Genomic DNA, 115,343 nt, shown 5'->3' with positions numbered 1-115,343 from the left:
GGACACTTACCGCATCCATAAGATGATGGCTGCGAGAGTGACGACGGCACGGTAGTTTCGGGCAGTCTTTTCGAAGCGGGTTGCGACGCGGCGGAATTGCTTGAGTTTTGAGAAGCAGCATTCCACGAGATGGCGCTGGGCATAGAGATGCTTGTCGAGCGGATATTTGAGCGCGCGTGACGGATTGTTAGGGATGACGGCGAGCGCGCCTTTGGCAGCGATGGCCTGGCGCAAGTGATCGGCGTCATAGGCCGTATCGGCCATGACGACTTCGGCGGCCAATCCCTCGATCAATGCGGCGGCTTGCGGTGCATCGCCCTTCTGACCTGCGGTAAGGATGAACCGCACGGGACATCCCAAGCCTCGAACGGCCAGATGTATCTTGGTGCTCAGGCCACCGCGCGAGCGGCCGAGCGCCTGATCTTCAGACCCCCTTTTTTGGCCCCGGCAGCGTGCTGGTGGGCTCGGACGATGGTGGAGTCGACGATCAGATATTCGAAATCCGGATCATCGGACATCGCCTCAAAGATGCGCCACCAAACACCCTTGACGCTCCATCTACTGAAGCGACGGAATACACTGTTCCATTCCCCGAACGCTTCCGGAAGATCACGCCAGGGAGAGCCCGTACGCACGATCCACAGCACACCTTCCACAAACATCCGATTGTCGCGGCCCGTCGAACCCTTCTGGTCAGGTCGGCCGATGATCAGCGGCGCCATCCGCTCCCACGCCGCGTCGCTCAAAACCAACCGGTCCATCACACCCAAGGCTGCCTCCCCAAAAGCAGCCTTGAATCTGATTTGCTCCTAAAAAGGAATCCTTAGAGTCCACACCACCTAGCAGTCCGCTGAAAAACCTTGAAATGGAGAGTTTTTGTATGCTCGCCGGTCGTTGTTGGGGCGACGCGGCGGAGTTGGATGTAAATTTCTAACCTGGTGTTGGGTGCACCCTGACGCGGGGTGGCTAAGCGGCAAGCAGTTTTGGAATGCGGATCAGGTTATAGGCGATCAGATTGAGCAGGAAGTCGGCGGCGACGCGAGCGATGCCGCGATGTTTGGTCTTGCGCATGGTGCCGTGCTGCTTGCCCCATCCGAAGATGCACTCGACCATCGCCCGGCGCGATTGCGACATGCCGTACCCCGGATGCCGCGTGGTTCGTTCGTCGATGGCGCTGTTGCGGGTCTTGCCGGTTTTGGTGATGGCCTGGTTCTGTGTCACATGCGGCGTCACGCCGATGGCGCGAAGATTGGCGACATGATCGGCGGTATCGTACGCCTTGTCCTCACCGGCCGTGATGCGGCGGCCTGCGGCTTTGCGTCTCGCCTTCAGCATGGTCTCCGAAGCCCGGCGTTCGGCGGTGCCATTGGCATGTGTGACCCTGCCGGCCACCGCCAGCCCATGCCGGTTCTCCATGGTGGCGTGACCCATATAGCAAAGCTTGGCCTCTCGTCCGGCCGCCTTGCGATAAAGCCGGCTGTCCGGGTCGCTGGTACTCGCATGAGTGTCGTTCTTGCGCTTCTGGCCGTGGAAGTTGGCGCCGTCATCATCGTCGCCGCTGCCGTCTTTGGGGCGAAAACTCTTCTGTGAAGCCCAGGCCTCGATCAGCGTTCCATCCACCGAGAAGTGCTCGTCCGACAGCAGCGGCTTGACCTGCGGATGGTTCAGAAGCCTGGTCATGAACTTCGTGAACACATCGCCGTTCTGCAGCCGCTCCCGGTTCTTGGTGAAGGTGGTCGGATCCCAGACCGGATCGTCCGGCGACAGTCCCACGAACCAGCGATACAAAAGATTGTAGTCCAGTTGCTCCATCAATTGGCGTTCGGAGCGGATGCCGTAGAACACCTGTAGCAGCAAGGCGCTCAGCAATTGCTCCGGAGGGATCGAAGGACGTCCCTCGCTGGCGTAGAGCCTCCCAAGGCTGCGGTTCAAATCACTCAAAACATCCCGGACAAGTTCCCGGACCTTCCGCAGCGGATGGTTCGCTGGCACCCGCTTATCCGGCGCGATGTACGAAAACAGGCCGCCCTGATCCGTAAACCTGCCGCGCATGATCGTCTCCGCCGATTCGGGATGATCAAGTGAATCATCAAGCCCCCTCCGTGGCGAGGGGTTTTTCAGCGGACTGCTAGGATTGAGAGACTTGGCGATTACCGCGTTTGCAGCGCTAACAGACTGGGTCTGATTGAACGCTTGGCATTTGCGCGCCAATCCGCCGGGGCAGCTGGGGGCAACTTGGCTTCGCAAGAAAGGTCAAATTCAGGGGTGGAGAGCTTGCGACGTTGAGACTTAAGCCGCTTGAACCCTGCCCAGGAAGTTGTCCAGCTCGTGCTTTAGCCGAGAGCTTTCCTCAGACAGCAGTTCGGCAGACATCAGCACCTGCATCGAAGCCCCTCCGGTTTCCTTCGCGCGGTTGGTGACTTCACCGGCGCTCGCCGCCACCTGGGTGGTCCTGGCCGCCGCTTCCTGCAAATTGAACGCAATGTTCATGCTCGTCGCCTCCTGCTCCCCGATCGAATCGACTACGGCCATGGCGATCCTCGAGATGCGACCGATGATGACACTGATTTCGGTGAGCGCGCCGACCGACTCAGTCGTCGCGGCCTGGATGCCGCCCATGTGCTCGCTGATCTCAAGGGTCGCGTGCGCGGTTTGCGTCGCGAGAGATTTCACTTCCTGGGCGACAACCGCAAAACCTCTGCCGAAATCGCCGGCGCGCGCGGCTTCAATCGTCGCATTCAGCGCGAGCAAATTGGTTTGCCGCGCGATCGTGGCGATCAGCTGGACCACGCTGCCGATCCGCTCCGCCGCAGCCGCCAAATTAACCATGCGCTGATCGCTGAGTTCGGCCTTGCGAACCGCTTCGCGCGCCATATTGGCGACTTCCTCGACCTGCCGGCCGACATCGGCGATGGTTGCCGCCATTTCGCCCGTCGCGGCTGCGACACGTTGAACGTTGCCAGACGCCTCCTCCGATGAGGAAGCGACCTCGACCGAGAGTTGCCGGCTGTGATCCGCCGAGCGGGTAAGGCTACGTGCGGAGGCTTCAAGTTTTGTGGAGGCGGACGAGACGGTGTCAATCACGTTGCCCACAGCGTTTTCGAACTCGCCGGCGAGCCGAGCGATATCGGCCTTACGCTGCTCGGCAGCGGTACGATCCTGTTCGGCCTTTGCGTCGAGTTCGGCCTGCGCCTTCTCGCGAGCCCTCAGCTTGAACATTTCGACTGCCTCGGCCATCTCGCCAAGCTCATCCTTTCGGCCGAGGCCCGGCAGAACCACATCGAACCGACCGTCACCGAGCTGGCGCATGGCTGCCGTCATCGAAGCGACTGTTTTGGCGATGCGCTGGCCGAACAGTAAGGCGAGCAGGCCCACGAACATCGTTACAAGCCCGATCACCCAGATCAGTTTCCGCCGAATTCCTTCCGCTCGTTTTTCCGCAGCCCGCGAGCGCGCGTCGGCGGCAGCCATGGCCTTCACGAGCGCCGGATGGATGCGGTCGTAGATCTGTCCGAGATCGTCCGCCTGGTCGCTCAGCGCCTGCTGCGTCACCATGAACGACACAAAACTCGACTTGTATGCGCGGATCAGCTCGAGGATCTGGGATTTCACCTCGGCCGGTACGCTGGACTGAGCGAGCGTGGTTTCGAATTCCGCCTCCCGGTCCACCAGTTGATCGCCATATTTGTCTTCGCCGCGCAGGATGAAATCTTTCTCGTGCCGGCGCATCATCAGCATCAAGATCGTCAGGCGTGGCTGGTTCAGCTCTGCCAGCCGCTGCTCGACGGTGTGCACGGCCTTGCGCAGCTTGCCCTGAAATCCGTCCTCTTCGTTGAAGCCGAGGTTGCGTTGCGCTGCCACGAGGTTATGAAAGCGCGTTGCATAGAGACCGATCACCGGCCGCAGGGAGGTCGCCTGCTTCAGCGGGTCATCCTCGGGCAACGCCGTCACAAATGCTTCGACTCGACTCAAGTCTGCGAGCTGCCGCTCATAATTGTCCGCATACTTCTTGATCGACACTTCACTGGGCTTGCGCAGGAAGTCGCTCGCGACTTGTCGTGACTCCAGGAAGCTTTGCGACAATGATGCGACATGGGCTTTGAACTGGTTGCTGTCGTTCGAAGCGCTCTGGACCAGGCTCGCGTAACTCAGGGCGACGGCATAGATTGCACCCGTGACGAGGACCCCAGAAATCCCGAGTAGTGCCATTTGGCCGCGCAATCCGATGCGTAAGCCACGGCGGCCCTTTGATTGCCCGCCAATCCTCGTAGCAATTTTACTCATTTTACCCCTTCAGTAACTTTGTGCTCTCGCGCAGTGCTAGTTATCGCGAGTGCGACGGGCGTTTTTCTATATTGAGCTAAACGGGAGAGTACTTCATTCGGTCGATGACGACCTGCCAATTAGATTACATTGATTTCGAAATCCTGAATTCGCAGCGTAGGTGAAGCGCTGTTGTTCGTGGCGAGCGAACTGGCCGCGACGAGTTTCGTGCCGCGATGATGGGGAGCCAAGCTTGCTAGGCAAAAGCGGTCCGAGACGCGCTACGTAGCCTTTGAGGACACGTTGCATATCTATCAACTAGAAATCAATTTACAGGCCGATGAGATACGAGCTGCCACATCAGGTCGGCAGTAGCTCACAGCGTGCGACAAGTTGATCATTTTTGCATAAAAGATGCGAAACATCTGCGAAAATCGCCGCCAAGCGGCGCAGAATTCGGTTAACTCGTGCGCGCGATTGAAGACGATTGAAGTTCTCGCAACGGTGATGCTGTTACAAGCTTGTAGCTATCGATGAGTGATCGATCTATTCATCTCGATGCTCCTTCAATGGCCCTTGGGGCGTTTCCTCCCTGACTTGGCCGCGCGTAATGTTCGCGCAGCCCTTTTTCCGCATCCGGCGAAAGATGCCGATTGGTATGCTGGATTGAACGGTTTTGAACGAAAAAACGCGTGAGCCGGGCTTAGAGCACAAAGCTAGGCCTCGGTCGCCTCATCGAAAGCTCCCTTTTTATGTTCAGGCGACCAAGTAAGCAGTGAATGTCTACTTGTCCATCTCGCGTTCCATTCTGTCGACGCTATTGCCCGTAGATCACCCCGACAGATCGACTGTTTGGGAACATCGCGGCGCCTCGCCGCGTGGACGCCGCGAATCGCCCCTCACATAAGCCAAACCGCGCGCTTCCAGTGTCGCTTGCCGCTGCCGACGCTCAGTGCTGACGTCTCATCCATGACGGAATCGGATCGAGTGGCGTGCGATAGACCTCAGCGTTCCCGGCTCTGGTGACCCGGACCGCACAGCCTTTGGCCTTCAGGTCCGGATGTACGATAGACAGTTCGGTCGCAAGCTGGTCCGCTCGATCGGAGGCAATCTCGATGTTTTCGAGAATGAGGCCGCCTTGATTTTTGTACTCCTCGCCAATCACAAGATCAAAAGAGTAGTACGGCATCCGAAAGTGTCCCATTTGATCGGATTCGCTCCTTGGGGCGCATCCTCACCATCCGCTCAGCATTCGCCAGATGGTCCAGTCGTTCGTATGGAGAGAGATTGCTAGGAGCCGCATCGCTTCTATCGACAAGATGGTCGGCTCTCAGGGTTGGGCTTATCTCTATCTCTTGCAGTAACCATACCGGCCCTAAGGCCGAAGTTTCGCTAATTAGGGCTTCGCATCGACGAAACTCTGCGCCAGTCGGCAGAATGCAAAGCTTTTCCATGCGATCAGGCGTCAACTTTTGGGTCAACGCGGGCAAGGCCGGAGTCGCCAAAATGGCCATGTCACGCTTAAAGCTCAGCCAGCGAACTCGTCCGGATAGCTCACCAGGATCTTCAGGAAATTTCACCTGAGTGACAACATCATGTTGTCTACGCCTACCTCCACATGGTCGGTCTTTCGGAAAGGGCTTTGCGGCCGATCTGTTTGAGGCGGGCGGGCGTCGTCTCACCTCTGATGGCGGCTTCCCCTCTCATGATCGCGCGAATTCCAGAAGCGCGTTGATGTCGTGATGTGGGCGGCCTTGGGCGCCGCGACATAGTGCGTGCGCAGGTCGCCGACATCCGAGAATGTCCCGCCGCCCCAAGTAAAGACCTTGACCGCCTATACGCTGAATCAGCAGATCTGCCATCGGGCACGCATGGCGGCCGTTGCCGTTCGACCAAGGATGGATTGCCGTGACGTGGTGATGCCGCCGCACAGCGATCTCATCCGGCGGAGGTCTGATGTTCGACTATAACGCACGTCATCGAACATTCGCTGGCGTTTCCGCCGGGATGCGGTATGCCTCGATCCCGATATTGCGCTCGGTCTGACGATATGACCCCGCCCATTTCCACACCTAGCCGAACATCTGCTTGTGCAGCGTCTTTGCGAAATCCTCATTCAGCAGATCGGCGGGTTTGCCCCGCCGCTTGCCTGCCCAGGCCGCGCCCTTGACGATGTTTTCCTGCTCCGCCTCATTGAGATCGTCGCGATCCGTGATCCAGGTTTGCCACAGCGCATCGCGTTCTCCCGGCGCGAGGGGCGTAGCATCGTCGGGCTCTTCGAAGAGATCGCTCATGGCTCGTTCAATAGGCCGCGCGCCTTGAACTGGTCGCGGATATACGCCTCGATGCGCGCTTCAAGATTGGCATCGCTGGTCCGCTTCCAGCTTCATGGTGTGAGCGACACGGCCGAGGTCCCACATGGCGATTTTGCGCGCGCGCACGGCATGCTCAAGGGAGCTGTTCGGGTACAAGGGCATAGACGAGCGTGCAGTCGAGCGCCTCGACGCTTTGGGGGCGGATTTTGAGCCGGCCGGCGAATTGCACGCCGGGCCTGGAGGATGCGGATATTGTCCTGGTCGGTGTGTCCCGCACCTCGAAGACGCCGATCTCGATCTATCTCGCCAACGGCGGCGTCCGTACTGCGAATGTGCCGCGGGTGCCAGGCATTCCGCTGCCGCACCAATTGGAGACATTAAGGAAGCCGTTGGTCATGCCCAAGACGTCGCGTATGGCCCGGATCCAACCTTTTGGAGGCGTGCGGAACCGCTCGGCTGGTTTGAGCCCGTCTAGTCGTTCATCCAACCGCTGGCGCGCGAGAGTCTTGATGTCGTTTTTCATATTCCAACCGATTTCGTTCGACTTTTCATCAGGCTATGACCTGATCTTCATTCTGAAAATCAGAATCGTCTGCCATCGGCAGCCAATATAGACGAATGACCGCGATTAGCGCTTTAACCGTCCGCGCCAAATCCTCGGTTTTGCATCAAAAGTTACCCATTTGAACCTAGAATCAGGTTGTGGTCTTATCTTTCTTGATGGAGGGTCAAAGGTTGTATCAACCCAGCCTGGCGCGGCGGCTGAAATGCCGCCGCCGACCGCGCCCGAGACCATTTCGATCAGCCTTCGCGGGGTTCGATACCGAGGAACATGCGCGCGCATTTGGCAACCTGGTAGCGACGTATGTACACACTCTCAGCCGCTATAATGACTTGGCCGCGCTTGCGGCATCACCATCGCCTCCGACTAGCGCAGGCGCTCCTTGAGCTCGACTCGCGGCTATGAGACCAAGCACAAGCTCACCCCGTTGGAAGGCATCGTATGGGCGTCGCCATGACCCCGGCGTCATCGGCGACGACACAGTTAAGAGCCACATGCTCTTTAATGCCGGCGTCCTGCTTCCGCTAAGACGAGAACGAGTTCTACGAGCAAGCACTCCACACCTGGCTCATGAACGCGCCATATCGAAGTGACAGAACGCTTCAATGCGGCCTTCCGGGCGTGCTCCTGCAGAGCAAGCATCCGACGCACATGCGCATTACCGGCGGGAGATCATCAAGGCGTGTTGGGACGAATATGCGGTGACGCAGATTTGCCTGCGATTCGGGCAGCGCCCAACCGACGGTTACGAGGAAACGTTCGTCACCGCACTTGGTGAGACGCGGCGCGCGAACGCGCTCATTAAGGCCTACCCGCTCCATGCGATTCTCGAAAAGATCACCGCTGAGGTCTATGGCAAGCGGGCTCTCCTAAGCGGCACGCGAAAAGCAATAGCGATCAAGTACGCGGTGCGCCGATTGCGACCTGAAGCGAACCGCAGCCATCGAAGCCGGGTTTCATGATACCAGCTTGCGCCGTCAAAGAGTTGGCTTCGCTCGAAACCCGCCGCTCCCGTCGTTGATCATACGACGTTCAGCAGTGCACGTGCTCCAGGTAGGAGACCGAATACGATGTGCCAAGAGCTAGGAAAAACCTGCAAAGGTGTGCTTGACCGCCACCTTCGGCGGTATAGGATGAGCAATCATAAATTGCATTACAGCGCATTAAGCCAGCCCTTTTCACTGGCAGGCAGTAACGCTTGCCGCCCCCTTTTTCGGGGAGGATGACCATATGATTTCGCGTACCTGCGTGGTCGACGGCTTGAGGTTGCACATCCTCCACCATCGGGCGGGGCGAGTCGGCATCCTTCTGATTCATGGAAATTCGTCCTGCAAGGAAATTTTCTCGAAGCAACTCCATGACTTGAAGACGACCGACTTGGGCATAGTAGTGCCCGACCTACCGGGGCACGGCGCATCAGACGATTCCAATCGGCCTTCCACGACCTACAGCTTTCCTGGTTACGCCAAGATCTTGGGCGGTCTGATGCGGAAAGTCGGATACAGCTCGTTTCATGTGCTGGGCTGGTCCTTAGGCGGCCATATCGGTATCGAGATGCTTGCATGCAATTCTTCCGTCAGGTCGCTTCTGATCTCCGGAACGCCGCCGGTCCGCCTTACTCCACAAGGCGTAGCGGAAGGATTTCACTGGACTGGAGCAACGGCCCTCGCCGGTCGTAAGTACCTGCGGGCCGAAGATGTACGCCGATACACGACAGCAATGATGGGCGCACCGATCGGGCACGATCACCATCTGGCTCGGATGGCGCGACGGACGGATGGCAATGCACGCTACTGGATGGTGGCGAATGGAATGGCTGGGCGTGGCGTCGATGAAGTGGAAGCAGTCGCGCGCGACGATCGACCCATCGCGGTCATCCAAGGGAGTGCCGACCCGTTCGTGCGCATTGGCCATTTCGACCGGATCCGGTTCGGAAATCTATGGAAGGGCCGGCCCATCCTGATCGAAACAGGCCACGCCGCGCATTGGCAGAGGCCGCGTGCCTTCAACGAGGCGATGATGGAATTCGTAATGCAAGGACATTAACCTAGGCGGCGGTGGGGGCACCATGGGAACGCACGTCGAGACTTTCATTGAGGCAACGCAGAACGTCGCATCGGCGGCCGTGCTGAAAAAGCTCTTTCTTTCCGCGGTAGCTGAGGAGGGTTATGAAAATGCGGTGTTCGCCAGAGCCAACAATAGGCGCCTCGTCTCCATACCCTGGAGTGAGTTTCCTGCCGGCTATCTCAATACGTACAAGGCCGAGGAATGGGACCGGATAGACCCGGTCGTCCAGCGGGTACATTCGGCGCGCGGGCCGTTCAGATGGTCAGACACCCACCCCCGCGGGGGGTTTACGCAAGAGCAGAAATCGTTCTTTGAGCAGTGTCGTGAACTGGGTGTCCATTCCGGCATAACCATTCCGATACATGGTATCGGACGCGAAGTGGACCTCATCAGCCTTAGTCTCCGCGCAAAGCATCAGGTACCCTCGCAAAGGCTGACACACGTCTACATGTTGAGCGTGCAGTACTGGCTTAAGTATTGCGAATTGGCCGACCAACGGGAGCACGAGGTCGTATCCCTCACCTCGCAGGAACTCGAATGCCTGCGTTGGTGCAAGGAAGGGAAGACGAATTGGGAGATTGGAGAAATCCTGAACATTTCCGAGAAAACTGTCGAATTCCATTTAAGCAACGGAATGCGCAAGCTCGGAGCCGGCAATCGTATCACGGCCGTCATCATAGCGATTAGGAGAGGTCTCATTCCGCTCTGAGGGTAGTGCAACTTCGGCATGTCCATGGGGCCCCCGGTTTACCGGGCCCGAGAATCTCGCTGAGCGCATCGGCCACGCGGCCAAGTCCCTCCCGGAACAGTGCCGGTTCGATGTTGAGCGGCGCCATGATCTTGAGGACCTCATCATAGGGACCACGGCAATCGACGATGACTCGCCATCGTAGTGCGCTTGCGGCAATCACTTCGGCCCTGTCGGCTAGGAAAACTGAAGTCCACGCATCATTCCAATCCCCTTCGGTCGCACCGCCTCATGGAACTCGATCGCCAAGTCGGCGCACCATGTGAACAGGATGGCCGAATTGGTCGGGAGCACGGACATGCTTCCTTCACTCCAGAGCGTTGCCCCGGAAGTCCCGTTATGTTCGCCGAGCGACCAGACGTCGTGGGTAGATCGACGAGCATCACCGACATCGGAAGGCCCAAACCGCTGATAGGCTTCGCGAGGCAGACGATGTCGGGGCGAATGCCTGCGCGCTCGAAACTGAAGAACGTACCCGTTTATCCGCAGCCCGCCTGTAGGTCGTCGACGATCAGGAGGGCTCCGAGCCTGCCGGCCGTCTCGCGAACCGCCCGAAGTATTCCCCCGAAGCGACGTTGAGACCACCGTCGCCCTGTACCGTTTCGAGAACAATCGCGGCGACCGGATAGGTCCCGCCGGACGGATCCGTCGCCACGCTTCGAACCGGCGCAGCTCCGCAATTCCGGCGCCGCGATATCCTTCGAATGGAAGGCGGATCACCCCGCTAAGAAGTGGGGCCGAAGAACGCGGCGCAAGCGCGGATCCGGTGACCGAGAGCGCGGCCCGCCGACATTCCATGAAACCCATTCGTGAACGCCGCCACGGCGTGCCGGCCAGTGATCGTGCGCGCGAGCACTATCGCCGCCCGATCGCGCTGGCACCAGTGGGACCGGGAAACTGCTGTTTTTATTCCAAACCGCGCGGCCGGAGGATGGTTTCCTTGAAACTCTCGATGACCGGAGCTTCGCCGCGGTGTGGAAGTCCAGGCCAGCAATCAGTCAGTACGCGGCGGGGTACTCCATCGCTGCCGACTTCAGTCTCGGATGATTATGTCCATAGTTGAGGGTACCGCCCGTTGATATGAAGTCGATGAAAGCCACTCCATCGACGTCCTGCATGAGGGCGCCACGGGCCGAGCTCAGCAGGCTCGGCTGTTTGGGGCAATAGTAGCGGACCGACGATTCTTCCGCTCGAAGACCTGCCGATGCATTTTCTGATCCTCTTACGTCGGGCGCTTCGGTTCATCGTCCTCACCAGCGATTTCTTCGAGCTTCTGTCTAATCTCAAGCAGATCGCAGAGCACGATATCGAACCCTTCTTCCGCCGCGACGCGACACAGATAAGAGACCGCGTCCGCCATCTTGCCAGCGGTATCCTTCCAGTCGCCTAGCTCCCCACGCCGCGACTTCATGCGGCTTTCACGGCTTGCGCGACGACGCCCTCCGCATTTGCAAGCACAGGGAGATCTATGCCGTACTTGCGGCAATGAAATTCAGGACGAATAAAGGCGGTCGGCACGAAGAACGCTCGCTCCATTTCGCCTTCAATCTGATTTGCCGGACCGAGCCATTTGATGCCATCCCGCACGAAGTGAGACAGCAGGTGCTCCCGCGTTACGCCGACCATGCCCAGCCCCCCGTTCGCGGATAGGATCTCGTAAATCGCGCAGAGCAACTCCGGAAAGACCATTTTTCGACGCGCAGGATCAAGCGATTTGTCTACGCAGACCCGGGTGACCTCGACGATGGCTGGCGATGCCGGGAGATTTCCGTCCTCCACAAGATGCGACCAATAGGAGCTCAGCATGTAGGGCCGCGTAGTCGGAAGCAAACGGGCGAGGCCCCGCACTACACGATCTTCGTCTCGCCAGACGAGATATTTCGCAGCAGGCGTATCGAACTCGTCGAATTCAAGTCCTTCGTATGAAGAATGCAGCAGCCCGCGGCGGCGAACGAAAACTTCGTGCCGCAGACGTGCCTGCGAGGCGAGAGCATCCTGGTGAAGATGCGCGGTAGCAATGGAGAATGCTTCGATCATGCTCGGCTTCGTTCCTGCCGCAGGCATAAGATCATTCGGCGCCGTTGCGCGGTACTCGGGGAAACCCGGGTGCACGTCTTTGTTGATAAGACCAGGGTCGTCTACTGCGGTGCCCGCCAGCATGCCGTGGCCGGGTCCTGGCGATAACGGACGAGATACTCAGGCGGTGACGCACCTCCAGCCCATTCCACCTTCGAAAGAGTTGGAAAGCCGGCATAGCTCCGCCTACTCGGAGCACATCTTCTCGATATGGCGTCGCTGCTCGAGAAGCATCGGCACGCAAGGGCATCTTCATTTCGCTTTTCCATTCGCCGATCAAAGATCCCTCGGTATCATCCATTTCCTCGATCGCCGCAGTGAAGCCGGCAGCATTCCATCCGCCACGGGTGAAAGCTGGCGTTTTCCCTAGGATCGGCTGGGTTGTGCAACCCCGTTCGACTCCGCTAGACTCGCGATGGCTCCAAGTCGTAGCGGACGGGCAGACCCCCGAGCTGTGCGGTGATTACCGAATTGGGGCCTTAGACTGGCGGCGGCATCTTTGTCAGGAGGCGGTCTTGTCCCAACAACGTATAGGTTTGGCGCTCTCATTCATTCTGTCGACATCTGTGCCCGTGTGTGCCCAGAGCAATGTTAGCTCCGCATTCCAAAGCACCTTGTCTCCAGGCTGGGAATGCCTTCAGGGACCGAATGAGTTGGATAGGCCAGGTAGGACCTTCTACGTCGATCGTAACGGCGTCAGGTACGAGCTGGCCGATTTGCATGGTCGACTGAAGCCGATAGTAGGAGAAGTCTCGTCGATCGCTGCCCGCACAAGCGGCTACGTCAGCGCGGGACTTATGGCCAAAATTCTTCACTTGGGAGGGATGCTTTCGATATCCGGATCAACGACCTACGCGACCGCGGTGGCCCTCTTCCAGCGCCAAGAGGTGCGCACGGAGGAGGCCGACGTGCGGGCGGCACTGCGAACCCTCGATCCCTCCTTAATCGATAGCGAAAATGCCTATTTCGTCATTCGCAACGTGCAACTTGCAAGGCAAATGCGTTTGACGGTGGACAGGGGCATCGCCGGCGCTTTCGGCGGAGAAGCCCCCTTCCGTGCCATGTTCCAGGTATCGGGTGCGGCCAAGCCGCCCGGCGCAGGCCCCTCCAATATGCAGACTCAATCCGCCGCCGATCCATCTTCGCTGCCCGTTATTACAGCCGAGGACAACAAGAACTTCACAATCGATCAGACATTCGACAAACCCCTCACCGTCTGCTTTCTTGCTCAAAAATTCACTCTCAAGAACGTAGTCGGAGGCGCCGGCGGCAGCATAAGGGACGCGCAATTGATCGAGGAGTATTGGAACCCTACGGCGGCGCAGTGAAATGAGACGCTTCTGTCGCCTTTTGACGTTGGTGTTCGTTCTGCAGTTCTGCTCCGGGCTCCACGCTCAAACGGGCACGCCGAATCCCATCGACGCTATCAGGAACGCGCAGGACTATCAGTTTCTCAGCAGCTTGTTTCCGCAAGCAGGCGCCAAGTTCGACCCGGATCGAGACCAGGTCATGACGTCCGATCAGCAGCGTGACGCATCTGCATTTCTGACCTCGCAGTTCAACGTGCAGAAGGAAATGTTGAACAAGCAGCTAGCATCCGTAATGCGTTCGCTCGAAAGGATTGGCGTCCGCCCGATCGCGGCGATCTCGGAAGCGCCGACGACGATCGAATTTCGCGACGATCAGAACGCTTGGTCAACGACCGTTTCTCCCACCCGTATAATAATAGGCGCGCGTCTCCTCCGCGGACTGGTTCTCGGATCTCTTCGCGAGGCCGTCGAAGGAAAAGCGCTGTTCAGCAAGTCTCTGGCTTCCTATCTGGGTTCAACCCCAGGAGCCGCCTTGGAGCTTGCGGATCTGGAGGCGAGAGCCCGTTTGTTTTTTGCTGCGGCTCGTAACGGCATCTCAATGATGCGAACGGAGGCGGACTTCAGGGAACACTACGAAACCGTCCTCGCCCTGATGAAAGGCTATTTGAAGGGCGGAACGCCCCCCGAAGAAACTTACGATGCGCTCAGGACCCGGCTTGCCGCGGCGGCCGCTGGTGGAGAGATCAGCGGAGCCGACGGAATGGCGATGTTTGATGTTTTCATGCGCCTGGGCAGTCACTTCAATCCGGCCATGATGTTCGTCCTGTCGCACGAATTAGGCCACGTCGTTCTGGGCCACTCGCCGTTCCCGACTGGTATGACGTGTGCGGAAAGCCAGAGACGGGAGGACGATGCCGACGCGTTCGCGATCGCTTTGCTCAGCTACGATATTCCAGGAGAAACGGAGGCAACAGATCGGGCGCTGGCGAGGGTAAATCGAGAAAAGGAAAATGCCTCGGCCGACAGGAACTCCTTGGCGTATGGCTATGTGCAGGCAATTCAGTACGGGTTCGCACTGGCAGGTCTTTCCAATCTCATCGACCAACAATGCAGCTACCGTGACGTCGCCGATCGCATCGCTTATCTCGACCACTTGCGTGAAAATTTTGTTGCCTCTCGGACGGATGCGATCGAAGAAATATTTCGGCACTTCAAATCCCACCCTCCTTACGTCCATACTTCCAGCGACGTTGAATCCCTAACGTCCGCGAAAAAACGGAAGCTCGCTCAAAACCTCTTCAAGTTGTGCGGCGTAGCGCAAGGTCCCAAGGTGCATCGCCTGAAGAAGGTCAAGGAGCTTCCGTTCGGATGGGTGGTCGAATGCCCAAATGCTTTGCCTTCTCGATTTCGGCTTCCGCAGTTTCGCGCCCGTCTTGGGACGCACACCTGGCAAGAGATTGAGCTGGAATACAGAAATCATCTGCCCGGTTCCAGTCTCATGGACGAGAACGTGATAAAGTCACTGCTTCAGCCTTAGCTGCCGCTCTGCGGCTTGCGATTGTCGCGCTGAATTTCGACTTGTCATGTTTCTATTATGGCTCCGACTGCCGCCGGCCGCGCGTACTCATTCTCTCGGTCTATGGATTTCTATGAATAATCCTGAGGAGAGCATCCACTGTCTCGCGGAAATCGCGCGAAGGTTTCGCAGCCTGCCCGATGCTTTCGATCCACGGCTCAGTGACCGTGTCACCGCCGCCTCCAGCATATCCCGCACCCGCCTCTGAACGCGCGAACTCGCGATATGAGATTCTTTCAGCAGCTTGCACAAGTAGGGTTGGGTTTTCCCAATCTTCGCGAGGTCTGCCTGCGTCAAAGCGGCCCGTTCAGCCAATTCTTTGATTTCTCGGGTCGCACGCGCCGCGCTTGTGCCTTTCACCATGACCTTGCATGCATAAAACGAATTAGGCACCAGTTGAGGCCTTAGCCATGCAGACCATGCTCACGGTTCGAGATGGACACTGGAGGTAAGCCGTGTTGTAATGATCGAGCGCTTTCCCGATGCGCGCGCCGACCTTCCGGGGAGAGTGCTCGAAGAGGAAGTCGACGGATCAGATCGGCAAATGGCTGGGTCTCCAAGCCCTCGCCGGCAGCATCATTGTCTGCTTCGCCTATCGTCTCCGGCTTATCCGTCATTTCGAAGCGTCCTTAAGCCAAAGCCCCTCCTGCCAGCGCTCCGCTACGGCCACTTCGTAACCCTTGCTACCGCGTCGAAATCGATATTAGCGACAGAAGTCGGTTCACCTTCGTGTGTTTCAGTCATTCGATATGGGCTTCCACAACTTGTGAAGGGCTATCATCTCGCCTCGGCCCCATTGAGTTGATCTGCTTTTTCATGACAGCTGACGCCTTGAACACAACGACATTGCGCGGCTCAATAGGCACTTCAACGCCGGTCTTCGGATTTCTGCCTAGCCGCTGAGCTTTCTTCCGAACCGTGAACGTACCAAAAGACGACAGCTTGACTGTTTCCCCGCGTGCGATGCAGTCGGCTATCTCATTTAGAACTAGTTCGGCAAAATCCGCCGATTCTCGCCGCGACAAGCGGACTTTCCGATAGATCGCGTCGTACAGATCGACTCGGGTGATTGTTTTGGCCCCGCGCATATTGCTGCATCCTTACTGAAACTGTTTTGATTATGGCTGCATTCAAGCAGCTGCATATGGCCAGGATCAACCCCGTTAACCTCTTGCGGCAGGGTACAAGATCGCCCTCTCGTCGCCAATAACCAGCTCGCGAATCCGTTCGGCATCTTCAACTCGCGGAAGCGAATGGGCGGTGATCAGTCAGATCCTACAGGACTACCCATACTAGGGACTCCCCTAGGTGCGTTCACGCGGCAAATTTCCAAATCATACCATCGTCCAACGGCGCAGTGGGACTTTGGACGGGCGGCGGAACCCAACGATCGTCTTGCCGCGGCATCGGGTTATAGACAAAATTTATCTTGTCTTCTGGGGGAGCGGAACCAGCCAAGTAAAAGTCGCAACTAGACAATCTCGATTTCGTTTTGCCGGATGGCGCGCGACCAAAAGCGGCAGGGAGAGGGAGATGGTTACCGAAGACGTTGTTCCTGACGGCTGGCGAACCAATCTTTACGTCTGTGCCCAGCGCGATTTCCACCTCTATGCGTCTAAGAGTGATCAAGGAGAATATGGGCTTTCCCGTTGCCGACGGAACGACGATCGTCGTTTCAGCGGGATAATCAGCGGTTGGATGGACTCCGGGTCCAACTGCATGGGCCTAGTCATAAAGAAGCAAGACGATAAGCGAGCCGACGACCAAAAAATCCAAAATCCCCGAAAGGAGGGTCGGTAATCCGCCACGAGAAGCCTCGCCTCGACCGATCGCAGTCTACGATCGATAAACCGGGTGAATGACGAGACCCGTTTTCGCGTCCGATGGCGAGCCGGACGGCATTAAGTGAGAACGGGCCTCGGACTCAGCTTCGTTCGAGTTCCGGGCCGAAGGCCGCCCGAAGGACTTTCGGTACGGAGCGATTTCGGGTGCTATCCAGCGGGTCTCATCTGTCGTCCGTGAAGAATTCCCAAACCGTTGATTTGGAATCCAGAAACGGCATTTTGCGGTAACGGCATTTGCCGGAAAGTTGGCCTTTGGAACGTGATTCCTTGCAAACTTGATTTGTGATTCACTCGCCGTGAACGGCGTTGGCGAGGGGATTCGATGCGACCACGGGAGCGGAGCGAGACGGGAGAACAGGACCTTTTCCGCTCCCGGCTCGATCAGATCATCGACATGAAGCATCCGCTGGTGACGCTGGGGCGGACGGTGGATTGGGGGTTCCTGGAGGAGCGGTTCGGCGAGGTTTACACCGATGATCCCGGCCGGCCACCGCTGCCGACGCGCCTGATGGCGGGGCTGGCGATCCTCAAGCACACCTACGACCTGTCCGATGAGGTGCTGTGCGAACGCTGGGTCGAGAACCCCTATTACCAGTACTTCTGCGGCGAAGAGTTCTTCCAGCACCGGCTGGTGTTCGATCGCTCGTCGCTGACGCGCTGGCGCAACCGGATGGGCGAGGAGCGGCTGGCGGCGCTGATCCAGGAGAGCCTGTCGGTTGCCACCAGGACCAAGGCGATCAAGCCGTCCGAGCTGTCGCGGGTGATCGTCGACACCACGGTTCAGCCCAAGAACGTGACGTTCCCCACCGATGCGAAGCTTCTGAACCGGGCGCGCGAGAAGCTGGTGCGGCTGGCGAAGCTTTACGCGGTGCCGTTGCGCCAGTCCTATGCGCGGGTGGGCAAGTTCGCCCTGATCTAGCATCAGCGCTATGCCCACGCCAAGCAGTTCAAGCGCGCCAACAGGATGCTCAAGAAGCTGCGCACCTATCTCGGCCGCGTGATCCGCGACATTGGCCGCAAGATCGAGGGTAACGGCGTGCTCGAAATGGCGTTCGCAAAGCTGCTGGCGCTGGCGCGTCGCGTGCGCGAGCAGAAGCAGCATCAGCGCGGACCGAAGGTCTATTCCCTGCACGCGCCGGAGGTCGAATGCATCGGCAAAGGCAAGGCTCATCGGCCTTACGAGTTCGGCGTCAAAGTCTCCGTCGCCACCACGATCGGCCACGCCAAGGGTGGCCAGTTCGTCACCCATGTGAAGTCGCTGCCCGGCAATCCCTATGACGGCCATACGCTGGCAAACGTGATCCCGGACATGGAGGCGCTCATCGGCAACATCATCGCGCGCCTCCTCGCCGACAAGGGATACCGCGGCCACAATGCGCCACCCGATTACAAGTTCAGGGTCTTCCTCTCCGGCCAGAAGCGAGGGGTGACGCCGAAGATCAAGCGCGAACTGCGCCGCAGGGCCGCAGTCGAACCCGTCATCGGCCATCTCAAAGCCGAGCACCGCATGGGCCGCAATTATCTCTGGTTCCGTCGCGGCGACGCCGCCAACGCCGTCCTCGCCGCCGCCGGCTACAACTTCCGCCGTCTCATCCGCTGGCTCAGGCTCTTGCTGCGCCTGTTCCTGACCACACTCTTCCTCAGCCCGCTGAATAATCCGGCGTGAAATCGCTCTTCTTCACGGACGACCATCTCCCGCGGCCAGGCCCGGTCGATTATCGCCGATGAGCTTTCAGCTCCTGTTCTTCCTGCGACGCGCGCCGGCGCTTCGACTCACTTCCCTGCCGCGAAGGGTATCGTATTGATCGGCCGCCATGATGTCCGGATCGAAGGCAACGCCCGTTTCTTCCGAAATCTCCGACAGCGGGTACATCGTCGGAAGATACTCCTCCGGTACGACGAACTCCTCCCACGCAACGTCGGAAAGATCCTGCTCTAGGATGAAGCCGTAGGCCGCGATGCCTTCCTCTACCTTGGCGACGATGACCTTCCAGAAGCGCACAGGTATTCGCGCCCTCAGCCTCGTGTTGGCATCCCCCTTTCCGACGAAGATGTCGTCAGTCTCCTTCAGGATCGGACCTGCGAATACGCATAGCCGCTCGCTCCCGGCAGACTTCAGGACGTGATTTTCAAGATCGCCCCAATTGTCCTCGCCCTTGCTCGACTGGTTGAAGTCGGCAACCTGCGGAGAGCAGTTGGTCACGTGATAGCTGTCGCCGTTGGCCCTCTGGACCTCTTCGAAGGTTCTGCCCCATGCGACGTCGTCCCTGCGCACGATGTGCCCCTTGTCGAAGGCCTTCCTGTCCTTGGTGAAAAAGACGTCTGGCAGCTGGTATTTCGGGTCGATGCGATCGTCCAGGAACCATTTCTCGATATCGTTCTTGTCGAGACCGCTCAGCCCCTTCCGCGTGTAGTTGTCGTTCGTCGGCTTGCGCAGAGCCCGTTCGCCCGTGACGTTCGACGCGGTGAAGAGCGCCAGCCGTCGCTTCGCGTGCATGCTGATAGAGAAGTTCTGGTAGTGAAGCACCGTGTCGCCCGATTTCGTGGGCGCCAGCACTTCCGCGTCCTCCGCCGAAGGCATCGGCACGGAAACGCCTCGGATGAAATTCGCCGAATAGCCCCGCCTCGTCGAATAGTCGGTGTCGTGTATCGGCTCCTTGAGCGCTTCCGTCACGGAATCCAGCACCGTGGCGGGAGCGACCGGCGCCACATGTCTCACCGCTCCAAGCGAAACCGTCACCCGAAGCGGGATCTCGAATGTCACGGAATTGTCGACAAGTGAGACGGATGCGTGGGACGATGTGACAGCGCTTGTTGCGTGATCGGAAGGGGGCGCTGTTGCCGTTTCGGATTCGTCCGCCTGCCGCCACCAATCGGCCCATCCGTTTTGACCACCGGACGGCTGACCGGCGAAGCTGACGCCGGCGGATATCACCCTTCCGTCACGCGATAGCTCCGAGGCGGGTACTCCGAAGTTCTTCTCGTGGTAAAGTCCTCCGAAATGAAGTGCGAGGACATCGCCGGTCGACAGGTCGAACACTGCGCTTCCCGAGTTTCCCCCGAGCGTAGAACAGTCGTGAGCCGCCGCATCGACCAACTTACCGAAACTCGCCGTAGCCCCTCTTCCCTGCAGCGCGCCCGGCTGGAGGCGCTTTGTTCCGTACCGGCTGTCGAAGAGCGTATTCTGGACATCGGAAGGATTGCGGGGGTCGAAGGCTGGATATCCGATTACGAATATCTCGTGTCCCTCCGGAAGTTCGCGGGCATCTAAAAGCGACAGCTTCAAGGGAAAATGCCCCTCCGGGAGTTGTTCAAGCTCGAGGATAGCCATGTCCCAGTACGGGTGGATCATGCGAATTCCGCTGACCCTGAGATCTTGCCCCGGCGGCTTTCCGTTCTCCCGGGTGAAATTTATCGCCGAACCCGCTCCCGAAATGAACGTCACTCTCCGGTCACCAAGACCCCTTGCGAACAGCTCCGCGACGTGCCGATTGGTCATCAAAAGATTGCGGCCGACTACGAAGCCGGTCCCGCCGTAAGGAATGCGCCGATTGCCGGGAAGTTCGATACGGCCGACCGAAGGTATGACCGCTTCGATCCTCTCGCGTAGGGCATCCTCGCTCTTCAGCTTGGTCCACAGTCGATGCGGTGCATCGAAAGTGCCGTCCACGATATCGAATGCCGGTCTGATTTCTTCATCTATAATCGCCTCCGTGACGTTGAAATGCTCCGGCGGCACCTCTCTGCCGAGGGCTGCGGATTCTATACCGGCCGCAGAAGGGCCATCCCGCTGTTGCTTTTCCCGGGCCACGTCCACCAGGTGATCCATGCCGCCATGGGCCCTCGCGAGCATCTCAATGTATTGCTTCAGGCGCTCGGGATTGCCAGCCATATGTCACCCCATCAGAGACATACCGTGGACCGGCCGGCCCGCGGCATCTGGTTGCGATCGGACCACTTTCAAGCCCAATACCCACGCCGGCAACTCAGGAACCCCCTAGGTTGATCGTGCAATTTCCTTTCATAATGGGCGACGACTACCGCTGGTGGCGGCCCGCGGCGACGCTTCGACGGTCGTTAGAGGGCCCGCCGCCCTACCCCATATGCTCCATTAAAAGGCTGGATTTTTGCACTGAATGTCTGCATTTTTGGGGAAGGCGCTCGGCGCCCCTCTGAAAATGCTCGAATCAGGCGTAGATTGGGGCAAATCTTAATGATTTTGGGGCTTAGTCTTAGTCTAGCCTGGGAATGCGAGGCTAGGCTGCGGCAAACAATCAGGCGTTGTAACAGCGTAGGCGACATGCTACGGCGTCGCACCTGATAATCAGTGTTCCGCCCTGTCTGGCCGCACCTAGGGATTTGAGTCATGGCCGAAGATAAAGGCACGAAGAAACAAGCTGGGTCCTCCAGAACCGGGGCCATGCTTGGGTCTGGGCATAAGATAAAGCTGCCGACCCTTACGCAGGACCAGAAGCAATATCTGAGCAGGATCCAAAGTTCGGAAGACAATCCCGACCTGAACATCCCGCTTGGCGGTCCGCGCGCACCGTCCTGGTAACAGATGAGCCGATGGCGGCGCCTGCCGACGCCGTCGGCCGAGCATTCCTGCGCTCCCCCGTTTTCCTTTTTTCAGGCCCTGGTAGAACCGCATTTCCGTGCGGCGAAGGCGAACCGCTATCCCTTCCATCGGATATGCAGCCTGGCTCGGCGCCAGCAAGCCAACCATTTCGTCGTGGAATGCGCGTTGTCGAGGCCCGACGTCGCGCACGAGATTTCATCGCTCGACGATGCGTTCGGCGGTGGGGGCTCCGCCGAAGCAACGGTGTTCTCGTTCCTGAAGATCCCGAAAGGGGCGAAGCGTCTGACGAAAGCGAGTGACGCGGTGGTCAGGCCGTATTGATCAACTACCGCGCTCCGGGGCAAGGTGACTTTACCCACAGCTACGTCTTCGAAGCCATCCTTTCCCCTCCTAAGACAGTCGCGGTCGCGCGCGGCTATGGCTTTCCGAGCACCATCGTAGTTCCTGATGGCCATTTCGCATGCAAGGTGCTGTCGCGAACATTCATGATCCGTGGCGTGGCGTATTGCCAGCAGAACGAGACGGTTCACGTCTGCGCCCATTCATGTTTGAGGATGGCCCTTCGATCGCCTCGGCAGGACCCGCTCCAGGTCAGTGCCCAGACAATAAACGAATTGCTCCAAGTCCAAGGGCCCCTCGGCTCGCTCGGTACAGGTCAGATAGCCGAGGTCGTCAACGCCTCCGGCATGTCTGCCGCGCTTCTTACGAACATGAAGCCGGACGATTATCTGTCCGAACTCGCCGCGCTGATCGATTCCGGCCATATGGCGCTTCTTGGCTTCACCACAAAAGGCGAAGCAGGACACGTGGTCACGGTGTTCGGACATTCACGCAATCCCGACCAGTGGCATCCGCAGGCTGTGCGTGCCTACTCCGGCCCCAAATCCGCGAAGTATCTTCCGAGCAGTTCCTGGATCGACCATTTCCTGATCCACGACGACAACCTAGGTCCCTATCTATCGCTCGGAGCACGATCCTTCCTGCGCCGGGCGAACATGCAGCTGAATTGCGTTATCGGCGTGCTTCCGCAGCCCGCCATCAGTTCCGTTCATGCGGAGATGGTCGCGTCGACGATCCTTCGACACTTGCTGCGGCAGTCCATTATTCGGAAAGTATCCGACAACTATTGGCTCGACTACCTGGCTGACAAGAGGGACGTCGTAATCTTGAGGTCGGTTCTCATGGATAGGACACGTTACATAGAGCACCTGAAGGCCGCGAGGGCCCATGATCAATCGCGTCTCGACCGCGATTCCCTCGTGAGGCTCGACTTGACCGAGGATCGCTTCTGGATGGTCGAATTCAGCCTCCCGCCCCTGTACACCGGAAATCAGTCGAAGCTCGGGGAAGTCATCGTAAGCATCCAAGACGGGCTCGACAACGTGGAGCGCATCCGCGCGATCCGCCTTCCCGGAAGCGTGCTTACTCGCGTGGATTCGCAAACATTGAAGTTGGAGCCCTGTTCTCTCGGATCTCATTCCTCAGTCTTCCGCGTCTGTTAGGCCATCCTAGGCTTTCTCCTAGTTGCGCAGCGGGTGACAGGGCCGGAATACTTCGCAAGCCAACGCGCGCGATGGTAGAACGCAAGCCATGGCGCGCAATGGTAGAACGAGGGAGTCCAATGGCAAAGAAGGCGAAAACGTCGGGACGTAAGCGCACCGCGCGCAAAGCGGCACCCGCAAAGAGAGCACGCGGAGCGGCCAAAAAAGCTGTGCGCAAGGGAGCTGGAGGTCCTCAAGCCGGTCGCTTCGCTTTCGCTTTGACGGAAGCCTCGAACCTCCTCCCGACAACGACCATGGTACCGGCATCGATCGTCCCCGCTAACACCCTGCCCTCATTGCTGCCGACCTCCGAGCAGTCGGCTGATCGCTCAAAGACTCACCTTTCGAGGACGACAGAACATCCGTTTTCCGAGTTGAAGTTGCTCAAGCTCGACGTGTCATCCGGCATGGATCCGCGCCTGCAGCTCGCGTTGGCCAATTACCAGACCGGTAAGGTCGGCCCGACCCTCGCTTCAACCGCTGGAGACGAGATTGCGGTCGTTGCCCGGGTGAAGTCTGCCGATACATGGGAGTCGATGCCGGACGTCGATCCGGGAGATAGGATAGGCAAGACACCCTCTGGCGACTGGATCGTCACCGGCCGCATTCCTGTGAAGCGTGTCGAGACCGTCCGCGAACAAACAAACGTTTCGAGCCTCAAGGCTTCCCAAACAGTACACCGCTCGCTGACGGCGACTGTCGCTTCGATGCAAGTGGCACCAGCAGTACTTCCCAAGAACTCGTCGCCTGACGGAGGCAGCCGCACGGTTGTAGGCATTGTCGACTTCGGGTGCGATTTCGCGCACCGAAACTTCCGCCACAAGAACGGCAAAACGCGCCTGCTGGCGCTTTGGAATCAAAGCGGAAAGAGGCGCGGGACGGACACCGTCGCATACGGAGCAGCTTACTCACGCGCGGAAATCGACGACGCCCTTAAACAGAACAATCCGTACACCGCACTCGGATACGGGCCCAGCGACGAGCCTGGTGGCACTCATGGTACCCACGTCATGGATATCGCGACGGGCAACGGAAACGGATCCGGTGTACCCGGAGCCGCTCCAAAGTCCGACATCGTATTCGTGGAGGCAGGAGTCACTGACATCGCGTGGCAGGGCTTCGCAACGGTAAACAGCAGCTTCGGGGACTCGGTTCAGATGCTCGAAGCGGTTAAGTTCGTCTTCGATACGGCCGGCGACCGGCCGTGCGTCTGCAACCTTAGCCTGGGCACCAACGGCGGTCCCCACGACGGAACTACGCTCGTCGAGCAGGGACTGGACACGCTCCTTCGCGACCGTCCCAATCGGGCCATCGTCATCGCGGCGGGAAACGCCCAGACCGACGGCATTCACACGAGCGCGACGGTAACACCAGGTGCCCCTCACAGCATTGAATGGCGTCAGCAGAATTCAGGCGGCGGCGAATTCGAGCTTTGGTATCCCGGCGATCGTCGACTGGAAGTCGCCTTGATCGCGCCCGACGGCACGAGGTTCGGTCCGGTGCAACCTGGCGGCAATCTGCCGGTCGGCAACGACAACATCGTGATTTTCATAAGCAGTCGGCTGAACGATCCCAACAATGGCGCTAATGTGATCGGCATCTGGGTTGCGGAAGGACTCTCAAACGCCAACTACACCGTAGAGATTACTTCCGCCGACGCAAACCCGGTGGAATATCACGCGTGGCTCGAACGCAAGGATCGCAAACAAGCGAGCTTCACATCCCCCATTCCCACCCACACGCTGGGATCTCTCTCGACCGGTTTCGAGACGATCGCCGTCGGTAGCTACGACGGACACAAGCCGTCCTTCCCGATGTCGTCGTTCTCGAGCTGCGGGCCCACCAGGGACGGCCGAAACAAACCGGAAGTCTCGGCCCCGGGCCAATTCGTCTGGGCCGCGATGTCGGGCAGCGGCGATGGCGTCACGAAGAAATCCGGTACCAGCATGGCTGCCCCCGCGATTACTGGTCTCATCGCCCTGATGTTGTCCGAAGCCAGCCGAAAAGGTACCGATCTTCAGATCTCGGATATTCGCAGGAGACTGGCCGAAACGGCGTCCTTCAACCCGCCGGCGATCCAGCAGGGCGGCTACGACGCCTTCTATGGCGCGGGGCGGGCGAACGGTTCGGCAGTCATAATATAACAACGGGGGCAACCATTTCGTCATCCGGCGGTTAGGAGTAACGATATCCTTATTTGGTGCGTTAACGGTCCTTGAATGGTTCCGCGCTGCTTTATATAGTACGTGTGCACGAGGCGACCGCCATGCCGATAGATTTCAAATCGCTCAAGAAGCTCGAGAGCCTTCCGGCCGGATCTGCTGCCCGACCTCCCAGCAGCACCGACAAGGTGGAGGTCCTCGTTAGACTGCGAAAGGGTGCCAAGCGCCCCTCCTTCGTCACGCCTCGCACCGAAATTTCGAGTCAGCTGTTTTCAGCCGAGATCGCCTTCGGAGACGTGGAACGCCTGCAAGGCGACCCCAACGTCGAGTCAATGTCGATCTCGCAGAAAATGCCCTACATCGAATAGCATTTTCGTCGCTCTGTGGATCGACGAATATCGAAGACCGCGTTTGGATACGGCAGTCGACGCATCCGAGAGAGACAGGAACCCGCTCTTCGTCTTCCACAGATGCAAATGTCGACCATAATCGGTCCTCCTCCCGAACCATCCCGTTTTGCCGCGCGCTACTATTCAACCAAAACAAGCATCGGGCCCACAGTTCGCGGAGAGGTGGCCGCATTGTTCGCGTAGCATCGAACTCTCGATGATACGCCCATGAGGATGAGTTCTTCGGATCGAAGCGACGCCCTAGGAGATCGCCTAGCTATATTATGTCAGCCCGAAAGCGTATTCGTTAGTCGGTAGTCGAATTCGTAGGTGCACAATGATCGTAAGCCGCCGGAAGTCGCTTCAACTCGCCGGCGCGACCATCGTAAGCCTTGCCGCGCCAGCCTCCCATGCGCAAGATATCACCAAGGACAAGATTCCGACGCGAATTCCTCTGGATGAATTCGTGAAGGATGCGGATCTGATGAAGGCGCTGCGGCGTGGAATGCGCGCCATGAAGGCGCGAAAACCATCCGATCCCCTAAGTTGGTTTTTTCAGGCGTCGATCCACGGGGTCACGGTCGAGCTGATCCAGAACGCCGCGGCCGGCGATCCAAATCTCATTGGCGTCGACCAGAAGAAGTTCTGGAATCAGTGCCCGCATTTTGGACAGGCATCGGCCAATTTTCTCCCGTGGCATCGCGCCTACACCTACTATTTCGAACGAATCCTTCGAGCCCATACCGGGGAGCCACGCTTCTCGACTACTTCCGGCCCGAGAACTATCGATTTCCGCGCGAGTTCGGAACGAGAAAGCTGGACCAGCCGCTCGACGGAGACGACTCAAATCCGCTCTATAAGCCGCAGCGGAATCTCTATTTTACCGATTGGGAGCACTGGTCCGGAAACAATCTGCCGTATTCCCAACTCACGCCTGAAGCGGTCGACTGGGCGCCCGCGCGCGACTCCGTATATTCTTCGGACAGACCGAGCGAGAAGGATTGGCTGGCGGAATAGTGGACGAGGACTCAAGCACTCGCGGACGGCTGGAAAGCTTTCCTCACGATCCCATCCATCGTCTGGTGGGCGGCGTGATCCCGAGACCTCCGCTTCCGAACCCCGCAGACCCTGCAAATCCGATCCCGCAGGAGCCGGTGGCCGGCGGGATGGCCTTCCCGCCGACGGCCGGCTTCGACCCAATCTTCTACGTGCATCACTCCAATCTCGATCGTTTGTGGGCGGAATGGTCGTACATGCCGGGTAAGAGTTGTGGCCATTTCCCGCCCCAGGACTGGTTCGACGACAACCCGTGGCACTTCTATGACGTCACCTTGGAAAACGGCAGCTGAAGCCGGTCGAGGTCAGCAAAAGCCGCAAAGAATATTTCGACTATCGAGCGCTCGGCGTTTCCTTCAAATTCGAAGACCTCTCCAAGACTCCGCTGCCGCTACCCGACCCAATTCCCGGCCCCGCGCCGGCTCTTCTGGCCAGCCTAACCTCCTTCGCCAAGGTCGGAGGTTTTTCGGCGGTTAACGGCCTTATGCCCGAACGCCTCTCGGTCGAGGCAGTTGCGGACAAACTGAGGCCACCTGTTGCCGACGTACGGAGCGCGTCGACGGCTGCTTCACCGAGTAAGCGAATATTGTTGCGGATTAACGGCATCGACCTGAGCGCCGTCACTTCCACGGGGTTCGAGCATCTCGTCGCCGACCAGTCGGCAAAGCCAAAGCGCTCCGACCCGAGCTTCCTTGGCTCGATCGCATTGTTCCGTCACGATGGCCACGACGCGGCACCCGCCGGAGGAGCGCATGCCGGCCACGGAACGGCATCGCCGGGGCGAAAGGCTTCCGACACCTTCGACATCACGAATGCGCTGGTCGCAGCGGGCCAAGCCGACCCCTCGAAACTCCATGTCGTGATCGTGCCCTATAGTCTCGCGGCGACGCGATGGGCAAAAGTCGATCGTTGAAACGAACTCCTTGAAGTTCGACGGGATAGAGTTTCTCACGAATGGGTAGCGAGGAGCGACCCTTGCGTTTGCCCCAATCGTTTCCACGGGCGGCTCCTTCGTTTGAGGTCCTCGACGACCCCATCTTGCCACGCAGAGCGGCGGAAGGGGGCGTCCACCCCAACACGAGAGCCCGATGCGGCGGAAGCCGCATGCGCACAAAAGCAGAAGGATCCGCTCAGACTTGAGTCGGAGGATCTAGATTTCCTCGCGCGCATTCGTCTGCACGTCATAGATCCTGATCTGAAGCATGAGAAAACGCTTCTTGAGTTCTTCTCCACCTGCCCTGGCACCGTCTCTGGTAGCAAATTCGGCTTTGAGGCGGCCGTCTATTTCAAGCGCGTAACCGGAAGCCGGCAGTTCACGGGTGGCTGCAACAATTTTTTTCCTTTTGTGCAGTGAGGCGGTTGGGATTGATGGGTTCGGGTGGTGCAAGCCGTCTGAGATCTGCGTCTAGGCCCTGAACCGCGAATTTGCCACCGAAGAGCTGCTCAACGGCTGCGGTCAGATGGCCGAGAACCGAGGCTGACCCGACATAATCCTTGCGATCTTTTGCAACAAACAGATAGGGGCGCAGATCCTCGGCGCCGAGCTTGGTCGGAACAGCCGCCCAGGCCATGATGGCAGGCGAAGAGAGCCATTCGCTCAAGACCACGCTTTCGGTCGACTTCACGGTTTCCAGCTTTGTGGGCGACTTCAGATCGGCCCCCTTGGGGGCTTCTCCGCAGTGGTAGATAGCTTCGCCTCGTCCTCCTTCGTTGCCATCGCCTGCAGTGCGGATAGATCGGGGCATTTCCCATCGGTTTCCGAAACGCGCTATGTTGGCGAGGTCGGCCTGGATGCAGGCCCCCGTTTCTATAAGTCCCTTGAGCCCCAGAAACGTGTCTTCCGAACGATCCTCGAGCGCTGCGCGGATGCAGGTGGAAAAATTCTCACCGTCCACAGCGTGAGGGCTGCGCCGACAGTGCTGGACATGATTGAGGAACACCTGCCCCGGCACCGCGGCACTGTCGTTCTACACTGGTTCACCGGCGGCAAGCGCGATATGCAGCGCGCGGCCGCCTTGGGATGCTATTTTTCTGTCAATGCCGAGATGACGCGCTCGGACCGGGGTCGGATCCACGTCACCGAAATGCCCTTGGATCGCATTCTCACCGAAACGACGGTCCCTTCACTCAAATGGAAGGCAGGCCGGCGGAGCCGGCAGACATCCGACTAACGGTCGCATCTATGCGTATTCCGACGATCGCGACCACCCGCTACGACGGATTGTGACCACCCATTCCGATCGATCGCGACCAGTGTGATGGTGCCGTCAGGTGCATTTTCTGATCTCAGTGTTTTGGCTCGACGTCAAGCGCGGTGGAGGCCGTCCCGGTAGTCGACAGGAGGGACCCGCGCGCGCTGCGGAGTGCCCCCACGGCTGACGCAGCAGCGCGCGCGGGAGGTCCCTGTTGACCCACGGGGGCGGCCGGTGGGCTGGCGATGCGCTTCATATTTTTGCTCCCGTGGGCGGCTTGCCGTTGGCTGGCGGTGTGGCCGCGGCCGGCGCCAGCCGTTCCTCGTCGGCTTTGAGCTTGCGCATAGACGGGCCGTCGAGCTCGATCCGATAAGCGTTGTGGACAATACGATCCAGCACGGCGTCGCCGACGGTGGGCTCGCCAATAACCTCGTGCCAAGTTGCCACAGGGAGTTGGCTGGTGATGAGGATGGAGCCGCGGCCATGACGGTCCTCGACGATCTCCATGAGATCGCGCCGCTGACTGGCTGAGAGGCGGTCGGGTCCCCAATCGTCCAATACAAGCAAATCGACCTTGACCAGCATCCGGAACAGTCGCGGGAAGCGGCCGTCGCCATGAGCGAGATCGAGATCAGCGAACAGACGCGGCACGCGCGTGTAGTGGACCGTGTAGCCGTCGCGGCAAGCCTTTTGCGCGAGCGCGCAGGCTAACCACGACTTGCCGATTCCGCACGGGCCGGTGACCAGCAGGCCGCGGTGCTCGGCGATCCAGCGGCAGGTGGCCAACTGTTGGAACAGCGCCTTGTCGAGCCGGCGTGGCGTGCGGTAGTCGACGTCCTCGACCGCGGCTTGGCTGTGCCGCAGCCGGGCGGCGCGCAGTCGGGCCTGGAAGCGACGGGTGCTGCGATAGGCGACCTCGCGGTCGAGCAGCAGAGCCAGCCATTCGGCGTGCGCGAGATTGCGAGCCTCCTCTTGCACCTCGAGCTCGGTGAAGGCTTGCGCCATGCCGTCGAGCTTGAGCGCTCTGAGCTGGTCTAGAGTGGGATGTGAGAGCATCAGTCGTCATCTCCTCAATGGAAGTAGGTCGGGCCACGGATGTTGTCGTGCGCTATCGCTGGCCCGTCCGTGGGCGTTGCGGGCTGCTGGCGATCGAGATTGTTCTTGAGGATCGAGTTGACCGAACTGTAGGAGCGCGCGCCGATCTCGAGCGCGCGGCCGCACGCAGCCTCGAGCCTCTCGCGGCCATATGTCTTGGCAAGCCGCAGGATGCCGACACAGGCGCGGAAGCCTTGCTCGGGATGCGTGCGCTCCCGCAGGATAGTCGCGATCAGTGCCGACGTGCGGCGGCCGATCTCGGCGGCGCTTCGCCGGAGGCGCTCTGGCGTCCAGTCGGCATAGCGCCGGTGGCTCGACGGCATGTGCTCGCGCACCGTCGTATGCTTGCGGTCGGAGGAAGAGCGCACATGGGCGGCAACGCGTTTGCCGCAGTGGAAGACTTCAATCGTGCGCGCCGTGATGCGCGCCCAAACCTTCTCGCGCAGCAATTGGTGCGGCACCGAGTAGTAGTGCTTCTCGATCTCGACGTGGTAGTCGAGCGCGACCCTGCATTCCTTCCATTCGGCAAAGACGTAGGGCTCGGCCGGCAGCGGTTTGAGCGCCGCGCGCTCGATCTCGTCGAACAACGCGCGGCGGCTCGCACCGAGATGGCGCGACACGCGGTTGTTGAGTTGTGCGACAAGCTCGGCGATGGCCACGTTCAATGCGCAGAGCGAGAAGAACTGCCGGTTGCGCAGCTTCGCGACGATAAATCGAGTCGCAATTTGGACCGCAACTTCTACCTTAGCTTTGTCGCGGGCGCGATACGGCCGCGCCGGAACAATGGCGGTGTTGTAGTGAGCCGCCATCTCGGCATAGGTGCGGTTGACCGTCGGCTCATAGAAGCAAGCCTTGGTGACGCCCGAGCGCAGATTGTCGGACACCACCACTGCCGGAACCCCGCCGATGAACGCAAAGGCGCGCGTGTGCGAGCCGATCCAGTCGGACAGGCCCTGCGTCCAGGTGGCCTCCGCATATGTGTAGTTCGTCGCGCCGAGCGAGGCGACGAACAGCTGGGCTGTCAGTACCTCGCCGGTCGAACCATCCATCACCTCAAGCGTCGTGCCGGCGTAATCAACGAACATGCGCTCGCCAGCGACGTGGCTCTGTCGCATAGTCGGCGACAGCCGCGCCGCCCAGGCGCCATAGAGCTCACAGTAGCGGCTGTACCCGTAACCATCCGGGTAGGCCGCGCGATGCTCCTCCCACAATAGCTGCAGCGTCACCCCTGGCCGGCGAAGCTCACGGTGGACCGCCGCCCAGTCTGGCTGCGGTCGACGCTTTGCGCCGACCGTTGGAGGTCGGTAGAGTCGGGCCTCCAGCGCCTCGTCCGTCAGGCCTTCCGGTACCGGCCAGGTGAGGCCGGCGCGGCGTGCCCGCTGGATGCACTCCCCGGCGGCCGTTGCACTCATCCCCAGGCTGGCAGCGATCTTGCGTTTGGACATGCCGGCGGCGGACAGCCGCAGCACGTCGCGAATTTTGCGCATAGGTAATCTCGGTCCTGGCATTTGCCCCCGCTCCTCGTGGAAAGGAGCGAAACCATGCCGATTCGCAGATCACCCAACGGCGCCCGTCACACCCGTCCACAGGCTGGTCGCGATCGCCCGGAATGGGTGGTCGCGATCAATCGGAACGCCTGGTCGCAATCAATCGGTACAGCCGGTCGTGATCAATCGGAACGCCCGGTCGCGATCGCTCGGTACGCGCACGCATCTATCGCCGATGTCAGAAAAATAGCTGCCGACACCGTGTCCGACATTATTCGCGCAAACCTGCAGACGCTCCTCAAAACCTGAGCGATCCTCTCACTCGGGCTCCTTTGTTGCCGCAAGATCGGAACCACTTGTCTGGTGGTCGAACGAACGCAATCGCGCGGCGAATTTTGTCAACCCCGCTCTGAGCTCGAGGTCGGCAATATATTCGTACCAGGAAGGCAAGCTCTTCGTAAGGTTGGCCGCCGCCTCTCGTGTTGCGGCTTCGATAAAGCCCGGTGCTTCGTCGAATAGCTCAACGAGAAAATCGTCCGGCGACAACACTCGGACGCCGAGCTTTGCGAGCTCGCTTGCATCGAAATCATTGAGGTTGTTTGTGATCAGTGCACAGGGTTGCACCGCGACGGCTGCACCGGCTACGTGGCGGTCTTTGGGATCCGTACTTCTGATAGCTTGGTCGGCGTCGAAATCGCAAATGATCGCATCCGGAAAGTGCTTGCGAATGAGCGGCAGGGTTCGCTGCGAAACCCGATCTCTCGTCCGATCCTCGAGATTGCGGAGCCACTCATCTTCGATGCGATCCGTCCACCGGGCCTCGAACGCGTCATTCAACGCAAGCTGAAGCAGGAGATTGCGAAGTGCGTTCGAGTATAGAACGTTTGCATCAAGGAGCCCGGTTACCGGTCTCGGCATAGTTCGCCTCGAGATCCTCGGTATCGGCAGCTATTTCAGCCGCAGCCTTCCGGCGCTGCTCCTCATGCTGCTTCAGGCGCGCGACATCTGCGACACGGATTCGTCTATGGGTGCCTACCTGCCGGAACGGCAGTTTCCCCGCATCCATGCGCTTGTACACGACGGGACGAGAGATGCCCAACATCTCGGCTGCCGTCTCTGGGGAAACCTCATGCTCCGCCTTGAAGACCAAGGTTTCGCCCGGCTGCGAGATGGCGTCGAGAAAATCGTGCACCGCTCGCAAGAGCGATGCAGGCATCTCTGTCAGGATCGGCTTCCCGGAGGGATCTGTGAAGAACAGGCCGCCAGGCGCTGCAAGCCCGCCAAGCAGGCCCGCGCCCTTCTTTGCCTCTTCCCGATCACGATCATCGATCTTGAGCTTGGTGACCACGTCAGTCATGGCCCATACCTCCGCGCAACTGTAATAAGTGTAATGATTGTCAGATGACATTTCAAGACAGTTATAATTATCCCAGTAATAACATAGACTTAGGTTATCAGAAGGCGTTGTGCATCGATCACCAAGCCTCTTTTGGTGCCCGGCGAGACTCGCGTCGATCGGTCGCCGTCGGTAACTTTCCGAAAAATTTTCGCAAAGCCTTCCCGGAAAGGCCACCTGCAGCGCAACACTCATTGGAGGCCTGGTCGGCAATCAATGGACGATGAGGCGACGCATATTTCCCTCGGCGAGGTTCGCCGCATCATCGGCCGCTTGCGCGGGCCCGACCTCGTGCGCCTGTCGTTGTTAGCCCGCGCCTGGGCAGCGGCCTACGCTACCATGATACGGATGATCTTCTCTACGAGGCGCTCGACTGCATCTTGTTGGGGCGGCGGCTGTGGCCCAGCGAAGTCCAGCTTCCAGCATTCCTTTCACAGGTGATGCGCAGCATCGCGAGCCAGTGGCGCCAGGAAGGTCGTCGCGAAGCTCTGAGGGAAGACGAAACCGACCAGATGTTCGAGGACGAGACACAAGATCCGTCAACCAGATACGAAATGGACGACCTAATCTCACGAATGTGTTGCGCCCTTGCTTCGGATCCGATCGCTTTTAGGCATCTTCTATGACCATACATTGCATGGATTTTCAATGAGAAACCCGAAACAGTCAGTTTTGACTTATACTCCAGACCATGACGAAGTTCGATACCCTCAAAAGGCACTTGAAGCCCGGAAAAGCCTATCGGCGCGCGGATCGGCGCTGGTCGACCTCTGTCGATCGGCATCTCAAGCAGCTGGTTGAGAGCGGTACCCTCAAGAAGCTTTCGGGCGGGCTCTACGCCTATCCAAAGGAAACGGTGTATGGTCCGGCTCCCGCTGCTGACAAGGAAGTCGTTAGCGCTTTTCTCAAGGACGATACATTTCTCCTGGCTTCGCCGAATGCCTACAACAGTCTGGGAGTGGGCACGACGCAGCTTTATGACAAGACCGTCGTCTACAACCACAAGCGCCACGGGGACTTTCAGCTAGGCAGCCGCAAGTTTGCGTTTCGCGTGAAGCCCGCGCTTTCCAAAGTCGCTTACAAAGGAATTTCTCCTTATTGACCTCGTCAACAACGTTGATCAGCTCGCGGAAGCCAAGGACGAGGTTCTCAAGCGGGTAGTGCAACGCGCCGCGTCGTCCGACCGGCGGCGCTTGCGTCGCGCCGTCCGCGAGTATGGGAACGAGCGAACAAAGAAATTCTTCGAGCGTGCGCTAAGGGCGAGCGAATTGCATGCCGCGTGATTTCCTCCACAATCATCCTCAGTTTGCTGACCTGATCCGGATTGTGGCGAAAGTAAAGGGCATTGATCCACCGCTCGTCGAAAAGGACTACTGGATCATGCATTGCCTCTACGGGCTGCAGCAGCTCGGCTTCACATTCCAGCTGAAGGGTGGAACTTCCCTTTCGAAAGGACATCAGATCATCAATCGGTTTTCGGAGGCCATCGATATTCTCATCGAACCTCCGACCGGGATGTGAAGACCGGCAAGAACCACAACAAGCCGCCGCATATCCGATCCAGAAAGGACTTCTTCGACTGGCTGGCCCAAATGATCAAGATCGACGGCATCACGAAGGTGGAGCGCGATACCGCGTTTGATGATGTGCCCGATTATCGGAACGCAGGAATCCGTCTGATTTACACGAGCATCGCTGAACCGGGAAGGGCTGAGGGACGGCGTCCTGCTCGAGGCCGGCTTTGACAAGGTCGCGCCAAACACACCCGAGGATATCAGTTCCTGGCTTTATGACCGGGCCGTCGCCAGCAACGTCGACATCATCGATAACCGCCAAGGCGGTGCCTTGCTATGATCCTAGCTACACATTCGTAGAAAAGCTGCAGACGATCTCGACCAAGTTTCGCAATCAGCAATCCGATGTCGGCGATCCGGTCGGGTTCATGCGGCACTACTATGATGTCTACGAACTGCTCCAACGTCCGGAGGTTCAGGAATTCATCGGCACGGAAGGATACAAGCAGCACAAACAAAAGCGATTTCGTTAGGGCGACAACCAGAACATCGCTGGGAACGAAGCTTTTCTTCTGAGCGACGCCGAAACGACGGCCCTGTATGCGAACGCCTATGACCGCAGTCGCGCTCTCTACTATGATGACCCACCCAGTTTCGAAGAAATAAAGACTGAGATCCAGGAGTGGATCGATAAGCTTTAGCAGTCTGCTGAAGAACCCCCTCGCCACGGAGGGGGCTTGATGATTCACTTGATCATCCCGAATCGGCGGAGACGATCATGCGCGGCAGGTTTACGGATCAGGGCGGCCTGTTTTCGTACATCGCGCCGGATAAGCGGGTGCCAGCGAACCATCCGCTGCGGAAGGTCCGGGAACTTGTCCGGGATGTTTTGAGTGATTTGAACCGCAGCCTTGGGAGGCTCTACGCCAGCGAGGGACGTCCTTCGATCCCTCCGGAGCAATTGCTGAGCGCCTTGCTGCTGCAGGTGTTCTACGGCATCCGCTCGGAACGCCAGTTGATGGAGCAACTGGACTACAATCTCTTGTATCGTTGGTTCGTGGGACTGTCGCCGGACGATCCGGTCTGGGACCCGACCACCTTCACCAAGAACCGGGAGCGGCTGCAGAACGGCGACGTGTTCACGAAGTTCATGACCAGGCTTCTGAACCATCCGCAGGTCAAGCCGCTGCTGTCGGACGAGCACTTCTCGGTGGATGGAACGCTGATCGAAGCCTGGGCTTCACAGAAGAGCTTCCGCCCCAAGGACGGCAGCGGCGACGATGATGACGGCGCCAACTTCCATGGCCAAAAGCGCAAGAACGACACCCATGCGAATACCAGCGACCCGGACAGCAGGCTTTATCGCAAGGCGGCCGGACGAGAGGCCAAGCTTTGCTATATGGGCCACGCCACCATGGAGAATCGGCATGGGCTGGCGGTGGCCGGCAGGGTCACACATGCCAATGGCACCGCCGAACGCCGAGCTTCGGAGACCATGCTGAAGGCGAGACGCAAAGCCGCAGGCCGCCGCATCACGGCCGGTGAGGACAAGGCGTACGATACCGCCGATCATGTCGCCAATCTTCGCGCCATCGGCGTGACGCCGCATGTGACACAGAACCAGGCCGCCACCAAAACCGGCAAGAACCGCAACAGCGCCATCGACGAACGAACCACGCGGCATCCGGGATATGGCATGTCGCAATCGCGCCGGGCGATGGTCGAGTGCATTTTCGGATGGGGCAAGCAGCATGGCACCATGCGCAAGACCAAACATCGTGGCATCGGCCGCGTCGCCGCCGACTTCCTGCTCAATCTGATCGCCTATAACATGATCCGCATTCCAAAACTGCTTGCCGCTTAGCCACCCCGCGTCAGGGTGCACCCAACACCAGGCTAGAAATTTACATCCAACTCCGCCGCGTCACCCCAACAACGACCGGCCAGAATAAGAAAACTCTCCATCTCATGGTTTTTCAGCGGACTGTTAGGCGGGAAATCAATCAAAAGAGACGGTTCGGCTTGTCGCATGAACTCAAGGCGAGAGTTGATTTACGGTGCCAGCTTTTTCAACTGTTCAATGAGGCGATAGACCGAAGCCAGTGCAGCTAATGCTGTAGCTTTACTACATGCTTCGCCCGAGCGCAGTGCTCTACCGGGATGAATGAGGTTCCGCGCATCCATCGCAAGGCCCGCTTGGTGCTCGGTTCCGGCGTCGATCACACGATTTGAGACCGCACGATTGATCAAATCAGCGAGATGTAGCTGGTCCAGCGGTCGCTTCGGCGCAGTCGTAAGTGACACCTGCTTCAGGGCCCATAGGCGTGCGTGAATGAAGTCGATGGTCGGCGTTGCCTCTGCTGTTTAATCAAGCGAGGCTCCGAGGGGAAGCGCCCTTCTGGGGAACAACACTCAGCCAGACGATCCGATACAGTTCGTCGCGGCTCTCGCCCACGCGCGCCCCTTTATCAGCGAGCTTCGATTCGAACACCCTTCACTCCAATGTTGGCATTGACGCGCATCTCTCCCATACGCGATCAACGCTTTGGGCTGTGCACATTTGGTCATGATTTCCAAGCCTACAACCTGACGCAGCGTGAGTTTCAAGCTCTTTCTTTCGAGTGAGTGTTGCGCTGTCGTTACAGCAATTCCCGATGACGTTGCTAAGACGCGCGCGGCCCGGGGGCCATCTAAAGGAAAGAAACTGGAAATGAAGAACTTGTTGCTTGTGACTTGCAGCATCGTCGCGCTTAGCGCGGCCGCACCCGCATTCGGCGCGGATCTCGCTGCGCAGCCCGTCTATATGGCACCGCCGCAGGTCGCGGCCGCGATCTACGACTGGAGCGGTTTGTACATCGGTATCAACGGCGGTTGGGGCTTCAGCGATGCAACTGGTAGCACCGTGGGTGGCCAGATCGGCTATCGCCAGCAGATGGGCCAGGCGGTGTTTGGTATCGAAGGTCAGGGCAACTGGGCTGATTTCAGCGGCTCCAATGTCAGCACCATCTTCCCCCTCAATACTAACCGCAGCACGACCGACGCGTTCGGCCTGATCACCGGCCTGATCGGCTACACCTCCAACAACGTTCTGCTTTACGCCAAGGGCGGTGCTGCGGTGACGAGCAACACCCATCAGGTCACCTCAACCCTGACCGGCGCGCAGCTGGCGAGCACCGACAATACGCGTTTGGGCGCCGCGGTCGGCGCGGGTGTGGAAGTCGGCTTTGCGCCGAACTGGTCGGTCGGCGTCGAGTACGACCACCTGTTCATGCCGGACGCCAACGTGAGCTTCACCACGGCCGCTGGTGTGGTCGCGACCGATCGCATCCGTCAGGATTTCGATCTCCTGACCCTGCGGCTCAATTACAAGTTTAGCCCGCCGGTTCTCAAATACTGATCTCTTCGCGTTCAAACGGCGGATCGAAAGCCCCGGCCCTCGGGCCGGGGCTTTTTTCGAGCTATTCATCTGCCGCGGGACGTACTTCCGCGGACATTCGACCCGAGACCTACTTCCATTCTGCGGTCCGCAACGCACTGTTCAGCTTACGCATCTCACGTTTGGAAGCGCCGGATCGGCTTTCAGCCCGCTCACACGGCTAGATTGCTAAGAGTATGGTACTGCTTGTGCTCGACGTCTTCCTTGCCCGTCAGCTTGCGTTCCGCGCCCGGACGCGGCTCCTCGCTCAAGGCCCGCTCCAGATTGCCTTCCACGAAGCGGCGCTTGGTCCGGCCGACGGTGGAGAGGCTGACACTCACGGTCCGGGCAATCTCCTCGTCGCGGCGGCCCCTATCGGCCGCCAGCAAAATCTGCGCCCGCTTGAGCTTGCGGGCGGCGTGTTTGCCGCCGCCGAGCATCGCCGTCAGTTCATCGCGCTCGGCTTGGCTCAATTCGACCCGATAACGTACATTCACGCGTTGCCTCGTCGGAGGCCGGGACGAATTCAACGATGAGTCAAAAATCAGGCGCGCGTTTCACCGAGAAGCAGGGGCACTACCTCGCTTTCATCCATACCTATTCGTACATGTTCGGCCAGCCGCCCGCCGAAGCCGACATCCAGCGCCATTTCCCCGTCAGCCCGCCGACTGTCCACCAGATGATCGTCACCCTCGAACGGAACGGCTTCATCCGACGTCAACCCGGCGTCCCCAGAAGCATCGAGATTCTCTTGCCACCGGAAAACTTGCCCATCCTCGAATGGCTCGGTATCAAAACGTCAAAATCACTATGATGAACCACTAGCGGCGGCCGATTCGTGGGCGACCGGCGCAGGCCTTTTGTGATTATACCGATGCAGCATCCAACTCGCTGCTATTCCCAACGAGATTAGATCGTCATGCCATGAGAATCCTGCGAGCGGACGCCACACGCTCAGGTCAGTTACCAGTTGCCAGCGCTGGCGCCGCCGAGAATTCAATGAGATTGAGGCGAATCGCTTTTACGATGGCCTGGGTGCGGTTCGTCGTACCCAACTTGCGCATCACGTTCTTAATATGAAAATTGACTGTATTATGGCTGACCTTCAGGATCTTCCCAATTTCCCAAGACGATTTTCCCTCTGCCACCCAGCGCAGGCAGTCTTTTTCGCACTTAGTCAGGGTAAGTTTCCTGTCGCAGCTGCTATCCGAGGGCCGCACGATCTCCGCAAACGCGGTATGAAAGTGCCAGGCCAGTGTGTTGAGGTGACTCATACGATACTGAGGATCGGCGTCGTCGAACGGAGATGCAAAGGATACCACAGATACTCGGCCAAATGCCCCAAACAATGGCACGCTCATACCGTGCTTCAGACCTGCCTCTCTGGCCTCGTCCAGTACGCGCTGCTCGCCGGATTGCAGTTGATATTGCTTGGCGAGTTCGTCCCAGAGAAACGGCCCCGGAAGCATTGGTGTCCGCCGGACCACCGGGTCGATGACACGGTAGTTACGTTCAAAATAACGGTGGCACCAGTCAGGCGGGAAGTTCACGGTCACCGAGGGCGGTAGATACTCCGGTAGACGAGGCGGTTCCGCGAAGGTGAGTGCTCCATAAGCGACTTCACTGAAGCCCTCCTCGCTCGCACAGCTCACAAGAAGATCGAACAGCGCTTTAATAGAGCGCGTTTGCTTCGCGCATTCGATGAAGCTGAATAAGTCCATGTGGCGACTCACGAGGGCAGCCAAGAGGCCGCTATTGCGCCGTTCGATTGAGTGTTTTAAGCGGAATCTAGTTTTATTCCGCTCAGCGAAGCCCTTGCTCCGCTCTTCATCCAGCCTGAACACTCGCGCGCTGCGGCAAATGCTATTCCCAAATTCGTTGACCTCTCCCAGCAGGCGCCCAGAAGGGACAGGTCAATCGAAACCGTGGGCACGCCAATCAAGCAGCGGGGGTGGAGCGCCTCACTCACTTAAGCTCGAACAGCACACCATAACCGTGGTACTGGTAGCTCCACGTTCTGTCGCCAGAGGGCTCGCCAACGAAGCGGTGGGTATCGCATTCGATGAAGCCGTCGAGGGCGATCTCCACGTCGCACTTGGCTTTCGGCTCGAAGCAAAGCGCGGGACCGGCTTTCACGAGCGAAAGAAGCTGCGGCAACGGCATTGTGCGCGCGCACCCCGATATGGGAACGAGCGAGATCGATGTGATTGCGGTTGTAGAACAGCTTCTCTTCGAGGCACACTGAGGGCTCGACATTCATGTTTCAGTCTCCGCAGTTGGTATCCACGATTAGAGCGCAAGGCTTCAGTCTCTCTTGTTTATGCATGATCTCCTTCGAAAACCGGTGGCCACTTTTCCGGATCGTGCAGCGGCACTGGGCGCGGGCGAATATTCGCAGCCGCAGCGCCTTCATGTCGAACTTGGCCATAGGTAACGCGGAGGCATGCCGGCTATCCCGGAGCCGACCACGATGGCGTCGAACCTTACCTCGATCGTGACAGCCTCCTCTAGCTCGCGATCTGAACGCACGAATGCGGCCGCAGACGCGCACGAAGGCGGCATCGGCGCCGCCAGCAGCCGGTTCGCGTCACTGCCACTATGGGCGAATTCGAAGATCGGCGCGTTCTTCTCGATGCTAATGGCGACGATCAGGGCTGCGCCCTTGACGCCGACCCGATGCTGGATCGCGCCGGAAATGCCGGCCGCGATAAAGAGCTTTGGCCGCATGATCTTGCCGGTGTGACCGATCTGCCGGGCGGAGGTGACCCAGCCCTTCTGCGCCAGCGGACCTGAGCAGCCATATTCGGCACTGAGGACAGCCGCGCGCTGACGCTCCATTTGAAAATTTTCGGCCGATCGGAGCCCAAGACCCTCGGCGACCACGACATCGGCAGACGCGAGATTGACGTTTGCGGAATCGCAGTCCGGCACTAATGGAGTGCTGCTCCGCCTTGATGGTGGGTGCGCTGAGATCCGGGGCCCCCGTTCTGGCGACATAGGTGAGCTCCAGCAGGCCGGGCCGCTTGGTAATGCCGGGCTCGACCTTTGCGGTGTCGCCGTCGATTGTTTGCTTGTCAGTGAAGGTGACATCAACCGGGCCATACTCCCTCCCAGTCTTGCGGATGCGGTCGCCAACGCATAGCTGCTCGCCAGTGTGCCGTCCTGACGAATACGCGGGTAATGACCGCACGATGTGGTCGGCGCCGAAGGTCAGTGCCTTGCGTAAGGCTCGGCGGCCATCGATGAGCACGGTTATCTCGCCGCCGCACTCGTCGCTTAGCTCCGGCACTGCTCGCAGCGCGAACAGATCGTAGATGTTGATTATGCTCGGCCTCCCGGTGGCGCATGGAGTTGTTGGCCACCGGGCGCACGCGGATCTGAGCGAAGTTGGAAACCTGCTTGCTGCAGACGATACCGTGCATGCGGTACTCCACAATTTCCGAGAACCTGGAATGAGAACAGCAAAGTTCGTACCAGTTGCATCGCTCGCGAGAATCAGGCGTGGAGACAATGCTTGAGAGAATTTGCGATCGATTGGGAACGATAGGCGATCGACGCAATTGCGACATGGTCGGAAATGCGACATCGCCGTTTGCAGCAGCCGCGACATTAGTTGATGTAGATCAAGAAGAGCGCGGCCTAAGACGGGACACGTTCTCCCCTCATCTGCGGTGAGAGCGGGTCGCGTACCACAAGGTGAGCGGCCGCGGTTCACGAGGACCAAAACCCTTGCCCCATTCGCCTTGGACAACACTTCGCATCGCCAGGAGCAGGTCGAGATGTCGGATCGTACTCGACCTCGAGCAGCGTAAGGAGTGCTGAGCTGATGAGGCTTGCCGATTGTCGAACGGGTGCGCTTTGATTTCTCTCGTGATTGTTAGGACTTTAGCCCCGACTCGCGCGGCATCCTATTGCGACTTGGAACACGTTGCGGCCCAGTCAACTACCAACGCTAGCAATTGATCGAGATGACAGAAGCATTACGGTTGGCTGCGGGATTTCCCGAGCGGCTTGCCTCGATCAAGAACTGGGCGAAGCACGCCCTGAATGTCCGGCCGGTCGAAGGCACCTGCAAGGAGTGGCATGCAAGATCAATCACAATCTTTTCTCGCTAACGGCCTTGATCGATGCGCTGACTCCTCACTTGCAGAAATGCTGCGCGCTGAGATTTGCTGCAACCGCGAGCTCTCCTTCCTCATGGAAGCTCATGATGCGCTCTCCGGCGCGATCGCCAAGCAGGCAGGCTTTAAAGGTCTATGGGCGTCGGGCCTGTCAATTGCCTGCTCTCTCGGCTACCGCGATGCCAACGAAGCGTCATGGAACCAACTCGTCGACGTAGTCGAGCGCATCGTGGACTCGACGGAGCTGCCCGTGCTCGTTGATGGCGATGGCGGCTTCGGGAATTTCAACAATGCGCGCCTCTTGGCGCGCAAACTCCGTCAGCGTGGCGCTGCCGGGATTGCGCTGGAGGACAGCTGTTTTCCGAAGATGAACTCGTTTGTTGGCGATAGGCATCCTCTAGCCGATATCGACGAATTTTCCGGCCGGCTGCGGGCAGTGAAAGATACAGTCGCGGACGACTTGGTCCTCGTGGCCCGGATCGAAGCGCTGATCGCCGGCCATGGAATGGACGAGGCAATTTTACGCGCTAGCGCTTACGCGGCCGCGGGAGCCGACGCGATCCTCATTCACTCGCGCAAGAGCACCGCGGACGAGATCCTCTCGTTCGCGAGTGCCTGGCAGAACTGCCTACCAGTCGTAATCGTTCCAACGAAATACTATCGAACACCGGTCTCTAAATATCGGGATGCCAGCATCTCCACAGTGATCTGGGCCAACCACTCCATGCGAGCTGCAATAGCGGCAATGCGGCACGTCTGCGGCCGCATTATCGCTGAGGAAGGCATTGCCGGCATTGAGCCAGATATCGCAACGCTCGATGAGGTCTTCGATTTGTTGAGGTACGACGAGCTCGCCCGTGCGGAAGCGCGATATCTCCACCCCCCTGACCCACGGCAATAGCTTGTCATCCACACAACAACATACTCATTCTCGAAGGACTGCTGCGATGCGACCGCCTGCCCTATCGTCACGCTCCACTGCAATCGCAAACGAAGCATTTGTTTGCCCTTCTGGCATTGGCCGTATCATCAAATGGCGCCACAGCTCTTACTCGGCCGACCTGTACATTTCTGCCTTATCTCGGCCCGATCTCTTATCTCCATGGCCACCTAGTCCCCGAAGAAGAGCTAGGAGCTTATTTCTCTCTCGGCGAAAGGCCGAAACGGACGATGATCCGTCTTTTTTGGTTTGTGGGGTCTCATTTTCAAGGACTCCGCTAGACCTCGCGCCACAGCAGCAACCATAGGCTACATTGGATCGACGGAGAGCGATGATGTTGGCGCAACGAACAGTTCTGTTCAAGTCGTCAGGCACGGCCGCCGCGAGAACCGCTGCCAAAGCAGCTGCCGCGAACGGCAAGGAGATAATCGATCTGACCGCCGGAGAGATCTGGAGTGACCTGGCGGCCTCGGTGCGCGAGGGCGCGATCGCCGCAATTAATCGCAACGTCAACCGCTACACTGACACGCTCGGTCTGATGGAGTTGCGACATGCGCTTGCTCGCAAGATTTCCGCCGAGACCGCTCAACCCTGGTCGGCAGACGAAATCGCGGTGACGAACGGCGCCAAACAGGCGCTCTTCAATGCGGCCATGGCTCTTCTGAATCCCGGGGACGAAGTGCTGATCCCGGCCCCCTACTGGACTACTTTCCCGGCCCAGATCGTCGTTGCCGGCGGCACGCCGGTGTTTATCGAGACCCGGCATAATAGCTATGTGCCGAGCCTTACGGACCTGGCCGCGGCCGTTACACCAAAGACTAAGGCGATCGTGGTCAACACGCCGAACAATCCGACCGGTGCGATCTACGACCGCGACACTCTTGCTGGCATTGCCCAACTCGCCATCGACCGGGATCTCTGGATCATCTTCGATGAATGCTACGGAGCTTTCGCCCATGCCCCACATACCCATCATCCGATCGTCTCGGTTGCGCCCCGGGCACGCGATCGCACTTTGATCGTCAATTCGTTTTCCAAGTCATTGGCCCTGACCGGCTGGCGGATTGGCTATCTTGCAGGCCCCGAGGCGGTCATAGGCGCGGTTAGAGCGCTGCAAAGCCATACAACCTCCAATCCCAATGTCATTGCACAGCACGCGCTGCTCCATTACCTCGAGTGCGGCGGTCCTGCATACCAATTGCAGTTGCAGCGCCAAGTTGCCAACGCGCGGGCGCTCGGGCTCTCGATCCTTTCAACGCTGACATCGGTACCCCAACCTGCCGCCCAAGGTGGATTTTACTTCTATCTCGATCTCAGCGAATTGCAGCGGCAGGCCAAGGCCCATGGCCGCGAATTCAGCGCCGATGACGTCGTTAAAACGTTGCTGATGGACGCTGGTGTCGCAACGGTTTCGGGCACAGCCTTTGGCGACCCCGCCGGGATCCGGCTCTCCTACGGCATCGATCTCGAATTGCTCGGCAAAGGCTTGCGGCGTCTGACCGCAACTGTGAACACGTGGACTGACTCCCTGGCTCCGCAAGGCGCTTGTAGTTGAAGACGGTGACATCATGCCTGGAATTCCAAGGTGTTTTCTATTTCCATTTCAACCGTTCCGATCTGCTGCGACAGACATTCGGAAACGGTGCAAGGACAGCCGCCGACATCGTAAACACGCTGCTTGCGAAGCCCGCGTCGCGACCGTATCCGACATCGCATTCGGGGACCCCGTAGGCATTCGCCTCTCCTATGGAATTCCACCTGACACACTCGAGACCGGCCTGAGCCGGCTCGTTGAAGTCCTCAACGCCTGTGAATGACGAAGCGATATCGCGCAACGATGAAGGGGAATGAAATGGCTACCAATGCTCCAAAGAAAGCCATCATTCTCGCCGCCGGCTTCGGCTCTCGCCTGCGACCGCTGACGGATCTGCGGCCGAAGCCCCTGGTCGAGGTCAACGGCACACCGATCCTCCACAATGCCCTGCGAAACCTGGAGGCAGTCGGCGTCGAAGAGGTGACGATCGTCGTCGGCTATCGCAAGGACGCCATTCAATATGCCTGCGGCAGCCGCTTCGGCGGGCTTGAGATCAAGTATGTCGAGTCAACCGTTTTCGACCGCACTGGCAGCGCTTATTCCCTATGGCTAGCGCGTGATGCGCTTCTTTCTGGAGACTGCTACCTCTTGGAAGGTGACGTCTTCTTTGAGGTGGACGCGCTCCGCTATCTCAACGTTGCCGATGCCGACGACGTTGCCGCGGTTGCACCGTTCGATTCGAGCATGCAAGGGTCTGCCGTAACGCTCTCAGAGAATGGACTTATTTCTGCGTTCCGGATGAAGCAGACGGCAGCGGACCTCGACGGGGACGGCCCGGTACTGTTCAAGACAATGAATATACTGCGGTTTAATTCCGTTACGCTGACAAAGACGATTGTCCCTTCGCTGGAAGACATCATCGGTTCAGGTGCCACACAGGCGTACACCGAGGAGCTTCTCGCCTATCTCGTCCAAAGACGCGGGCTACAGCTTGCTGCGGCGCGTTGTGACGATCTCCGTTGGTATGAGATCGACAGCACGGAGGATTTGCGGATCGCTGAAAACATCTTCGCAACCGCGTCGCCGCCGCTCGTCAGCCGAGCCGTTTGAGCATCGGCTTGTGTGATGAGGGAGGATCCAATGCTCCGCCAACTTATCGATCCGGCCAACGCCGTGACTGCAACAGGCCTTGTGCTCTCCGCCATCGGTATCAACCTGGCAATCGCCGGCCTTCCGGAGATCGGGGTAGCCGTCGTGCTCTGGGCGTTGCTGGCTGATCACCTCGACGGGGTCGTGGCCCAGCGGACGCAGGGCCGCCCGGCAGAGACAGGACAGATCGGCAAGAATCTGGATTCCCTCGCCGATTTGGTGAGTGCCGGTGTCTTTCCGGCCGTAACATCGATAATCATTGGCCATGGCTCAACGATCTCCGTTGCCGCGGGAACCATTCTCGTTGTGGCCAGTGCCTTGCGGCTAAGCTACTTCAACGTATTCGGATCTCCGGGTAGCCGGTTCATCGGAGTGCCGACCACCTACGTGGTACCGGTAACGGCAATCATTTTCTTGCTTCGTCCGGTCATCTCCGAGGTGATCTTCCCGAACCTGTTCGCGTTCGTCCTCGTCGTACTTGCTGTCCTGCACATTGCCCCCCTCCGAGTGCCGAAGACGGCTGGCGTCATGTACCTCGTCGTCATGGCATTTTGTGTTGGGGCATCCATCGTACTTGCGACTAGGGGACTGCCATGAATACGCGGCCTGAATCCATACAGGCACGCGATCTGTCCGAACGAGACCACACGTGCGGCTGGATCTACCGGGAACTCGGCGTCGAGCCGTTCATCCAATGCGCCGGTGTCCGCACGACTTATGGAGCAAGCAATCCGAGCGACGAGGTCATCGCCGCAATGAACGCGGCTGCCGAGGCTTTTGTCGACATGGACGAACTCGCTGAAGGCGCAGGCCGAAGGATGGCTGAACTCACCGGCGCCGAATGGGGTGTCATCACCGCCGGCACTGCAGCGACGCTAGCGTTAGCCACGGCAGCGTGCATTGCCGGAAACAATCCGGAGCTGATGTTGCGGTTACCGGACACATCGGGGCTGCGCAACAAGGTGTTGATCCCCTGCGATCAACGTTTTGCCTACGAACAGGCGTTCCGCGTCGCGGGTGCCGAGATTGTCAGCATTGCGAGGATAGAGGAGTTGGCGCAGGCGTTGGATGGAAGCATCGCGATGATCTGCCTCCTCGGTCGCATGGACGCTGCGTCGGTATTACCACTAAGCTCGTTCCTTCCCTTCGCGCGTGCGCACGGTGTGCCCATTCTCGTCGATGCCGCCGGCCTTTCGCCAGGAAAGCCGGATCGCTGGATCAAGAACGGAGCCGACTTGGTGGTTTACGCAGGTGGCAAATATATCCGTGCGCCACAATCCACTGCGATCGTGCTTGGCAAGGAGCGGCTTTGCAAGGCGATCTGGTGGAATGGAGCGCCTCACCAGGCATTTGGCCGGTCAATGAAGGTCGGCAAGGAGGAGGTGGTCGGCGCCGTAGTCGCGCTCGATCGCTGGATCAATTTTCAGTCGGCGAAAGACGAACGCGACCAGTGGATTCCTCGATTGAAGCGGATTGAGACTCACCTCAGCTCGCTGCCAGGCGTTACGACGGAAGTGCTGTCCTGGGCCGGTTCTGTGACAGCTGTTCGGCTGAAGGTGAGCTGGGATGCGGCTGTTATTCCGTTTAATTCGGAAGACCTAAGGCTTGCGCTCTTGCAACAACGACCGCGGATCCTGATCCACGATTTCTGGTCCACGCCGACCTCGATCATACTGGATCCCGTGAATCTCTCCGATGACGAGGCGGAGATTGTCGGCCACGCTTTGGCAATCGCATTTCGTCAGCCTCGGTCCATTGCTCAACCTGCCCCCAACTTTCTTGCAGAAATAGATGTCTCGGGCAGTTGGCGTGTCGAAATGCACTTCCTTCATGGTTCGGCGACACACCATCTCAACATTCAGCAGAACGGCGAGCTCATATCTGGCATCCATCACACGGGATCGTCCTCGGGCGCCGTATCTGGTGAAGTTCATGGCCGCCATACCCACTTCGAGGCTGCGCACGAGCAGGTGCCGATTTGGCTATTCTACGGGTTCGAGGGCGAATTCGCAGAGGATGGCTCCATCAGTGGAACAGTTCGACTGGGCGGCACCGCCAAAGAACATCTCGGGCCGGTCTTCAAAGGCCAATACGGTTCTGCGGAATGGCATGCAACACACGTCCACGTAACCCCGGATAAGTCGATTGATGCCACGCAGGTTGTCGCGCCAACCCAGGGGAGACTGGAATGATCATTCAGAACGTGGGCGCCCAGTCTCAGCATTCGATGAGCCTGCACGGCAAAGTCGCATTAGTCGTCGGCGGCTACGGAGCTATCGGCACAACAATATCCGAAACGTTGGCCATTGCCGGCGCGACCAGCATTATTGCAGGACCAAATGGCGACCGGACGCAAGCTCTTGCCGCGGAACTAAGCGACAAAGGTTTCTCTGTCCAAGGTGTCGAGCTCGACGCGTGCGATGTCGGCGCAGTGCGAAATCTCTCTGCTTCTCTGAGGCAACAGTATGGTTCGATCGACATTCTGGTGAACTGTGTCGGCTTCAATAAGGAGCAGAAGCTGCTCGAGGTGACGGAGGAAGCCTTCGATGAAGTCTATTCCAGGACATTGCGCGCAGGAATGTTTCTTTCTCAGGCGGTGGGCGCTCATCAAGTTGCGGCCGGAAACGGCGGCAGCCAGATTCATCTTCTTTCGGTTCGGTCATCACTTGGCTTCCGAGACCGTGGATACAGCGCCTTCTGCGCTGCAAAGGGTGGGCTGGCTGTCCTTTTGAAGCAGCACGCAACCGAATTGGCGCCCAACGGCATCACCGTTAATGGTGTCGCCCCGGGCGCGGTACGAACTCACAAGAACGACAAGGCTCTTGAGGACGCAGCGACGTTTCAGCGGGCCACGGCGGATGTTCCTCTCGGTCGCTTGGCAACACCAGCCGATGTCGCGGGCGCGGTACATTTCCTCGCGTCGGCGCTGTCGCGTTTTGTGACTGGGCAGATTCTGTATGTCGATGGCGGCCTTACCGCGTGCAGATAGATGCAGCAGCACCACGAAGAGGATATGGCAATGAGGGTGATTATTATTGGCGGCGGGATCGTGGGGACATCAATCGCTTATCATCTTACGAAGCATGGTTGCGAAGTCGTTATCGTTGATGAGCACGCTCCAATCGGCATCGGATCATCGCGCACATTTGCGTGCATTAATTACTTCAGCTTTGTTGAAGAACCATATTTCAGTTTTCGACGAAAGGCTATCAGCTTCAGCGAGAAGCTCGCAGAGGAAGTTCGCGCCGCGAAACATTTTCATTTATCTGGCACGCTTCGTTGGGGCGACACCGGATCAAGCAGAGAAAAGCTTCAAGATATTGCGTCTCGTCTTCAACGGATGGGTGTCGCTGTCGAATATTGGACACCCGACGACGTGCAGCGGCGTTTGGAGCCAAATCTACGCCTGAGGGACGTTCAAGGTCCGATCATACGACTGACAGACGAAGGGTGGATCGACAGCATCTCTTTTATTGGCCGCCTCAGGCAGGCCGCGATAGAGACCGGACTACTAACGGCAGTAACTGCAACGGCTCTGCACATTGAAACGCGGCGGGATGAAGTGTGTATTGCCACCAGCGGTGGCAACGTTCATGGCACTTTCGTTTGCCTCGCGGCAGGATCTGGCACGTCGAACCTCACCAAGGAACTAGGCTATAAGGTCGAGGTCGCGAAGGATCCTGGAATCCTGTTCACCGCATCAGTTCGGCCGTCGATCCTGAACCACGTCGTCTATGCGGGGGACCTCCATTTCCGACCCGACTCCAATGGGCGCATGATGGGAGGTCAAACTGCCTCATTCGAGGGCACTGACGGCGAAGCGTTGACGCAATCGCTGAGACTGGCCGCAGAACTAGCCAAAGTCGTGCCGTCGTTCAGTCAGGCGCCAGACATTCAAACTTATGCAGTCAGTCGGCCCGTGCCTGCCGATGGACTCCCAATCGCGGGATGGCTTCCCGAACTTGATCGAATTTACGTATCGGCATGCCATAGCGGCATCACGGTAGGCCCCCTGCTCGGCATGCTGAGTGCGAAGGAAATGCTTGGGAAGAGTTCTGCACTTCCGACCGAATTTCGGACTTCGCGCCTCAAACCGGCCGTCAGCAGAACCCGGCTGCATGGGTAATTCGTCTTAGGAGGACTGGAGATGGAACGGAAGCAGATTAGCCTTATGCGAGCGACACCGCCACACCTGAGCGCTCTTTCAGAGGCTCTTCAGAAAACGTGGGCAGCATTCGCGGACTCGGACGAAAACCTCGCTCGGCAGTTTCGTCAACACCGTTACAACGGGAACGAGGAGGACCGTGCTGCTGGGGTGGAATGGATCGGGAATCGTGTCAGGCCCGTTCCTGCCCTGGACAGAATGATGGTGACCAACGGCACCATGAACAGCATTCTTTTGCTGACGTCTTCTCTCGTTGGACCTGGGAACGTCCTGCTTACGGAAGAACTCACCTTTCCGCAGGTCTACACGCTTGCCAAGATCGCGTCTGTCGAAGTGCAAGGCGTCCGAATCGACCAACAAGGCCTGGTTCCGGAGGATTTCGAGCAAAAGTGCAAGCAATATGCGCCGAAGGCAGTCTATGTAAATTGCACAGTTCACAGTCCGACCGCCTATGTGATGCCAACAGAAAGACGCAGAGCGATCGCGGACATCGCGCGTAAATATGGTGTTCAGATCGTCGAAGACGAAGCTCAAGCACTCTATTTGGATGCTTTGCCCGATTCGTTTGCGACGATAGCACCCGATATTACGTGGTATTTGATGGGGCTATCGAAATATTTGAGCCTCGGCATCCGCTTGGCGTTTGTCGTCGCCCCGTCGGAACGTGCCCTGGCAAACATCCTGGAACGCCTCCGTCCGATCTCGACCTGGCATCCTGCCCCACTGATGGCATCAGTCATCACTCATTGGATACGAACCGGCGTTGCCGAGACTCTTCTCCAGTTAGCCCGTATCGAAGTCAGAAAGAGACAGGCGATCGTCTCCGAAGTCCTCTCGGACATCGATGGATTTCAAGGTTCATCTGGCATTCATTTCTGGCTGCCGGCACCGGCCGGCGTCGATAGCGAGCAATTCAGCCGGGCGATTGGGGAGGCCGGAATCCTGGTGCGGCCGAGCAAACTCTATGCTGGTGACCGTGAGCCGCGTTTGCAAGGAATTCGGCCCGGCGTTGGAGATCCTGTGGATCTCGCTGAAACGCGTTACGCGGTCGAAGTCATTCGCGGCATCTATCAACAGTTACGGCATCAAGATGAAGATTCCCCGCAGCGAATAGCCTCCAAAATAGTCTGAAGCACTCAACTGTTCTCGTTTGTTTCGGATTCTTGAAAAACCGTGAGGAACCAACATGGGTGAGGATTGGCCAATTCTGCGTTCGAAAGGCGTTGCCGAAGGTAGAAGTTCAGGCTCTGCTTTCAGCTCGTTGGCGTTTGCGGTTGCCACTTCCGATGACAAGAGAGTTGGTTTGGAAGAGCAGGCGAAGCGATGCTTTCGCAAGATTGATGGCGTTCTGGCGGATCTCGGTACCGATAGGCGGTATCTGCTTTCTGCGACAGTCTTTCTCTCGGACCTTCGACAGAAGGCAAGGTTTGACGACGTGTGGAACGCTTGGGTCGGAGCAACCCCTCAACACTGGCCTCAGCGGATGTGTATCGGAGCGACTTTGTCGGAAGGCACACTCGTCGAGATCTCGGTGGTGGCTGCCAAAGTCAAGCGTTGAGGCACGCCGTTTCTGTGGCGCCAATCAACACGACCCACCAGCTGACTGCGGTCCGTGAGGATAGTCCATTTGAAAGGGAAGTACGGCATGCGGCGCAATGAACAAATGAAGCTCGGAGTGTTCCTCCTTCAGGCGGGGCATAACGAGGGTGCATGGCGCGATCCGAGCGTGCCTGCGAGTGGCGGAGTGGACATCGACCATTATGCCCATCTGGCCGCACTTGCCGAAGGCGCGGCATTTCACTTCGTATTTCTCAACGATAGCCCAAGCGTAAGAGATCAAGACCACGCAACCATAGCTCGTGTAAGCCGAAACGATGGGTTCGAGCCAATCACGCTGTTGTCGGCGCTTTCATCGAGAACACAGGACATCGGCCTTGTCGCGTCAGCGACGACGACGTACCACCAGCCCTATCATCTTGCACGCATGTTCGCCTCACTTGACCACCTATCGCGGGGACGTGCGGGCTGGAACATTGTCACCTCGGGACATAGGTTCGAAGCCCCAAACTTCGGCGAAGAGGAACTTCCGGATCATGACGAGCGCTATGCTCGAGGGAGAGAATTCGTAGAAGTTGTCAAGGGTCTTTGGGATACGTGGGAAGACAACGCTTTCATTCGCGACAAGAAGAGTGGTATTTTCGCCGACACGACGAAGCTGCATTTTCTCAACCACCGAGGGGACTACTTCTCAGTCAGAGGCCCGCTGAACATCGCAAGGCCGCCCCAAGGTTATCCAGTGTTGGTTCAAGCTGGCGCATCCGATGCCGGAATGCGGTTCGCTGCAGAACTCAGCGAGGTCGTGTTCACCGCCGACCCTTCTTTAGAGAACGGCAAAAGATACTACGCAACTCTCAAAGAGAAAGCGCGCGCGCTTGGGCGAGACGACGATCAGTTGCTAGTCATGCCTGGCATTGTCCCGATCGTGGGGAGTACCAAGCAAGAAGCGTATGAGAAGCTTGAAAGACTACAATCGTATACGCACATCGACGTTTTAGTTGGGATGGCCGATCGTTTGCTGGGGTTTGTCACCGACCTGCGTTCAATGGATCTCGATTCATTGGTCCCAGAGACTTTACCGCAGACGAATTTCATCCAGAGTCGTCAGACGCTGCTCCTCGAGTTGGCCGCACGCGAGAAATTCACCTGGAGACAACTGATCCGCTTTGTGTCGGACAGCCATGGCCATCTGATGGTTGTTGGAACACCGGACGAAATTGCCAACACGATGGTTGATATATTTGATCAACGTGCGGCTGACGGATTCAACGTATTGCCGGCGATAGTTCCCGGCGGGCTCAAGGATTTTGTTGAGCTCGTTGTTCCCGAATTGCGTCGGCGAGGGAAATTCAGATCGGGATACTCGGGACAAACACTAAGGGAGAATCTCGGTCTCAAGCAGCCACTCAATCGGTTCTCGCAGGTACAAGGAAAAGAGCGCGGCCGCACAACTGTCTTCTCTGGATAGATCGGCATCAGACCGAGCGGAATTCCGATCAGCAATGCGTTGTGCCACCCAGGCTATTGCGATCGTGACCGTCGGGCAAGCGCGGGAGCGGAGCGGCTTTTTGCAATCAGCTCGTATTGCAGCGCCTCGGATGATCCCTCAACGCTACTCTTGTGTGTATGTGTGTGTGAAGAAAGCGAACTCCGCTCATTCACCAGTGAGGGATTTTGGCATCAACCTTCTCTCATACGATCATCGTCTTGTGGCAGATGAGGCCACACTAGCTGTTCCTTCGACATTCACTGCTTAGTGAGGCCATTATGTTCAGCAGCGTTCAGCCAGAGGGCAGCAGCTCGACACGATACAATGGTCCCTTTCAGCTCCTCTTTGGAGCTAACGTACTCGCGAACATCAGTATCTCAGTAAACATTATGACGATCGCGTGGTGCCTAACGAATAACACGAGATCTATAGCGTCCGTGGCGTTGGTTCAGTCGACCCAAAGTCTCCCTCTTGCGTTGCTTTGCATTCCGTTCGGCGTCGTCGCTGACATCGTGGAAAGGCGTATGCTTCTAATATTGGCCCAGGGACTTGCAATTGTGGCATCACTCGTTCTTGTCACAATACTGGCAATTACAACCCCACCCACCTGGAGCTTCCTTCTGATCTCGACGATTATTGGCAGCAGTGTAGCGTTAAGCTACCCTTCATGGCAGGCATCAATCGGTGATCTAGTCGAAGGCGCCGACCTCCCCGCGGCGGTTAGCGCAAACGCTATCATTTTCAACATCGCACGCATCGTCGGACCGGCATTGGCAGGGCTTCTGATAAGCCTGATCGGAGCCGCCGGCACCATCGCCGTTTCTTGTGGCGGCTTCATGATCTTTCTCGTAGTGCTGTTTCGATGGACGCCAACGGCCAAAGAAGTCCCTACAAAGGTGACAACGTTCTGGGAGACGCTGAAGATCGGGTTCGTGTTCTCATGGCATCACATTACGATTCGTCGCGCGCTTTTTGAGACGCTGATTTTCGGTTTTATAGCATGCATCGCATCGGCTCTGCTGCCGGCGGTTATTAAGTTTTCGGCCAATGGTTCATCCTGGAGCTTTGGGATTGTGACATCGTGCTTCGGGTGTGGCGCCGTTTGCGGAGGACTAATCGCTGCGTCGTGGCGCCGGCATATGGTCGCGAAACACTTTGTGTTAGCGGGGGCATTTTCCGGCATTGGACTTTGCGCGGTTCTCTTCGCAATCGCCTCAAACGCTCAAGTTGCCGCGATAGCTGCGTTCGCCGGAGGGATCTCATGGGTCTCAGGCTTTGTTTATCTGAACACTACGATACACGTCACAGCACCTCGCCCCCTTATTGGCCGAACGCTCGCGATGTATCAGACAGTCAATGCGGGAAGCCTTGCCATTGGCAGCTGGGCTTGGGGGGCGCTGTCCGACGCTGTTGGCTTTACGACCGCAGTTCTCGGTGCCGCGGCGCTTTCTTGTCTGGTCAGTGGGGTCTACTTCTACCAGGCGATACGAAACCATGCCATGTTCCGACCGCCCCTCGACCGGCAATGAGATTACGTCGGTGTACGGATATTCCGGTACAGGTTGTTCCGACGATGCCGGCTGGAGGACGCGGAGGTCTTCGTGCACTCCTTCAATCTGAAGGCGCGAACGGCTCCGGAACGCACCGACAAGAGGCCAAAACCCACAATTCCGACAACCGTCACGTGGGCAACGACCTGAGAGGGATCAGTTTCCTCGATGGCGAATGTACCCTAACCTGATAGGGTACCGTTCAGCGAGTACCTACGGGTTCTGAATGTCTCCGACATAAAACTCAACTTTCGATCCGGGGTACGATGAAACCGCATAGAATACCGGATCACCTGTTGTCCCATCGCTCACAGAGCTCGTTTCGACAACGATGTCGATGGATGAGAGCCCCAGATGCTGCATTTCCTCGGCACTTGGGAAACGAGACTTCAGCCGAATGAATCGTCTGGAAAACGTCGAGACGCCAACTAATTCTAGGAGCTTGGTCTGAGAAAACGTTCGGTTACGTTTCCTAAGAATGGCCCTGAACGCTTCCTCGATGCCCGGTATCCGCGCGACCGGGAAATGGGCTCGAACCAGCGCGACTGGTGATCCATCCGCCCTTCCCAGCATGTCGACGATCAAGACCGGCTCGCCAACGCCGATCTCAAGCCTTTCTGCGATGCCTTTGGCCGCTGACGAAACATGGAGGCCGATCACCTCTCGGCTCGGCGTCATGGCGCTATCAAGAAGGTTCTGCTCGAGCGTCTTTTGAGCCTCAATGCGGTACTCAAAGACCTTCCTTGCTACGAATGTGCCGCGGCCGAGTTCGACATCGAGGAGGCCAGCATTTTTCAGATGAGCTAAGGCTCGGCGGATCGTCTGGCGCGCTACCCCGAAGCGATTAACCAAATCCATCTCGCCCGGAAGTTTGTCACCAGGAAGAAGGATACCCTGATCAATCTCACGGATAAGTGTCTCCCCAATCTCTCGCCAACGGCTTATGCCGGCGCCGTGAAAGGATCTCGTCATCTCAGTGCCTCATGATATGGACGAGGGGGAGAGGCGCCTGCCTTCTTTGAAGCGCCGGCCCTCCTCGACTCCGGCTGTACAACCCGCAACAGGTCGGTTGTCCAAATTGAATGTCGGTTGCGCTCTTGATAAAAGAGCATCAGCCGGTCCGGCAACCCGCTGATTCTCTTTTCCGACGTCTGAGCTATGCACTCGTAGCCGACGCGTCAGCCTTCACGCCGCAATTTCGGGCTCGCGAATTGAGCGACCGCTATAGGCGATCAGTGGGTAGGGATTGAGAACATCCTGGAAATGCAGGACGCTTTCGCCACCATTAATGAGAAGAATACCTAGCTGGGCCGGTCCGCTTCGGTAGTTCGGTTTCGCCGGAAGCATCTCAAAATCATTTTCGTAACATGTCCCGTGCAATGTTGTCCAGGTGACTCCATTCCAGTGGCCAGAGGATGCTCTATGCGTATGGCCGAGAAAAATGTGGCGTACCGATCGAGCCTCATTGAGCACCGTCAGGAAATCATCGGCTTGGCGGACCATGGAGTGATCGTTCCAGAACCCAGTCCTAAATGGCGGATGATGCATGAAGATATAGACCGGCTTTACTCCAGCTTTGGATAACTCTCGCTTCAGCCAATCAAGCTTCTCGTTGCAGTAGTCGCCTTCGTGTTCGCCGGTTCGACCAGTATCGAGAAAGAGCAGTGTCTCGGTCGCGGTTTCAAGAGAACTCTGGATATATCCTCTTTCGTCTCTTTCTAGATCCGGGTTAACGCGGAGAAACATGTCCCGATTGTCGTGGTTTCCAATGAGGAAGCGCACAGGCATCTTTAATGGCCGCACGCAATCCAAAAGCGTCCTGTACTCGTCTTCGGTCGGCGTGTCGGCGTTGTCGCCCATCATGACGCAAAGATCGGCATCGCCGGCAAGCTGTTGAGCTCTGTGAACGCAAAGTTCAAGCCGCTCGACCGGATCGACTCCTCGCACACGCTCGCCACGGACCTTGATATGAGGATCGGAGATAAGGATTATTTTCATGACCAGGGTATCTCGAAAGAGATCGGAAGCTACTGATGAAATACGCGGGTCAACCGCCCGCTCATCCTGACAAGGACGTCCGTTTGACCTGCCCCCTGCCAATGTGACAGATCCTCGAGGGTTATCTCTTCGTCACGGTCTTTGCCCAGAATGATAACGTCATCTCCGAGGCCGGCATCCGGAACTCCCGAGAGATCAACAACCGATAGCTCCGAATTAACTGCTAGAATTGGAGCCCTTACGCCATGGATCAGCACATAAGCAGTCTCACCGGACCTTGCGCCGGCATACCCGTCCCGGCGGCCGAACGGAATGACCCCAGTGATTCCGACAAACGGCGAGGTCGGCCTGCCATGCAGGCCTGTCGTCCGTCCAACCGTTTTGCCTGGAAAAGCAGGATGAACGTGTATCAGTTTTGTGCGGATTGATCGGCAGGCGGGGCGGAGGTTCGAGAAATCGGCAAGATCACGCGGCGCAGATGACTTCCCGTACAAAATACTGCCGAGCGAAACGGCGTTGCACTCGTCAGTAATTCCAAACACGACTCCGTTGCTCGCGCGCGCTTGGGTAATAGGCACCTTCAAACCGGATGCCCGTAGGTCGTCAATCAGTTTGCAGAACGCCGTCGTTTGCTGTTGCGCCCAATCACGGCCCGGCAGATCGGTGAATGGAAGGTGTGTATAAACGGCTTCGATTTCTATGTTTGCCAGACGCGCGATCCCGAGAATGGCATCCTTTGCGTGAGGCAAGGGAATCCCCAATCTGCCCCAACCTCCGTCGACCTTGATATGAACGCGGGTAGGACTGGTTGCAAAACGCGAAACTGCCCGCGCCAGTTCAATATTGTGGACACTCGGAATCAAACCATGCTCCAGGTATGCTGGGATTCCGTCGGGCAAGGTTGCCCCAAACATGATGAGATCCATTTTCGGCAAGGCTGCCCGGATGTGAACAGCCTCATCAAACGTGCCGCAGCACAGGGCGTCGACCCCTGCCGCAGCAAACCGCTGAGATACTTCCACGACGCCACATCCATAGGCGCTACTTTTCACGCAAGCATGTATACGAACGCCGGGTTCGAGCATGGATCTCACGACAGCGACATTGTGTTCCAGCGCTGCCAGATCGATTTCTATCCAATTCGCCCTTGTTAGGGCCACAGAGCCAAAAGATCGGGCGGCGATATTCTCGGCCGACTCAATTCGACTTGGGGTTGAGATCTTCAACATTCATTACCTCTCATGGCGTTCTAGGCATCAGCCGAGTTCTCTCGCTCACCGGCTGAGTTGCCGTCACACTTGACGGTGCAATCTGGCATAGCGGACTAACATGACAGATAGATGTCCACAAGTACGTACATGTTGACCGCCGGCGCCGATCTGGCTATCGAGAAACCTCACGACCTAACAGCGAGGTGGGGGTAACAATGAGAACCGGGGATGAACCAAGCATAGGAAGAAGCGCCGCCGAAATTTCTTGCCCATCGGCGCCAGTGGAGATGTTCAGCGATCTATCGGATTGGTTCATACAGCCGCCGACCTGTGATGACGTTCTGCGGGCGCGAAGGGAAATCGAAAATCATGTGCGCGTGACGCCGCTTCTGGAGAGCGAGAGTCTGAATCATAGTGTCGGCGGAAGAATTCTTGTGAAAGCGGAAGGACTACAAGTAACGGGAAGCTTCAAAACGCGCGGTGTGCTAAATCGACTAAGCTTCCTTCGTGCGGAGCAACTGCGGAATGAGGTCGTATGCTATTCTTCGGGGAACCATGGCCACGCCGTATCTTGGGCCTCAAGACGAAGGGACTGTAAGGCTTTAATTGTCATGCCACACGACGCACCTACCGTAAAGGTTGATGCGGTGCGCTCTTACGGAGCGGAAGTTCGGATGTATGATCGGCGCACTGAAGACCGGGAGGAAATTGTCAAAGAAATTGCTTTTGAGCGAAGTGCAACCATTATTCATCCGCACAATGACCGCGCAATTATTGCCGGTGCGGCGACCCTGGGCGTGGAAGTGCAGGTCCAAGCAAAGGAGATGGGACTCAAACTCGATGCTATCATCGCGGGATGTGGTGGAGGCGGGTTGGCCGCGGGATGCGCTATTGCTTGCCCCGCGCTTGAACTTTCGATCATCGAACCGCTAGGATTTGACGACATGGCTCGCAGTCTCAAGTTCGGCCATAGGGTACGCAATTCACCCGAGGCGACCAGTATTTGCGATGCGCTTCTCGCGCCGACTCCAAGCGATCTGCCCTTCCGAATTCTGTGTGGACGAAGTGTGCATAGTATGAGTGTCACTGATCATGAGGTCAGACTGGCGATGCGCTTTGCTGCGCGACATTTCGGATTAATCGCAGAGCCAGGTGGCATATTGCCACTTGCGGCCATCTTGGCCGGCCGTTTAAATGTCCGCGGCAGAACAAGCGTTGCGGTTATAAGTGGCTCGAACGTTGACCTTGAGACCTACACAGCAGCGTTGGCAGTGTAGCGATTAGCGCAGACATGCGGCCGAGGCCGGTTTGGCAGAGGTTGTGATCAAGTAACTTGTAAAAGTATGCACTTGACCTGACAACTGGCTCTTCGTCGTGGTGGGTGTCCGACGAAGATTTGTGTCCGGCGCTACGCGGCCGGCAGCAATTTCTCCTTCGCAATGGGCAGCGCGTCAAGGAAGGTTTGCATCGGTGTTTTTCCATAGCGCCATCGTCCCTGATGCGGGCGCGTTTCGTTGTACGCCGTCACCCAAACATCGAGATCATTCTGCAGCTCGTCGATGGTTCGATAGATCTTCTTGCGGAACGCCACACGATAGAACTCATCGAGCGCGGTTCGATGGAAGCGCTCGCAGATTCCGTTGGTCTGCGGGCTCTTGGTCTTGGTCCGCGTATGATCGATGTCCTCGACGGCGAGATAGAGATAGAGCTCGTAGTCGTGATGCTCGGGGTTGCCGCAATACTCGGTGCCACGATCCGTCAGCACCCGGCACAGTACAATACCGTGCTGTTCGAAGAACGGCAGCACCCGATCGTTCAGCATCTCCGCCGCGGTGATTGGCGTCTTGCGGTCGTAGAGCTTGGCGAAGACCACCTTGGTGTAGGTATCGATGAAGGTCTGCTGATAGATGCGGCCCACGCCCTTCATGTTGCCGACATAGAAGGTGTCCTGGGCGCCGCAATAGCCGGGACATTCGCTCTCGAACTCGCCATGGACCTCCTTCTCGGTCTTGGCTTTCTCCAGCGCCACGACCTGAGCTTCGGTGAGGACAAAGCCCTGCTGTGCCATCCTGGCTTCGAGCGCCTTGAGCCGCGTCTTGGTGTTCGCCAGATCGTGGCGCAACCAGACGCCCCGCACACCGAACGGCGAGATCGACAAGCCCTGTTTCTTCAGCTCGTTAGAAACACGCACCTGGCCCCAGGTCGGCTGTTCGATCGCCAGCGCCACCACTGCCGCTTCGATCTCAGGCGCGACACGGTTCTTGAGGATCGGCTTCTTCCGGCTGATCTCGGCAAGACCAGCTCGCCGCCTTTGTCGTACAGTTCCTTGAACCGGTAGAAGCTGTCGCGACTATATCCCATCATCTTGCAGGCCTGGCTGACATTGCCCAACTGCTTGGCCAGTTCCAACACCCCGACCTTCGCACGAATGACTTTCTGCTCTTGTGTCATGGTTGCATCTCCTGTGTGAGACGCTGCGGGGCAGCGCGGGAGCGCCAGTTCGGGTGAGCGCTCCCGCTCGCCCCGCAGCTCCATTCCCCACCAGTCCAAACCATTCTGTCAGATTAAGTCGAGACTTTTACAAGTAACTTAACTGACGATCGCTCTGCACCCAATTTTGGACAGCTGGAATCGATGTCTCGTGGCAACGTCGATCGAGTGTCAAGCTCACTCGGGATCCTCAGAAACACTCGCTCTCGCTTGGAGTCGTAAGCCGCGGGCAAGGTACATTCTCTGCAATCCCTGACTAGGAGCCGAACACGACCTCGCCCGCGTCGTGTTCGCTTGCGCAAATTCCTCAGTTGGTGCCCCGCACCAAGGGCTCGATTTCCTTCGTCAAGGCTTTTGCGGCGTCTTCCGGAGCCTCCTTCAGGGTCACGACCTGAAGCAGATGGTTGTTGACGATCGTCGGGATCCGCGCCGCTTGGGCGCCTGGCGGGGTGTACCAGCCGGTTGCAACGGCGAAATTGGCGAAAACTGCTTGAGCATTCGGGCGGTTGGCAATCCGGGCCTTGAGTTCATGGGACGCATCGATGGCCCGCTGGTTAGCAGGATAGTATCCGCTGCTTTCGGCAACGATCTGCTGGCCCTTCGGTCCCAGGGCGAAATCGATGAACTTCAGAGCAAGTTTTTGTTTGGCCGGCGTCGTCTTCAGAATGGATGCTACGGGACCGGAGGTCGGAACCGTTCCAACGCCCGGTTTGACGGGCAAAGGCATGGCGACCACCGTGAAGCGATTACCAGCAGCTTTCTCGGCCACGGTGATCGTCGAGCTAGTGCCGACGAGAATACCGATCGTTCCCGCACCGAATGCCTGACGCGCCTGATCCCGCGTCATCGCGGCCTTTGCCTGCCCCGCCTCACCGAAGCGCTTCAGAACCGTTAACGCCCGTAGCCCTTCGGGCGTGTCGATCTGCAGCTTGGTTTCAGCCTTGTCCATTACACTTCCGCCCTGCGACTGGAGAAGAAATAGAAAGGTAAACGCACCGGACGTATCTGCTTCGATGAAACCGCCGACCACCGGGGGGCCGAGCCGATCTATTTGTTTGGCCAGACTGAGAATCCCATCCCAATCCTCTGGCAGTGCGTTCGGATCCCCGCCTGCTTTGCGGACGAGCTCTGAATTAAACATCACGACAGGCGCCGAAACGCCCAGAGCAGCACCAAAAATCGCCTCTCCAACCCGCCCCTTCTCGCGCACGATCGGAGAAGCCTTGGCGAGTTCGAGATCCGGATTGGCAGCAAGGAGGGGATCGAGCGGTACAGCCAGCCCCCGGTCTGCATAGAGGCGCTGATTGCTACCAACCACCAACAGATCCGGTAGCACCTGACCGACCGTTTGACGGCGCAGAAGGTCCTGAGCAAGATCGTCATAGCTGCGTGGCCCCGGAGGAACGTTCACCTTGACGCCGGGATTGGCGGCTTCGAAGGCAGCCCCGATTGCCTCCAACAACTTCGTATTGTCGCTTCCGGCAGCAATTTCCAATGTTTCGGAAAATGCAGCGTTCGCGCCGAGCAAGGCTGCGGTGAAAGCGATGCTGCAAATCATTCGCTTGAAAGAATTCATGGGGCGGCTTCCTTTCCATTGGATTCGGCAGTTCACTTTACGGCTCCGCCGCTTAGTCCTTCGACGAACCAGCGCTGGGCGGCCAGAAAGGCGACGACGAGGGGCATAACAACGAGGGTGGATGCCGCCATGAGTGGGCCGTAATCGTTGCCGGCCTCCTCGTTCTTGAAGGCCATGATGCCAAGCGGAGGCGGCATCAGAGACTGGTCTCGCACCGCGATCAGCGGCCAGAAGAGATCGTTCCAGTGGCTGACCACCGAGAAAATCGAGAAGGCGATGACCGCCGGCAGCGCCATCGGCACCATGATCCTCCAGACGATGGCGAGTTCAGAAAGGCCGTCGAGGCGCGCGGCTTGGACCACGTCGTCGGGAATGGTCTTGAAGAACTGTCGGAACAAGAAGATGCCGAAGGGCGAGACAACATAGGGGAAGACCAGCGCCGCATAGGTGTTGAGAATGCCGAGCCGGTAGCCGAGGATGAACAGCGGCAGCGACAGCACCTGATGCGGCAGCAGCAGGCCGATCAGCACTAGGCCGAAGAGCAGGTCGCGGCCGGGAAACCGCAGCTTGGCGAGCGCATAGGCGCAAGGAGCGCAGACGAGGATCTGGAGCGCCAGGATGATCGCGCAGACGATCGCCCCGTTGCCCATGTAGCGCGGCAGCGGCGCTTCGGTCAGGGCCTTGGTGTAGTTCTCGACGCCGTAGAACTGAGCAGGCCAGAAGGAGAAGCTGGCCCGGAATATCTCGCTTGGCGGCTTGATTGACAGCGAAGCCATCCACACGAATGGGACGAGGATGAGGGCGCAGGTGACGAGCAACACGGCGTGGCGAAGAAGGGCGGCCGGGTGCGACAGGCGGTTGCTGGAGGTGGTGGCACTCATTGGTAATACACCTTCCTGTCCATGACGCGAGCCTGGACGAGGGTAAGCGTCACAACAATGGCGAGGAAGACGACGGCAACGGCGGCGCCATATCCGGTGCGCAGATATTCGAAGCTCTCGCGGTAGAGCGTGTAGAGCAGCACTTCGGAGGCGTGACCGGGCCCGCCCTGGGTGAGGATCTGGATCGTATCAAAGGCCTCGAACGCCCTCAGCGCCACGACGATGACGACGAACATCGAGACCGGCCCCAGCATCGGCAGCGTGACGGTGCGAATCCGGTCGAGCCAGAGGTCGGCGCCGTCGACGTCCGCCGCATCGTAGAGGTCCTGAGGAATGCTCTTGAGGCCGGCGAGGAACAGCACCATGGCGAAGCCGAGATTCTGCCAGATGCCGATGACAGCGAGCACCGGCAGGACAGTGTTCTCGTCGCGCAGCCAGTTGGCTGTTGGAATGCCAAGGGCGGCAAAGGTCTGGTTAACAAGGCCAATAGTGGGATGGAGCAAGGCTTCCCAAGAGATCGCCATCGCAGCTAATGTGGCCATGAACGGCAGAAAATGGATGGCGCGGTAAAGAGAGCGGCAGGAATCGCTGCTCTCTATCAGCAGCGCGATCAAAAGCCCGACAAGAACGCTTCCTGGAACAACAATCAGAACGTAGATGACGGTGTTGACGAGTGACGCTCGAAAAACTTCATCGAAGATGATTTCGTGAAAGTTTGCGAAGCCGACGAAGGAGAGAGAGCTGGCGCCGAACTTCCAGTCGGTAAGCGCTATGACAAAGACTCCGGCGACCGGCAGGAAGAACAGCAGGATGAGGAAGGTAAGGGCTGGCGCAGCGAGTGCCCAAGCCCAGAGCGCCTCATTCAACGCGTGCCTTTGTGCGGGCGAGCCGGCGCGCGATGGAGGTGGCCCCGCGGCCTCTTCCGATGACGTCAAAGGGTGCGCAGTCCGACTGATAAGAGAGTGGCGGACATTCATTACGCCCAGTCCCTGATCGGTGTAACTGATGCAGCGCCTGTCCCGTGCTGCAGACGAACCCGGCGACCGTCACGATCGAAAAGGAGCACATGGTCCGATCTGACGCTGACATGCAGTGTCTGTCCCGTAACAATATGAGGCGCGCGCTCGGCCGAAAGCCGGACTATCAATCGTTGCTCAACGCCGGCCACGTCGAGATAAACGAACATGTCGGAGCCCATATGCTCCACCATGCGCACCGACCCGGTGAGCACCCCTGGTCCGGGGTGGCCAGCAAACTGGAAGGCCTCTGGGCGAATGCCGATGGTGAGCTCGGTACCCAGCGGCATCTCAAACGCAACCGAAAGGATCGAGCCCGCTACATCGATCTCTCCATATTCGCGCACAACGGCGTTCAGCATGTTGATCTTCGGTGAACCAATGAATTCGGCAACCTGCCGGTCGCTGGGGTCAGCATAGATCTCCCGCGGTGGTGCGATCTGTAGCAGTTTGCCATCGAGCATCACGGCCACTCGATCGGAGAGTGTCATCGCTTCCGCCTGGTCGTGCGTGACGTAAACGAATGTCACTCCCAGACGCCGGTGCAATTCCTTGATCTCGGTGCGCATTTGGACGCGCAGCTTAGCATCGAGATTGCTGAGCGGCTCGTCCATCAGAAACACAGCCGGATGGCGTACCATGGCGCGGCCGACGGCGACGCGCTGGCGTTGGCCGCCGGATAGTTGGCCCGGCTTGCGATCCAATAGATGCGCAATTCCGAGCGCTTCCGCCGTTCGGGCGACCTCCATGTCGATCGCACTTCGGACACCGCTGGTGCCGGGCAGCCGCCGGCCGATCAGCGGTACACGCTGCCAGGAATTCAGTCGCCGCATCCGCAATGGAAGCGCCATATTCGCAGCGACCGTCATATGCGGATAAAGCGCATAGGACTGAAATACCATCGCCACGTCTCGCCGCTTGGGACGCAGTCCATCCACGACACGATCGCCGATCGCAACGCTGCCCGCGTCCTGACGCTCAAGTCCAGCGAGGATGCGCAACAACGTTGACTTTCCGCAACCTGACGGGCCAAGGAGCGTCAGGAACTCGCCATCTGCAATCGACAGAGAGACGTCGTTCAGCACAGTGGTGAGGCCGAATGATTTGTGAACGTTTCTGAGGATAATTCCACTCATTCGACGGATTCCCGCTTCCTCTCAGAAGCGACCGCTTCGAAAGACGATTTCTTGTGGCTTATCTCTCGAACAACGAAGGAAGGAGTGATCGCACGGAGTGAAACAGCCGTCTGGCTTCCACACGGCCGGTTCGCACGACGATCGTTTCGTGTGCTCGCAATTCGATGAGGACGAATAATACCGGCCGTCATTTCAGGCCGCACGAGGCCGCAATGATGTAAGTCAAACCCCTTAATTTGGAATGTCATGCCCCTATCCTTCCAGAACTCGTTTCTTGCGCCGAAGACAGGATCGACATCCGAGGCACGACGCAGAGGATCACGGCCCACGCGATATCGCTGGGAAGCAACAGTCCGGTGACATACATCGAATAATGTGATGGAATATCCTGATTTGGCGATGGATCGCCGTGAGAACTGGCCGCGAATCCACTAAGTTGCCGGAATAGAATATGCCTACCGAAGACGATGAAGTTCCGCTCAACGCGATCCGGGCGTTCGTGATGATCGCCCGCGAAGGAAGCGTAACGCGCGCGGCTAGCGCGTTGGGAACGACACAGAGCTCGGTCAGCCGCTACCTCGCCGTGCTGCAAGAGTATCTGGGCACAGACCTCATGAAACGACGCGGTAGGCGAAGCGAATTGACGGAGTTCGGAAGGCTTTTTGCAAACACAGTCGCCGAACCGCTGGATACGGTGTGCTTCACCGCCAAAAGAATGCGCCGGCGGAAACGGCCGGAAGCCAATCGGCTTGTGGTCCGTACGTCGCTCTCGACCTTCGCCTACTCTCTTCTGATTCCGAATCTCCAAGCATTCTCCGCTGAAACGGGCGGCGTAATCGTGGACGTGATTAGTTCGCTGTCCCTGCCGACATCCTCCGACGATTTCGACATCTTAATTACACGCGATCTTTCCATCATCGAACCGGCCGACGATTGGGAACTCTACAACGAGCAACTCGTGTGTGTGGGCTCTCCAAATCACGTAGGGGGAAAAAGTCTCTCAGTTGTTCGCTCAATGCCGATTCTGAACATCACATCCCGGCCCGACATACTGCCGACATGGCTGCGGGCGATGAACCTGACCTCAAAGGACATAAAGTCGGGAGCGCGATATGATCACAATTATCTTGCTCTACCGGCGGTCATGACTGGAAAATGCCTTCTGGTAGCGCCCGAAATTATTGTCAGCGATCTGGTGCGCGGGGGCGTTTTACATGTGATACTAGGATCGCGTACTTCCAGCGGCATGCAAGGGCCCATGCGGTGGACCGCAGTGACAATCCTGAAATCGCTCGTGCTTTTTGCCGGTGGCTAGCTCGCCTTTGTAAAAAGGCCGCCCTTCCGGAAGCTACTTAACATCGCATCAGGCTATCGAAATGTTTCAAAAATTCGATCAATGCATTTGATGGCGCACTCAATAGCTGAATACAGTGACAGCGATTGTCCATTCGTTTGCAACACAGAATGCTACAAAATAGCCTCAACGCCAACCTCACGTCCGGAGCCGCCGGGATGACGAGTGCAGCACGTCTCCGCGCCCGCATGGCCGAGCGAGACCTGGTGCACATCATGGCGGCGCATAGCCCCCTGTCGGCGATCCTAGCCGGCGAAGCCGGCTTCGATGGGATCTGGGCGTCCGGCTTCGAACTCTCCGCTCTTTATGGTCTGCCCGACGTGAGCCTTATCTCCATGACTCAGCACCTGGACATGGTCCGTGCGATGGCCGAGCATTCATCGCTTCCGATCGTCGCTGATATTGACACTGGCTTCGGCAACGCAATCAATGTGATCCATGCCTTGAAGCAATACGAGCGCGCCGGCGCCGCGGCGATCGTCATAGAGGACAAGACCTTTCCGAAGGTCACGAGCCTCATCGCAGATGGCCGCCAGGACCTGGTCCGAACGGAGGAGTTCGCGGGCAAGGTCCGCGCGGCCGTGACGACGCGCTCGGACCCGGACTTCCTCGTCATTGCACGCACTGAAGCGCTGATCGCCGGGCTTGGAGAGGCCGAGGCCCTGAGGCGGGCTGCGGCCTATGAGGAAGCTGGCGCGGACATGATCCTGATCCACTCAAAGCATAGGACGCCGGATGAGGTGGAGAGTTTTGTCCGCGCATGGGACGGCAATGCTCCGATTGTCATCGTACCGACCGCTTATCCGCAAATGACCGAACCGCGCATCCGCGCGCTTGGCAAAATCGGCATGGTGATCTATGGCAATCATGCAATCCGGGCCGCTGTCACCGCGATGAAGGACGTCTTTGCCCGCATCCGCGCTGACGGTGGCATCCACCACATCGACCGCGACATTGTGCCGGTAGAGGAAATTTTCCGGCTGCAGAGGATGGAAGCAGTCAAAGAGGACGAAGCTCGGTTTCTACGGTGATACCATTACTGCGCCATCGTTGAACGAACCCGTTATGGAAACGATGCCTTGACAGTTGACGCCAAGGGAAGACCGCTATTCCAGGGTCGCAGCGTATTGCGGTAACAGCCTCAAACAATCGAATATTAATTTGGCTACAACGAACAAACGTTTCGTCCCATCCTCTATTTGGACGACAAGGACCTATTTCGGTCTCCTCGGCAAGCCTTCTCCAGACCCTGTCATTGACCATCCCATTGCTTGTCCTTGTTGACAACGCTCTCTCGTAAGAGAGCGTTTCTGTTGTGTGCTCAGCCAGAAACGTTCGGTTAGAAACGAACAAGCACCATGCCCTGAATACGGTCAGCTGTTCCACCCACAACGCCGTTCGCGTCGGTAACCAACAGCATGCGCGATCCATGTAGATACTCGATCCCGAGGTCAACGGATGGCACAGGGCTGTAGATCAGATTGACACTTGTGGCCCACAAGCTCCTGTTGATCACACTCGAGGTTGTGGTGAATTGGGTGACATAGTTGGGATAGTTGAGGCTGGCGGCTGCAACAATGGCATTACTCTGTAGATTTGGAAGGAACTTATACTGCAGCCCAACAAGGCCAGCCGTCGCTGTTACCGTATCAATTTGAGCCCTTTGGGCCGTTACGCCGGACAGGCCAAAGTTGGTTACGGCGCCAACTCCTGTACTGACCGTGCTAAGATAACGACCGATACCGGATCCATGGTTTGCCGTCGCAAACAGTGTAAGACGCTTATCCAAAAGGTTGAGCGCACCGCTCGCGCCAATGCCATAGCCCAAAGTAGACGCGTCATATCGTTGCGCAGGAACAGCAGCCTCATTGTTGATCTCGATATTTCGAACCATGCCTCGCAGGGCGAAGAACCCGCTCTCTCCGCGCCACAGGACTCTCGCGGTAACATCTGGAGCCCCACTCAGGCTAAAGCCCGCGCCACCGTTAGAATCGGGATAGCTCGTTCCAGCGGTGCTTATGACGTCATAATACGGATTCTCCAAGCCCACACTAAGCGTCGTCGATCCAAAGCTCTTGCTGTATTGAACCGCTGCCTGGCGGACGGAGCTAGTTGCCGGCATGGTCCAATCAGAGACGCTGCGTAGCGGGTTGAGTGTTGATTCGCTGTAGAGCGAGTAGGTTTGCCCCGCAACTATGGAGCCCCAAGCATCAGCCTTTCCAAATTCTCCAAACGCTTGCCTAAGCCTTGTATTGAAACTCGATGCAGTTGTCTGACTCGTAAGATCAGACTGCCCCGCGAAATCAACCTCGAAGAAGGTACGTACAGTTCCAAAGCTTTCGCTAATCGGCGTCCTTACATCAAGATTCACTCGAGAATATCGAGCGCCAGCAGCAACATCTCCTGGTGTTCGAGCGCCCAGCGCCCCATTCGATAGCGGAATGGACGGAAGTGCAATTGTGTCAGATCTGTTGCGCGGCCCGAGATCTCCATAGAGATGGAGCTTTGCAAAGCCGTAAAGTTTGAAGGACGTGTCAGTTCCCGGAATTCGCATGCTCCCGGGGAAGCTTCCTTGCAATGGATCTGCCCCATTCTGCGCTGCTTGCGCCTTCGCACGAGCGGCTTCAGCCTGCAGTCGCGCCTCCTCCGCGTGTGCCCTCGCCTCCTCTGCCTCCTTTTGTGCCAGTTTTGCCGCCTTAGCCGCTGCACGATCGTTGCGGGCCCCCGTCTGTTCGGTAGCCTCAAGTGAATGAACGCGAGCCTGCAGACGTCTCAGCTCTTGCCTTAGATCGTCCAATGACTCGGCATGAGCGATGGAAGGTGAATACGAAAATGCACAACCGACCAAGGCGCTAGTCGCGATCCATCGCGATGCCATCAATCTGCCGGATGGCCGTCGCCGCGCAAAATTAGATTTGTCTCTAGATATTGCTACGACCGATTTTTTTAGCACTGGAGCCCCCACACAAGTACGCAAACATAGACCACTATGTTTTTCACGTAGGAATAGAGAAATCGGAGATGTCTGTGTTAGCCCGTAACGGGTCGTGCCCAGCTAGCGAGGGAAAGATGCGTTCCCATCAAGCCAGGTCCCGTGTCGACAGGACCGGCGCGGCGCCTGTTCCTGGCTGCAGTTGCAACCGGTAGCTCTCGCGCGTGTAGAAGAGCACGTGTTCAGGCATGATGCCGACGTGCAGCATTCGCCCATCGACGACATGAGGCGAACGCGTGGAATAACCGTCCGCCTTCTACATGGGCGGCTCGCACGACGAGCGATCAGTGTGTCCGCAATTCGATGGGGACGAAAAACACAGGCCGTCAATTCAGGCTGCACAAAGCCGCAACGATGTAAGCCAACGCACTCAGTTGGAAATGCCATGCCTCTGTCCTTAGGTCGAACCCCGATTTCTGCCGACGCAGTATCGTTGGGAAGCAATAGGCCGGTGACAGACATCAACTAATGTGATGGACTGTTCTGATTTGGCGATGGATTAGCGTGAGAACGCGCCGCCATCCAATCCGACTTCTTGGGTGAAGAGCTGATCGCGCTACCAATCGCGAGTCATCGGTGCAAGGCCGTCCCACCAGCTGGAACGAGCGCCAACAGGCGGATGGTGCGACGCCGGATCGCTGCGCAACGTGCAGGAAAAGCTTCGTGGAGCTTAGGACGCGCCGGATTGATAGAGCGCTTCTCTATCTAATGGAGGCCTAGCGGTGACGCGCAAGGCCCCTGTGATCGCGATTGCTCAAACGCTGGCGCGCGCATCCGTTCACTTCAACGGAGCGCGCACCTTCCTTGGAAGTCATTGAGGAAGACGCCTATCGCTGTCCAGCTGGGGGAGCGACTGCCGTATCGCTACACAAACGAAGAAGACGGCAAGATGCTGCGGCGCTACTGGACCTCGGCCTGTCAAAATTGTTTGCTCAAATCGCAATGTACGACCGGGCCAGAGCGGCGCATCACGCGATCGGAGAATGAGCATCTGCTCGAGGGCTGTGCAGCAGCGCCTTGACGCAAACCAACAAGCCATGCGCCAGCGTCGCGAGACGGTCGAGCATCCGTTCGGCACGATGAAGGCTCGGATGGGGGCGACACACTTCCTTACCAAGACGCTTCTAAAAGTAACCGCCGAGATGGCTCTCTCGGTCCTGGCCTATAATCTGACACGGGTCATGAACATCGTCGGGACCAAGCCGCTGATGGCTGCGATCGTGGCCTGAGACCGAACGGGCGCCCTGGCTTCTCACCGACTTGCCTGGGAGGGCGTTTTTACACGGCCAAGACCCCTAACCAAAACACTGACCGAGGCTTAGGGCTGTCGCTCAAAGCGGTGCGCGCCTTCGTGGAGATCGCTCGGGAACAGAACGTGCCGCGCGCTGTGAAGAGCCTCGGCATGACCCAAAGTTCGGTCAGTCGCATCTCGCTGGCCTAGAACACCCATCTCGGCTCGAAGCTGATCGAGCCAGCGCGGTCGCAACAGCGAATTGACCGCCCAATTGCAGCGCGACAATCAGGATGGAAGTGGAGCGTCAATCTGGGGTTCTTCCGCATATTTGGTGCAGCATGAGCGATCGGGGTTGGATAGGTTGCCCGGTCGCTCTCAAGCAGCCAGAAGGACGCGTCGACGCAATAACGGGTAGCTTGCCCGGCCATACATTTGTCGTTTGATGGCTTTGATCCTGCTGATCTGGCCTTCGACCGGACTGGTTGTCCAGGAGGTCGTTATTGCCGCTCGGACCGCATCGATGTCGCGCGCGATGCCGTTGGCGAAGCTCTTGAGCTCGCTGTTGCCTGCTTGTGTGATCCATTCATCGAGCTCGGCGATGTCGCTACCACTAAGAAGGGACACAAACCGCTTCGCCAGATCGGCGACCGTCGCGAGTTCCGGAGCTTGCGCAAATAGATGGCCGAGGAACAGCCTGGCTTCAGCATCGATCTGATCCGGATCCTGGCTCAAGTACCAAGCACAGCGACGACGCGTGGGAGCTTTCCATGTCAGGTGTGGTTGTGCTGCTCCTCCCGCGTCTGCATGTGCACGCCTGTCAGCGGCCCATCGCGCGATGGTCACCCGACTTCCAGTATAACCCTGTTGCTGAAGCTCCCGCCAAAGCTGCTGGCCCACCTGGCAACCGGAGGCCCACCGCGCTTCGAGCCATGCCTGGAAGGGCGCGAGAAGATGTGAAGGTCGGTGAGGACGCGAATGCTCCGGTTCGCCGCCAGCGGCCAGCCAGCGCTGAACAGTGCGCCTGTCGACGCCGAGCAGTTGGGCGATCCTGGATGTCGGGCAACCTTGCTGGCGTAGGCGACAGATTTCATCCCAGCGTTCGCGTCGCGCAGCCTTTCGATCCGCCCGCAACTGTGCAAGGCCGGGCGGCGGCGCGGAACTGCCGGTCTTCGCTCGTTGCGCGGACGCCATGATTTGCACGGCGGCGGCTACGTTGTGACGATGGCGGCCGACCGCGTGGCGCAAGGCCTCACCCAGACTATTGAGCAGGTGCCAGCGGTCCGCCACCTGCACCGCGTCGGGGACGCCGCAGCGTGCGCCATCAGCATAAAGTCCCGCACGATCGCGGGCGACGACCTTGATCCCCGGCCAGCGCTTCAGCCAGCGCGCAACACTGTCGGCGTTACGATCGGGAAGCAGATCAAGCACGCAATTGCGCTCCAGATCGCAGATGATCGTTCCATATCGCTGGCCACGACGCCAAGCCCAATCGTCGATGCCGACGACGGTCGGGGCAACGAAATCCGGCAAGGGAGCCGAGTGAATCATTCGGAGCAAGGTGTCGCCGCTGACCGGCATGGCCAGTTTGCGCGACAGGCGCGAGCCGGGCTCACCTCCGACCGCAAAGCCGATCGCCAGTTGGCTCTCGCCGAGGCGGGTTGTGCGTCTTGCTTTCGGCCGCACCGTTGCCGGTAGCCGCTCGGTGAATATCCGACGCGGGCATTGCGGATTCGCGCATCGAAACCGTCGCGCGTGAAGCCGGATTTCAACAACCTGACCCTGCCACGGCAGATCGGCTAAGCGTCGCACGTAATGGCTGTGGACGCGACCCGTCTGGCAGCCGCAACAGGGACAGAGCGAGACCGCTGACTTCGGCCGAGCCACGAGCACCACCCTGTCGGTCTGGGGAGAGATTTTGACAATCGAAAGCTCGGGGGAAACCAGTGAGCGGAAGGCTTGGAGCAAGGCGAATCACGAGCGTCGACTGCGATTCTTACCTTATGCCCTTATTTGAACTGTCCGTGAATCCTACACCCTGCACCAAATGTGCGGAAGAACCTCAGTTTGTCGCGCTACAGCCCAATCGTTTTTTTCGTCAATGCGCCGGGCCGCTGTGGACGATCCTGCTCACCGTCTAAGGCTGAGGCGACGAGACGAAGGTGAACCGCATCGTGTGCGCACCTCACTCACAATCTTTGGCTGCACGTTGTTTGTTCCCAACTTACAGGCATTCTCATCCGAGATTCGTGGGGCGGTGCGTCAGCAGCTCACGGTTCATGCCCTCGACCGCGGATAGCTTCGAAGTGCTGATCACGCGCGAGCTTGAGCCGCCGGATCCTTCGGTCCCTTGGGACTCTATGAATGAACAACTGGTCTCGCGTGGGTGCCCCGCAATGCATCGCCGGGCGTCGACGTGCCGCGCTACTTCTATCCCGCTGCTGACGGTTATCTCCTGACCGGACGAGCTTCCCACTTGGCTGCGACCAAGAGAACATCAAGAACATGAAGAGCGGCGATGGCGTGCTCGGCCAGCACTACGACCATCACGACCTCGCCCGTCCGGTGGTGACGACCGGCTAATCCCTGCTGGCTGCCTGCAAGTCCTTATCTCAGACCTATTCCCGGGGGCCTTATCTTGCCGTGCTGCCGGACGCACGCGGGTCCCAAGCGGCATGCAATACCGCGCCCTATGCAGTCGATCGTAGCCTTACTTCGCATCTTGCTCGTGCCTTCTGCCGTTGGATGACGCACGTCTGCAAGAAGGCCGTGCCCGGCGATGCAACCGTAAGATATCGTAACTTTCGATCATCTAATTCAAAAAAGCGATAGCCGGATTGGTTAGCCCGTTTAGAGCGACTAGAAGCCGTCAAAGATTTTCTTCGAAACTTCGCAGGTATTCCATCTTGCCTCTCGTTGCAAAACGGCTCAATGTCGTCCGCCCCTCTGAAACCAAGGCCATGACAGCGCGTGCCGCCGAGCTACGCAATCAGGGCGCCGATGTGATCACGCTCAGTCAGGGCGAACCGGATTTCAACACGCCGTCCGCGATCTGCGAAGCCGGCATCCGGGCGATTCTCTACGGGCGAACGAAATACACGGCCGTCGCCGGGATCAAGCCGCTGCGCGAGGCGATCCGCAAGAGCTTCGGCCGCGATCACGGGCTCGATTACGGGATCGACCAGATCACGGTGGGCTGCGGCGCCAAGCAGGTCGTCTTCAACGCGCTCTTCGCCAGCCTCGATCCGGACGACGAGGTGGTAATTCCGACGCCGTGCTGGGTCTCCTATCCCGATATGGTAGCGCTCGCCGGCGGCAGCCGGTTCTCGTCGCCTGCGATGAATTCCATGGTTTCAAGCTGCGCCCCGAGGCGCTGGAGGCGGCGATCACGCCGCGCACCAAGTGGCTGATGCTGAACTCGCCGTGCAATCCGACCGGCGCGGTCTATAGTCGAGGCGAGTTGCTGACGCTAGCAGCGGTGCTACGCCGCCATGCCCATGTCCATGTGCTGTCCGACGACATCTATGAAAAGCTCACCTATAACGCCGACTTCGCTACCATGGCCGCGGTCGCGCCAGACCTCTACGAGCGCACCCTGACGGTGAACGGCGTGTCCAAAGCCGACGCAATGACCGGCTGGCGCGTCGGTTATGGCGCGGGGCCTCTGCCGCTGATCAAGGCGATGAACCTCATCCAGGGCCAGACCTCCTCGCACACCAGCTCGATTTCGCAATATGCCGCCATCGAGGCGCTAACCGGCGGCCGACAACATATCGAGGAATTCGCGAGCGCCTTTCTGCAGCGCCGCGATTTCGTTGTCGCCAGGCTGAACCAGGCCGAGGGACTTACGTGCCGGGTGCCGGACGGCGCCTTCTACGTTTTCCCCTCCTGCGCGGGTGTTATCGGCAAGCGCACGCCGGATGGCAAGGTCATCGAAACCGACACCGATTTTGCGATGTATCTGCTCGAGGCTTTCGCCGTGGCCGTCGTGCCCGGCAGCGGCTTCATGGCCTCGCCCTATATCCGCATTTCCTATGCCTCGTCGCTCGAGGACCTCACCCGCGCCTGCGACCGCATCATAGCGGCCTGCGCCGCCCTGTCCTGAAAGGTCTCCGATGTCCGCTGCCAAACGCCTCCGCGCGCGCATGGCCGAGACCGGCCTCGTCCACATCATGGCCGCCCATAGCCCGCTTTCGGCGATCCTCGCAGAAGAAGCCGGATTCGATGGCCTGTGGGCCTCAGGATTTGAGCTGTCGGCGCTTTACGGCCTTGCGGACATGAGCCTGATCTCGATGACACAGCATCTCGACATGCTGCGGGCGATCGCCGGACGCACGACGCTGCCGATCATTGCCGATATCGATACGGGCTACGGCAATGCGATCAATGTGATCCATGCCGTCAGAGAATACGAGCGAGCCGGCGCGAGCGCCGTTGTCATCGAGGATAAGACCTTTCCTAAGGTAACGAGCCTTGTTGCGGGCGGACGCCAGGAGCTGCTGCGCATTGAGGAGTTTCAGGGCAAGGTCGAAGCCGCCGGTGCGACAAAACGGGACCCAGATTTTCTCGTCATCGCCCGCACCGAGGCCCTGATCGCAGGCCTCGGCGAAGCGGAAGCCCTGCGTCGGGCGCAAGCCTATGTGGAGGCTGGCGCCGACATGATCCTGATCCATTCGAAAAAGAAGGATCCTTTCGAGATTGAAAGCTTTTCGCGCGCCTGGACCGGATCGGTGCCGCTGGTGATCGTGCCGAACGCATACCCGGATCTCGACGCCAAACAGGTCAAGGCGCTTAGCAACATCCGCATGATGATCTACGGCAACTACGGCATCCGCGCTGCTGCAAGTGCTATCCAAGAGACCTTCCGCCGGATCATCGCAGACGGTGGCGTCCAGAACGTCCACAAGGACATTCTTCCGGTGGAGGAGATTTTCAGACTTCAGAAGATGGACGAGGTTAAGGCAGCTGAAGCTCGCTTCCTTTGCTGAACGCACCATTCGTCTCCGCCGTGATTGTCGAGATTTCAACACGTTAGGCAGGGTCTGAGCTCCGCTCAGGCGCTATGCCTAGCGCGCTGTCGATCGGAACACTCGAGTTAACGGGTTTTTCTCCTCCGGAAAGTCGCGTGGTGTCCGACTGCGAGAAGAGCGATCGAGCGATCGTGGCAACCACTGCCACGGCTCGCTTAAGATACGCCTAAGGAGAACGCGACAGAGATCAACTCAACTAAGGCGATCGCGCCGACCGTATCGGCTTCGGCCGGACGTGGTTTTTGCGCGCGATATACCGTTGATAAGCAGTAATCCGGCTACAAACATGAAATAATGTGATGGAACATTCATTTTTGGCAATGGCCTGCCGTGAAAACTGGCGGACATTCCAGAAGTTGCCGGAATAGAAGATGGCTATCGAAGACAATGAAGTGCCTCTCAACGCGATCCGGGTGTTCGTGACGATCGCGCGAGAAGGAAGCGTAACGCGCGCGGCTAGCGCATTGGGAATGACACAGAGCTCGGTCAGCCGCTACCTTGCCGTGCTGCAAGGCTATCTGGGCACAGACCTCATGGAACGACGCGGTAGGCGGAGCGAATTGACGGAATTCGGAAGGCTTTTTGCGAACACGGTCACCGAACCGCTAGATACAGTGTGTTTCACCGCTAAAAGAATGTGCCGGCGGAACCTTCCGGACGCCAATCGGCTTGTTGTCCGCACGTCGCTCTCGACCTTCGCTTACTCCTTTCTGATTCCTAATCTCCAGGCATTTTCCGCTGAAATGGGTGGCGTAATTGTGGATGTGATTAGTTCACTGTCTCCACCGACATCTTCCGACGATTTCGACATCCTGATTACGCGCGATCTTTCCGTCATCGAACCGGCTGACGATTGGGAGATCTACAACGAGCAACTCGTCTGTGTGGGCTCTCCAAATCACCTGCACAGCAAAAGCCTCTCAGTCGTTCGCTCAATGCCAGTTCTGAACATCACATCCCGGCCCGACATACTGCCCACATGGTTGCGGGCGATGAACCTGACCTCCAAAGACATAAGGTCAGGGGCGCGATATGATCACAATTACCTTGCTCTGCCGGCGGTCATGACGGGAAAATGCCTTCTGATAGCGCCCGAAATTATTGTCGGCGATCTGGTGCGCGGGGGCGTTCTACAGGTGATACCAGGGTCACGTACTCCCAGCGGCATGCAATATCGGGCCTATTCGGTCGACCGCAGTGACAATCCCGAAATCGCTCGTGCTTTTTGCCGGTGGCTAGTCCGCCTTTGTAAAAAGGCCGCCCTTCCGGAAGCCGCTTAATGCGCATGAGACTATCGCGGCACCTCTAAAACGACATTGCACGGGCCAGTTTTGAAAGAGAGGCCTTGAGATTTTGCGCCGAAGGAACACCGCTACTCACACTGTATTGCGGTAGCCGCATCAACCTGTTTGTTGAATCCTAGACGACCGATTCCATGAAACTCGCGCTGCTGTAGCAGGCTGAATTGGTGGAACGGACGGGCTGTTGGCGGATTCCTCGTTTGCGGTCGGCGAAACGAGGAGCTGTATCATGGCAGCATGGCGGCGAGCGGTCGAGTTGGCAATGAGTGATGAAGAGATAGCGACCTTGACGACGCTTTCGCGGTCGAGGATCGAACTGGCGAGCCGGGTGTCGCGGGCGCAGATGCTGCTGGCGTATCGGGAAAATCCTTCGTTCTGCGCGGTGGGCCAGAGACTTGGGGTCCATCATCAGACGGTGCAGCGCTGTGTCGAGCGGGCGCTGGCCGATGGCCCGCTGGCAGCCCTCGACGATCGCCCGCGACCGGGCAAGGAACCAACCATCACGCCTGAAGCCAAAGCCTGGTTGGTGTCGCTGGCGTGCGACAAGGCCAAGGACCACGGCTATCCATGTGGACGACGCGGCTCTTGGCGCGCCATGCGCGCGAACACGGGCCGGCGGCGGGGCATGCGTGTTTGGCCAATTTGGTCCAGGGAACGGTGTGCAAGATTCCTCGGCCGGGAGGAAATCAAGCCGCACAAAGTGCGCTACTATCTTGAAAATCGCGACGCCGAGTTCGAACAGAAGATGGCGGAGGGGAAGTCGAAGTCCTGAAGAAAGCCTCTGCCAAGGGAAAGAAGAAGCGGGGAAAGCCGGTGACGATCGTTTCCTGCGACGAGAAGCCGGGAATCCAGGCCATCGCAACGACGGCGCCAGATTTGCCGCCCAAGCCTGGCATCCACGCCAGCTTTGCGCGCGACCATGAATACAAACGACATGGCACGCTCAGCCTGTTGGCTGGGATTGAGGATCACCTATAGCGACCCCGTATTTGCAATGGCGCGCGAGCATTCCATTTTAGGACTCGGCCCTATCGACGAGATCATCGCGGCCGAGCGCCACGGCCCGGACGCGCAGCGGGACGTCGCTCGCCGCGTGATTGAGCAGAAGTTGGAGAGTCTCTACGTGCGCCGCGCCGCCGTCGAGGACCTGCTTTTCCGGGTGAGCTGCGGCCTGGCGGTCGCTCTGCCGGCTGCGCTCTGCGGCGAGGGCGCTCCATGAGGATCGACTGCGAGGTCCATGCCTTCCGCCGAGAGGCCCGGCGGACCGCGCCGATCATCGACGGCTCCTTGGAACAGCTGGAAGGCGCCGCGCGCGCCTGCGCGATCACCGGGCTGGTCCTGATCCAGCCCGCCTTCCTGAACGGTGACCCGACGGAGCTTTTCGCCCAGGCGCCCGGACGGTCACTTCAAGTTCCCCCACCTGTGGTCGCGCAAACTCCCCCACTTGTGGAGCAGGACAAGAGGTTATTAGATTGACTGGGTTTTGCGTGCAAGGGCTTCGGCGGCTTCCTTGAGGCGGTAGCTGCGGCCGTCGAACTCAAGCAGATGACAATGGTGCATGAGGCGGTCAAGGATCGTCGTGCTCATGGTGTTGTCGCGGAGATAAGCGCCCCAATCCTGCACGACGCGATTGGACGTGACGATGACGCTGCGGTGCAATTTGTAGCGTTGATGGATTAGATTCTGCAGCAAAGCGCCAGCTTCGTCGGGGATGGTGCGAGCGAGGAACAGATCGTCAAGCACAAGCAGATCGCAGTCAAAGATGCTCCGCAGTCGCGCTTCGCGCTGAGCGGCGGGGCTGAGGGCGTAACGGTTGAAGAAGTCATCGGCCTCGAGATACTGGACCTTGTGGCCTTGCAGGACGGCCTGGTAGGCGACGGCCTTGGCCACGTGCGATTTTCCAGTGCCGGGCTTGCCAATGAACAGAGCGTTTTCACCGACGGCGACAAACTTCAGCGCATGCAGCTGGAAGCAGGCCTGACGCGGCAGTTTGGGATTGAAGGACCAGTCGAACTCCGCGAGCGTGAGCTTCTCTTCAAGCCCGGATTGCTGGTAGCGGCGAGCGATGAGACGGGACTGACGACGATCGAGTTCGTCCTGCAGGAGCAGGCAGAAGGTCTCGAGGAACGGTTGGCTGGCGCCCTGGGCCTGCAGGACGCGGGTCTCGAGCGTGTCGCGTATGCCCGACAACCGCAACTGTCGTAGGCAGCGATCGATTTCTGGCAAGGTCATGGTCATTCCGAATGATCTCCTGTGGAAGTTGAAAGGCAGAGTTGATCGGCAATCAAGGTCTCGGCGGGAGCGCTCGCGTCGTCGGAGCTGGCCGGGATTGCGGAGACGACGCGAGCGCGGTTTGGTGCGGGCTGATCATTGCCGTTGTTGCCGGGCCGGCGCTCGTTGCTGGCCCGGTTCTGGGCGCCGAGGCGAAAGAGTTCGCCGTACTCGTCTGCGGGACGGATCAGTGGATGATCCTGCGTCAGAGACAGCGTGAGTTGTGGTGCCTGATCGACGCGCTCGAGCGCCCGCTCGAACAATCGCTCAACGATGGCGCGCACCTGTTTGTAGCGATGGATGTGATGACGCACCGCGTGATCGCAGGCTTGCTCGACGAGCCGGGCGGGATACTTCTTCGCAAGTCCGACAATGCCCCACATCGCGCGTTGTCCAACGCGACCTTCGGTGTCGAACAGGTGCTGACAGAGCGCCTTCGCTTGCGGTCCGATGTCGCCGGCGCTTGCCAGCAGGAAGGCGGTCTGACGAGATGGATTGAACGGGCGCTCGTTGTGCGGCAGTTTGAGCGAACCCGGCCGTGCGGCGCGGGCATGAACGCGCAGCAGCGCCTGGGTACTGCGGTCGCGGATCTCGATCGTGGTCTCGTAAAGGCGTACCACGACCTGGCTGCCGATCGGCGCGGGGCGCGCGGCATAGTCGCTGTGATCCACCCGCACGGTGGTGTCGTCGTAGACGGTGCGCACGAGCTCGGAGAAGTAACGGAAGCCGGTCGCGGGCAATGGCCGCAGATGCGGCTTCTCCTCCTAGAACATGGCCTCGACCTGACGCCTCATGCTGCCATGGATGCGTTTGGAAGCCCAGTTCGTCTCCCAGTGCTCCAGAAAGCTGTTCTGAGCCTCGAGTGAACTCGAAGCGCCGCCCGGCGAGCGCGGTGCCCTGGGTGTGCTGGATCGCGTTCTCCACGTATTCACGAGTCCTGGATCGCTCCCGCAGTCGAGCAGTACGTCAGCTGGATGGCGGAGCAGCGCTATACGGACCGCAGCGTGTCTCGCCGGATTCCCATCGTGGTGAGCTTTGGCGAGTTCGCAAAAGCTCACGGCGCCAGCGAGGTCAAAAACCTGCCTGATCACGTCGAGCCGTTCGTGCAAGCGTGGATTGGTGAGCGTGCTAGACGACGCTCAGCCCGGCGACGCAAGCAGATCGGCGATGAAGTACGCAATCCCATCCGCCAGATGCTAAGGCTGGCGGTCCCCGGCTACATTGGCCGGGGTCGTCTCCATAAGCCGGACAACCCGTTCGAACGCCAAGCACCAGGGTTGTTGAGGTACCTGATCGAAGAGAAAGGACTTCGTCAGCGATCGATATACCAATACCAAATTTTTTTGCGTCAGTTCGCGGCCTACCTTGAACGCATCCGCGTCGACAACCTCGCAAAGTTATCGCCAACCGTGCTCAGCGGGTTCATTGCCGAGTACGCTCCGCCCCGAGTGTCCTGGTCAACGGTGCGCAATGCATGCGGAGTCCTGCGGGTCTTTCTGCGTTATCTCAATCGTGAAGGGGTTATGGCCAAGGATCTCAGTTCGCTCGTCGAGTTTCCGCAGTCGTACCGGCACGCTGGCGTGCCACGATCGATCAGTTGGGAGCAGGTCGAGCAAGTGCTGGCGGGTATCGACAGACGGTCCGCCTCTGGCAAGCGCGATTATGCGATGATGCTGTTGCTTGCGACCTATGGGCTGCGGGCAGCGGAGGTCGCCTCGCTCACGCTCGATGACATCGACTGGCGCAACGAACGGCTTAAGATCAGGGAACGCAAAGCAGGCAATACCACCACTTATCCGCTCTCGGCGGCGGTGGGAGCAGCGATCGTCGAATACCTCAAAAACGGGCGGCCAGCCACGACATGCCGCGAGGTGTTTATGCGCTGCTGTGCTCCGCACGCCCCGATTGGCTCCGCCGCGGTTGTCTGTCGCGCCGCCCATTTCATCCGCAAAGCCGGCATTCGCGTGCCACGCGCCGGTTCGCATGTCCTACGGCACAGTTGTGTGCAGCGCCTGCTAAACGCCAATTTCTCCCTGAAGCATATCGGCGACTACGTCGGCCACCGCAGCGCCTCCTCCACCCAGATCTACGGGAAGATCGCCGTCGAACAGCTGCGTGAGGTTGCATTCGGCAATGGGGAGGACGTGCTGTGAGCTCCGATGCACGTTTCCAGAGTTTTCTCGGCCGCGAGATCGAGCAATTCCTCGCTCACAAGCGCTCTTTGCGACGGCGCTATCTTGTCGAAGAGAAGACGCTCGCGCTGTTCGATGCCTACTTGTCGAAGAACAAAATTGGTAGCCTTAGTGAGGTAACCCCGGAACTGGTGGATGAGTTTCTTCTCTCGCGTCCGCGATCGCGGCCAAGAAGCTATAATCACCTGCGCTCTACGGTGGGACGACTGCTTTCGTATCTCGTCGATCACGGGAAGCTCGCCCAGACACCGCTGAGATCACCGCCGCGTCGCGGAAGGTATCAGCGCACACCATTTATCTTCGACACAGACACAGCCACTCGGTTGCTTGCCCTTGCCAAGGCGCTCCCGAACCATGGTGGTACGATCGAGCGTGGCAACACGTATTTCGCATTGTTCGCCGTGTTGTATGGGCTGGGATTGCGCGTCGGGGAGGCCTGCCGGCTGCGCCTCAAAGATGTCGATCTGGAGCGGCGATTGCTCATTATCCGGGAGACTAAATTCTACAAGAGCCGCCTCGTCCCATTTGGACCAAAGCTCGGAACGCTCCTGGCGCAGCATCTCCGTCAACGCCAGACTGCGGCGCGCGCCGCCACTGCTGCAGACGACGCGCCGCTGTTCTGCTTGCGTGGGGGGAGGCCAATCAACCCTGGCACAATCAGCCAGACCTTTCACGCTATGGTCCTGAGCTTAAATCTGCAGATCCCGCCAGGCATTTCGCCGCCGCGCCTGCACGATCTGCGACACTCGTTCGCCGTTGGTACACTCACGCGCTGGTACAGGCTCGGCCTCGATCCTCAGACGAAGCTTCTTGCACTCTCGACTTTCATGGGGCAGGCGACATCAATTCCACTGCGGTGTATCTGACGCCGACCCCGGAGCTTCTCGAACACGCCAACCGCCGCTTCCGTGCCTTTGCTGCGACAACGCTCGGGGAGGATCAGTCATGACCCCCTCCCTCGGTACACTGGTTCAGTCATTTTTCACCGATCATCTCCCGGTACAGAAGGGCCTGCGGCTCGGTTCGATCCGCAGTTATCGTGACACGATTCGCCTGTTCCTGTGCTTCGTGTCCGAGCAGCGTGGTCGCCGGATTGCTACACTGGCCCTTGATGACCTGACGTTCGAACGAAGCCTGGCGTTCCTGAGGCACCTGGAGCAAGAGCGCGGTAACTCGGTGCGTACTCGCAATCAACGGCGGGCAGCACTGAACACCTTCTTTGCCTACCTCGCGGTGCGTGCACCCGAGATGCTGGCGGTCTGTCAGCAGGTCGCGGCGATCCCCGTCAAGCGCACATCATTGCCCGACACACATTTCCTCGAGCGGGAGGAGGTAACGGCATTGTTTCGTTCGCTGCCTCGACAAGGTCATCTCTCGCTGCGCGACCACACACTGTTGCTCTTCCTGTACAACACGGGCGCTCGGGTGCAGGAAGTTGCCGATCTTCGTATCGAGCACCTCGAACTCAAGCCGCCGGCCAAAGTCCACTTGCACGGCAAGGGTGACAAGTGGCGGACGTGCCCGCTTTGGGATGAGACAGTGAAGCATCTCCAGGCGCTCCTCGCCCAGCGTGGCGCATCGCCAGGCGAGCCAGTCTTCTGCGCTCCGAAGGCCCGCCCTCTAACGCGGTTCGGGATCTATAAGATTGTCCGACGACACGGCGCATCCTTCGATACACACGGGCCGAAATCCAGGCGGGTCAGTCCGCATCTATTCCGGCACACCGCTGCTTGCCACCTGCTGGAATCCGGTGTCGAAGTCAATGTCATACGGAGTTGGCTCGGGCACGTCAGTCTCGACACGACAAACCGTTATGCCGAGCTGACGCTGCGCGCTAAGGCCGAGGCGCTGCGCGCCTGCGAACTGGGTTCCGATATTTCAACGGTGTCCCGGGCTCGCGTCGCCTGGAAGGACGACAAAACCCTGCTCGACTGGCTCAACTCGCTGTAGCGCATTATGTGCCCACTCGCCCGCGGTCCTCCCCCGAAAGACCGGCTCAAGCCGTTGCCAGCCACATAACGATGTCCGGCACATAAGAGCGATTTTGTTACCGGTAACAAAATCGAGCACGACATAGCCGACGGCGCCGCCAAAATATCGAAAAGCCTCTTCGTGGAGCTGTGCCCAGATCTGCTGGCTCGACTTCCAGACCACCCGCCGGAAGCTACGCCGCGAGTAGCGCAGGGTCATCACGAACAGGCGCGGCCGGCGGTAACGACCGCTCTTCGGATCACGGGTCAGCGCGCCTTCACCATAATCGACCTGGGCTTCCTCGCCGGGGGCAAACTCGAGACGGTCAAACTGTTTGGGATCGATGTGGCGCAAGGCGCGCACGAAACGCTTGACGCTCTCGTAGCTGGCAGTGAAGCCGAGCTGATCAACCAGATCCTGGTAGATCGCCTGCGCATTGCGCTTCAGTCGGACCTGCTGCTCGATCCATTCCCGATGCGGTTCACAGGCTGAGCGGGCGAAATCAAACGTCTTGGCGGCCACCTTCATGCCGATAGCCGGCGGTCGCGGAGGTGGGGGAGTTTGGCCATTCGCGGCCTCGGAGCCGGCGGTCACCCCGGGGGAATTTGCCTCCGCCGCTCGCCGGGACACGAAAATCGCCTGGTAGCGCCGGATCGTCTTGCGGTCGATCCCCGTCAGCCGCTGGATCTCTCGTTGGCTCGTCTGGCGCTCAAGTAACGTAAATACGGTGCTTTGCAGATGCGGCTTCAAGACGTTCAACTCCCGGTCCCCTCTTCCCTAAAGGGGGCGAAAATAAACGTCCTGCTACGTGCTTTGCGGCCGATCAGCCGCCCAACCAGGCGGAATCAGGTGGGGGAGTTTGAGGTGACCTCACCCGGGGGATTTTGACCGACCGTCGGGGAGGCGAGGCAGGCCCGAATGCCGGTGAGACTCATTCCGCCCCTCGTGCAACCGCTGGCGCCTGAGGTCCTGGAGGAGTGGGGCCAATCAGGCGCTGCGGGTTTGGCGTTAACCCTCGACGATCCCGATCCACTGACCGAGTCCCTCGAGGCTGCCCTTCAGCTTGGCTTGCACTTGGAGGTGTCCGGCGGCATCGAAGGACGTGAGCGCTTGGCAGAGCTGCTCCTAGCCGACGGCCACCGTCTGGTGTTCCGAGGCTTCGGACTTGCGGACTGCGGCCGCGATCCCGCCTGGGATCCGCGCCTGCAGCGGCTTCTGGCGCTCGCTAAAGGCGCGAACGCGTGGGTGAAGCTGTCGGGGATCGGACGCGTCCCACATGGCTGGGCCCAAGCAGCGGCGGGCAGGATGCTAGAGGAGCTCGGCCCGAAACAGCTGCTCTGTGGGTCGGAGTGGCCGCACGTGACGGCCGCCCACGCCTATGTGCCATCCTATGTGGAGACCCTGGAATGGCTTGAGGGGCTCGTCACAGACGAGGACGCCCGAGAGCGGGTCCTCGGCGAGACGTCTACTGCGCTCTACGGATTTCCGCAACTAAAACCTGTATGCCTGCGGAAATGACCAAATGAGCATATCCACGGCGGGCCCGTGTTCCTGGCCTTGGTGGGGCCGAAAAAAACACTTCGCTGGAGGGGAGCCGGTAGATCGAGGCGGTCCATCAAGGCTTTCTTAGACCCCACACGGCAGTACGCCTAGAACCAGCATGCGCAACAGATAGACCGGCACCCGCCTAGTTGGGCTATGATGCAGGAATGCAGACTACGGGTAGAGGTTATGGCCTCAGGTGCTAATGCCATGTCTGATCGATTTCCAGTATTCGAGGTTTTCTTAAAACAGCGCAGGCGAAGATGGTTGTGGTCGGTCTGCACCTCCCAAGGCACGCTGGTAATGACGGGTTCAAGAAGCAGCCGATCCGCTGCCAGATATGAGGCCAACAGAGCGCTTTTTGTGTTGCTGCTTAGCGCGCCGTATCGTTCGCGACTTTCTGCTCGAGCGATCCAAGCTGATCAAGAGGCTCGCGCGCAGCGCTCGCCTCCGCCCCAACTTTAGAGTATGTGACGCTTCGAGAAAGGTCTGCTCGTCAGCGGTCCCCGTCCGGAGGCTCTAGGTCGCATTAAACTCCGAGTCCAGACACAATGCCTCAAAGTAAAGGATGCGCGTGTCCCCTCAGGAGACCTCTCACTGTAGGCCTCCTCCGCCGGCTACCGGTTCTACGGCCCGTGCCGTGTGCGTTATGAGAAAGCCTTGATGGGCGGCCTCGATCTGTCGGCTTCTCTCAAGCGAAGTCTTTTTCGGAGCCCCAGCGATCGTGCCGATCGTCTCTCCTGTGGCTGGGTTCTGCGTTCTGCGTCGCTTCGAGACAGGAATAAGCCGGGTATCGATCAGGGGGAGCCTTTAGCACGGTGCCGAATGCTGGCCAGCCTCCTAAATCTAGACCACCGCACGGGCACGGCTTACGAGCGGGCCGGCTCGCAATGACGGCCGACGTTAATCCCAGGCCGGCGCGAAACCTGGATTCACAAGACGCTTGTCCTTCGGCAAGGCCCCGATCGCTCTGCGATCGTCGTCATCGAGGTCGACCTTCAGCGCATCCAGATTCGCCTTCTGGCTTTCGGTGCGTGAGGCCTTCGGGATTACGGCGACGCCGGGCTGGTCGAGCAGCCATTTCAGCGCTACCTGCGCTACGGTTGCATTGTGCTTCTTCCCGATCTCTATCAGAGTGGCATTGCTTTCCGCGCAGCCTTGCAGCAGCGGGGAATAGGCCACCAGCGGAATGCCTTTGTTGTCGAGATAACTTTTGACCTTCGACTGGCTGAGCATCACGTGATACTCGATCTGGTTGCAAGCGATTGGTGCCTTGATCTCCTCGACGGTGGTCTTGAGCAGAGACATGGTGAAATTGGCAACCCCGATCGCGCGGGTGAGTCCATCCTCTTTCAGCTTCACCATCGTCTCGAATACCGCCGGAAGGTTCATGCTGCGCGAGGGCCAATGCACCAGATAGAGATCCACGAATTCGACTCTAAGCTTGTTGAGGCTCGTATCGAAGGCTCGGCGGATCGCGTCCGGCGCGAGATTCTTATGCCAGACTTTTGTCGTGAGATGCAGGTCGTTGCGGGGGAGAGGGAAAGATGCAATCGCACGCCCGATGGCGTCTTCGTTGGCGTACATTTCTGCGGTGTCGATGTGGCGATACCCGAGGGCAAGGGCGCTCTCTACCGCAGCACGGCAGACATCGCCCTGCATGCGAAAGGTGCCGAGGCCGAGCCGCGGCAGGCTGATGCCTTGCGTCTGCAAATGATCCATTTTGTCTCCTGAAGCGATATTGGCGGCCGAAACGCCGGCACTTGCACAAGCGAATGTTGGCTAAAAACTGGGGATGGCGAGGCTTCCGGAACCGGTTTCTTCGTCTACCGAGGCCGAGATCGCGGAAAGCGCAAGCTGCAATCGTACATAGAAATGACTGCGAAGCGTGAGAAGGGATCCGGCACGAGATCACAGAGACCTTTCGTCCAGCCGTGAGTTGCCGAACAATGCGGACAGGCTTTTGAAATCGATGGTCGGAAATATGCATATGTTTAACGCGTGCCTTACTCTCATCAATTAAGTTCAAAACTTGCTCAACATGTCTCGGCCCTGAGATCGTCGCGAAGATCGTTGAGCCATCTCGGCTTGCGTTTGCGTCCCCTTTAAGCCTCAGTGTTGCTTCCCTCATAGCAACCGCCGTGCCAGGAGCGTTCAAACGCAGCAAGCTTCTAATTCGGCTAGACAAAAGCTCGCACGCGGCCGGTCCCTGACCGATGTTTCAAACCCTACACCCTTGTACCGCAGTCAGAAACCGGACAAGCATCAGTGGTGTTGGGCGCGCGAAACATCGTTGTTTCGGGTGATTGTCGCGGCAGCTGGTCGAACGAAAGCTGGTAGCGTTATTGAACAAAGTTTGTCAGGCTCATGCGAGGAGATTGTCGATTGACGCTCCTACTTCGCTTGAGCGTGACAAGTGTCGTATTGTCAAGATGTGAGGGGTCAACGAGTTTCTATCGCAGATTTAACGGGAATTTTTCCCGAACTATTCCGGACAAATTGGAGGGCGATGATGGACTTGTCCAGTCAAGCGCGTGCTTGCGTGGCTAGGCACTGTCGTTGGCTCCGCGCGTCACTCCACGACTTAATCCGTCGACATCGAATCCAATCGTCGCCACAGATCTGCCAGAGAAAACACAATGAAGAAGCATCTGTCGCAGTTCTTCTCTACGGCCTGTGACGCCATTCTACCACCTGCTCCCTCTCTAGGATCAGACTACGCGACGAGAATCGCCCTCGCGGCGCTTCTTTGGGCTTTCGAGCTGCGTGGGCGACCGATTGGCACAGAATGCCACCAGCACGACGCCAAACCGCATACAGGATACTCTGTCGAACGTCGCCTCACGGATATTGTGCCGGTTCGCGCTCATCCCAGCCTGCACCCTCGGATCCGATCCGCCCTTGGATCAGCGTGGCTGCCGCAGCTCAGTAAGCTCCCATATCCCACGAAGAACAATGCTTCTTGAAGTGAGCAATGATGAGCTCCGCAACCTCATCCGAATGATCTACCCCGGAAATTAACTTTGCGGCGTATAGCCCGGCCGGGTATGCAAGATTAAGTTCAAGTATATATGGATAAGCCATATCTATCCCGACGTAATTTATCCCATTTGCCATCAGCTTTTGACCGACGGCCAGCTCGACCTCATTGGAGTGCAAATCGACTGGAATCGGCTTTCCTCCTTGTACTAGATTCGACCTATGATCGTCTGGATTCCCTTGCCGACCATGCCAGCAAACAGCCTTCCCGCAAGCAACGATGACGCGCTTTTCACCTAGGCCTACTTCCGGAATAAACTTCTGAAGAATAGCGTAATCAGCTTTAAAGCCATCCACTCCGCCATAGTAGATCGCGCCTTGTGCAGCAGTATTGCCGGTAAGGCATTGAAGTATTGTTCGAACATTTGGTCCGTTTGGAGGAAGTAAGAAGACGTTTTGCCCGCAGCTGGCGTTTGTCGGCCACCCACCATTGATCCGGAGTCTCCCGATAGCGCTCCCAGAGCAACGAGAAATCATCCGATATATATGAATAGGCTCTGTTCTGCTTTGGCAGGCTATAGCCCAACGCATGTTTTGTATTCAAAAACACGAGGCCTTCAATGCTGTTAACGAAGGCGGTATGTTTGGAAGCCAGCCATAGCATCTGCCAGACATCGCGGGCCACGCGATCCTGAGGCGAGCCCAGGACCCAGATCAGCTGGCATTCGTCAAGAAAATATCTCTCTCGATCCCCCGGCGCTTCAGAGCCGGGATGGTACGGTTCGCCGTTTCCAGGTACCAGCACTCCTCGTGTGAAATAGCGATAGTCATCTGCCGCAATAGCATTGATTGCGGATTCCGATGATCTCGCCCGGGTGTACCGATTTGATCTCGCCCAGGATTCCGAGATGATCTCGCCCATCAGTCCGATTTGATGTCGCCCGGCGCGCGAGGCGTTCTGGCTGTCTGGTTTTTGGCATCGGCGAAGCCGCGAGGTCAACCTTTGAATCGCGGCTTGGTCTTCTTCGTCTGCTGCTGTTCCTGCTGTGGGCATGTGGGCAACGCTGTCGCGTTGTCCAAGCGCAGCGGCATGTCCACAGCGCCATTGGCTCAGGCCTTTCGGCTGGGTTTACGGGTTCGCCGCAGGCTCTCGCCGTTGAGGTCGATGCGGTGGGCGTTATGGACCAGGCGGTCGAGGACAGCATCGGCGTAGGTGGGGTCGCCGATCAGCGCGTGCCATTGATCGACGGGAAGCTGGCTGGTGACGATGGTGGAGCGGTGACCGTAGCGGTCCTCGAGGATCTCCAGGAGGTCGTGGCGGGCCGCGGCGTCGAGCGGCTCGAGGCCCCAGTCGTCGAGTCACGTTGAGCTCAACGTGACTCGACTTATGTGGAGCACCCAGTGATGTGGAGTTGAGGGTCGACAATCGGCGCCGGTCCGGTTTTTGACAGCCGCCAACTCCACATAATTTACCTGTAGGTCATAGCCTCTTCAGCCAATCAACGATGTTGATCGCCGCAGAAGAGACGTGCCCGGCACGAGGCGGTGCGAGGATCTCAGGGAACACCTGCATAAGCGCCTGGCGTTTGAGATCGATGTCCGCCCTTGCATAGGTCATGGTTGTGTTCAGCGACGAATGTCCCAGCCATTGACTGATAGTCGCAAAAGTCGACTCCCGCCTTCAGGAGAAAGATGGCGGTCGTATGCCGCAAGGAATGGGGATGGATCCGCTTCTCCTGCAGCGTGCGAGTTGCCCTGGCTCCGGCTACAATGTGCTTCTTGAGCAGGTAACGAACGCCAAAGCGGGTCAATTTGTTGCCCTGGCGGTTTACGAACAGCGGAGAGTCGCTACCTCCTGAATGAGCGACGTTGTTCGAGAGTTCTTGCAGAAGTTGTGCGGTTTGCGGCCAAATTGGACATAATCGCGTTTTGCCGCCCTTGCCGTGCAGCCGGACTTGATGAGGAGGATCGGTGCGTATGTCGCACGGCCGCAGATCGAGTATCTCCTGAACGCGGGCCCCCGTGTTGAGCATCAGTGCAAACAAGGCATAGTCGCGCTTACCCCCTGGCGTTGAGCGATCGATCGATTTGAGCAACGCTTCGACTTCCTGCGGCTCAAGGTATTCGATCGGCTTGGTACGCGCGCCGCGTTTGAACGGTACGCCTAGCACGCGCTGCAGCTCGGCTAGATAGGCGGGCTGTTCGGTTGCAAGAAAGCGAGCAAATGTATGCAGCGCCGCCAGCCGCGCATTGCGGGTGGCGACGCCATTGTGACGCTCGGCCTCCAGAAAGGCCAGGAAGTCCTGGACCTGCCTGGCGGTGAAATCGACGAGGTCGAGATCCTCGATAGCCTTGGCTTTTTGCGACGAAGTAAAACGCAAGAACAGCACGATGGCATCCCGGTAGTTGCGTATGGTGTGTCGGCTGGTACCCCGGAGCGTCGGCAGGTACTCGCGGAAGAACCGCTCGATGCCCTTGCCGAGTTCGTTAGGTCTTTGGGATCTCATGCGGCACCTCCGGTGATAAGGTGGCCGAAGTGCCTCTCGAGCCGATCGCTGGCTGCAGCCGCGAGTTGCGGAATCCAGCGCAGGTAATAGGCAGTCGAAACAATTGAGACGTGCCCCATGTACATCGCAAGCTTTGGCAGATTGGATTGGACATCCGCACCTTGCTGGTACCATCGCAACAGCGACCCGACCGCGAAGCTGTGGCGATAATTCCGCCGACGGAATTAGCGGCATAATTCCGGCAACTGGATTATTCCGGCAACTGACGGACAACGTCGGCATTTTCCGGAGAATCGCGGGGGTGTGGGTACATGATTGGCGGAATAATCAGAGCGTCTTCAGGAAGGCCAAAATACGATCGGTGGGCTGGTAGCGAGAGGCGCGAGCCCCCGTGACCGTGGTCTTAGCCAACGCCTGCTCTTTGATCTGCATGTCGGCCTGTAAGTAAACAGACGTCGTTTGGACGTCTTCGTGACCCAGCCAGAGAGCGATAACAGAACGATCAGCACCGTGGTGAAGAAGGTTCATCGCGAGCGAGTGTCTCAAGGAATGGGGCGTGATACGTTTTTTGTTCAGGGAGGGACAATGACGGCGAGCCACGACCATGTGCTTGTTGAGCAGGTATTCCAAGCCGTCATGACCTAAGGCATGCCCTCGTGTGGTCGGAAAGACTGGATCGGAAGCTTGCCCCTGACGTTCTCGCAGCCAACCGCGCAGCACTGCGATGGTCTCTTTGCGAAGCGGAGTGGACCGGCTTTTGCGTCCCTTTCCCAAGCACTGCACGTGTGCACCGGTACCCAAGGCGATGTTCTCACAGCGCAAGCCGGTGAGTTCTGCTGCGCGCAATCCGGTCTGCACGGCCAGCAGCAACAGGGCTCGATCGCGTCGTCCGCTCCAGGTGTTGAGGTCCGGCGCGGCGAGCAGAGCTTCAATTTCGACCGGCGTGAGGAAACAGATCGGTCGACGCACGTAGCGTTTACTTTGCATGGCGAGCACGCGCTGCGCCAACGCGTTGTATTCCGGCGCATGCAACGAAACGTAGCGAAAGAACGAATGGATGGCAGCGAGACGCACGTTGCGGCTGCGGGCGCTATTGTCCCGTTTTTGCTCAAGATGATCGAGAAAGGCGCCGAGGAACGGAGTATCCAAATCCGGCATGATCAACTGTGACGGTGTCTTGTGTAGCCGCTGCTGTGCATATTGCATCAGCAGGCGAAAGGTGTCGCGGTAGCTTGCGATGGTGTGGGGACTCGCCTGTCGCTGCCGCATCAGTCGATCCATGAAGAATGACTCCAGCAGAGTAGGAAATTGGCTGATTCCTTTCATGGACGACCCCTGCGCTCGGATCGCTCCACACGCCGCAGCACGTAGCGCAGCAACTGCGGGGTCGCGGTGAGGTACCACTGGGTGTCAGTGATATGTGCGTGGCCTAAATACGCACTGAGCGCTGGCAGATTACGTTCGACATCGACTCCACGGCGATGCCACTTGACAAGCGTATTAATGGCAAGCCGGTGGCGTAACCCATGCAGACGGGGGCCGTGCGAATCACGTGGACCGCGCAGGCCGATCTGGCGAGACACTTTGACAAACGTCCATCGCAGCATGTCGTAAGTCACGCGGGTTCCACGATCGGAAAGGAAGAATCTGGGACTGCTCGGGGTGCGACACAAGCGATCTCGAAGATTTGCGTAGCGTTGCAAAGCGTGTCGCGTGGAAGGATGCACGGGAACGTATCTGGTCTTACCGAACTTGGTATCCCGAATTGTCAGCACGCCGTTGATCAGGTCCACATCGTCGCGATCGAGACGCAATGCTTCGTTGGCCCGCAAGCCACTGGCCGCGTACAATCCAAAGAGCGTGGCAAAGGTGTGGCGCCGCAAACCGATTGTGGACGGCAACTGCCGCGCCGCCTCGAGTAGACGGATGATCTCCTGGTCACTGTAGATGTAGGGTGCCACCCGACGGTACTGATGCGGAAGCAAATCAGGCGGCGGTACAACGGTGCGCGGATCGTTGGGGCAGCAGTACCGCGCGAAGCGGCGCACCATTCCTAAGCGGTTGGCCCACTGGGACGGCTGTGCATGGGCCGGCTGGGTTGCCCACTTCAAGGCCAGTTCGGTGGTGATGTAATCGGCCCGCGCGTGCTTGGCAAATTCGATGAATCGACGCAACAGCCGCCCTTCCAGAACCAACTTGTATCCCAGAGCACGACGCACGGAGAGATACTCATCGAGTGCGATTTGCAACGAACTCATGACGCACCTCCCATCCACGGAAGGGCTATGCCGCGTAGCGCTTTGATATCGACCTTGGCGTAGATCTGGGTCGTCGTGGGTTGCCGGTGACGAAGCAGTTGACCTATCTCGCCGAGGGACGCACCTCGGCACAGCATCTTGGTGGCTAGAGAATGCCTCAATAAATGCGCCCCTTTGAAATCGGGGTTCAATCCGGCGCGCTGGAGGGCACGACGAACTACACAGCAAATGGAGGTCTGGCGAAGGCCGCGGTGCGGGGCTTTCAGGCGGATAAAAACCTTGCGCGTCGAACACGTTGGACGAACCTGGCGCAGATATTGAACCAGAGCCGTGCCGATATCTTTAGGCAACGGCAATCGTTCCAATCGCTGGCCTTTGCCGCGCACGAGGATCTCGCCGCGCTCCCAGTCCAAGTCGTCCAAGGTCATGGCCAGTACTTCTCCGCCGCGCAAACCGAGGCGAGCTAAAAGCAGCAAGATTGCGTAATCACGCTGGCCGGACGCAGTGCTGCGATCGCAGCAGCGCAGGAGTCGCTCGACCTGGTCGGGCGGGAGCGATTTTGGCAAATGAGACAATCGCCAGTGGGCCACCCCGAATAGGGCGGAGGCCAAGTCAGTCTTGATGCTTCCGCGCTGACACAGGAAGCGAAGGAACGAGCGCAGTGCCGTGACCATGAGCTTGGAATAGGTGCGACTGCCCCGCGGAACTTGACGAAGAATGAACCGATGTAGGTCCTGCGGCTGCAGATCCTGAAGACGCAGCGCCTTGTTCCCGAAATGCGCGGTCAAGAACCTTCGCACGATGGGCAGATAGCTGATCAATGTCGCGGGCGCCAAGCCGCGTTCCGAACTTAAGAAGCTCTCGTAGTCGCGTGTGAGCTGCCCGAGGGCGGTCCAGTCCACTTTTTGCGGCAATGCAGAAACGACTCCGAGGCACCGCAAATGATCCAACAGCTGATGACCGGTAGATACATCGCCGCGTCGCCTTGAGCCACGACGGTGGGTGTGAAACTGTTTGAGCCTCACCTCATCGAGTTGTGCCAGTGGCACTCCACGCTGCTTGAGCCAGTGGCTGAGATCCGCCACCAGTGCACATTTGGCTTTTACGGTCTGCGAAACGTAACCCTCGCCCGCGAGGGACTCCGCAAATTTATCTATATGAGCGGCGATTGAGCCGATGCAGACGCGTTGGGTTGATACCGTAACAGCGCTCTTGAGAGTTATCGTCATGATCTGTCTCCGCAAAGCTGGGGGAACATCCCCAGCGCGGGACAAGAGACGAACATGACAGCAACGTCGAGATCGGAATCGACAATACATGCTCGCGACGAATTCGATTCATCACCTCTTCACCCATCAGCCATTTTGTGACGGTCCTCTCGCTACCAGCCCCACCGATCGTATTCTGGCCTTCCTGAAGACGCTCTGATTATTCCGCCAATCATGTACCCACACCCCCGCGATTCTCCGGAAAATGCCGACGTTGTCCGTCAGTTGCCGGAATAATCCAGTTGCCGGAATTATGACGAAAATCGTGCACCCGCGGGGTTCGTCCGTCGGTGCCGCAAATGTTAGCTGCTCGGAATAGCGCTTGGATTCCTTGCCGCAGGCCGGTACCCGTGTAGCCGCGCATGCGCCCCTTGCTGTTGCAAAGCAAGGGTGAATCCGCTGAACGGCTCAGCGGTGGCCGAAGCCGCTTCCTGAGGTACGACCTCAGCTCCCGAGCGGCGTCTGGCGACAACGGGACGATCCGCGACTTGTGGAACTTCGATGCCCGAATGTGCAAAGTGCCGTGGCGGGGATCCACGTCGGCCAATGTGAGGTGCAGCAGTTCGCCCCGACGGAGCCCTGCCGTGTAGAGCAGGACCACGGCAAGTCGCATCACGGCTGGCCGAAGCGGCGAGGTCGAAGTCGGGGCCAAACGATCGGCCGCGGCCAACATCCTGGCGACTTCGGCCGCCCCAAAGATGACCGGCGGTGCGTACGGCCTGCGATGTGGGAGACGGTTGATATCCGGAACGAAGCAAGTTGGCTCGGTACGCCGTCGATAGAGGCAAAAGTTGCGCACGATGCGCTGGCGATTGCGTCGCGTATTTGCAGAGAGATGACCTTGCGCCGTGCACCATGCCCCGAAGAGCGCTTGATCGAGGTCGGTAGAGCTGGTCTTCTCAAGAAACCGACGCAGAGCGTCGAATACGCGCTCCTCATGAACATAGGCGCGCCCGAGTGAACGTTGCCTCCGCAAATATCCGTCCACCAAATGGTCGAACGCGCTGCCGGGTAATGTCGCACTCATCTCGCGTCCTCCTCGATGCCGATGGTCGCCTTCGGCAGGGAAAGCGCGACCTCTCGCAGGGCTTCGGTCTGCAGCCGGAGATAGACACAGGTGCTCTCCAGAGTACGATGACCCATCAGATCACCGATCACCTTCACGCCGACGCCGCGGTCTAGCAGACGCATCGCAAATGAATGGCGCAGGCAGTATGAGGATGTACCCTGCAGTGGCAGCCCGCTCTGACCCGCGCGCTTCTGGTAGAGATCGCCGATGGCGTAGTGCGTGAGCGGGCCGACCGGGGTGCTGGCGCGGAGGAACAGTTCAGGGTACTTCCCGCCAGGCCGGCCGCGGCGCAGATAGTGTCTGAGAATCCGCAGCGTTTGGTCGGCCAGAGGAAGGATCAGATCCGATCTGGTTTTGCACTGCTTGACGTGGAGCGACTTGTTCTCCCAATCGATGGAGCCAAAGCTCAATGTGATGATCTCTGAGGGACGCAGGCCGTAGTGCGCCATCAAATGAAGGATCGTATAGTCTCGCCAGCCAAGTCGGTTCGATCGATCGATGGAACGCAGCAGCCGCTGGACGAGCGGCCATGCCAGGGCTCGAGGTGGTAGTTCACCTCGATAGGTGCGCGGCGCGTCAATTATGTCGAGCCGCTCTTGGACCTCGCCTTGGTCGAAGCAAAACCGAAGAAAAGCACGAAGGCGAGCGACAACGTGCTGTAGTGTCTGTCGTTTGATCCGCCGGGCTTCGGTGATTACGAACCGTTCGACTGCAGCGGTTGATAACGCATGCAGCGGGGCGTCAGTTGGCAAAGCGTGCGCGAGCAAGCTCTTCGCCGTTGCGATGTGCTGTTCCAGCGTCGCGCTGGTAAGGCCACGCACCTCCGATAGATGCCGTCTGTAGCGATCAAGAAGCGATGAGAACGGGTCTGGCGATGGTTCCCTGACGAGCAGTCTTCTCACGGTGAGAAAGCGTACAACGGCGCATCGAGTGCCTTGCAATGACGCGGAAGAAAATGCTTGCGACAAAAACCTCTCTGAAACGCCAGTATCGCAATCAAGCCGCGCCGCGCCCATCCGATCGAGGGCTTCCTTTAGCCCTCGTACGTGGCGGCAGGCTGTGGGTCGGGCGTATCCAGCCGAGATGAGCCAAGCGGCGAAATCTTCCAACAAAGCGCCATTGGGCGATTCCGTGTAGCACGCGTGAACCTTCCGAAATAAGTGTTCGAGCATGGTTGCCCCCTTTGGATGATTGGGAGAACCACGCTTCCGTCGTCAGTTATGTTGAGTAGGAACGGTCGAAGCGGCTGTTAATAGCGGGGAGATCGATATCGCTCCACATCACTGCGCGCTCCACATAAGTCGAGGATGAGGAGATCGACGCGGCCGAGCGCACGCAGCAGACGAGGGTGGCGGCCGTCGCCGCGCGTCAAAGCGAGATCGCTGAACAGCCGCGGGACGCGCTGATAAAGCACGGAGCGATTGTCGCGGCAGGCCTTGTTGCCGAGCGCAGACGCAAGCCAGCTCTTGCCGACGCCAGAGGGTCCGCAGATCAGCAGGTTGGCGTGGTCGTCGATCCATTGGCCTTCGACCAGCATCGTCAGGAGGCTGCGGTCGAGGCCGCGCGGGGTGCGATAGTCGATGTCCTCGACACAGGCCTGCTGGCGCAGCTTGGCGTATTGCAGCCGCTTCGACAGCCGCTTGTCGCGTCGCAATGACGCTTCGCGTTCGAGCAGCAGTGCAAGCCATTCGGCGTGGCCGAGGCTCGCGGCGTCGCCGCCGGCTTCGATGTCGGCGAAGGCCTTGGCCATGCCGTGAAGGCCGAGCGCGTGGAGTTGATCGAGGGTCGGATGCGTGAGCAAGGTGTGATCTCCTAGTTGTAGTAGCGCGGCCCGCGGATACTGGGATGGAGGATCGGCGCATCGTCCGCGGAGCGCTTGGGTGAAGGACGCCGATCGAGATTGTTGGCGAGGATCGATTTGACTGAGCCGTAGGTGCGCGCGCCGATGTCGATCGCCCGCATGGCGGCGGCATCGAGCCGCTCGTGCCCGTAGGATCGGGCGAGCCGGATGATGCCGAGACAGGCGCGGAAGCCCTGCTCGGGGTGTGTGCGCTCATCGAGGATCAGGTCGCACAGCGCCGCGGTGGCCGGCCCGATCGAGGCGGCATCCTTGCGGATGCGCTCGATGGTCCAGCCGGCGTAGCGCCGATGACTGGACGCCATGTGTTCCGGCACGGTCGTGTGCTTGTGGTTGCCGCTCATGCGCTGATGCGCGGCAATCCGCTCACCCTTGTGGAAAATCTCGACGGTGCGGGCGGTGAAGCGCACCTCGACCTCGGCGCGGACGAAGCGATGCGGGACGCTGTAGTAATGCGCCTCGACCTCGACGTGATAGTCGATGCTGACCCGGCAGATCCGCCACTCGGCAAACACGTAAGGGCTTTCCGGCAAGGCTTTGAGTGCCGGCCGGTCGATCTCCTCCAACAGCTTGCGGCGGGTCACGCCGAGCCGCCGGATCGGCCGCTCCTCGTTGAGCCGGGTCAGCAACTCGGCGATCGCCGCGTTGACCTCGGCGAGGCTGTGGAAGGTGCGGTGGCGCAGCCGCCCGAGCAGCCAGCGCTCGACCATGAGGACCGCCTGCTCAACCTTCGCCTTGTCCCGTGGCCGTCGCGGCCTGGCCGGCAGAATGGCGGTGCCGTAATGCGCCGCCATGTCGGCGTAGCTGCGGTTGATCTGCGGATCGTAGAGGCAGGCCTTGATCACGGCGACCTTGGTGTTGTCCGGCACCAGCAGCGCCGGCACGCCGTCGATCGCCTCGAAGGCGCCGACGTGGCCGCTGATCCAGTCAGCGAGCCCCTGCGTCCAGGTCGCCTGCGCGTAGGTGAAGCTCGATGCGCCGAGCACTGCGACGAAGATCTGCGCGGCGCGCCGCTGGCCGCTGAACCGGTCGATCACCACCGGCACGCCGTCGCCCGCATAGTCGACGAACAGCTTGTCGCCGGCCGCATGCGACTGGCGCATCGTCACCGACAGCCGGCCTTCCCAGCCGCGGTAGAGCTCGCAGAAGCGCGAATAGCGATACCCGCCGGGTTCGCCCGCGATGTATTCCTCCCACAAGATCGACAGCGTCACGTGCTTGCGCCGGAGTTCGCGATGCACCGCCGCCCAGTCCGGCTCGGCCTGCCGGCGATGGCCCCGCCGGGTGCCGGGACCGGCTCCCGCGCTGGCGAACAGCCGGGCCTCCAGCTCAGTGTCGGTGATGTCGTCGGGCAACGGCCAGGTCAGCCCCGATGCCTCGAACCGGCGGATCGTCAACCGCACCGTCGAAGGGGCCGTCCCCACCCGCCGCGCTATCTCGCGGGTCGGCATCCCGGCCGACTTCAATCTGATCACATCGCGCACGTGGCGCATCGCAAGCCTCTCCGTCGGCATCCAGGTCCCCCTTCGCAAAGCCGAAAGGCGGGATCGTATCGGAGCCAGAAGAGGCCTCGTCACCCCCGGGCGACATCATCCCGGAATGGTGGGCGAGATCATCTCGGAATGGTGGGCGAGATCATTCCGGAATGGTGGGCGACATCGAGCGGAATCAGCACATTGATGTCGCCGAGAATTACTTCGCAACTGAAACGACGGAACGCGTTAGTGAGAAGGGCCGCATTCTCTTCTAAGCCATCGAGAGTATTTACGAGCATGAGCAATCTCATCACGTTCTCCTAGCCAGAAAAACCACCGTGCCAATCCTGTAGCAAGAGCTGGGCCAAATGCGCAGGGGTGTGTGCGCCCGATCGGTGGACGGAACGCTGATCGAAGCCTGGGCTTCGCAGAAGAGTTTTCGCCCCAAGGACGGCAGCGGCGACGCTGATGACGGCGCCAACTTCCACGGCCAGAAGCGCAAGAACGACACCCATGCAAGTACCAGCGACCCGGACAGCAGGCTTTATCGCAAGGCGGCCGGCCGGGAGGCCAAGCTTTGCTACATGGGCCACGCCACCATGGAGAACCGGCATGGGCTGGCGGTGGCCGGCAGGGTCACGCATGCCAATGGCACCGCCGAACGCCGCGCGTCGGAGACCATGCTGAAGGCGAGACGCAAGGCCGCAGGCCGCCGCATCACGGCCGGCGAGGACAAGGCGTACGATACCGCCGATCATGTCGCCAATCTTCGCGCCATCGGCGTGACACCGCATGTGACGCAGAACCAGGCCGTCACCAAACCGGCAAGACCCGCACCAGTGCCATCGATGAACGAACCACCCGGCATCAAGGCTATGGCATGTCGCAATCGCGCCGGGCGATGGTCGAGTGCATTTTCGGATGGGGCAAGCAGCACGGCACCATGCGCAAGACCAAGCATCGTGGCATCGCTCGCGTCGCCGCCGGCTTCCTGCTCAATCTGATCGCCTATAACCTGATCCGCATTCCAAAACTGCTTGCCGCTTAGCCACCCCGCGTCAGGGTGCACCCAACACCAGGCTAGAAATTTACATCCAACTCCGCCGCGTCGCCCCAACAACGACCGGCCAGAACAAGAAAACTCTCCATCTCATGGTTTTTCAGCGGACTGCTAGCTACTTTCCGGCGCAAAATTCGCGGTTCTAACCAGACTGGTCAACCGCGCGGACAACGACAAGGCCCCGCTAGGGGCTGGCGGGGCCTTGAGAGGCCAGATTGAGCTGGGACGGACTACGGTTGGCGTGACTGGTTTTCCATCGCGCGTCCGATATTGATGAGGTTGTCGGCGACGACGCCGAGGCCGACCCAGCGTTTCATTCCGATGCTGCCCTTGTAGCGGCAGCGATCGAGCCCGTGTCGCCGTTTGACGACGCTGATACGTCCCTCGCATCCGGTTCGCCATTTCTGACCGTTACGGAACCAGCGCTTTTTCTGCTCACGCTTGCGCTCGGCGCTCTTGGTCGAGCGATTGGGAATGCAGACGCGTTTGACGCCTCTGGCTTTCGCTGCAGCTTCGTTCCTGGCGGAGTAAAATCCAGCATCCGCCGCCACCAGGCGTGGCGTGCGTCCGAGTTTTGCCTCGTGGGTTTCGATGGCCGGGATCAACAGCTCCGAATCGCTTGGCCGCTGATCGTAGACGTCGTAGTCGATCACAATCTGGTTCTCTGCTTCCTGCAGTTTGACCATCTTGCCGAACTCGTTGGGCTTGCCGGCCTTACCTTTGCGAATGATCTCGGTCGAGGGCTCGAACACACTGAGGAGCTTGCCTTCTGCCCGGGTGTTGCCGCGGAAGATACGTTCCCGGGTCTGCCGCATCACTTGCCGCACCAGCGGCAGCATCGCTTCCAGCTGCAGACGCAGGCCTTTCAACGCCAGCTGCTTCAAGATGCCCCTGGACCGCTTCACGCCTTCGGCGATCTTGCTGGAGAAGCGCTTCGCCTGACCCACCACCCGGCTCGTCGTGTTCAATAGTTTGCGATAGCTCTCCTTGAGCTTCGCGTGATTGAGCGGTCCCTTGGCACGCGCGATCCGCGCGATCTCAAGCAACCGCAGCTTCACGCTTCGACTTCGGTCGCGCAGCTTCGTTCCGACGACGCCCGTGATGGCGGTGATCTTCTTCATGGTGCGGATCAGCACTCGCACTCCGTCCCCCAAAAACGTGCTGTCCGTCGGATGGTGGATGTTCGTCTCCACCACCGTCGTATCCACGCGCATTCTGCGCCCCTGCGTCACCCCCTGTTGCTGCGCGATTTGCACCATTCGGTCGTGAATCTGCCTGATCGTGTCCGGATCCACAGCCAGGCCCCAGCGGCCGATCGTCTTTGCGTCCGGCGTCTTGCCGCCGCCCACGCGGGTGAAGTCGCGATACACCAGGTTGGCGCGCACTTCGCGCTCCAGCACGTGATAGCTCCAATTCCGCACGTGCTTGAGGATCAACAATCGCAGCACCACCTCGGCCGGCGCGCCCAGCCGGCCACGACTGCGGCTCTTGGGATGCCGTCTCGCCAGCGCCTCATATACCGCAGCTACGATCTGTTCATCCGCCAGAACGCGGTCGGCATGCTCCATCCAACCTTCGCGAAGATCGCTCACTTCTTCGGCGATCAAGCCATCGCCGAAGCTCAGTTGCACTCTGCGCATCTCAATCACGCTTCTTCCTCCCGCCCCTCGACACCGCCGTGTCAGGGCGCAGCAGGTCGTGATTGAGCTCGCAGATCGCTTCGATCGCCTCTTTCAGCTTCTGATAATTGTCCAGCCAACGGCGCACTTCGGCAACGCGCTCACGACGCACGCTGAACTGGCGCACGCGTCCGCCCCCATAGCTCACCGTCAGGACGTACACCTGGTGCCCTTCGCCGCGCGCGCACTTCGGGCAGCCGCGCTTGTGACGAACAGTGCGCTCCAGCAGCGAACCACGCAGCAGTTCGCCGGTGACCGGCAGCTTGCCGACAAGCTTCTCGCGGGTTTGAAGGGCTCGATCTCGAATCATTCCTAAGAATGAATCAATCTCACCCACACAAGTCAACGCTGATTCCGTCCGATCTTGCAGTTTTCACCCCACCAAGCGATTCTGGCTGCCTCAAAAGGCCGCCGAATTTTGCGCCGGAAAGTAGCTAGCTAGACGACCGATTCCATGAAACCTGTGCTGATGGAGCAGGCTGAATTGGTGGAACGGACGGCTGTTGGCGGATTCCTCGTTTGCGGTCGGCGAAACGAGGAGCTGTATCATGGCAGGATGGCGGCGAGCGGTCGAATTGGCCATGAGTGATGAAGAGATAGCAACCTTGACGACGCTTTCGCGGTCGAGGATCGAACTGGCGAGCCGGGTGTCGCGGGCGCAGATGCTGCTGGCGTATCGGGAAAACCCTTCGTTCTGCGCGGTGGGCCAGAGACTTGGGGTCCATCATCAGACGGTGCAGCGCTGTGTCGAGCGGGCGCTGGCCGATGGCCCGCTGGCAGCCCTCGACGATCGCCCGCGACCGGGCAAGGAACCAACCATCACGCCGGAAGCCAAAGCCTGGTTGGTGTCGCTGGCGTGCGACAAGGCCAAGGACCACGGCTATCCACATGAGTTGTGGACGACGCGGCTCTTGGCGCGCCATGCGCGTGAACACGGGCCGGCGGCGGGGCATGCGTGTTTGGCCAATTTGGTCCAGGGAACGGTGTGCAAGATCCTCGGCCGGGAGGAAATCAAGCCGCACAAAGTGCGCTACTATCTTGAAAATCGCGACGCCGAGTTCGAACAGAAGATGGCGGAGGTGCTGTGCGTCTACCGCGAAGTCGAAGTCCTGAAGAAAGCCTCTGCCAAGGGAAAGAAGCGGGAAAGCCGGTGACGATCGTTTCCTGCGACGAGAAGCCGGGAATCCAGGCCATCGCAACAACGGCGCCGGATTTGCCGCCCAAGCCTGGCGTCCACGCCAGCTTTGCGCGCGACCATGAATACAAACGACATGGCACGCTCAGCCTGTTGGCTGGGATTGATCTGCTCACCGGCAAGGTCCACGCCCTTGTCAAAGATCGTCACCGCAGTCGAGAGTTCATCGAGTTCCTCAGACTTATCGATGCCGCCTATCCGCCGAACACTGCGATCAAATTGATCCTCGACAATCATTCCGCGCACATCTCGAGAGAAACCAGAGCCTGGCTCGCCACTCGACCAAGCGGGCGCTTCGAGCTCACCTTCACCCCCAAGCACGGCTCATGGCTCAATCTCATCGAAGGATTCTTCTCCAAGTTCGCCCGTTCAGTCCTCCGCCACATCCGGGTGACCTCAAAACACGAACTCAAGGAGCGCATCATGGCCGGTATCGACGACGTCAATCGCCATCCGGTCATCCACACGTGGTCATACAAACTCGCCGACGCCGCCTGATAATGATTCGAACCAAGAAAACGCTAATCTAGTTTTTGTCGCGAAACGCCCGGATTTGGGGGCGCCGATCCAAGTTATGCCGATGGATTGGGCACAAAATGAAGGAGAGCAACGGGACCGGCAAGCTCGGGACAGATGATTTTTGAGTTGGTTTCAGGTATTGCGCGCCGGCTGTCAGCTTGAGATGCGCTGAGCCGTGGCCACTTTGAGTGACCGGGGCAGGCCTACGGGTCTATCAAGCAGCTTTTCGCCTGCGCGACGATCCTGCCATCAGCATTGCCGCAATCCTCATGAGATTGTTGGCGAGCACCGCGGCGCCGACCCACAGTTCGAAGCGGTCACGTCCCTCGGCGAGACAGCGCTTCATGCCGCGGCCTCGGAACAGCACGGAGATGCGTCCCTCGATGCCGGCGCGAAAGCGTTGACCATTCTTGAAGACCACGCTCTTTTCGTACGCCTCACGTCGTCCCGTCCTCTTGCCACCACGCTGAGGAATGCACACCACCTTCACGCCGGCGTGCTTGCACGAGGCAAGGTTCTGCTCGCTGAAGAAGCCACGATCCGAGCCATACAGCTGCGGGGCACGGCCAAAGGCCTGCCTGTGGCGCTGGAGGGAAGATGCCACATGAACCTCGTCGGGCGGATTGCCTTTCAGCACCTCGTATTGCGTGATCAGGCCCTCCGCGCTTTCGGCGAGGAAGACTTTGTGGCCGAACTCGACCGGCGTGCGCACCTTGCCGCGTTTGATCAGGTCGGTATGGGGCTCGAAGATGGAATAAATCTTCTCGTCGGTAGCTACCTGCTCACCAAAGAGCACACGATGACGTGCCTGATCGATGACACGATCTCCCAGCCCGCAGAAGTGCTCGATCTGACTGCGCAGTTCCTCGATGGCCATGTCGGCGAACATGTCCTTGCCGCGCATCGTGCGGGTCCTCTCGAGCCCCGCGCGTGCGTTTCCTACGACCTCCTCGGCAATGTCGACGAGCGCCCGGTATATCCGGGTCTGCTGCTCGTGACGCTGCCTCGTCGTCATGCGCTGGATCTCGTACATCCGGCGCCGCGCCGCGCGCGTGCGGTCGCAAAAGCCCTTGATTCTTCGCAATTCCAGCGCTTTGGCCAGACGGCGGACCAAGCGTGTGACGACGCGGACCACATCCCATAGCAACGTGTTGTCGGTCGGATGATGAATGTCGGTCTGCACCACCGTAGTGTCGACCCGCAGCTTCGTGCCATCCTCCAATCCGAGCTCGACCGCTGCCCGAACCACCAAATCGTTGACCGCTTTCAACGTTTGTGGGGTCAGACGGATGAAGCCACGCTGGAAGGCGTCGTGCTTCGGCACCGGCGCGCAGTAGAAGTCGGTGAACTGACGAAGCGTCAATCCATCTGCGATGCGTTCACGCAACTCGCGATAGTCCCAGTTCTTGAGCCGCATCAGAACCAGCGAGCGCAGAACCTGTGTCGCCGTCAATCCGTGACGACCGCTATCTGGCTGCTTCAGGCCACGCACCAGATCCCGCCGGACACGCTCGATGACGTCCCGCTGGTCGTCGAGAAAGCCAGATATCGCCTCCAGCAGCGGCTCCAGGCGAATGCCCTGATCACGTTGCCGCATCAGCTCCCAATCGGCAAAGCTGATCTGTCGCGCTGTCGCTCTCACACCGCTCGGCTCTTCTTGCTTTTGGATGCTTCGGCGCGCTGTCGCTTCAGCGCTTTGATGTATCGCGGTGCCGCCTGGTGCAGCAGATCCTGCAGAGCGCGCCCGTTGTCCAGGTTGCGCTGAACCTCCGGCACAAGCTCTTCCGGCACGTAGACGGCAACGCGACGCTCGTTCGCGCGACCGTAGAGCACATAACTTTGATGCTGTTCGCCAGACTGGCACGCAGGGCAGTTCTTGCGGATGCACCGGCTACGACGCAGGCTCAGCGAACCCAGAAGCGCAGGCCAGAGATTCGTCGATTCGCTTCGCAGCCAGCGCGCGACATCCGAAGGCGATTCCGAATCAACATGCTTCATATGAAGAATGTGATACCATGCACATGTACGCCGCAAGAAAAAACGTGCTCGAAAATCGCGAAATAACCCCATTTTAAAGGGCGAAATGTCTTTCGCGACAGAAACTAGCTAGATCCCGATCTCCCGAATGAGCTGCATTCGCAGGGAAAGAGGAAGGAAACTGCCGCCAGCGAGGAAAGAAGGAAAATCGGCTTTTCGGAGTCAGAAGAGGAACAGGTTCAGTTGGCCGGGCTTGGTCTTAGATCGACTAATAGATCCTTCGAATCGACCTGAGCACCGGGACCGACGAACAGCTCGGCGACCGTTCCATCGTGCGGCGCGTGCAGCATAGTCTCCATCTTCATGGCTTCGAGGGCAAGCAGCACATCTCCGGTCTTGACATCCTGATCCTTGACGACATTTACAGTCGATACCACACCGGGCATCGGCGCAGCGATGTGGGCCGGATTCCCGCTCTCGGCCTTCCGGCGTGCTTTGACAGTGGCGGCCGCGGCCCGATCAGGAACGGTGATGACGCGTGGCTGCCCATTCAATTCAAAAAATAGCTCGACCTGCCCGTCTTCCCGCGGCTCGCCGATCGCCACCAGCTGCACGACCAGTGCTTTGCCCCTTTCGATTTCCAGCGTCACCTCGTCGCCAATTTTCATGCCATAGAAAAATACGGGCGTCGGCAGTACGGATACCGGACCGTACTTGCGCTGGACTGCGACAAACTCGATGAAAATCTTCGGGTACATCAAATACGCGGAGAGCTCGTGCTCATTGAGCGCACGGCCGCACAATTTTTCTGCCTCCTCGCGCCGTTGAGTGAGGTCCGCATCAGGCAGAAGCGATCCCGGTCGGACGACGATCGGCGCCTCACCCTGCAAGGCTTTCTTCTGCAAGGCTTTCGGCCATCCTCCCGGTGGTTGGCCTAGATCGCCGCGGAGCATCTCCACGACGGAGGCTGGAAACGAGATATCGCGGTCCTCGGCGGTGACATCCTCCGACGTCAGTCCCTGTGATACCATCATCAAGGCCATGTCGCCGACCACCTTCGACGATGGTGTCACCTTGACGATATCGCCGAACAGATCGTTGGCCGTACGGTAGGCCCTCGCAACGTCGTGCCAGCGCGTCTCAAGCCCCAGAGATCGGGCCTGCTCCTTTAGATTGGTGAACTGGCCGCCTGGCATCTCATGCAGGTAGACCTCCGAAGCGCCGGCCTTGAGGTCGCTTTCAAAAGCCGCATACTGGGACCGTACTTCCTCCCAGTAGAAGCTGATGCGGCGGATGGCATCCGCACTAAGACCAGTGTCGCGCTCGGTACGCGCAAGCGCTTCGACGATCGATCCAAGGGTCGGCTGCGATGTCGTTCCGCTCATGGCGTCCATCGCCGCATCGATCGCGTCTACCCCAGCTTCCACGGCGGCAAGGATCGTGGCTCCCGCAATGCCTGAGGTATCGTGTGTGTGCAAATGGATCGGCAGGCCGATCTCCTGCTTCAGTGCGGAGATCAGGACGCGCGCCGCGGCGGGCTTCAACAGGCCCGCCATATCCTTCAGGCCGAGAATGTGAATTCCAGTCGCCTCGAGCTCTTTCGCAAGCGCAACGTAATACTTGAGTCCGTATTTGGTGCGGTTGGGGTCGAGGATATCGCCAGTATAGCAGATCGCACCCTCCGCCAGCTTGCCGCTTTCGACGACGGCGTCGATTGCGACGCGCATATTCTCGACCCAATTCAGACAGTCGAAAATGCGAAACAGGTCCATGCCGGCCTTCGCGGCCTCACGGACGAAATGCCGGACCACGTTGTCCGGATAGTTGGTATATCCGACGCCGTTCGCGCCACGGAGCAGCATCTGAGTCAGGATATTCGGCACCCTCGCTCGAAGATCGGTCAACCGCTCCCATGGATCTTCCGAGAGAAAGCGCATTGCCACATCAAATGTCGCTCCGCCCCAGCACTCGACCGAAAGGAGCTGCGGCAGCCCGGCCGCATACGCTGGCGCAACCGTGACGAGATCCTTCGTGCGCATCCGTGTCGCGAGCAGTGACTGATGTGCGTCGCGCATGGTCGTGTCGGTCACCAGCACGCGCTTTTGCGCTTTCATCCAGCCCGCAAAGGCTTTGGGGCCGAGCTGCTCCAGCAACTGTCGGGTTCCCTTCGCCGGAGGAGTTGTGAATTGCGGCACGTTTGACGCCGGCGCACCAGAGACCGGCTTAACCCGCCCACGGGTTTCGGGATGGCCGTTCACGGTGACGTCGGCGATCCAAGTTAACAGCCTGGTCGCGCGATCTTGGCGCCCCTTGAAATCGAATAGCGCGGGCGTCTCGTCGATGAACCGCGTGGTGTAGTCGTTCGCGCGGAAACGTGGATGGCCAATCACGTTATGCAGAAACGCAAGATTAGTTGCCACGCCGCGAATGCGATACTCGGTCAGCGCCCGCGTCATGCGTGCGATGACCTCGTCCGGTGTCGGTGCCCAGGCTGTGACCTTTTCCAGCATTGGATCGTAGAACCGCGTGACCACTGCACCGGAATAGGCCGTGCCGCCGTCGACGCGGATGCCGAACCCCATCGCGCCGCGATAAGCGGTGATCCGGCCGTAATCGGGAATGAAATTGTTTTCCGGATTTTCGCTTGTGATCCGGCACTGCAAGGCGTGACCAAACAAGCGGATATCTGCCTGCTGCGGGATTCCGGTCTCGGCGGCTTCGCCGATGTGACCGCCACCGGCGATCCTGATCTGGGCCTTGACGATATCCAGACCTGTCACAACCTCAGTGACCGTGTGCTCGACCTGGATGCGCGGATTGACTTCGATGAAATAGAACTGGCCGGTTTCGGCGTCCATCAGGAACTCGACCGTGCCGGCGCCGACATAGTCTGTCGCCCTGCCGATCTTGAGCGCGGCAGCACACAGTGCATCACGCGTCTGCGCATCGAGATATGGAGCCGGGGCCCGTTCGATGATCTTCTGGTTGCGCCGCTGAATCGAGCAGTCACGTTCGAACAGGTGAACCAGGTTGCCAAGCCGGTCTCCGAGGATCTGCACCTCGACATGGCGTGCACGGCGCACGAGCTTCTCGAGATAGACCTCGTCTTTGCCAAACGCCGCGCGCGCCTCGCGCTTTGCGCTGAGCACCGCATCGACGAGGCGGTCCTCGCTTTCGACGGGCCGCATGCCACGGCCGCCGCCGCCCCATGAGGCCTTGATCATCACTGGATAGCCAATGGCCTTGGCCGCGGATAAGATTGCTTCCGGATCGTCGACCAAAGGATCGCTTGCCGGCATGACCGGCACTCCGCAGGAGATTGCGAGATTGCGCGCTGCTACCTTGTTGCCGAGCGTGCGCATCGTCTCAGGGGACGGACCGACGAACACGATGCCTTCGCGCGCGCAGGCATCGGCGAACTCCGGGCTCTCGGAGAGAAACCCATAGCCCGGATGGATGGCGTCGATGGCGTGCTCTCTGGCGACCTTGATGATTTCGTCGACCGAAAGGTAGGCCTCTAGCGGTCCCCTACCCTTGCCGATCTGGTAGGCTTCGTCAGCCTTGAACCGATGCAGGGAGAGTTTGTCCTCCTCTGCATAAACGGCGAATGTTCGCAAACCCAACTCGGACGCGGCTCTGAAGATTCGGATTGCGATCTCCGAGCGGTTTGCGACAAGAAGATTTCGCATGGCCCGCAAGTCGGTCTCGATTACCATCCTTAGCCTGCCGCCACAACTTTGCGAATGGCTCCAAGACCCCGGCGGCATTTCATGTTCCGATCTCCCTAGTGGACGACGACTTTCTAGTTGAAAGGTCGATTTGTTTTCCTGCAAAGTTGCGGAGCGGGAGCTCAGCGGATGCAGAAATTCAGCGCAGTTTGGCGCTGAGACGCAGAATTCTCAACAACGACGTCAAAAATGGAAATGACGACCCTACTGGGCTCACCCGAAGTTCTGCGGATCCGGTAGACTGTGAATGAATAGGGTGATCCACTGGACGTACGCTGGTAGCGCCCTGAAGGGGAATGATACATCAGGCCAGTCGGAGATAGGGCCCGCAAGGTGACGAGACGGTGCTGGTCGAACCCGATGCGGTGAAAATGTCCGTGCTGATTTGTTTCTTCCCAAGTTGGAAAGCGAGGACGAGCTCACCGTGTGAGGTCGCGGGCTTGAAGAATTCACCGAACCGAACTCTCGGCTTCCCATCTTTGAGCCAGTCTGGTTCGTAGATACGGGGATCGCCAATTGCGTATGACCTTGCCCCCAAGTTTTATCCAGTCCTGAGTTCGCCCTGGCTGTTGGATTTGCCCGGTTGGGCGGTGGTAGCGACGGGAGCTGGCGCGGAGCTCTCGACATAGCGCAGCGCCAGATCCCGTCGCGGATGGCAGGTGAAGGCGAACTCGGACGGCGTCTTCCATCCGAGCTGCGAGTGTGGTCGTGCAGGTGTTGAAGCTGGCCGAGAAGGCCGGGTTGGTGAAGCTCGGGCACGTTGCGCTCGACGGCACCAAGATCAAGGCGAACGCGTCCAAGCACAAGGCGATGAGCTATGATCGCATGAAGAAGCGGGAAGCGGAGCTTGCAGCGGAGGTCGACCGCTGGCTCAAGGCGCCGGAGGCCGCCGATGCGCAGGAGGATAAGCTCTACGGCGACAAGCGCGGCGACGAGATGCCCGATTGGGTGGCCGACAAGCAGAAGCGGCTTGAGAAGATCCGCGAGGCCAAGGCCGCGCTGGAGGCCGAAGCCAAGGCCGCAGCCGAGGTGGAGCGCAAGGCGCGGGCCGAAGCCGAGGAGCGTCGCGTCGCCGAAGGCGGCAAGAAGAGCGGCAAGACGCCGACGAAAACGGAGCCCGACGGCAAGGCACAACGCAATTTCACCGACCCGGAAAGCCGCATCCTGAAGACCAAGGACGGTTACATCCAGGGCTACAACGCCCAGGCCGCGGTCGATGGTGCCCATCAGATCATCGTGGCGCAGACGCTGACCAGTTCCTCCAGCGATCAGGCGCAACTGGCGCCGTTGCTCGACGGGATCAGGGCCAATCTGGGGACCAATCCCGACGAAGTATCGGCCGACGCCGGCTACTGCTCCGACGCCAATCTTCGCACGATCAAACGGCGGCGCATCGAGGGCTACATCGCCACCGGAAGGCAGAAGCACGGCACCAAATCCGCCACCGCGAAAAAGGCTTCAAGAGCCGGCTCGCTGATCGCCAGGATGAGCACCAAGCTCAAGCGCGCCGGCTACCGAAGTCGCTACCGCTTGCGCAAGCAGATCGTCGAAGCCGTCTTCGGACAGATCAAACAGGCAAGAGGGTTCAGGCAATTCCTGCTGCGCGGCATCGAAAAGGTCAGCGCAGAATGGGCGCTCATCTGCACCGCTCACAACCTCGTCAAGCTCGCAAGGGCCGCCTGAGCCGCCATTATCAAGATAAAACTGCCTTCCCAAAGCTAACTGGACAGGCTCCTAGTCTTACTGAGTCAGAGTGTCGCGGCCTTTGCCGAGAAGAATCATATATTTGAAAAGACTCAATTTTCAGCATGGGGAGGCTGAGATGGGTCTGACAAAATCGGGAGACGTAGCGTCGCGGTTTTCGGCATATATTGAAGGTCTTGCAAGCGTGATCGGACATGCGGGACGGGCCAAACCGCTTCGCGATTACTGCACTGGGCTGATGATGCCGTGCGATCGCAAGAGTGTCGAGCCGATGGCGGCGATGACGGCTCCTGAGCGGACAGCAGCGCAGCATCAGGCGTTGTTGCATTTTGTCGGTCAAGGCGACTGGTCGGATCAGCAAGTGTTGGCCAAGATCCGTGAGTTAGTGCTGCCGGGCATCGAACGCCACGGAGAGATCGAAGCTTGGATCATCGATGATACGGGCTTTCCTAAGAAGGGGCGGCATTCGGTCGGGGTTGCGCGGCAATATTGCGGTCAGTTGGGCAAGCAAGACAATTGTCAGGTTGCCGTGACGCTTTCGCTTGCGAACCATCATGCGAGCTTGCCGGTGGCCTACCGGCTCTATCTACCAAGGGAGTGGGTGACGGATCGCGCACGCCGGCACAAAGCTGGAGTCCCCAAGGAAATCACCTTCAAGACCAAGCCGGCGATTGCACTTGATCATTTGCGTTGGGCCTGTGCGGTGGGCTTGCCGCGCGGCGTGGTACTGATGGACGCCGGCTATGGCACCGACACCGCTCTGCGTGGGAGTATTACCGAACTGGGCCTGAGCTATGTGGCCGGCATCTTGCCACAAACCTCAGTATGGGCACTCGGAACTGGACCGCGTCCGCCGAAGAAGTGGTCGGGGAACGGACGACCTCCAAAACTGCTACGGCGTGATAGCAAACACCGACCGATTTCGGCCAAGAAGCTTGCGATCGGTCTGCCAGCGCATGCTTGGCACAAGATCACGTGGCGTGAGGGTACGGCAGAACGGTTGTCTTCGCGTTTTGCCCGTGTGCGCGTCCGTCCGGCACACCGAGATTACTGGCTTGCCGAAAGCCGGCCGGAGGAATGGCTGTTGATCGAGCGGCCAGAGGGCGAGGAAGCTCCGACCAAATATTGGTTTTCAACGCTTCCGGCGAACATTGGCTTCGGTCAGTTCGTCGATATCGTCAAGCTGCGCTGGCGCATTGAGCGCGACTACCACGGCCTCAAACAGGAGGTCGGCCTTGGCCACTTCGAGGGACGAAGCTGGCGTGGCTTCCACCATCATGCAACACTGTGCATTGCCGCCTACGGATTTCTGGTCTCCGAGCGGGAGACGATTCCCCCCTCAGAGACAGCCTCCACCAAGCTATTCACGCAAGCTGCAATTCCCGAAACTTATCGACCGAGGGGATCCGCCATTGCGGCCTGAGCGACACGTCCCAAATTCGATCGCCACCGTTCGGAGAAGATTGAACGCGGCTCTCGTGTCCACACTATCTCGATGCCCTTGTTGCATCAGACCAATCTCACGTCGAAGTCGGTGAAAATTATGACGCAGTAGGACTAGTGATCTCGGACAGTACGAAGGTAAGCCACTCTGTGTTGAGGCGCATGCGCACCTCAGCTGCGGCCGCGGCACCGTGGCCCTCGTTTTCGTGGATTCGCAGTAAGGCTGGTTTGCCTTTCGCTTGTGCGGACTGGAGACGCGCCACAAACTTTGAGGCATGACAGGGCGGGCAACGTGGGTCGGTCGCGCCAGCAATCGCTAGAAGCGCCGGGTACGCAACACCAGGCCTGATAGCGTGATAAGGCGACGTTGCGAGGATACGCTCAAGGTCCCGCGGATCATCAGGATCGCCAAACTCGATGTTTCCATGCAAGTAGGGTCGCGTGAACCAGTCTACGAGGTCCAGCACTGGCACGAGGGGAACTGCTGCAGCCCAAAGATCGGGTCTTTGCGTCATCGCCACACCAGCCATCATACCCCCGTTTGACTTTCCGGCTACGGCCAGCTGCGCAGGTCGGGTAAAACCCTTCTTGATCAGGTCTTCGGCAACGGCGTATAAATCGTCGTAGCCGTTCTGCTTGTTTTGAGCTCTCCCCTCCAGCCACCAGCCAAGTCCAAACTCTGAACCGCCCCTGATATGGGCGTGGACGAAAATACAACCGGCCTCAACCACGGTGGCCATGGCACCTGGGAATTCAGGGATGAGCGGACGATTGCTCGCCCCGTATGCGAAGATCAGTGTGGGACGCGGCCCGGTTTCCGTCCGTCTCTTTCCAACGACATGATAGCGCACAGGCGTGCCGTCCTTTGACCGCGCCGTGCCTTCTTCCACGATCGCATCGGGAATAGTTGTGGCAGGCGCAACGACTGTTTCCAGACCGCCACTTGATGGGTCATGCTTATATATGCCCCATGAAGTCGTTAGCGTCGAGACCACAAACAGAGCCGTTGTTTCGAAGGTTGGTCTCGTCAGGTTCATGATCGGAAAGATGCCCTCGGTAATGGCACCGAGAGCGGGCAGCCTAACGCTATCGATAAACTCGCCGTTCAATCCGTAGATATGAACGCCAGAATAGGTGTCATCGAACAAGGTGACGTAGAAACGGTTTCCTGCCGGGATGATTGTCCGGAAAACAACATTAGATTCCGGAACGATCTCGCGCCAGGTGTCCGTTGAGCCATCACCGGATAGAGGTATACTGACAATCCGCCCCCGATTGGCGCCAACGAATGTTACAGCGATGTATTGATTGCCGAACACCTGACCTGGGAGTCCGCCCTCTGCCTCGCGAACGAAAGAACGCCATTGGGCATGCGGATCAGCGAGATCAAGCACCGCAATGGGAACAGGGTCCGATAGTCCCTGCACCGCAATCGCCCATGTAGTCCCGGGCCTAATGAATACACCTCGATAGTCTGTCTTTTGAGGCCAGGTAATGTCCGCTCGGCCGGTTTGTTTTGACTTGAGATCGTGAAGGAAGACTTCGAATCCTCCATCCACGGATCGATTTGGCAAGCCCGTGAAATAGAAGCCGCGGTCGTCGGGCAGCCAGTGAACGCCGCCCGTCCAATTGTCCATCAGTGGAATATCAGGCCCATCCGGTAAAACGTGGCCTGTCGATACGTCGATCAATATGATGCGATTATTTTCACTCCCATCTTCGCACAATCCGAGAGCGAGTATTTTTCCATCCGAGCTTGGGCTGATCCAGGTGATCGTAGGTACGGCTGACTCGAGATCAGTCGTGTCATATAGGACACTTCCGGACGCGGGAAATTTTGGCCCCGTCCGGACAGCCGGCCTGCCGCTTTCGAGATTGCTCGAGATCCAAAACCAAGCGCCCCCAGCGAATCTCGGAAGTTGGTCCGGCCGAGCGACATCATATCGGCCGATGGCCTCCGAAACGAATTCGCGACTCGGAAGCCCGGCAAGGTAGTGGGAGGTCAGTCGATTTTGTTCCGCTACCCACGCCTGCACCCGCGGGCTGGTTTCCGCGAGCCAGTTATACTCGTCGGGCACATCCTTTCCGCCTAGTCGAACTACCGTCGTTTCCGGAGTCGTGGCAGGGTAGTCAAAAGCTGAAGGATGCATGTCACTTCTCCAATTGCGCTGGTTCGTGTTTGGATTCGCCTACCGAGGCTAACTCTCGTTGCTAGCGATGCGATATCCTGTTCGCACCGGAGCCAGCAGATGAGTTGCCGGCGACGGCAACAGGTGAGCCCGAGCCGGAGGAATTAAGAACAAGGGACCGAAGATGGCCCAGGACTGCCCGATTGCAAACGCTGAATTGGTCCCTGATGAGTCAGAAGGCAACCGTCGATTATGGCTTGTATTCTGGCAGGGTCGAAACAATCTCTGCGCCCTATTGCGACGAGCGAGTTCCGGCGGATGGACGTAAGGCGCCCCTGAAAATCGAGAGAAGATCGTTTTCCGACCAATTGGAATAGAGCAGGCTCGCCTGGCGCATCATCGAAGAACAGAAACCCCTTAGCACGATAGATGCTCACCGGAAATTGTCTAACGGCCTCGCGAAATGCAGCCAGACTGAGCAGTCGATTTGACTGCCAACTCCAGGAAACAAACGTGCGATCGTGCGTTTGCATCTCTCCGTCGACGAGACCGACAGCCCGTACCGCCCTCAACCGTCTCCTTCGCTGATGCTCCACTCCGAATACGATTTCGGGAGGAATGTCTACGTGTGCTGCCTCAAGAACTCGCACGGATGGCAACGCATCGCGCAGAGTCTTGGAAACACACTTGATCGCCGCCATCGAGCTTGCATCCACCTTGTTGAGGACCACGATATCTGAAACGGCAGCCTGTTCGATGGCAAATTCGGTCTCCTCATAAGTTAGATTTTGACAATTTAGACAATCAATCAAGCAGATTATGCTGTCTACGATTAGCCGATCACTCACGCCGTTCGAGAAGAATGTTTCGGCTACGCGGCGCGGCTGTGACACTCCACTGGTCTCGATAATGATGTGATCTGGACGAGTCTCGGTTGCAAGAAGCCGGCGAACACCGCCGATCAAGTCGGCATTGATATTGCAATGCAGCCATTCTTCAGCGAAACGACGTCAGACCTGATCTCGCCTATAAATTCGGCATCTATGTTGAGGGCTCCGAAATCGTTCACAAGAACGCCGAGGCGACGCCCGTGCGGGTTAGCCAGCAATCGGCGAACGAGAGTGGTTTTTCCAGCCCCCAGAAAGCCGCCGATGATCGTGATCGGCGTCATTTCGGGTTCACGGCCGTCTCTACCCGCACGCCATCGACATAGGTTCCGAGTACCTTGATGTTGCGCAAATTTTCTGGCTCGACGGAAAGCGGGCTCTGATCAAGCACGACAAAGTCCGCCCGCTTTCGTTCGACGATACTTCCGACCAGGTGTTCCATCTGGAGGTGGTGCGCAGCATCGATTGTTATTGCCTTCAGGGCAGTCGTGATATCAACACGCTCGTCGCCGCCCAGCACCGCACCCGATTGCGTTCGCCGTGTCGTTGCAAAGTAAAGGCACAACATCGGATCAGGCCATGTCATCGGCGAGTCACAATGATAAGAAACCCGCATGCCGAGCCTGGCCGCCGTTCCGAATGGCAATATGGTGTCGGCGTTTTCTGGACCGAACATGTCCTGCCGCATGGGATCACCCCAGTAGTAAGCAAGTGGATTGAAGAAACTACAAACGAGCCCAAGCTTATGCGCACGCTCGACTTGATCGGGCCTCATCATCGTGCAGTGCTCCAGACGGCAAGGTCCGTTTCGATTCGGATAGACCTTGAAAATCTCTTCATACAGATCCAGCGTGATGTCGACCGTCGTATCGCCTTGTGTGTGTACGGCCAATTGCCAGCCTTGCGAAACCGCAGCAGTCATCAGCCTCGCCTGCTCATCCCGGCTGTAGGTTGTATGGCCAAGATTATCGGTCGGCAGACCCAGTTTCTTGATGGTCAGCTCCGTATTGAGATAGGGGCGTGACACCGCAGCCGTGCCAACGAAAAGCGAGCCGTCTGCCCAGAATTTGATTCCGATGGTCCTGAAGCGATCATCGCCGTCTCCCAATTTCGACACGTACGGCTTGTCAAGCACCCCTGACTCATAGACGCGAATGCGGATGGGCAGCGTTTCCTGCTTGCGGAGAGCATCGAAGTAACCGGCCCACTCTGGGAACATGCCGATTTCCGCAGTCGTCGTGTATCCAGCGGCGGAGTATTTCGCCAACCAACCCCGCAGCTCGCGGACGGCACGATCTTTTCCGCATTTCTCGAAGAATATGTC

The 115,343-nt window shown here is 58.8% G+C and carries 92 protein-coding genes and 17 pseudogenes (1 of these 109 cut by a window edge); 55 read left to right on the top strand and 54 right to left on the bottom strand.

The window, feature by feature from the left end:
• Positions 1-6 precede the first annotated feature (6 nt).
• The 5 genes and pseudogenes from RX328_RS11085 to RX328_RS43460 form a co-directional block, all read right to left on the bottom strand.
• Positions 7-722: pseudogene (locus RX328_RS11085) on the bottom strand (IS5 family transposase).
• Between the two features lie 244 nt (positions 723-966).
• Positions 967-2,052, bottom strand: a complete 1,086-nt coding sequence (locus tag RX328_RS11080) for an IS5 family transposase (RefSeq protein ID WP_317258699.1) — start codon at positions 2,050-2,052, stop codon at positions 967-969.
• A 237-nt stretch (positions 2,053-2,289) separates the two neighbouring features.
• Positions 2,290-4,284, bottom strand: coding sequence for a methyl-accepting chemotaxis protein (locus RX328_RS11075; protein ID WP_213256241.1), 1,995 nt, complete (start codon positions 4,282-4,284; stop codon positions 2,290-2,292).
• Between the two features lie 928 nt (positions 4,285-5,212).
• Positions 5,213-5,452: a hypothetical protein gene (locus tag RX328_RS11070; RefSeq protein ID WP_213256243.1), complete on the bottom strand. Its 240-nt coding sequence runs from the start codon at positions 5,450-5,452 to the stop codon at positions 5,213-5,215.
• A gap of 883 nt (positions 5,453-6,335) precedes the next feature.
• Entirely contained in the window at positions 6,336-6,557 is a 222-nt protein-coding gene (locus RX328_RS43460; RefSeq protein WP_409410905.1) for a hypothetical protein, read from the bottom strand.
• A gap of 254 nt (positions 6,558-6,811) precedes the next feature.
• Between RX328_RS43460 and RX328_RS43455 the strand changes: the two are divergent.
• Positions 6,812-7,192, top strand: a pseudogene (locus tag RX328_RS43455) (kinase/pyrophosphorylase); the annotation flags it as partial.
• Between the two features lie 553 nt (positions 7,193-7,745).
• On the top strand, positions 7,746-8,102 hold the full coding sequence (locus RX328_RS11045) for a hypothetical protein (RefSeq protein WP_213256245.1): 357 nt from the start codon (positions 7,746-7,748) through the stop codon (positions 8,100-8,102).
• 70 nt (positions 8,103-8,172) lie between these two features.
• Here the strand turns inward: RX328_RS11045 and RX328_RS11040 are convergent, their stop codons facing one another.
• Positions 8,173-8,457, bottom strand: a complete 285-nt coding sequence (locus RX328_RS11040; RefSeq protein ID WP_317258698.1) for a hypothetical protein — start codon at positions 8,455-8,457, stop codon at positions 8,173-8,175.
• 45 nt (positions 8,458-8,502) lie between these two features.
• Here RX328_RS11040 and RX328_RS11035 point away from each other — a divergent pair, with 45 nt between their 5' ends.
• The 3 genes from RX328_RS11035 to RX328_RS11025 all read left to right on the top strand — a co-directional run bounded on the left by RX328_RS11035 (position 8,503) and on the right by RX328_RS11025 (position 11,345).
• Positions 8,503-9,186 (top strand): alpha/beta hydrolase, encoded by a 684-nt coding sequence (locus RX328_RS11035; RefSeq protein WP_317258697.1) that lies wholly within the window; start codon positions 8,503-8,505, stop codon positions 9,184-9,186.
• Between the two features lie 22 nt (positions 9,187-9,208).
• Positions 9,209-9,916, top strand: coding sequence for a helix-turn-helix transcriptional regulator (locus RX328_RS11030; protein WP_213256249.1), 708 nt, complete (start codon positions 9,209-9,211; stop codon positions 9,914-9,916).
• A 1,243-nt stretch (positions 9,917-11,159) separates the two neighbouring features.
• Positions 11,160-11,345, top strand: coding sequence for a hypothetical protein (locus RX328_RS11025; protein ID WP_213256251.1), 186 nt, complete (start codon positions 11,160-11,162; stop codon positions 11,343-11,345).
• A 17-nt stretch (positions 11,346-11,362) separates the two neighbouring features.
• Here the strand turns inward: RX328_RS11025 and RX328_RS11020 are convergent, their stop codons facing one another.
• Complete coding sequence (locus RX328_RS11020) at positions 11,363-12,115, bottom strand: acyl-homoserine-lactone synthase (RefSeq protein WP_213256253.1); 753 nt, start codon at positions 12,113-12,115, stop codon at positions 11,363-11,365.
• Between the two features lie 713 nt (positions 12,116-12,828).
• On the opposite strand from RX328_RS11020, the gene RX328_RS11015 reads away from it, so the two are divergent.
• Complete coding sequence (locus RX328_RS11015) at positions 12,829-13,359, top strand: hypothetical protein (RefSeq protein ID WP_213256255.1); 531 nt, start codon at positions 12,829-12,831, stop codon at positions 13,357-13,359.
• A 1-nt stretch (position 13,360) separates the two neighbouring features.
• Positions 13,361-14,878 (top strand): ImmA/IrrE family metallo-endopeptidase, encoded by a 1,518-nt coding sequence (locus tag RX328_RS11010; protein ID WP_213256257.1) that lies wholly within the window; start codon positions 13,361-13,363, stop codon positions 14,876-14,878.
• 779 nt (positions 14,879-15,657) lie between these two features.
• On the opposite strand, the gene RX328_RS11005 is transcribed toward RX328_RS11010, so the two are convergent.
• Positions 15,658-16,005: an integration host factor subunit alpha gene (locus tag RX328_RS11005; protein WP_213256259.1), complete on the bottom strand. Its 348-nt coding sequence runs from the start codon at positions 16,003-16,005 to the stop codon at positions 15,658-15,660.
• A 1,078-nt stretch (positions 16,006-17,083) separates the two neighbouring features.
• Here RX328_RS11005 and RX328_RS11000 point away from each other — a divergent pair.
• Positions 17,084-18,427, top strand: a pseudogene (locus tag RX328_RS11000) (IS5 family transposase).
• 66 nt (positions 18,428-18,493) lie between these two features.
• Here RX328_RS11000 and RX328_RS10995 read toward each other — a convergent pair.
• Positions 18,494-20,653 (bottom strand): DNA/RNA non-specific endonuclease, encoded by a 2,160-nt coding sequence (locus tag RX328_RS10995; protein ID WP_213256261.1) that lies wholly within the window; start codon positions 20,651-20,653, stop codon positions 18,494-18,496.
• A gap of 852 nt (positions 20,654-21,505) precedes the next feature.
• Between RX328_RS10995 and RX328_RS10990 the strand changes: the two genes are divergently transcribed.
• From RX328_RS10990 to RX328_RS10965, 7 genes and pseudogenes are all read left to right on the top strand, one after another.
• Entirely contained in the window at positions 21,506-21,661 is a 156-nt protein-coding gene (locus RX328_RS10990) for a hypothetical protein (RefSeq protein WP_213256265.1), read from the top strand.
• On the top strand, positions 21,658-22,842 hold the full coding sequence (locus RX328_RS10985; RefSeq protein ID WP_213256268.1) for a hypothetical protein: 1,185 nt from the start codon (positions 21,658-21,660) through the stop codon (positions 22,840-22,842). Before RX328_RS10990 ends, RX328_RS10985 begins: the two co-directional genes overlap by 4 nt.
• Before the next feature lie 119 nt (positions 22,843-22,961).
• Entirely contained in the window at positions 22,962-25,025 is a 2,064-nt protein-coding gene (locus RX328_RS10980) for a S8 family serine peptidase (RefSeq protein WP_249727181.1), read from the top strand.
• Positions 25,026-25,147: 122 nt separating this feature from the next.
• Positions 25,148-25,411, top strand: a complete 264-nt coding sequence (locus tag RX328_RS10975; RefSeq protein WP_213256270.1) for a hypothetical protein — start codon at positions 25,148-25,150, stop codon at positions 25,409-25,411.
• A gap of 358 nt (positions 25,412-25,769) precedes the next feature.
• A pseudogene (locus tag RX328_RS43450) lies at positions 25,770-26,132 on the top strand (hypothetical protein); the annotation flags it as partial.
• 391 nt (positions 26,133-26,523) lie between these two features.
• Complete coding sequence (locus RX328_RS10970) at positions 26,524-26,781, top strand: tyrosinase family protein (protein ID WP_317258696.1); 258 nt, start codon at positions 26,524-26,526, stop codon at positions 26,779-26,781.
• A gap of 191 nt (positions 26,782-26,972) precedes the next feature.
• Positions 26,973-27,401 carry a hypothetical protein gene (locus tag RX328_RS10965; protein WP_317258695.1) on the top strand — a complete coding sequence of 143 codons (429 nt, stop codon included), beginning with the start codon at positions 26,973-26,975 and terminating at the stop codon, positions 27,399-27,401.
• 400 nt (positions 27,402-27,801) lie between these two features.
• Here RX328_RS10965 and RX328_RS10960 read toward each other — a convergent pair whose 3' ends face one another.
• Complete coding sequence (locus RX328_RS10960; protein WP_249727186.1) at positions 27,802-28,383, bottom strand: hypothetical protein; 582 nt, start codon at positions 28,381-28,383, stop codon at positions 27,802-27,804.
• On the opposite strand from RX328_RS10960, the gene RX328_RS10955 reads away from it, so the two are divergent.
• A complete protein-coding gene (locus RX328_RS10955) occupies positions 28,276-28,659 on the top strand; it encodes a TatD family hydrolase (RefSeq protein WP_249727184.1) in 384 nt (127 codons plus the stop codon). The genes RX328_RS10960 and RX328_RS10955 overlap by 108 nt on opposite strands.
• 273 nt (positions 28,660-28,932) lie before the next feature.
• On the opposite strand, the gene istB (RX328_RS10950) is transcribed toward RX328_RS10955, so the two are convergent.
• Both istB (RX328_RS10950) and istA (RX328_RS10945) read right to left on the bottom strand, forming a co-directional pair.
• Positions 28,933-29,736 carry an IS21-like element helper ATPase IstB gene (istB, locus tag RX328_RS10950; RefSeq protein ID WP_214494615.1) on the bottom strand — a complete coding sequence of 268 codons (804 nt, stop codon included), beginning with the start codon at positions 29,734-29,736 and terminating at the stop codon, positions 28,933-28,935.
• Positions 29,737-29,750: 14 nt separating this feature from the next.
• On the bottom strand, positions 29,751-31,262 hold the full coding sequence (istA, locus tag RX328_RS10945; RefSeq protein WP_317258694.1) for an IS21 family transposase: 1,512 nt from the start codon (positions 31,260-31,262) through the stop codon (positions 29,751-29,753).
• Positions 31,263-31,316: 54 nt separating this feature from the next.
• On the opposite strand from istA (RX328_RS10945), the gene RX328_RS10940 reads away from it, so the two are divergent.
• On the top strand, positions 31,317-31,571 hold the full coding sequence (locus RX328_RS10940; protein WP_317258693.1) for a hypothetical protein: 255 nt from the start codon (positions 31,317-31,319) through the stop codon (positions 31,569-31,571).
• 9 nt (positions 31,572-31,580) lie between these two features.
• Here RX328_RS10940 and RX328_RS10935 read toward each other — a convergent pair whose 3' ends face one another.
• The 3 genes and pseudogenes from RX328_RS10935 to RX328_RS10925 all read right to left on the bottom strand — a co-directional run bounded on the left by RX328_RS10935 (position 31,581) and on the right by RX328_RS10925 (position 32,619).
• Complete coding sequence (locus RX328_RS10935; protein ID WP_249727380.1) at positions 31,581-31,811, bottom strand: hypothetical protein; 231 nt, start codon at positions 31,809-31,811, stop codon at positions 31,581-31,583.
• Between the two features lie 105 nt (positions 31,812-31,916).
• Positions 31,917-32,180, bottom strand: a pseudogene (locus tag RX328_RS10930) (hypothetical protein); the annotation flags it as partial.
• Positions 32,152-32,619, bottom strand: coding sequence for a helix-turn-helix domain-containing protein (locus tag RX328_RS10925; protein ID WP_213257546.1), 468 nt, complete (start codon positions 32,617-32,619; stop codon positions 32,152-32,154). The pseudogene RX328_RS10930 and the gene RX328_RS10925, both read right to left, overlap by 29 nt.
• A gap of 730 nt (positions 32,620-33,349) precedes the next feature.
• Here RX328_RS10925 and RX328_RS10920 point away from each other — a divergent pair.
• From RX328_RS10920 to RX328_RS10895, 6 genes are all read left to right on the top strand, one after another.
• Positions 33,350-33,760, top strand: coding sequence for a hypothetical protein (locus RX328_RS10920; protein ID WP_249727379.1), 411 nt, complete (start codon positions 33,350-33,352; stop codon positions 33,758-33,760).
• Between the two features lie 170 nt (positions 33,761-33,930).
• The gene (locus RX328_RS10915; protein ID WP_249727377.1) at positions 33,931-34,179 is read left to right on the top strand and encodes a nucleotidyl transferase AbiEii/AbiGii toxin family protein; all 249 of its coding nucleotides are present in this window, start codon (positions 33,931-33,933) and stop codon (positions 34,177-34,179) included.
• A complete protein-coding gene (locus RX328_RS10910) occupies positions 34,176-34,403 on the top strand; it encodes a hypothetical protein (RefSeq protein ID WP_057903017.1) in 228 nt (75 codons plus the stop codon). Before RX328_RS10915 ends, RX328_RS10910 begins: the two co-directional genes overlap by 4 nt.
• 44 nt (positions 34,404-34,447) lie before the next feature.
• Positions 34,448-34,705: a nucleotidyl transferase AbiEii/AbiGii toxin family protein gene (locus RX328_RS10905; protein WP_057903016.1), complete on the top strand. Its 258-nt coding sequence runs from the start codon at positions 34,448-34,450 to the stop codon at positions 34,703-34,705.
• Positions 34,706-34,950: 245 nt separating this feature from the next.
• Positions 34,951-36,036 carry an IS5 family transposase gene (locus tag RX328_RS10900; protein ID WP_317258692.1) on the top strand — a complete coding sequence of 362 codons (1,086 nt, stop codon included), beginning with the start codon at positions 34,951-34,953 and terminating at the stop codon, positions 36,034-36,036.
• Between the two features lie 846 nt (positions 36,037-36,882).
• Positions 36,883-37,569 (top strand): outer membrane protein, encoded by a 687-nt coding sequence (locus RX328_RS10895; RefSeq protein WP_213257609.1) that lies wholly within the window; start codon positions 36,883-36,885, stop codon positions 37,567-37,569.
• 236 nt (positions 37,570-37,805) lie between these two features.
• Here RX328_RS10895 and RX328_RS10890 read toward each other — a convergent pair.
• Positions 37,806-38,084 (bottom strand): annotated as a pseudogene (locus RX328_RS10890) (helix-turn-helix domain-containing protein); the annotation flags it as partial.
• 35 nt (positions 38,085-38,119) lie between these two features.
• Here RX328_RS10890 and RX328_RS10885 point away from each other — a divergent pair.
• Complete coding sequence (locus RX328_RS10885; protein WP_317258691.1) at positions 38,120-38,401, top strand: LexA family protein; 282 nt, start codon at positions 38,120-38,122, stop codon at positions 38,399-38,401.
• Between the two features lie 145 nt (positions 38,402-38,546).
• Here RX328_RS10885 and RX328_RS10880 read toward each other — a convergent pair whose 3' ends face one another.
• The 3 genes and pseudogenes from RX328_RS10880 to RX328_RS10870 form a co-directional block, all read right to left on the bottom strand.
• Complete coding sequence (locus tag RX328_RS10880) at positions 38,547-39,308, bottom strand: helix-turn-helix transcriptional regulator (protein ID WP_213256675.1); 762 nt, start codon at positions 39,306-39,308, stop codon at positions 38,547-38,549.
• 244 nt (positions 39,309-39,552) lie between these two features.
• Complete coding sequence (locus RX328_RS10875; protein ID WP_308163806.1) at positions 39,553-39,750, bottom strand: hypothetical protein; 198 nt, start codon at positions 39,748-39,750, stop codon at positions 39,553-39,555.
• Positions 39,751-40,094: 344 nt separating this feature from the next.
• A pseudogene (locus RX328_RS10870) lies at positions 40,095-40,518 on the bottom strand (electron transfer flavoprotein subunit alpha/FixB family protein); the annotation flags it as partial.
• A 1,221-nt stretch (positions 40,519-41,739) separates the two neighbouring features.
• Here RX328_RS10870 and aepX point away from each other — a divergent pair.
• The 11 genes from aepX (at position 41,740) to RX328_RS10815 (ending at position 54,071) form a co-directional block, all read left to right on the top strand.
• Positions 41,740-42,609, top strand: coding sequence for a phosphoenolpyruvate mutase (aepX, locus tag RX328_RS10865; RefSeq protein WP_213256677.1), 870 nt, complete (start codon positions 41,740-41,742; stop codon positions 42,607-42,609).
• 373 nt (positions 42,610-42,982) lie between these two features.
• Entirely contained in the window at positions 42,983-44,203 is a 1,221-nt protein-coding gene (locus tag RX328_RS10860) for a pyridoxal phosphate-dependent aminotransferase (protein ID WP_213256673.1), read from the top strand.
• A gap of 297 nt (positions 44,204-44,500) precedes the next feature.
• Positions 44,501-45,292: a phosphocholine cytidylyltransferase family protein gene (locus RX328_RS10855; protein ID WP_213256671.1), complete on the top strand. Its 792-nt coding sequence runs from the start codon at positions 44,501-44,503 to the stop codon at positions 45,290-45,292.
• A 30-nt stretch (positions 45,293-45,322) separates the two neighbouring features.
• Positions 45,323-45,928, top strand: a complete 606-nt coding sequence (locus tag RX328_RS10850) for a CDP-alcohol phosphatidyltransferase family protein (protein ID WP_213256669.1) — start codon at positions 45,323-45,325, stop codon at positions 45,926-45,928.
• Complete coding sequence (locus tag RX328_RS10845) at positions 45,925-47,523, top strand: hypothetical protein (RefSeq protein WP_249727239.1); 1,599 nt, start codon at positions 45,925-45,927, stop codon at positions 47,521-47,523. The genes RX328_RS10850 and RX328_RS10845 overlap by 4 nt, the downstream gene beginning before the upstream one ends.
• Positions 47,520-48,320, top strand: a complete 801-nt coding sequence (locus RX328_RS10840; protein WP_213256667.1) for an SDR family NAD(P)-dependent oxidoreductase — start codon at positions 47,520-47,522, stop codon at positions 48,318-48,320. Before RX328_RS10845 ends, RX328_RS10840 begins: the two co-directional genes overlap by 4 nt.
• A 30-nt stretch (positions 48,321-48,350) precedes the next feature.
• Complete coding sequence (locus tag RX328_RS10835) at positions 48,351-49,457, top strand: NAD(P)/FAD-dependent oxidoreductase (RefSeq protein ID WP_213256664.1); 1,107 nt, start codon at positions 48,351-48,353, stop codon at positions 49,455-49,457.
• A 21-nt stretch (positions 49,458-49,478) separates the two neighbouring features.
• The gene (locus tag RX328_RS10830) at positions 49,479-50,627 is read left to right on the top strand and encodes a PLP-dependent aminotransferase family protein (protein WP_213256662.1); all 1,149 of its coding nucleotides are present in this window, start codon (positions 49,479-49,481) and stop codon (positions 50,625-50,627) included.
• Between the two features lie 55 nt (positions 50,628-50,682).
• Complete coding sequence (locus tag RX328_RS10825; RefSeq protein WP_213256660.1) at positions 50,683-51,054, top strand: Rid family hydrolase; 372 nt, start codon at positions 50,683-50,685, stop codon at positions 51,052-51,054.
• Between the two features lie 69 nt (positions 51,055-51,123).
• Positions 51,124-52,521 (top strand): LLM class flavin-dependent oxidoreductase, encoded by a 1,398-nt coding sequence (locus tag RX328_RS10820; RefSeq protein WP_317258690.1) that lies wholly within the window; start codon positions 51,124-51,126, stop codon positions 52,519-52,521.
• Between the two features lie 299 nt (positions 52,522-52,820).
• A complete protein-coding gene (locus tag RX328_RS10815) occupies positions 52,821-54,071 on the top strand; it encodes an MFS transporter (protein WP_213256656.1) in 1,251 nt (416 codons plus the stop codon).
• A 234-nt stretch (positions 54,072-54,305) separates the two neighbouring features.
• On the opposite strand, the gene phnF is transcribed toward RX328_RS10815, so the two are convergent.
• The 3 genes from phnF to alr form a co-directional block, all read right to left on the bottom strand.
• Positions 54,306-55,064, bottom strand: coding sequence for a phosphonate metabolism transcriptional regulator PhnF (gene phnF, locus RX328_RS10810; protein ID WP_213256654.1), 759 nt, complete (start codon positions 55,062-55,064; stop codon positions 54,306-54,308).
• Positions 55,065-55,277: 213 nt separating this feature from the next.
• The gene (locus tag RX328_RS10805) at positions 55,278-56,090 is read right to left on the bottom strand and encodes a metallophosphoesterase (protein WP_213256652.1); all 813 of its coding nucleotides are present in this window, start codon (positions 56,088-56,090) and stop codon (positions 55,278-55,280) included.
• Positions 56,091-56,119: 29 nt separating this feature from the next.
• Positions 56,120-57,319: an alanine racemase gene (gene alr, locus RX328_RS10800; protein ID WP_213256650.1), complete on the bottom strand. Its 1,200-nt coding sequence runs from the start codon at positions 57,317-57,319 to the stop codon at positions 56,120-56,122.
• A gap of 197 nt (positions 57,320-57,516) precedes the next feature.
• On the opposite strand from alr, the gene RX328_RS10795 reads away from it, so the two are divergent.
• On the top strand, positions 57,517-58,578 hold the full coding sequence (locus RX328_RS10795) for a threonine/serine dehydratase (protein WP_213256648.1): 1,062 nt from the start codon (positions 57,517-57,519) through the stop codon (positions 58,576-58,578).
• 131 nt (positions 58,579-58,709) lie between these two features.
• Here RX328_RS10795 and RX328_RS10790 read toward each other — a convergent pair.
• From RX328_RS10790 to RX328_RS10770, 5 genes and pseudogenes are all read right to left on the bottom strand, one after another.
• Positions 58,710-59,752, bottom strand: a pseudogene (locus RX328_RS10790) (IS481 family transposase).
• Between the two features lie 346 nt (positions 59,753-60,098).
• On the bottom strand, positions 60,099-61,367 hold the full coding sequence (locus RX328_RS10785) for an extracellular solute-binding protein (protein WP_213257221.1): 1,269 nt from the start codon (positions 61,365-61,367) through the stop codon (positions 60,099-60,101).
• A gap of 32 nt (positions 61,368-61,399) precedes the next feature.
• On the bottom strand, positions 61,400-62,248 hold the full coding sequence (locus RX328_RS10780) for a carbohydrate ABC transporter permease (protein WP_213257220.1): 849 nt from the start codon (positions 62,246-62,248) through the stop codon (positions 61,400-61,402).
• Positions 62,245-63,114 carry a sugar ABC transporter permease gene (locus tag RX328_RS10775; RefSeq protein ID WP_312018165.1) on the bottom strand — a complete coding sequence of 290 codons (870 nt, stop codon included), beginning with the start codon at positions 63,112-63,114 and terminating at the stop codon, positions 62,245-62,247. The genes RX328_RS10780 and RX328_RS10775 overlap by 4 nt, the downstream gene beginning before the upstream one ends.
• A gap of 110 nt (positions 63,115-63,224) precedes the next feature.
• Complete coding sequence (locus RX328_RS10770) at positions 63,225-64,400, bottom strand: ABC transporter ATP-binding protein (RefSeq protein WP_213257216.1); 1,176 nt, start codon at positions 64,398-64,400, stop codon at positions 63,225-63,227.
• A gap of 451 nt (positions 64,401-64,851) precedes the next feature.
• Between RX328_RS10770 and RX328_RS10765 the strand changes: the two are divergent.
• Together RX328_RS10765 and RX328_RS10760 are read left to right on the top strand one after the other, a co-directional pair.
• Positions 64,852-65,756, top strand: a pseudogene (locus RX328_RS10765) (LysR family transcriptional regulator).
• Positions 65,757-65,912: 156 nt separating this feature from the next.
• Positions 65,913-66,785 (top strand): phosphonopyruvate hydrolase, encoded by an 873-nt coding sequence (locus RX328_RS10760; RefSeq protein ID WP_213257214.1) that lies wholly within the window; start codon positions 65,913-65,915, stop codon positions 66,783-66,785.
• Positions 66,786-67,093: 308 nt separating this feature from the next.
• Here RX328_RS10760 and RX328_RS10755 read toward each other — a convergent pair whose 3' ends face one another.
• On the bottom strand, positions 67,094-68,308 hold the full coding sequence (locus RX328_RS10755; RefSeq protein WP_213257212.1) for a DcaP family trimeric outer membrane transporter: 1,215 nt from the start codon (positions 68,306-68,308) through the stop codon (positions 67,094-67,096).
• Positions 68,309-69,562: 1,254 nt separating this feature from the next.
• Here RX328_RS10755 and RX328_RS10750 point away from each other — a divergent pair.
• Positions 69,563-69,975: pseudogene (locus RX328_RS10750) on the top strand (transposase); the annotation flags it as partial.
• Positions 69,976-70,085: 110 nt separating this feature from the next.
• Positions 70,086-70,187, top strand: a complete 102-nt coding sequence (locus RX328_RS43445) for a LysR family transcriptional regulator (protein WP_309142552.1) — start codon at positions 70,086-70,088, stop codon at positions 70,185-70,187.
• A gap of 168 nt (positions 70,188-70,355) precedes the next feature.
• On the opposite strand, the gene RX328_RS10745 is transcribed toward RX328_RS43445, so the two are convergent.
• Entirely contained in the window at positions 70,356-71,864 is a 1,509-nt protein-coding gene (locus RX328_RS10745) for an ISL3 family transposase (protein WP_317258689.1), read from the bottom strand.
• Between the two features lie 1,019 nt (positions 71,865-72,883).
• Here RX328_RS10745 and RX328_RS10740 point away from each other — a divergent pair.
• From RX328_RS10740 to RX328_RS10715, 6 genes and pseudogenes are all read left to right on the top strand, one after another.
• Positions 72,884-74,082 (top strand): annotated as a pseudogene (locus tag RX328_RS10740) (pyridoxal phosphate-dependent aminotransferase).
• Between the two features lie 10 nt (positions 74,083-74,092).
• On the top strand, positions 74,093-74,965 hold the full coding sequence (locus RX328_RS10735) for an isocitrate lyase/phosphoenolpyruvate mutase family protein (RefSeq protein ID WP_213257619.1): 873 nt from the start codon (positions 74,093-74,095) through the stop codon (positions 74,963-74,965).
• Between the two features lie 413 nt (positions 74,966-75,378).
• Positions 75,379-76,287 carry a LysR family transcriptional regulator gene (locus RX328_RS10730; RefSeq protein WP_317258688.1) on the top strand — a complete coding sequence of 303 codons (909 nt, stop codon included), beginning with the start codon at positions 75,379-75,381 and terminating at the stop codon, positions 76,285-76,287.
• A gap of 250 nt (positions 76,288-76,537) precedes the next feature.
• Complete coding sequence (locus RX328_RS10725; protein ID WP_317258687.1) at positions 76,538-77,080, top strand: helix-turn-helix domain-containing protein; 543 nt, start codon at positions 76,538-76,540, stop codon at positions 77,078-77,080.
• A gap of 162 nt (positions 77,081-77,242) precedes the next feature.
• Positions 77,243-77,527 (top strand): hypothetical protein, encoded by a 285-nt coding sequence (locus RX328_RS10720; protein WP_317258686.1) that lies wholly within the window; start codon positions 77,243-77,245, stop codon positions 77,525-77,527.
• The gene (locus RX328_RS10715) at positions 77,524-77,784 is read left to right on the top strand and encodes a hypothetical protein (RefSeq protein WP_213257135.1); all 261 of its coding nucleotides are present in this window, start codon (positions 77,524-77,526) and stop codon (positions 77,782-77,784) included. Before RX328_RS10720 ends, RX328_RS10715 begins: the two co-directional genes overlap by 4 nt.
• Here RX328_RS10715 and istB (RX328_RS10710) read toward each other — a convergent pair.
• Both istB (RX328_RS10710) and RX328_RS10705 read right to left on the bottom strand, forming a co-directional pair.
• Positions 77,776-78,546, bottom strand: coding sequence for an IS21-like element helper ATPase IstB (gene istB, locus RX328_RS10710; protein WP_409410919.1), 771 nt, complete (start codon positions 78,544-78,546; stop codon positions 77,776-77,778). The genes RX328_RS10715 and istB (RX328_RS10710) overlap by 9 nt on opposite strands.
• A pseudogene (locus RX328_RS10705) lies at positions 78,543-79,509 on the bottom strand (Mu transposase domain-containing protein); the annotation flags it as partial. The pseudogene RX328_RS10705 and the gene istB (RX328_RS10710), both read right to left, overlap by 4 nt.
• A gap of 44 nt (positions 79,510-79,553) precedes the next feature.
• Between RX328_RS10705 and RX328_RS10700 the strand changes: the two are divergent.
• The 3 genes from RX328_RS10700 to RX328_RS10690 all read left to right on the top strand — a co-directional run bounded on the left by RX328_RS10700 (position 79,554) and on the right by RX328_RS10690 (position 82,721).
• Positions 79,554-80,732, top strand: coding sequence for a site-specific integrase (locus RX328_RS10700; protein ID WP_213257137.1), 1,179 nt, complete (start codon positions 79,554-79,556; stop codon positions 80,730-80,732).
• Positions 80,729-81,637, top strand: a complete 909-nt coding sequence (locus tag RX328_RS10695) for a tyrosine-type recombinase/integrase (RefSeq protein ID WP_312018156.1) — start codon at positions 80,729-80,731, stop codon at positions 81,635-81,637. Before RX328_RS10700 ends, RX328_RS10695 begins: the two co-directional genes overlap by 4 nt.
• A gap of 79 nt (positions 81,638-81,716) precedes the next feature.
• Positions 81,717-82,721 carry a tyrosine-type recombinase/integrase gene (locus tag RX328_RS10690; protein WP_213257144.1) on the top strand — a complete coding sequence of 335 codons (1,005 nt, stop codon included), beginning with the start codon at positions 81,717-81,719 and terminating at the stop codon, positions 82,719-82,721.
• Positions 82,722-82,832: 111 nt separating this feature from the next.
• Here the strand turns inward: RX328_RS10690 and RX328_RS10685 are convergent.
• A pseudogene (locus RX328_RS10685) lies at positions 82,833-83,536 on the bottom strand (IS21 family transposase); the annotation flags it as partial.
• Positions 83,537-83,744: 208 nt separating this feature from the next.
• On the opposite strand from RX328_RS10685, the gene RX328_RS10680 reads away from it, so the two are divergent.
• Entirely contained in the window at positions 83,745-84,260 is a 516-nt protein-coding gene (locus tag RX328_RS10680) for an amidohydrolase family protein (protein ID WP_213257146.1), read from the top strand.
• Between the two features lie 927 nt (positions 84,261-85,187).
• Here the strand turns inward: RX328_RS10680 and RX328_RS10675 are convergent.
• The 12 genes and pseudogenes from RX328_RS10675 to RX328_RS10625 form a co-directional block, all read right to left on the bottom strand.
• Positions 85,188-86,006, bottom strand: coding sequence for an aldo/keto reductase (locus RX328_RS10675; RefSeq protein WP_213257149.1), 819 nt, complete (start codon positions 86,004-86,006; stop codon positions 85,188-85,190).
• Positions 86,007-87,209: 1,203 nt separating this feature from the next.
• Entirely contained in the window at positions 87,210-87,800 is a 591-nt protein-coding gene (locus tag RX328_RS10670) for a hypothetical protein (protein WP_249727309.1), read from the bottom strand.
• A gap of 573 nt (positions 87,801-88,373) precedes the next feature.
• Positions 88,374-88,622: pseudogene (locus tag RX328_RS10665) on the bottom strand (ATP-binding protein); the annotation flags it as partial.
• Between the two features lie 197 nt (positions 88,623-88,819).
• Complete coding sequence (locus RX328_RS10660; protein WP_249727310.1) at positions 88,820-89,770, bottom strand: tyrosine-type recombinase/integrase; 951 nt, start codon at positions 89,768-89,770, stop codon at positions 88,820-88,822.
• Positions 89,771-90,097: 327 nt separating this feature from the next.
• Positions 90,098-91,096 (bottom strand): tyrosine-type recombinase/integrase, encoded by a 999-nt coding sequence (locus RX328_RS10655; protein WP_213257550.1) that lies wholly within the window; start codon positions 91,094-91,096, stop codon positions 90,098-90,100.
• Positions 91,093-92,028, bottom strand: coding sequence for a tyrosine-type recombinase/integrase (locus RX328_RS10650; protein WP_213291131.1), 936 nt, complete (start codon positions 92,026-92,028; stop codon positions 91,093-91,095). The genes RX328_RS10655 and RX328_RS10650 overlap by 4 nt, the downstream gene beginning before the upstream one ends.
• Entirely contained in the window at positions 92,025-93,257 is a 1,233-nt protein-coding gene (locus RX328_RS10645) for a site-specific integrase (RefSeq protein ID WP_213257554.1), read from the bottom strand. Before RX328_RS10645 ends, RX328_RS10650 begins: the two co-directional genes overlap by 4 nt.
• A 211-nt stretch (positions 93,258-93,468) precedes the next feature.
• Positions 93,469-93,969 (bottom strand): tyrosine-type recombinase/integrase, encoded by a 501-nt coding sequence (locus tag RX328_RS43440; protein WP_410734058.1) that lies wholly within the window; start codon positions 93,967-93,969, stop codon positions 93,469-93,471.
• Between the two features lie 350 nt (positions 93,970-94,319).
• Entirely contained in the window at positions 94,320-95,537 is a 1,218-nt protein-coding gene (locus RX328_RS10640; protein WP_249727365.1) for a tyrosine-type recombinase/integrase, read from the bottom strand.
• An 80-nt stretch (positions 95,538-95,617) separates the two neighbouring features.
• A pseudogene (locus RX328_RS10635) lies at positions 95,618-96,166 on the bottom strand (ATP-binding protein); the annotation flags it as partial.
• An 11-nt stretch (positions 96,167-96,177) separates the two neighbouring features.
• Positions 96,178-97,716, bottom strand: a complete 1,539-nt coding sequence (istA, locus tag RX328_RS10630) for an IS21 family transposase (protein ID WP_213257474.1) — start codon at positions 97,714-97,716, stop codon at positions 96,178-96,180.
• A gap of 119 nt (positions 97,717-97,835) precedes the next feature.
• Positions 97,836-98,009 carry a hypothetical protein gene (locus RX328_RS10625; RefSeq protein ID WP_213257476.1) on the bottom strand — a complete coding sequence of 58 codons (174 nt, stop codon included), beginning with the start codon at positions 98,007-98,009 and terminating at the stop codon, positions 97,836-97,838.
• 266 nt (positions 98,010-98,275) lie between these two features.
• Between RX328_RS10625 and RX328_RS10620 the strand changes: the two genes are divergently transcribed.
• The gene (locus RX328_RS10620) at positions 98,276-98,746 is read left to right on the top strand and encodes a transposase (RefSeq protein ID WP_410734042.1); all 471 of its coding nucleotides are present in this window, start codon (positions 98,276-98,278) and stop codon (positions 98,744-98,746) included.
• Between the two features lie 242 nt (positions 98,747-98,988).
• Here RX328_RS10620 and RX328_RS10615 read toward each other — a convergent pair whose 3' ends face one another.
• Both RX328_RS10615 and RX328_RS10610 read right to left on the bottom strand, forming a co-directional pair.
• The gene (locus tag RX328_RS10615) at positions 98,989-100,398 is read right to left on the bottom strand and encodes an ISNCY family transposase (protein WP_213257589.1); all 1,410 of its coding nucleotides are present in this window, start codon (positions 100,396-100,398) and stop codon (positions 98,989-98,991) included.
• A gap of 1 nt (position 100,399) precedes the next feature.
• A complete protein-coding gene (locus RX328_RS10610) occupies positions 100,400-100,774 on the bottom strand; it encodes a DUF6788 family protein (RefSeq protein WP_213257585.1) in 375 nt (124 codons plus the stop codon).
• Between the two features lie 211 nt (positions 100,775-100,985).
• Between RX328_RS10610 and RX328_RS10605 the strand changes: the two genes are divergently transcribed.
• Entirely contained in the window at positions 100,986-101,591 is a 606-nt protein-coding gene (locus RX328_RS10605; RefSeq protein ID WP_317258685.1) for a helix-turn-helix domain-containing protein, read from the top strand.
• Positions 101,588-102,130 (top strand): IS630 family transposase, encoded by a 543-nt coding sequence (locus tag RX328_RS10600; RefSeq protein WP_317258684.1) that lies wholly within the window; start codon positions 101,588-101,590, stop codon positions 102,128-102,130. The genes RX328_RS10605 and RX328_RS10600 overlap by 4 nt, the downstream gene beginning before the upstream one ends.
• A gap of 235 nt (positions 102,131-102,365) precedes the next feature.
• Here RX328_RS10600 and RX328_RS10595 read toward each other — a convergent pair whose 3' ends face one another.
• The 4 genes and pseudogenes from RX328_RS10595 to RX328_RS10580 all read right to left on the bottom strand — a co-directional run.
• The gene (locus RX328_RS10595) at positions 102,366-103,793 is read right to left on the bottom strand and encodes an ISNCY family transposase (protein ID WP_317258683.1); all 1,428 of its coding nucleotides are present in this window, start codon (positions 103,791-103,793) and stop codon (positions 102,366-102,368) included.
• Positions 103,790-104,149 (bottom strand): DUF6788 family protein, encoded by a 360-nt coding sequence (locus tag RX328_RS10590; protein WP_317258682.1) that lies wholly within the window; start codon positions 104,147-104,149, stop codon positions 103,790-103,792. The genes RX328_RS10595 and RX328_RS10590 overlap by 4 nt, the downstream gene beginning before the upstream one ends.
• Positions 104,150-104,367: 218 nt before the next feature.
• The gene (pyc, locus tag RX328_RS10585; protein WP_213257496.1) at positions 104,368-107,844 is read right to left on the bottom strand and encodes a pyruvate carboxylase; all 3,477 of its coding nucleotides are present in this window, start codon (positions 107,842-107,844) and stop codon (positions 104,368-104,370) included.
• A 553-nt stretch (positions 107,845-108,397) separates the two neighbouring features.
• Positions 108,398-108,568: pseudogene (locus RX328_RS10580) on the bottom strand (IS3 family transposase); the annotation flags it as partial.
• Between the two features lie 2 nt (positions 108,569-108,570).
• Here RX328_RS10580 and RX328_RS10575 point away from each other — a divergent pair.
• Both RX328_RS10575 and RX328_RS10570 read left to right on the top strand, forming a co-directional pair.
• Positions 108,571-109,539: a transposase gene (locus RX328_RS10575; protein WP_317258794.1), complete on the top strand. Its 969-nt coding sequence runs from the start codon at positions 108,571-108,573 to the stop codon at positions 109,537-109,539.
• Between the two features lie 139 nt (positions 109,540-109,678).
• Complete coding sequence (locus tag RX328_RS10570; protein ID WP_317258793.1) at positions 109,679-110,983, top strand: IS701 family transposase; 1,305 nt, start codon at positions 109,679-109,681, stop codon at positions 110,981-110,983.
• A 118-nt stretch (positions 110,984-111,101) separates the two neighbouring features.
• Here the strand turns inward: RX328_RS10570 and RX328_RS10565 are convergent, their stop codons facing one another.
• The 4 genes and pseudogenes from RX328_RS10565 to RX328_RS10555 form a co-directional block, all read right to left on the bottom strand.
• On the bottom strand, positions 111,102-113,153 hold the full coding sequence (locus RX328_RS10565; protein ID WP_213255602.1) for a prolyl oligopeptidase family serine peptidase: 2,052 nt from the start codon (positions 113,151-113,153) through the stop codon (positions 111,102-111,104).
• Between the two features lie 143 nt (positions 113,154-113,296).
• Positions 113,297-113,665, bottom strand: coding sequence for a GTP-binding protein (locus tag RX328_RS43435; protein WP_409410895.1), 369 nt, complete (start codon positions 113,663-113,665; stop codon positions 113,297-113,299).
• A gap of 174 nt (positions 113,666-113,839) precedes the next feature.
• Positions 113,840-114,303: pseudogene (locus RX328_RS43430) on the bottom strand (CobW family GTP-binding protein); the annotation flags it as partial.
• Positions 114,300-115,343, bottom strand: partial view of an amidohydrolase gene (locus tag RX328_RS10555; RefSeq protein ID WP_213255596.1) — the 3' portion only. Its footprint extends 585 nt past the window's final position; only the last 1,044 of its 1,629 coding nucleotides appear in the window; its start codon lies beyond the right edge, outside the window — the gene reads right to left on this strand; it ends in the stop codon at positions 114,300-114,302. The pseudogene RX328_RS43430 and the gene RX328_RS10555, both read right to left, overlap by 4 nt.

The organism is Bradyrhizobium sp. sBnM-33 (assembly GCF_032917945.1).
GTDB lineage: Bacteria > Pseudomonadota > Alphaproteobacteria > Rhizobiales > Xanthobacteraceae > Bradyrhizobium.
The sequence above is the reverse complement of the archived record's forward strand: the minus strand, read 5'-3'. Positions and strand labels throughout refer to the sequence as shown.

Bases quoted from the DNA above. Each gene is read 5' to 3' on its own strand.
- RX328_RS10965 (WP_317258695.1), top strand. From the start codon at position 26,973: ATGCCCGAACGCCTCTCGGTCGAGGCAGTTGCGGACAAACTGAGGCCA.
- RX328_RS10840 (WP_213256667.1), top strand. From the start codon at position 47,520: ATGATCATTCAGAACGTGGGCGCCCAGTCTCAGCATTCGATGAGCCTG.
- RX328_RS10975 (WP_213256270.1), top strand. From the start codon at position 25,148: ATGCCGATAGATTTCAAATCGCTCAAGAAGCTCGAGAGCCTTCCGGCC.
- RX328_RS10785 (WP_213257221.1), bottom strand. From the start codon at position 61,367: ATGAATTCTTTCAAGCGAATGATTTGCAGCATCGCTTTCACCGCAGCC.
- RX328_RS10670 (WP_249727309.1), bottom strand. From the start codon at position 87,800: ATGATTTCTCGTTGCTCTGGGAGCGCTATCGGGAGACTCCGGATCAAT.
- RX328_RS10920 (WP_249727379.1), top strand. From the start codon at position 33,350: ATGACGAAGTTCGATACCCTCAAAAGGCACTTGAAGCCCGGAAAAGCC.
- RX328_RS43460 (WP_409410905.1), bottom strand. From the start codon at position 6,557: ATGAGCGATCTCTTCGAAGAGCCCGACGATGCTACGCCCCTCGCGCCG.
- RX328_RS10690 (WP_213257144.1), top strand. From the start codon at position 81,717: ATGACCCCCTCCCTCGGTACACTGGTTCAGTCATTTTTCACCGATCAT.
- RX328_RS10880 (WP_213256675.1), bottom strand. From the start codon at position 39,308: ATGGACTTATTCAGCTTCATCGAATGCGCGAAGCAAACGCGCTCTATT.
- RX328_RS10900 (WP_317258692.1), top strand. From the start codon at position 34,951: ATGCGCGGCAGGTTTACGGATCAGGGCGGCCTGTTTTCGTACATCGCG.
- RX328_RS10895 (WP_213257609.1), top strand. From the start codon at position 36,883: ATGAAGAACTTGTTGCTTGTGACTTGCAGCATCGTCGCGCTTAGCGCG.
- RX328_RS10590 (WP_317258682.1), bottom strand. From the start codon at position 104,149: ATGAAGCATGTTGATTCGGAATCGCCTTCGGATGTCGCGCGCTGGCTG.
- RX328_RS10655 (WP_213257550.1), bottom strand. From the start codon at position 91,096: ATGAAAGGAATCAGCCAATTTCCTACTCTGCTGGAGTCATTCTTCATG.
- RX328_RS10830 (WP_213256662.1), top strand. From the start codon at position 49,479: ATGGAACGGAAGCAGATTAGCCTTATGCGAGCGACACCGCCACACCTG.
- RX328_RS10570 (WP_317258793.1), top strand. From the start codon at position 109,679: ATGGGTCTGACAAAATCGGGAGACGTAGCGTCGCGGTTTTCGGCATAT.
- RX328_RS10940 (WP_317258693.1), top strand. From the start codon at position 31,317: ATGCCGATTCGCAGATCACCCAACGGCGCCCGTCACACCCGTCCACAG.
- RX328_RS10565 (WP_213255602.1), bottom strand. From the start codon at position 113,153: ATGCATCCTTCAGCTTTTGACTACCCTGCCACGACTCCGGAAACGACG.
- RX328_RS10850 (WP_213256669.1), top strand. From the start codon at position 45,323: ATGCTCCGCCAACTTATCGATCCGGCCAACGCCGTGACTGCAACAGGC.
- RX328_RS10925 (WP_213257546.1), bottom strand. From the start codon at position 32,619: ATGACTGACGTGGTCACCAAGCTCAAGATCGATGATCGTGATCGGGAA.
- RX328_RS10615 (WP_213257589.1), bottom strand. From the start codon at position 100,398: ATGCGCAGAGTGCAACTGAGCTTCGGCGATGGCTTGATCGCCGAAGAA.
- RX328_RS10660 (WP_249727310.1), bottom strand. From the start codon at position 89,770: ATGAGATCCCAAAGACCTAACGAACTCGGCAAGGGCATCGAGCGGTTC.
- RX328_RS10755 (WP_213257212.1), bottom strand. From the start codon at position 68,308: ATGCGAATTCCGGGAACTGACACGTCCTTCAAACTTTACGGCTTTGCA.
- RX328_RS11020 (WP_213256253.1), bottom strand. From the start codon at position 12,115: ATGCTGGCGGGCACCGCAGTAGACGACCCTGGTCTTATCAACAAAGAC.
- RX328_RS43435 (WP_409410895.1), bottom strand. From the start codon at position 113,665: ATGCAAACGCACGATCGCACGTTTGTTTCCTGGAGTTGGCAGTCAAAT.
- RX328_RS10770 (WP_213257216.1), bottom strand. From the start codon at position 64,400: ATGAGTGGAATTATCCTCAGAAACGTTCACAAATCATTCGGCCTCACC.
- RX328_RS11015 (WP_213256255.1), top strand. From the start codon at position 12,829: ATGGCCAAAATTCTTCACTTGGGAGGGATGCTTTCGATATCCGGATCA.
- RX328_RS10825 (WP_213256660.1), top strand. From the start codon at position 50,683: ATGGGTGAGGATTGGCCAATTCTGCGTTCGAAAGGCGTTGCCGAAGGT.
- RX328_RS10640 (WP_249727365.1), bottom strand. From the start codon at position 95,537: ATGCTCGAACACTTATTTCGGAAGGTTCACGCGTGCTACACGGAATCG.
- RX328_RS10885 (WP_317258691.1), top strand. From the start codon at position 38,120: ATGAGTCAAAAATCAGGCGCGCGTTTCACCGAGAAGCAGGGGCACTAC.
- phnF (WP_213256654.1), bottom strand. From the start codon at position 55,064: ATGACGAGATCCTTTCACGGCGCCGGCATAAGCCGTTGGCGAGAGATT.
- aepX (WP_213256677.1), top strand. From the start codon at position 41,740: ATGCTGCGCGCTGAGATTTGCTGCAACCGCGAGCTCTCCTTCCTCATG.
- RX328_RS10795 (WP_213256648.1), top strand. From the start codon at position 57,517: ATGAGAACCGGGGATGAACCAAGCATAGGAAGAAGCGCCGCCGAAATT.
- RX328_RS10730 (WP_317258688.1), top strand. From the start codon at position 75,379: ATGGCTATCGAAGACAATGAAGTGCCTCTCAACGCGATCCGGGTGTTC.
- RX328_RS10625 (WP_213257476.1), bottom strand. From the start codon at position 98,009: ATGAGATTGCTCATGCTCGTAAATACTCTCGATGGCTTAGAAGAGAAT.
- RX328_RS11030 (WP_213256249.1), top strand. From the start codon at position 9,209: ATGGGAACGCACGTCGAGACTTTCATTGAGGCAACGCAGAACGTCGCA.
- RX328_RS10645 (WP_213257554.1), bottom strand. From the start codon at position 93,257: ATGACGATAACTCTCAAGAGCGCTGTTACGGTATCAACCCAACGCGTC.
- RX328_RS11040 (WP_317258698.1), bottom strand. From the start codon at position 8,457: ATGAATCAGAAGGATGCCGACTCGCCCCGCCCGATGGTGGAGGATGTG.
- RX328_RS43440 (WP_410734058.1), bottom strand. From the start codon at position 93,969: ATGTTGGCCGCGGCCGATCGTTTGGCCCCGACTTCGACCTCGCCGCTT.
- RX328_RS10905 (WP_057903016.1), top strand. From the start codon at position 34,448: ATGACCGGGCCGTCGCCAGCAACGTCGACATCATCGATAACCGCCAAG.
- RX328_RS10650 (WP_213291131.1), bottom strand. From the start codon at position 92,028: ATGAGTTCGTTGCAAATCGCACTCGATGAGTATCTCTCCGTGCGTCGT.
- RX328_RS10980 (WP_249727181.1), top strand. From the start codon at position 22,962: ATGGCAAAGAAGGCGAAAACGTCGGGACGTAAGCGCACCGCGCGCAAA.
- istA (WP_317258694.1), bottom strand. From the start codon at position 31,262: ATGCGCAAAATTCGCGACGTGCTGCGGCTGTCCGCCGCCGGCATGTCC.
- RX328_RS10700 (WP_213257137.1), top strand. From the start codon at position 79,554: ATGGCGGAGCAGCGCTATACGGACCGCAGCGTGTCTCGCCGGATTCCC.
- RX328_RS10815 (WP_213256656.1), top strand. From the start codon at position 52,821: ATGTTCAGCAGCGTTCAGCCAGAGGGCAGCAGCTCGACACGATACAAT.
- istA (WP_213257474.1), bottom strand. From the start codon at position 97,716: ATGCGCCACGTGCGCGATGTGATCAGATTGAAGTCGGCCGGGATGCCG.
- RX328_RS10715 (WP_213257135.1), top strand. From the start codon at position 77,524: ATGAGGATCGACTGCGAGGTCCATGCCTTCCGCCGAGAGGCCCGGCGG.
- RX328_RS11075 (WP_213256241.1), bottom strand. From the start codon at position 4,284: ATGAGTAAAATTGCTACGAGGATTGGCGGGCAATCAAAGGGCCGCCGT.
- pyc (WP_213257496.1), bottom strand. From the start codon at position 107,844: ATGGTAATCGAGACCGACTTGCGGGCCATGCGAAATCTTCTTGTCGCA.
- RX328_RS10605 (WP_317258685.1), top strand. From the start codon at position 100,986: ATGGCAGGATGGCGGCGAGCGGTCGAATTGGCCATGAGTGATGAAGAG.
- RX328_RS10675 (WP_213257149.1), bottom strand. From the start codon at position 86,006: ATGGATCATTTGCAGACGCAAGGCATCAGCCTGCCGCGGCTCGGCCTC.
- RX328_RS11070 (WP_213256243.1), bottom strand. From the start codon at position 5,452: ATGCCGTACTACTCTTTTGATCTTGTGATTGGCGAGGAGTACAAAAAT.
- RX328_RS10735 (WP_213257619.1), top strand. From the start codon at position 74,093: ATGTCCGCTGCCAAACGCCTCCGCGCGCGCATGGCCGAGACCGGCCTC.
- RX328_RS11010 (WP_213256257.1), top strand. From the start codon at position 13,361: ATGAGACGCTTCTGTCGCCTTTTGACGTTGGTGTTCGTTCTGCAGTTC.
- RX328_RS10860 (WP_213256673.1), top strand. From the start codon at position 42,983: ATGTTGGCGCAACGAACAGTTCTGTTCAAGTCGTCAGGCACGGCCGCC.
- RX328_RS10760 (WP_213257214.1), top strand. From the start codon at position 65,913: ATGACGAGTGCAGCACGTCTCCGCGCCCGCATGGCCGAGCGAGACCTG.
- RX328_RS10875 (WP_308163806.1), bottom strand. From the start codon at position 39,750: ATGCCGTTGCCGCAGCTTCTTTCGCTCGTGAAAGCCGGTCCCGCGCTT.
- RX328_RS10845 (WP_249727239.1), top strand. From the start codon at position 45,925: ATGAATACGCGGCCTGAATCCATACAGGCACGCGATCTGTCCGAACGA.
- istB (WP_214494615.1), bottom strand. From the start codon at position 29,736: ATGCTCTCACATCCCACTCTAGACCAGCTCAGAGCGCTCAAGCTCGAC.
- RX328_RS11025 (WP_213256251.1), top strand. From the start codon at position 11,160: ATGCATTTTCTGATCCTCTTACGTCGGGCGCTTCGGTTCATCGTCCTC.
- RX328_RS10835 (WP_213256664.1), top strand. From the start codon at position 48,351: ATGAGGGTGATTATTATTGGCGGCGGGATCGTGGGGACATCAATCGCT.
- RX328_RS10780 (WP_213257220.1), bottom strand. From the start codon at position 62,248: ATGAGTGCCACCACCTCCAGCAACCGCCTGTCGCACCCGGCCGCCCTT.
- RX328_RS10915 (WP_249727377.1), top strand. From the start codon at position 33,931: ATGCCGCGTGATTTCCTCCACAATCATCCTCAGTTTGCTGACCTGATC.
- RX328_RS11005 (WP_213256259.1), bottom strand. From the start codon at position 16,005: ATGCGCGGGGCCAAAACAATCACCCGAGTCGATCTGTACGACGCGATC.
- RX328_RS10725 (WP_317258687.1), top strand. From the start codon at position 76,538: ATGGCAGCATGGCGGCGAGCGGTCGAGTTGGCAATGAGTGATGAAGAG.
- RX328_RS10720 (WP_317258686.1), top strand. From the start codon at position 77,243: ATGGCACGCTCAGCCTGTTGGCTGGGATTGAGGATCACCTATAGCGAC.
- istB (WP_409410919.1), bottom strand. From the start codon at position 78,546: ATGACCATGACCTTGCCAGAAATCGATCGCTGCCTACGACAGTTGCGG.
- RX328_RS10995 (WP_213256261.1), bottom strand. From the start codon at position 20,653: ATGGCTGGCAATCCCGAGCGCCTGAAGCAATACATTGAGATGCTCGCG.
- alr (WP_213256650.1), bottom strand. From the start codon at position 57,319: ATGTTGAAGATCTCAACCCCAAGTCGAATTGAGTCGGCCGAGAATATC.
- RX328_RS10855 (WP_213256671.1), top strand. From the start codon at position 44,501: ATGGCTACCAATGCTCCAAAGAAAGCCATCATTCTCGCCGCCGGCTTC.
- RX328_RS10805 (WP_213256652.1), bottom strand. From the start codon at position 56,090: ATGAAAATAATCCTTATCTCCGATCCTCATATCAAGGTCCGTGGCGAG.
- RX328_RS11080 (WP_317258699.1), bottom strand. From the start codon at position 2,052: ATGCGCGGCAGGTTTACGGATCAGGGCGGCCTGTTTTCGTACATCGCG.
- RX328_RS11045 (WP_213256245.1), top strand. From the start codon at position 7,746: ATGCGGCCTTCCGGGCGTGCTCCTGCAGAGCAAGCATCCGACGCACAT.